General features: G+C 62.6%; 106 protein-coding genes, 4 tRNA genes, 3 rRNA genes and 1 other RNA gene (1 of these 114 only partly in view). 43 read left to right on the top strand and 71 right to left on the bottom strand.

Annotated elements, in window-relative coordinates:
- Window positions 1-337 carry the final stretch of an ACR3 family arsenite efflux transporter gene (gene arsB, locus IC609_RS13255; protein WP_225224189.1) on the top strand. Its footprint begins 728 nt before the window's first position, so only the last 337 of its 1,065 coding nucleotides appear in the window; its start codon lies beyond the left edge, outside the window; the stop codon is at window positions 335-337.
- Between the two features lie 32 nt (window positions 338-369).
- Here arsB and pcaF read toward each other — a convergent pair whose 3' ends face one another.
- A complete protein-coding gene (gene pcaF / locus IC609_RS13250; RefSeq protein WP_191819993.1) occupies window positions 370-1,572 on the bottom strand; it encodes a 3-oxoadipyl-CoA thiolase in 1,203 nt (400 codons plus the stop codon).
- 121 nt (window positions 1,573-1,693) lie between these two features.
- Here pcaF and IC609_RS13245 point away from each other — a divergent pair, with 121 nt between their 5' ends.
- Complete coding sequence (locus IC609_RS13245; protein ID WP_191820230.1) at window positions 1,694-2,128, top strand: DUF1841 family protein; 435 nt, start codon at window positions 1,694-1,696, stop codon at window positions 2,126-2,128.
- 77 nt (window positions 2,129-2,205) lie between these two features.
- Here IC609_RS13245 and IC609_RS13240 read toward each other — a convergent pair whose 3' ends face one another.
- Window positions 2,206-2,865: a c-type cytochrome gene (locus IC609_RS13240; RefSeq protein WP_191819992.1), complete on the bottom strand. Its 660-nt coding sequence runs from the start codon at window positions 2,863-2,865 to the stop codon at window positions 2,206-2,208.
- 108 nt (window positions 2,866-2,973) lie between these two features.
- Between IC609_RS13240 and IC609_RS13235 the strand changes: the two genes are divergently transcribed.
- From IC609_RS13235 to IC609_RS13205, 7 genes are all read left to right on the top strand, one after another.
- Entirely contained in the window at window positions 2,974-3,816 is an 843-nt protein-coding gene (locus IC609_RS13235) for an AAA family ATPase (RefSeq protein WP_191819991.1), read from the top strand.
- A gap of 11 nt (window positions 3,817-3,827) precedes the next feature.
- Window positions 3,828-4,058 (top strand): hypothetical protein, encoded by a 231-nt coding sequence (locus IC609_RS13230; protein WP_191819990.1) that lies wholly within the window; start codon window positions 3,828-3,830, stop codon window positions 4,056-4,058.
- The gene (locus IC609_RS13225) at window positions 4,055-4,666 is read left to right on the top strand and encodes a GNAT family N-acetyltransferase (RefSeq protein ID WP_191819989.1); all 612 of its coding nucleotides are present in this window, start codon (window positions 4,055-4,057) and stop codon (window positions 4,664-4,666) included. Before IC609_RS13230 ends, IC609_RS13225 begins: the two co-directional genes overlap by 4 nt.
- Before the next feature lie 15 nt (window positions 4,667-4,681).
- Entirely contained in the window at window positions 4,682-5,866 is a 1,185-nt protein-coding gene (locus tag IC609_RS13220; protein ID WP_191819988.1) for a vWA domain-containing protein, read from the top strand.
- 17 nt (window positions 5,867-5,883) lie between these two features.
- The gene (locus IC609_RS13215; RefSeq protein ID WP_191819987.1) at window positions 5,884-7,704 is read left to right on the top strand and encodes an autotransporter assembly complex protein TamA; all 1,821 of its coding nucleotides are present in this window, start codon (window positions 5,884-5,886) and stop codon (window positions 7,702-7,704) included.
- Window positions 7,668-11,459 (top strand): translocation/assembly module TamB domain-containing protein, encoded by a 3,792-nt coding sequence (locus IC609_RS13210; RefSeq protein ID WP_225224188.1) that lies wholly within the window; start codon window positions 7,668-7,670, stop codon window positions 11,457-11,459. The genes IC609_RS13215 and IC609_RS13210 overlap by 37 nt, the downstream gene beginning before the upstream one ends.
- A gap of 27 nt (window positions 11,460-11,486) precedes the next feature.
- A tRNA-Arg gene (locus IC609_RS13205) sits at window positions 11,487-11,561 on the top strand.
- Between the two features lie 35 nt (window positions 11,562-11,596).
- Here IC609_RS13205 and soxZ read toward each other — a convergent pair.
- The 4 genes from soxZ to IC609_RS13185 are packed head-to-tail and all read right to left on the bottom strand — an operon-like array spanning window position 11,597 to window position 14,004.
- Entirely contained in the window at window positions 11,597-11,908 is a 312-nt protein-coding gene (gene soxZ, locus IC609_RS13200; protein ID WP_191819985.1) for a thiosulfate oxidation carrier complex protein SoxZ, read from the bottom strand.
- Window positions 11,909-11,925: 17 nt separating this feature from the next.
- Complete coding sequence (gene soxY / locus IC609_RS13195) at window positions 11,926-12,378, bottom strand: thiosulfate oxidation carrier protein SoxY (RefSeq protein ID WP_191819984.1); 453 nt, start codon at window positions 12,376-12,378, stop codon at window positions 11,926-11,928.
- Window positions 12,379-12,406: 28 nt separating this feature from the next.
- Complete coding sequence (locus IC609_RS13190; RefSeq protein WP_191819983.1) at window positions 12,407-13,681, bottom strand: NAD(P)/FAD-dependent oxidoreductase; 1,275 nt, start codon at window positions 13,679-13,681, stop codon at window positions 12,407-12,409.
- An 11-nt stretch (window positions 13,682-13,692) separates the two neighbouring features.
- The gene (locus tag IC609_RS13185; RefSeq protein WP_191819982.1) at window positions 13,693-14,004 is read right to left on the bottom strand and encodes a c-type cytochrome; all 312 of its coding nucleotides are present in this window, start codon (window positions 14,002-14,004) and stop codon (window positions 13,693-13,695) included.
- A gap of 155 nt (window positions 14,005-14,159) precedes the next feature.
- On the opposite strand from IC609_RS13185, the gene IC609_RS13180 reads away from it, so the two are divergent.
- A complete protein-coding gene (locus IC609_RS13180) occupies window positions 14,160-15,098 on the top strand; it encodes an ion transporter (protein WP_191819981.1) in 939 nt (312 codons plus the stop codon).
- Window positions 15,099-15,125: 27 nt separating this feature from the next.
- On the opposite strand, the gene IC609_RS13175 is transcribed toward IC609_RS13180, so the two are convergent.
- Genes IC609_RS13175 through IC609_RS13150 form a run of 6 tightly spaced genes read right to left on the bottom strand, consistent with a single transcriptional unit; the run spans window position 15,126 to window position 19,706 of the window.
- Window positions 15,126-15,872, bottom strand: coding sequence for a lysophospholipid acyltransferase family protein (locus IC609_RS13175; RefSeq protein WP_191819980.1), 747 nt, complete (start codon window positions 15,870-15,872; stop codon window positions 15,126-15,128).
- 24 nt (window positions 15,873-15,896) lie between these two features.
- The gene (locus tag IC609_RS13170; protein WP_191819979.1) at window positions 15,897-17,198 is read right to left on the bottom strand and encodes a dihydroorotase; all 1,302 of its coding nucleotides are present in this window, start codon (window positions 17,196-17,198) and stop codon (window positions 15,897-15,899) included.
- A gap of 13 nt (window positions 17,199-17,211) precedes the next feature.
- Complete coding sequence (locus IC609_RS13165; RefSeq protein ID WP_191819978.1) at window positions 17,212-18,177, bottom strand: aspartate carbamoyltransferase catalytic subunit; 966 nt, start codon at window positions 18,175-18,177, stop codon at window positions 17,212-17,214.
- A 16-nt stretch (window positions 18,178-18,193) separates the two neighbouring features.
- Window positions 18,194-18,694 carry a bifunctional pyr operon transcriptional regulator/uracil phosphoribosyltransferase PyrR gene (pyrR, locus tag IC609_RS13160; RefSeq protein WP_191819977.1) on the bottom strand — a complete coding sequence of 167 codons (501 nt, stop codon included), beginning with the start codon at window positions 18,692-18,694 and terminating at the stop codon, window positions 18,194-18,196.
- Window positions 18,691-19,107, bottom strand: coding sequence for a Holliday junction resolvase RuvX (ruvX, locus tag IC609_RS13155; RefSeq protein ID WP_191819976.1), 417 nt, complete (start codon window positions 19,105-19,107; stop codon window positions 18,691-18,693). Before ruvX ends, pyrR begins: the two co-directional genes overlap by 4 nt.
- Window positions 19,104-19,706, bottom strand: a complete 603-nt coding sequence (locus IC609_RS13150) for a YqgE/AlgH family protein (protein ID WP_191819975.1) — start codon at window positions 19,704-19,706, stop codon at window positions 19,104-19,106. Before IC609_RS13150 ends, ruvX begins: the two co-directional genes overlap by 4 nt.
- Before the next feature lie 62 nt (window positions 19,707-19,768).
- Between IC609_RS13150 and IC609_RS13145 the strand changes: the two genes are divergently transcribed.
- Window positions 19,769-21,253 carry a cryptochrome/photolyase family protein gene (locus tag IC609_RS13145; protein WP_191819974.1) on the top strand — a complete coding sequence of 495 codons (1,485 nt, stop codon included), beginning with the start codon at window positions 19,769-19,771 and terminating at the stop codon, window positions 21,251-21,253.
- A 31-nt stretch (window positions 21,254-21,284) separates the two neighbouring features.
- Here the strand turns inward: IC609_RS13145 and IC609_RS13140 are convergent, their stop codons facing one another.
- A complete protein-coding gene (locus IC609_RS13140; RefSeq protein ID WP_191819973.1) occupies window positions 21,285-21,455 on the bottom strand; it encodes a rubredoxin in 171 nt (56 codons plus the stop codon).
- A gap of 91 nt (window positions 21,456-21,546) precedes the next feature.
- On the opposite strand from IC609_RS13140, the gene thiD reads away from it, so the two are divergent.
- The 4 genes from thiD (at window position 21,547) to IC609_RS13120 (ending at window position 25,315) form a co-directional block, all read left to right on the top strand.
- On the top strand, window positions 21,547-22,497 hold the full coding sequence (thiD, locus tag IC609_RS13135) for a bifunctional hydroxymethylpyrimidine kinase/phosphomethylpyrimidine kinase (protein WP_191819972.1): 951 nt from the start codon (window positions 21,547-21,549) through the stop codon (window positions 22,495-22,497).
- A 15-nt stretch (window positions 22,498-22,512) separates the two neighbouring features.
- Window positions 22,513-23,808 carry a glutamate-1-semialdehyde 2,1-aminomutase gene (hemL, locus tag IC609_RS13130; protein ID WP_191819971.1) on the top strand — a complete coding sequence of 432 codons (1,296 nt, stop codon included), beginning with the start codon at window positions 22,513-22,515 and terminating at the stop codon, window positions 23,806-23,808.
- Window positions 23,809-23,887: 79 nt separating this feature from the next.
- Window positions 23,888-24,874, top strand: coding sequence for a Bug family tripartite tricarboxylate transporter substrate binding protein (locus IC609_RS13125; RefSeq protein ID WP_191819970.1), 987 nt, complete (start codon window positions 23,888-23,890; stop codon window positions 24,872-24,874).
- Between the two features lie 105 nt (window positions 24,875-24,979).
- Window positions 24,980-25,315, top strand: coding sequence for a DUF6172 family protein (locus IC609_RS13120; RefSeq protein WP_191819969.1), 336 nt, complete (start codon window positions 24,980-24,982; stop codon window positions 25,313-25,315).
- A 30-nt stretch (window positions 25,316-25,345) separates the two neighbouring features.
- Here IC609_RS13120 and IC609_RS13115 read toward each other — a convergent pair whose 3' ends face one another.
- The 4 genes from IC609_RS13115 to dusB are packed head-to-tail and all read right to left on the bottom strand — an operon-like array spanning window position 25,346 to window position 29,514.
- Window positions 25,346-26,590, bottom strand: a complete 1,245-nt coding sequence (locus IC609_RS13115; RefSeq protein WP_191819968.1) for a DEAD/DEAH box helicase — start codon at window positions 26,588-26,590, stop codon at window positions 25,346-25,348.
- Between the two features lie 23 nt (window positions 26,591-26,613).
- The gene (gene purH, locus IC609_RS13110) at window positions 26,614-28,200 is read right to left on the bottom strand and encodes a bifunctional phosphoribosylaminoimidazolecarboxamide formyltransferase/IMP cyclohydrolase (protein WP_191819967.1); all 1,587 of its coding nucleotides are present in this window, start codon (window positions 28,198-28,200) and stop codon (window positions 26,614-26,616) included.
- A 40-nt stretch (window positions 28,201-28,240) separates the two neighbouring features.
- Window positions 28,241-28,486, bottom strand: coding sequence for a Fis family transcriptional regulator (locus IC609_RS13105; protein ID WP_191819966.1), 246 nt, complete (start codon window positions 28,484-28,486; stop codon window positions 28,241-28,243).
- On the bottom strand, window positions 28,483-29,514 hold the full coding sequence (gene dusB, locus IC609_RS13100) for a tRNA dihydrouridine synthase DusB (RefSeq protein ID WP_191819965.1): 1,032 nt from the start codon (window positions 29,512-29,514) through the stop codon (window positions 28,483-28,485). Before dusB ends, IC609_RS13105 begins: the two co-directional genes overlap by 4 nt.
- Window positions 29,515-29,662: 148 nt before the next feature.
- Between dusB and IC609_RS13095 the strand changes: the two genes are divergently transcribed.
- Together IC609_RS13095 and IC609_RS13090 are read left to right on the top strand one after the other, a co-directional pair.
- Complete coding sequence (locus tag IC609_RS13095; RefSeq protein ID WP_191819964.1) at window positions 29,663-30,145, top strand: YqaA family protein; 483 nt, start codon at window positions 29,663-29,665, stop codon at window positions 30,143-30,145.
- Window positions 30,142-31,095, top strand: coding sequence for an alpha/beta fold hydrolase (locus IC609_RS13090; protein ID WP_191819963.1), 954 nt, complete (start codon window positions 30,142-30,144; stop codon window positions 31,093-31,095). The genes IC609_RS13095 and IC609_RS13090 overlap by 4 nt, the downstream gene beginning before the upstream one ends.
- 66 nt (window positions 31,096-31,161) lie before the next feature.
- On the opposite strand, the gene ychF is transcribed toward IC609_RS13090, so the two are convergent.
- Complete coding sequence (ychF, locus tag IC609_RS13085) at window positions 31,162-32,253, bottom strand: redox-regulated ATPase YchF (RefSeq protein ID WP_191819962.1); 1,092 nt, start codon at window positions 32,251-32,253, stop codon at window positions 31,162-31,164.
- Between the two features lie 214 nt (window positions 32,254-32,467).
- Window positions 32,468-32,932, bottom strand: a complete 465-nt coding sequence (locus IC609_RS13080) for a DUF4148 domain-containing protein (RefSeq protein WP_191819961.1) — start codon at window positions 32,930-32,932, stop codon at window positions 32,468-32,470.
- Window positions 32,933-33,076: 144 nt separating this feature from the next.
- On the opposite strand from IC609_RS13080, the gene IC609_RS13075 reads away from it, so the two are divergent.
- The 4 genes from IC609_RS13075 to IC609_RS13060 are packed head-to-tail and all read left to right on the top strand — an operon-like array spanning window position 33,077 to window position 37,193.
- Entirely contained in the window at window positions 33,077-34,270 is a 1,194-nt protein-coding gene (locus IC609_RS13075) for an FAD-dependent monooxygenase (RefSeq protein ID WP_191819960.1), read from the top strand.
- The gene (locus IC609_RS13070) at window positions 34,267-34,974 is read left to right on the top strand and encodes a DsbC family protein (protein WP_191819959.1); all 708 of its coding nucleotides are present in this window, start codon (window positions 34,267-34,269) and stop codon (window positions 34,972-34,974) included. The genes IC609_RS13075 and IC609_RS13070 overlap by 4 nt, the downstream gene beginning before the upstream one ends.
- The gene (locus tag IC609_RS13065; protein ID WP_191819958.1) at window positions 34,971-35,429 is read left to right on the top strand and encodes a DUF3429 domain-containing protein; all 459 of its coding nucleotides are present in this window, start codon (window positions 34,971-34,973) and stop codon (window positions 35,427-35,429) included. Before IC609_RS13070 ends, IC609_RS13065 begins: the two co-directional genes overlap by 4 nt.
- 6 nt (window positions 35,430-35,435) lie before the next feature.
- A complete protein-coding gene (locus IC609_RS13060; RefSeq protein WP_191819957.1) occupies window positions 35,436-37,193 on the top strand; it encodes a M61 family metallopeptidase in 1,758 nt (585 codons plus the stop codon).
- A gap of 98 nt (window positions 37,194-37,291) precedes the next feature.
- Here IC609_RS13060 and paaK read toward each other — a convergent pair whose 3' ends face one another.
- From paaK to IC609_RS13045, 3 genes are read right to left on the bottom strand one after another with little or no spacing between them, the layout of a single operon-like run.
- Window positions 37,292-38,593: a phenylacetate--CoA ligase PaaK gene (gene paaK, locus IC609_RS13055; protein ID WP_191819956.1), complete on the bottom strand. Its 1,302-nt coding sequence runs from the start codon at window positions 38,591-38,593 to the stop codon at window positions 37,292-37,294.
- Between the two features lie 50 nt (window positions 38,594-38,643).
- Complete coding sequence (paaI, locus tag IC609_RS13050) at window positions 38,644-39,081, bottom strand: hydroxyphenylacetyl-CoA thioesterase PaaI (protein ID WP_408611047.1); 438 nt, start codon at window positions 39,079-39,081, stop codon at window positions 38,644-38,646.
- Entirely contained in the window at window positions 39,081-39,884 is an 804-nt protein-coding gene (locus tag IC609_RS13045; protein ID WP_191819954.1) for an enoyl-CoA hydratase-related protein, read from the bottom strand. The genes paaI and IC609_RS13045 overlap by 1 nt, the downstream gene beginning before the upstream one ends.
- Window positions 39,885-40,042: 158 nt before the next feature.
- On the opposite strand from IC609_RS13045, the gene IC609_RS13040 reads away from it, so the two are divergent.
- The gene (locus IC609_RS13040; protein WP_191819953.1) at window positions 40,043-40,822 is read left to right on the top strand and encodes an enoyl-CoA hydratase; all 780 of its coding nucleotides are present in this window, start codon (window positions 40,043-40,045) and stop codon (window positions 40,820-40,822) included.
- A gap of 88 nt (window positions 40,823-40,910) precedes the next feature.
- On the opposite strand, the gene IC609_RS13035 is transcribed toward IC609_RS13040, so the two are convergent.
- The 6 genes from IC609_RS13035 to IC609_RS13010 all read right to left on the bottom strand — a co-directional run bounded on the left by IC609_RS13035 (window position 40,911) and on the right by IC609_RS13010 (window position 45,663).
- Window positions 40,911-41,444 (bottom strand): hypothetical protein, encoded by a 534-nt coding sequence (locus IC609_RS13035; protein ID WP_191819952.1) that lies wholly within the window; start codon window positions 41,442-41,444, stop codon window positions 40,911-40,913.
- Between the two features lie 167 nt (window positions 41,445-41,611).
- A tRNA-Met gene (locus IC609_RS13030) sits at window positions 41,612-41,688 on the bottom strand.
- A gap of 104 nt (window positions 41,689-41,792) precedes the next feature.
- The gene (locus IC609_RS13025) at window positions 41,793-42,785 is read right to left on the bottom strand and encodes a Bug family tripartite tricarboxylate transporter substrate binding protein (RefSeq protein ID WP_191819951.1); all 993 of its coding nucleotides are present in this window, start codon (window positions 42,783-42,785) and stop codon (window positions 41,793-41,795) included.
- Window positions 42,785-43,570 carry a fumarylacetoacetate hydrolase family protein gene (locus IC609_RS13020; protein ID WP_191819950.1) on the bottom strand — a complete coding sequence of 262 codons (786 nt, stop codon included), beginning with the start codon at window positions 43,568-43,570 and terminating at the stop codon, window positions 42,785-42,787. The genes IC609_RS13025 and IC609_RS13020 overlap by 1 nt, the downstream gene beginning before the upstream one ends.
- Window positions 43,571-43,607: 37 nt before the next feature.
- Window positions 43,608-44,111, bottom strand: a complete 504-nt coding sequence (locus IC609_RS13015) for a GNAT family N-acetyltransferase (protein ID WP_225224187.1) — start codon at window positions 44,109-44,111, stop codon at window positions 43,608-43,610.
- Window positions 44,101-45,663, bottom strand: a complete 1,563-nt coding sequence (locus IC609_RS13010; RefSeq protein WP_225224186.1) for an acyl-CoA synthetase — start codon at window positions 45,661-45,663, stop codon at window positions 44,101-44,103. The genes IC609_RS13015 and IC609_RS13010 overlap by 11 nt, the downstream gene beginning before the upstream one ends.
- A 60-nt stretch (window positions 45,664-45,723) precedes the next feature.
- On the opposite strand from IC609_RS13010, the gene IC609_RS13005 reads away from it, so the two are divergent.
- Entirely contained in the window at window positions 45,724-46,326 is a 603-nt protein-coding gene (locus IC609_RS13005) for a DUF2889 domain-containing protein (RefSeq protein WP_333473702.1), read from the top strand.
- A gap of 135 nt (window positions 46,327-46,461) precedes the next feature.
- On the top strand, window positions 46,462-47,799 hold the full coding sequence (gene miaB, locus IC609_RS13000) for a tRNA (N6-isopentenyl adenosine(37)-C2)-methylthiotransferase MiaB (protein WP_191819948.1): 1,338 nt from the start codon (window positions 46,462-46,464) through the stop codon (window positions 47,797-47,799).
- Between the two features lie 13 nt (window positions 47,800-47,812).
- Here the strand turns inward: miaB and IC609_RS12995 are convergent, their stop codons facing one another.
- Window positions 47,813-48,205 (bottom strand): gamma-glutamylcyclotransferase family protein, encoded by a 393-nt coding sequence (locus tag IC609_RS12995; RefSeq protein WP_191819947.1) that lies wholly within the window; start codon window positions 48,203-48,205, stop codon window positions 47,813-47,815.
- Between the two features lie 62 nt (window positions 48,206-48,267).
- Here IC609_RS12995 and IC609_RS12990 point away from each other — a divergent pair, with 62 nt between their 5' ends.
- Window positions 48,268-48,765, top strand: coding sequence for a low molecular weight protein-tyrosine-phosphatase (locus tag IC609_RS12990; protein WP_191819946.1), 498 nt, complete (start codon window positions 48,268-48,270; stop codon window positions 48,763-48,765).
- A 105-nt stretch (window positions 48,766-48,870) separates the two neighbouring features.
- Here IC609_RS12990 and ffh read toward each other — a convergent pair whose 3' ends face one another.
- On the bottom strand, window positions 48,871-50,253 hold the full coding sequence (gene ffh / locus IC609_RS12985) for a signal recognition particle protein (RefSeq protein WP_191819945.1): 1,383 nt from the start codon (window positions 50,251-50,253) through the stop codon (window positions 48,871-48,873).
- 77 nt (window positions 50,254-50,330) lie between these two features.
- Between ffh and IC609_RS12980 the strand changes: the two genes are divergently transcribed.
- The 7 genes from IC609_RS12980 (at window position 50,331) to IC609_RS12955 (ending at window position 57,205) form a co-directional block, all read left to right on the top strand.
- Window positions 50,331-51,134, top strand: a complete 804-nt coding sequence (locus tag IC609_RS12980) for a cytochrome C assembly family protein (RefSeq protein ID WP_191819944.1) — start codon at window positions 50,331-50,333, stop codon at window positions 51,132-51,134.
- Window positions 51,131-51,361: a PP0621 family protein gene (locus IC609_RS12975; protein WP_191819943.1), complete on the top strand. Its 231-nt coding sequence runs from the start codon at window positions 51,131-51,133 to the stop codon at window positions 51,359-51,361. Before IC609_RS12980 ends, IC609_RS12975 begins: the two co-directional genes overlap by 4 nt.
- 9 nt (window positions 51,362-51,370) lie before the next feature.
- A complete protein-coding gene (ampD, locus tag IC609_RS12970; protein ID WP_191819942.1) occupies window positions 51,371-51,937 on the top strand; it encodes a 1,6-anhydro-N-acetylmuramyl-L-alanine amidase AmpD in 567 nt (188 codons plus the stop codon).
- Between the two features lie 3 nt (window positions 51,938-51,940).
- Window positions 51,941-52,156: a hypothetical protein gene (locus IC609_RS16120; protein WP_225224185.1), complete on the top strand. Its 216-nt coding sequence runs from the start codon at window positions 51,941-51,943 to the stop codon at window positions 52,154-52,156.
- A gap of 209 nt (window positions 52,157-52,365) precedes the next feature.
- Window positions 52,366-55,281: a ribonucleoside-diphosphate reductase subunit alpha gene (locus tag IC609_RS12965; protein ID WP_191819941.1), complete on the top strand. Its 2,916-nt coding sequence runs from the start codon at window positions 52,366-52,368 to the stop codon at window positions 55,279-55,281.
- A gap of 139 nt (window positions 55,282-55,420) precedes the next feature.
- Window positions 55,421-56,548, top strand: a complete 1,128-nt coding sequence (locus IC609_RS12960) for a ribonucleotide-diphosphate reductase subunit beta (RefSeq protein WP_191819940.1) — start codon at window positions 55,421-55,423, stop codon at window positions 56,546-56,548.
- A 192-nt stretch (window positions 56,549-56,740) separates the two neighbouring features.
- Entirely contained in the window at window positions 56,741-57,205 is a 465-nt protein-coding gene (locus IC609_RS12955) for a histone H1-like DNA-binding protein (RefSeq protein WP_191819939.1), read from the top strand.
- Window positions 57,206-57,278: 73 nt separating this feature from the next.
- Here IC609_RS12955 and IC609_RS12950 read toward each other — a convergent pair whose 3' ends face one another.
- The 6 genes from IC609_RS12950 to IC609_RS12925 all read right to left on the bottom strand — a co-directional run bounded on the left by IC609_RS12950 (window position 57,279) and on the right by IC609_RS12925 (window position 62,265).
- A complete protein-coding gene (locus IC609_RS12950) occupies window positions 57,279-58,202 on the bottom strand; it encodes a DUF3426 domain-containing protein (RefSeq protein WP_191819938.1) in 924 nt (307 codons plus the stop codon).
- A gap of 37 nt (window positions 58,203-58,239) precedes the next feature.
- Window positions 58,240-59,127: a 50S ribosomal protein L11 methyltransferase gene (gene prmA, locus IC609_RS12945; protein ID WP_191819937.1), complete on the bottom strand. Its 888-nt coding sequence runs from the start codon at window positions 59,125-59,127 to the stop codon at window positions 58,240-58,242.
- Between the two features lie 15 nt (window positions 59,128-59,142).
- Window positions 59,143-60,492 carry an acetyl-CoA carboxylase biotin carboxylase subunit gene (accC, locus tag IC609_RS12940; protein WP_191819936.1) on the bottom strand — a complete coding sequence of 450 codons (1,350 nt, stop codon included), beginning with the start codon at window positions 60,490-60,492 and terminating at the stop codon, window positions 59,143-59,145.
- A gap of 14 nt (window positions 60,493-60,506) precedes the next feature.
- A complete protein-coding gene (gene accB / locus IC609_RS12935; protein WP_191819935.1) occupies window positions 60,507-60,965 on the bottom strand; it encodes an acetyl-CoA carboxylase biotin carboxyl carrier protein in 459 nt (152 codons plus the stop codon).
- A gap of 150 nt (window positions 60,966-61,115) precedes the next feature.
- Window positions 61,116-61,664 carry a TlpA disulfide reductase family protein gene (locus tag IC609_RS12930; RefSeq protein ID WP_191819934.1) on the bottom strand — a complete coding sequence of 183 codons (549 nt, stop codon included), beginning with the start codon at window positions 61,662-61,664 and terminating at the stop codon, window positions 61,116-61,118.
- Window positions 61,665-61,677: 13 nt separating this feature from the next.
- Window positions 61,678-62,265, bottom strand: a complete 588-nt coding sequence (locus tag IC609_RS12925; protein WP_191819933.1) for a hypothetical protein — start codon at window positions 62,263-62,265, stop codon at window positions 61,678-61,680.
- A 38-nt stretch (window positions 62,266-62,303) separates the two neighbouring features.
- Here IC609_RS12925 and mpl point away from each other — a divergent pair, with 38 nt between their 5' ends.
- The gene (mpl, locus tag IC609_RS12920; protein ID WP_191819932.1) at window positions 62,304-63,683 is read left to right on the top strand and encodes a UDP-N-acetylmuramate:L-alanyl-gamma-D-glutamyl-meso-diaminopimelate ligase; all 1,380 of its coding nucleotides are present in this window, start codon (window positions 62,304-62,306) and stop codon (window positions 63,681-63,683) included.
- Window positions 63,684-63,869: 186 nt separating this feature from the next.
- Here mpl and IC609_RS12915 read toward each other — a convergent pair whose 3' ends face one another.
- From IC609_RS12915 to rodA, 4 genes are all read right to left on the bottom strand, one after another.
- Entirely contained in the window at window positions 63,870-64,991 is a 1,122-nt protein-coding gene (locus IC609_RS12915) for a 3-deoxy-7-phosphoheptulonate synthase (protein ID WP_191819931.1), read from the bottom strand.
- 237 nt (window positions 64,992-65,228) lie between these two features.
- Complete coding sequence (gene tldD, locus IC609_RS12910) at window positions 65,229-66,689, bottom strand: metalloprotease TldD (protein ID WP_191819930.1); 1,461 nt, start codon at window positions 66,687-66,689, stop codon at window positions 65,229-65,231.
- 55 nt (window positions 66,690-66,744) lie between these two features.
- A complete protein-coding gene (locus IC609_RS12905) occupies window positions 66,745-67,632 on the bottom strand; it encodes an NAD(P)-dependent oxidoreductase (protein ID WP_191819929.1) in 888 nt (295 codons plus the stop codon).
- The gene (gene rodA, locus IC609_RS12900) at window positions 67,629-68,783 is read right to left on the bottom strand and encodes a rod shape-determining protein RodA (RefSeq protein WP_191819928.1); all 1,155 of its coding nucleotides are present in this window, start codon (window positions 68,781-68,783) and stop codon (window positions 67,629-67,631) included. Before rodA ends, IC609_RS12905 begins: the two co-directional genes overlap by 4 nt.
- Window positions 68,784-68,859: 76 nt before the next feature.
- On the opposite strand from rodA, the gene IC609_RS12895 reads away from it, so the two are divergent.
- The 4 genes from IC609_RS12895 to ruvC are packed head-to-tail and all read left to right on the top strand — an operon-like array spanning window position 68,860 to window position 72,860.
- Window positions 68,860-69,465 (top strand): YqiA/YcfP family alpha/beta fold hydrolase, encoded by a 606-nt coding sequence (locus tag IC609_RS12895; RefSeq protein ID WP_191819927.1) that lies wholly within the window; start codon window positions 68,860-68,862, stop codon window positions 69,463-69,465.
- A 28-nt stretch (window positions 69,466-69,493) separates the two neighbouring features.
- Window positions 69,494-71,542: a ribonuclease catalytic domain-containing protein gene (locus IC609_RS12890; RefSeq protein WP_191819926.1), complete on the top strand. Its 2,049-nt coding sequence runs from the start codon at window positions 69,494-69,496 to the stop codon at window positions 71,540-71,542.
- 14 nt (window positions 71,543-71,556) lie between these two features.
- Window positions 71,557-72,291, top strand: a complete 735-nt coding sequence (gene mtgA, locus IC609_RS12885) for a monofunctional biosynthetic peptidoglycan transglycosylase (protein ID WP_191820227.1) — start codon at window positions 71,557-71,559, stop codon at window positions 72,289-72,291.
- Window positions 72,292-72,311: 20 nt separating this feature from the next.
- The gene (gene ruvC / locus IC609_RS12880) at window positions 72,312-72,860 is read left to right on the top strand and encodes a crossover junction endodeoxyribonuclease RuvC (RefSeq protein ID WP_191820226.1); all 549 of its coding nucleotides are present in this window, start codon (window positions 72,312-72,314) and stop codon (window positions 72,858-72,860) included.
- A 27-nt stretch (window positions 72,861-72,887) separates the two neighbouring features.
- Here the strand turns inward: ruvC and lpxC are convergent, their stop codons facing one another.
- The 16 genes from lpxC to mraZ all read right to left on the bottom strand — a co-directional run bounded on the left by lpxC (window position 72,888) and on the right by mraZ (window position 91,607).
- Window positions 72,888-73,811 carry a UDP-3-O-acyl-N-acetylglucosamine deacetylase gene (lpxC, locus tag IC609_RS12875; protein WP_191819925.1) on the bottom strand — a complete coding sequence of 308 codons (924 nt, stop codon included), beginning with the start codon at window positions 73,809-73,811 and terminating at the stop codon, window positions 72,888-72,890.
- Window positions 73,812-74,188: 377 nt separating this feature from the next.
- Window positions 74,189-75,400 carry a cell division protein FtsZ gene (ftsZ, locus tag IC609_RS12870; RefSeq protein ID WP_191819924.1) on the bottom strand — a complete coding sequence of 404 codons (1,212 nt, stop codon included), beginning with the start codon at window positions 75,398-75,400 and terminating at the stop codon, window positions 74,189-74,191.
- Window positions 75,401-75,533: 133 nt separating this feature from the next.
- A complete protein-coding gene (ftsA, locus tag IC609_RS12865) occupies window positions 75,534-76,763 on the bottom strand; it encodes a cell division protein FtsA (protein WP_191819923.1) in 1,230 nt (409 codons plus the stop codon).
- 42 nt (window positions 76,764-76,805) lie between these two features.
- Complete coding sequence (locus tag IC609_RS12860; RefSeq protein WP_333473699.1) at window positions 76,806-77,594, bottom strand: cell division protein FtsQ/DivIB; 789 nt, start codon at window positions 77,592-77,594, stop codon at window positions 76,806-76,808.
- On the bottom strand, window positions 77,591-78,556 hold the full coding sequence (locus IC609_RS12855; protein WP_191819922.1) for a D-alanine--D-alanine ligase: 966 nt from the start codon (window positions 78,554-78,556) through the stop codon (window positions 77,591-77,593). The genes IC609_RS12860 and IC609_RS12855 overlap by 4 nt, the downstream gene beginning before the upstream one ends.
- Window positions 78,553-79,962: a UDP-N-acetylmuramate--L-alanine ligase gene (gene murC / locus IC609_RS12850; RefSeq protein WP_191819921.1), complete on the bottom strand. Its 1,410-nt coding sequence runs from the start codon at window positions 79,960-79,962 to the stop codon at window positions 78,553-78,555. The genes IC609_RS12855 and murC overlap by 4 nt, the downstream gene beginning before the upstream one ends.
- Window positions 79,959-81,023, bottom strand: a complete 1,065-nt coding sequence (gene murG, locus IC609_RS12845) for an undecaprenyldiphospho-muramoylpentapeptide beta-N-acetylglucosaminyltransferase (RefSeq protein ID WP_191819920.1) — start codon at window positions 81,021-81,023, stop codon at window positions 79,959-79,961. The genes murC and murG overlap by 4 nt, the downstream gene beginning before the upstream one ends.
- Entirely contained in the window at window positions 81,020-82,270 is a 1,251-nt protein-coding gene (gene ftsW, locus IC609_RS12840; RefSeq protein WP_191820224.1) for a putative lipid II flippase FtsW, read from the bottom strand. The genes murG and ftsW overlap by 4 nt, the downstream gene beginning before the upstream one ends.
- 32 nt (window positions 82,271-82,302) lie before the next feature.
- Complete coding sequence (gene murD, locus IC609_RS12835; protein WP_191819919.1) at window positions 82,303-84,138, bottom strand: UDP-N-acetylmuramoyl-L-alanine--D-glutamate ligase; 1,836 nt, start codon at window positions 84,136-84,138, stop codon at window positions 82,303-82,305.
- A 3-nt stretch (window positions 84,139-84,141) separates the two neighbouring features.
- A complete protein-coding gene (gene mraY / locus IC609_RS12830) occupies window positions 84,142-85,320 on the bottom strand; it encodes a phospho-N-acetylmuramoyl-pentapeptide-transferase (RefSeq protein ID WP_191819918.1) in 1,179 nt (392 codons plus the stop codon).
- Window positions 85,310-86,725 carry a UDP-N-acetylmuramoyl-tripeptide--D-alanyl-D-alanine ligase gene (locus IC609_RS12825; RefSeq protein ID WP_225224183.1) on the bottom strand — a complete coding sequence of 472 codons (1,416 nt, stop codon included), beginning with the start codon at window positions 86,723-86,725 and terminating at the stop codon, window positions 85,310-85,312. The genes mraY and IC609_RS12825 overlap by 11 nt, the downstream gene beginning before the upstream one ends.
- Window positions 86,722-88,224: a UDP-N-acetylmuramoyl-L-alanyl-D-glutamate--2,6-diaminopimelate ligase gene (locus IC609_RS12820; protein ID WP_191819917.1), complete on the bottom strand. Its 1,503-nt coding sequence runs from the start codon at window positions 88,222-88,224 to the stop codon at window positions 86,722-86,724. The genes IC609_RS12825 and IC609_RS12820 overlap by 4 nt, the downstream gene beginning before the upstream one ends.
- Window positions 88,224-89,957 carry a peptidoglycan D,D-transpeptidase FtsI family protein gene (locus IC609_RS12815; protein WP_191819916.1) on the bottom strand — a complete coding sequence of 578 codons (1,734 nt, stop codon included), beginning with the start codon at window positions 89,955-89,957 and terminating at the stop codon, window positions 88,224-88,226. Before IC609_RS12815 ends, IC609_RS12820 begins: the two co-directional genes overlap by 1 nt.
- Window positions 89,954-90,247: a cell division protein FtsL gene (ftsL, locus tag IC609_RS12810; RefSeq protein ID WP_191819915.1), complete on the bottom strand. Its 294-nt coding sequence runs from the start codon at window positions 90,245-90,247 to the stop codon at window positions 89,954-89,956. The genes IC609_RS12815 and ftsL overlap by 4 nt, the downstream gene beginning before the upstream one ends.
- Entirely contained in the window at window positions 90,244-91,173 is a 930-nt protein-coding gene (gene rsmH / locus IC609_RS12805) for a 16S rRNA (cytosine(1402)-N(4))-methyltransferase RsmH (protein WP_191820222.1), read from the bottom strand. Before rsmH ends, ftsL begins: the two co-directional genes overlap by 4 nt.
- 5 nt (window positions 91,174-91,178) lie before the next feature.
- Window positions 91,179-91,607 (bottom strand): division/cell wall cluster transcriptional repressor MraZ, encoded by a 429-nt coding sequence (mraZ, locus tag IC609_RS12800; RefSeq protein ID WP_191820221.1) that lies wholly within the window; start codon window positions 91,605-91,607, stop codon window positions 91,179-91,181.
- 179 nt (window positions 91,608-91,786) lie between these two features.
- Between mraZ and IC609_RS12795 the strand changes: the two genes are divergently transcribed.
- Complete coding sequence (locus tag IC609_RS12795) at window positions 91,787-91,930, top strand: hypothetical protein (RefSeq protein ID WP_191819914.1); 144 nt, start codon at window positions 91,787-91,789, stop codon at window positions 91,928-91,930.
- 20 nt (window positions 91,931-91,950) lie between these two features.
- Here the strand turns inward: IC609_RS12795 and dksA are convergent, their stop codons facing one another.
- The 6 genes from dksA to dapF all read right to left on the bottom strand — a co-directional run bounded on the left by dksA (window position 91,951) and on the right by dapF (window position 98,363).
- Window positions 91,951-93,084: an RNA polymerase-binding protein DksA gene (gene dksA / locus IC609_RS12790; protein WP_333473698.1), complete on the bottom strand. Its 1,134-nt coding sequence runs from the start codon at window positions 93,082-93,084 to the stop codon at window positions 91,951-91,953.
- A gap of 227 nt (window positions 93,085-93,311) precedes the next feature.
- Entirely contained in the window at window positions 93,312-94,436 is a 1,125-nt protein-coding gene (locus IC609_RS12785; RefSeq protein ID WP_191819913.1) for a CobW family GTP-binding protein, read from the bottom strand.
- An 81-nt stretch (window positions 94,437-94,517) separates the two neighbouring features.
- Window positions 94,518-95,699, bottom strand: a complete 1,182-nt coding sequence (locus IC609_RS12780; RefSeq protein WP_191819912.1) for a class I SAM-dependent rRNA methyltransferase — start codon at window positions 95,697-95,699, stop codon at window positions 94,518-94,520.
- A gap of 46 nt (window positions 95,700-95,745) precedes the next feature.
- Window positions 95,746-96,732: a tyrosine recombinase XerC gene (locus IC609_RS12775; RefSeq protein ID WP_191820219.1), complete on the bottom strand. Its 987-nt coding sequence runs from the start codon at window positions 96,730-96,732 to the stop codon at window positions 95,746-95,748.
- Between the two features lie 40 nt (window positions 96,733-96,772).
- Window positions 96,773-97,462 carry a DUF484 family protein gene (locus tag IC609_RS12770; protein WP_191819911.1) on the bottom strand — a complete coding sequence of 230 codons (690 nt, stop codon included), beginning with the start codon at window positions 97,460-97,462 and terminating at the stop codon, window positions 96,773-96,775.
- 22 nt (window positions 97,463-97,484) lie between these two features.
- The gene (dapF, locus tag IC609_RS12765; RefSeq protein ID WP_191819910.1) at window positions 97,485-98,363 is read right to left on the bottom strand and encodes a diaminopimelate epimerase; all 879 of its coding nucleotides are present in this window, start codon (window positions 98,361-98,363) and stop codon (window positions 97,485-97,487) included.
- 37 nt (window positions 98,364-98,400) lie between these two features.
- Here dapF and IC609_RS12760 point away from each other — a divergent pair, with 37 nt between their 5' ends.
- The 3 genes from IC609_RS12760 (at window position 98,401) to IC609_RS12750 (ending at window position 101,449) form a co-directional block, all read left to right on the top strand.
- A complete protein-coding gene (locus tag IC609_RS12760) occupies window positions 98,401-100,035 on the top strand; it encodes an MBL fold metallo-hydrolase (protein ID WP_191819909.1) in 1,635 nt (544 codons plus the stop codon).
- Window positions 100,032-100,718, top strand: coding sequence for a S4 domain-containing protein (locus tag IC609_RS12755; RefSeq protein WP_191819908.1), 687 nt, complete (start codon window positions 100,032-100,034; stop codon window positions 100,716-100,718). The genes IC609_RS12760 and IC609_RS12755 overlap by 4 nt, the downstream gene beginning before the upstream one ends.
- Before the next feature lie 206 nt (window positions 100,719-100,924).
- Entirely contained in the window at window positions 100,925-101,449 is a 525-nt protein-coding gene (locus tag IC609_RS12750; RefSeq protein WP_191819907.1) for an Rrf2 family transcriptional regulator, read from the top strand.
- Window positions 101,450-101,520: 71 nt separating this feature from the next.
- Here the strand turns inward: IC609_RS12750 and rnpB are convergent.
- An RNA gene (gene rnpB, locus IC609_RS12745) (RNase P RNA component class A) lies at window positions 101,521-101,848 on the bottom strand.
- A gap of 103 nt (window positions 101,849-101,951) precedes the next feature.
- Between rnpB and cysK the strand changes: the two genes are divergently transcribed.
- Complete coding sequence (cysK, locus tag IC609_RS12740) at window positions 101,952-102,869, top strand: cysteine synthase A (RefSeq protein ID WP_191819906.1); 918 nt, start codon at window positions 101,952-101,954, stop codon at window positions 102,867-102,869.
- Window positions 102,870-102,955: 86 nt separating this feature from the next.
- Window positions 102,956-104,770: an NAD(P)/FAD-dependent oxidoreductase gene (locus IC609_RS12735; protein WP_191819905.1), complete on the top strand. Its 1,815-nt coding sequence runs from the start codon at window positions 102,956-102,958 to the stop codon at window positions 104,768-104,770.
- 4 nt (window positions 104,771-104,774) lie between these two features.
- Here the strand turns inward: IC609_RS12735 and IC609_RS12730 are convergent, their stop codons facing one another.
- The 8 genes from IC609_RS12730 to IC609_RS12695 form a co-directional block, all read right to left on the bottom strand.
- Entirely contained in the window at window positions 104,775-105,431 is a 657-nt protein-coding gene (locus IC609_RS12730) for a LuxR C-terminal-related transcriptional regulator (protein WP_225224182.1), read from the bottom strand.
- 101 nt (window positions 105,432-105,532) lie between these two features.
- Entirely contained in the window at window positions 105,533-105,826 is a 294-nt protein-coding gene (locus tag IC609_RS12725; RefSeq protein WP_191819904.1) for a hypothetical protein, read from the bottom strand.
- Between the two features lie 47 nt (window positions 105,827-105,873).
- The gene (locus IC609_RS12720) at window positions 105,874-106,527 is read right to left on the bottom strand and encodes a response regulator transcription factor (RefSeq protein WP_191819903.1); all 654 of its coding nucleotides are present in this window, start codon (window positions 106,525-106,527) and stop codon (window positions 105,874-105,876) included.
- 187 nt (window positions 106,528-106,714) lie between these two features.
- Window positions 106,715-106,827, bottom strand: a 5S ribosomal RNA gene (gene rrf / locus IC609_RS12715).
- Between the two features lie 146 nt (window positions 106,828-106,973).
- Window positions 106,974-109,851: ribosomal RNA gene (locus tag IC609_RS12710) — 23S ribosomal RNA — on the bottom strand.
- 417 nt (window positions 109,852-110,268) lie between these two features.
- Window positions 110,269-110,344: transfer RNA gene (locus IC609_RS12705), tRNA-Ala, on the bottom strand.
- A gap of 20 nt (window positions 110,345-110,364) precedes the next feature.
- Window positions 110,365-110,441, bottom strand: a tRNA-Ile gene (locus IC609_RS12700).
- A 97-nt stretch (window positions 110,442-110,538) separates the two neighbouring features.
- Window positions 110,539-112,073, bottom strand: a 16S ribosomal RNA gene (locus IC609_RS12695).
- The 16S, 23S and 5S rRNA genes sit together here with 2 tRNA genes alongside, the layout of an rRNA operon.
- Window positions 112,074-112,482: the final 409 nt, after the last annotated feature.

Raw genomic sequence — 112,482 nt, 5'->3', positions numbered from 1 at the left:
CTTTCAGGGCCAGGCCATCCTGCAGCAGCCGCTGGTGATCGCTTTGCTGGCGGTGCCGATCCTGATCCAGGTGTTGTTCAACTCGGCGCTGGCCTACGGCCTGAACCGTGCCCTGGGTGAAAAGCACAACGTGGCCTGCCCGTCCGCGCTGATCGGGGCGTCCAACTTCTTCGAGCTGGCCGTGGCGGCCGCCATCAGCCTGTTTGGCTTTGAATCAGGCGCAGCACTGGCCACCGTGGTGGGCGTGCTGATCGAGGTGCCTGTGATGCTGCTGGTGGTGCATGTGGCCAACCGCAGCAAGGGCTGGTACGAAAAAAAGGCCGAAGCCGCGCACTGAGCGCGGCTTCGACCCCATCGCGGCGCTGAAACTCAGACGCGTTCGATGATCAGCGCAATGCCCTGCCCCACGCCAATGCACATGGTGCACAGCGCGTAACGGCCAGCGGTTTGCTGCAGGCGGTTGATGGCGGTGGTCACCAGACGCGCCCCCGAGGCGCCCAGCGGGTGGCCCAGGGCAATCGCGCCACCCCAGGCGTTCACGCGGGCATCGTCGTCTTTCAGACCCAGCATGCGCAGCACGGCCAGGCCTTGCGCCGCAAAGGCTTCGTTGAGTTCGATCACATCCATGTGGTCAATGGTCAGGCCCGTTTGGGCCAGCACTTTTTGGGTGGCCGGCGCGGGGCCAATGCCCATGATGCGCGGCGCCACGCCAGCCGTGGCCATGCCCACCACACGGGCTTTGGGCGTGAGGCCGTATTTGGCAGCCTCGGCCTCACCGGCCAGCAGCAAGGCGCAAGCGCCGTCGTTCACACCACTGGCGTTGCCTGCGGTCACGGTGCCGTCCGGGCGCACCACACCTTTGAGCTTGGCCAACGCTTCCAGGCTGGTTTCGCGCGGGTGTTCGTCGGTGTCGACGATGATCGCATCGCCCTTTTTCTGGGGAATGCTCACGCCCACGATCTCGCGTGCCAAGTGCCCGGCCTTGATGGCGGCCACCGCACGCAGCTGGCTGTTGTAGGCCATCAGGTCTTGCGCTTCGCGCTCGATCTTGAAGTCGGTCGCCACGTTCTCGGCCGTCTCGGGCATCGAGTCGACACCGTACTGGGCCTTCATCAGCTTGTTCACAAAGCGCCAGCCAATGGTGGTGTCGTACACGGCGTTGGCGCGGCTGAAAGCGCTCTCGGCTTTGGGCATCACGAACGGGGCGCGGCTCATGCTTTCCACGCCACCGGCGATCATCAGACCGGCTTCACCGGCCTTGATGGCACGGGCTGCGGTGCCCACAGCGTCCAGACCCGAACCGCACAGGCGGTTGAGGGTGGCACCGGGCACATCGATCGGCAGGCCTGCCAGCAGGCTGCTCATGTGGGCCACGTTGCGGTTGTCTTCACCGGCCTGGTTGGCACAACCGTAGAGCACGTCGGTCACGGCGGCCCAATCCACGTTCGGGTTGCGGGCCATCAGGGCGCGCAAAGGCACAGCGCCCAGATCGTCGGTACGCACGCTGCTCAAAGCACCACCGTAACGGCCAAAGGGGGTGCGAACAGCGTCGCAAATGTAAGCTTGGTTCATGTTTAACGTCTCCAGAAGATGTGTTGCATGCATTTTATTGCATGTTTGGGCGTTTGGCTGGTTTCATTCTAGGGCTTGGCCACAGGCCAGCACCGCCACATCAGGGACAATCCAGCCCATGCTGATTCAACCCTCCCAAGCCGATGTACGGCGATTTTTTTGCGGCGTTTATGCCAAAGCCCGAACCACTGCGCCTCTGGAGCCCATGGAAATGCTGGTCAGCCAGTGGATCGACGAGCACCCCGAGTACCACGCGGCCTTGTCGGACGTGGACGCCGCGCTGCGCGACATGGCCCAGGTCGACCCGAACAAGGACAACCCCTTCCTGCACCTGTCGATGCACCTGTCGATCAGTGAGCAATGCAGCATCGACCAGCCCCGGGGCATCCGGCAGGCGGTGGAGCTGCTGACGCACAAGCTCAACTCACTGCACGACGCCCACCACCAGGCCATGGAATGCCTGGGCCGCATGGTGCATGAGAGCCAGCGTGCGGGCCGCATGCCCGATGGCGAGGCCTACATCGCCTGTGTTCAGCGCCACGCCACCCGCGACTGACGCAGCCCCAGAAGCCAGGCCCTGAAAAGCAAAAATCCCGCTGACGCGGGCTTTTTTGCTGGCAACCAGAACGCTGATCAGCGGAACTTGGATTGCGGCACGGTTTTGAGTTCGCCTTCCAGGCTGCCCACATAAGCGGACAGGGCCTTGAGTTCGGCATTGGAGAACTGCTTGGCGATGCCACCCATCACGCCGTTGCTGCGGCCCCAGGTGGATTGGTTCTCGGTTTTGTAGGACTTGAGGGCCACAAACAAGAAGTCTTTGTGCTGGCCAGCGATCTTGGGGTAGCTGGGGTCGACGGGCTTGCTGAAGTTGTCGCCGTGGCAAGAGACGCAAGCGCCTTTTTGCAGCAGTGCAGCCACTTTGGCGTCAGGGGCTGTCGGGGCGGGCACCACGGCATCGGTCTTGCCGTGTTGCTCGTAGTAAGCCGAGATGTCAGCGATGTCCTGATCGCTCAGGCTGTCTGCAATGCCGCGCATGGTGGGGTGCTTGCGGTCGCCTTTTTTGTAGGCATTGAGGGCCGCTGCGATGTACTTGGCGTTCTGGCCGGAAATCATCGGCACACGGTACACCTCAGGGAAGCTGGCCTGGTAGCCTTTGATGCCGTGGCAGCCGATGCACATGGCAATCTTTTGCTCAGCGGCTTTGGCATCGCCCTTGACTTCCTGGGCTTGGGCGGAAAAAGCGGTCACAGAAGCGACAGCCAGGGCGAACATCGAGGTCAACAGCTTGTTCATTTTGCTTGGACAATCCAAAGTGATTGATAAAAATCAACTCGCGATTATATCGGCCTGGCCCGCATAATCCTGACAAGCCACTTTTCACGTCAAAGAAGCCGCCCCATCATGAAATTCCAAGGTACCGAAAAATACGTCGCCACCCAAGACCTGATGCTGGCTGTCAATGCCGCCATCACCCTCAAACGGCCCCTGCTGGTCAAGGGCGAGCCGGGCACCGGCAAGACCATGCTGGCCGAAGAAGTGTCCGAGGCGCTGGGCCTGCCGCTGCTGCAGTGGCACATCAAATCGACCACCAAGGCCCAGCAAGGTCTGTACGAATACGACGCTGTGAGCCGTCTGCGCGACAGCCAGCTGGGCGACGAAAAAGTCAAGGACATCGAGAACTACATCATCAAGGGTGTGCTCTGGCAGGCGTTCACTTCCGAAGTGCCTGTGGCCATCCTGATCGACGAGATCGACAAGGCCGACATCGAGTTTCCGAACGACCTGCTGCGCGAGATCGACCGCATGGAGTTCTATTGCTACGAGACGCGCCAACTGATCAAGGCCAAGACCCGCCCACTGGTGTTCATCACCTCCAACAACGAAAAAGAGCTCCCCGACGCCTTCCTGCGCCGCTGCTTCTTCCACTACATCAAGTTCCCCGAAGCAGAAACGATGAAGCAGATCGTGGATGTGCACTTCCCCACGCTCAAGAAAGACCTGTTGGCCCTTGCGCTCAAGACCTTCTATGACGTGCGCAACCTGCCGGGCCTGAAGAAAAAGCCCTCGACCAGCGAACTGCTCGACTGGCTGAAACTGCTGGTGGCCGAGGACATCCCGCTCGAAGCCCTGCAAAGCGCCGACCAAAAGGTCTCGGTGCCTCCGCTGGTGGGCGCGCTGCTCAAGAACGAGCAGGACGTGACCCTGTTTGAAAAGCTGGTCTTCATGAACCAGCGCAACCGCTGAACGCGCCGACCATGTCCGACGCACGCCAACTCCTGCTGGAAGGTCTTTCTGACGCGGTCGGCTTTGTCGGCGGCGCGCTGGCCGGGTACTGGATCGGCCATTTTCTGGGCTGGAACCTGTTCAGCGCGGGCTACAGCGGCACCAGCATCGGCGCCATCGTGCTGGTGGGGCTGGGCGGTGGTGGTGGCCTGCAACTGGCCCGCCGCTGGCGTGCCGGTCAAAAAGATTCGGAGTCCCCATGAGCGCCTTTGCCCCCCCCGTCACCCTGAGCGGCCAACATGTGACCTTGGTGCCACTGACCGCCGCACACCACGACGATCTGGTGCAAGCGGTGCAAGACGGCGAATTGTGGAACCACTGGTACACCGCCATCCCCCGCCCCGAAGCCATGGCCACCGAAATCGCTCGGCGGCTGGACCTGCAGGCCAAGGGCAGCATGTGCGCGTTTGCCGTGATCGACCCGGCCACCCAGCAAGCGGTGGGCATGACGACCTACATGAACATCGATGCGGGCAATCGGCGCGTGGAGATCGGCTCCACCTGGTACCGCCAAAGCGTGCAGCGCAGCCCGCTCAACACCGAGGCCAAACGCCTTTTGCTGAGCCACGCTTTTGAGCAGCTGGGCTGCATCGCGGTGGAGTTCCGCACGCACTTCTTCAACCAGCAAAGCCGCCGCGCCATCGAGCGCCTGGGTGCCAAGCTCGACGGCGTGCTGCGCAGCCACCAGATCAACCCGCACCCTCTGGCTGCTGGCGCACTGCGCGACACCTGCGTCTACAGCATCATCGCCAGCGAATGGCCCAATGTGAAAGCGCATCTGGACTACCAACTCGCACGTGTGCGGGCCTGAGCACGGAGACACGCCATGCTGATCGATTTCTTTTACACCCTGCGCGCGGCCAAAGTCCCGGTGTCGGTGCGCGAGTACCTGACGCTGCTCGAAGCCCTGCAAGCCAATGTGGTCGGCCCGGCGTCCGACGCTTGCAGCATGGACGACTTCTACCACCTGAGCCGCACCGTGCTGGTCAAGGACGAGAAGCACTTTGACAAGTTCGACAAGGCTTTCGGCGCCTATTTCAAGGGCGTGGAGATGCTGACCGACTTCACGAAAGAAGTGCCGCTGGACTGGCTCGAAAAAATCCTGCAAAAGGAACTCACGCCCGAGCAAAAAGCCGCCATTGAGAAGATGGGCTGGGACGAGCTGATGGAGACGCTCAAGAAGCGCCTGGAAGAGCAAAAGGAACGCCACGAAGGCGGCAACAAGTGGATCGGCACAGGCGGCACATCCCCCTTTGGCAATGGCGGCTACAACCCGCAGGGCATCCGCATCGGTGGCAAGGGTGGCAACAAAAGCGCCGTCAAGGTCTGGGACCAGCGCGCCTACAAGGACTACGACGACCAGCAAGAGCTGGGCACGCGCAACATCAAGGTGGCGCTGCGCCGCCTGCGCCGCTTTGCGCGCGAAGGCTCCCACGACGAGCTGGACCTGGACGGCACGATCTCCAAAACCGCTGCCAACGCAGGTTACCTGGACATCATCATGCGCCCGGAGCGCCACAACAACGTCAAGGTGCTGCTGCTCATGGACGTGGGCGGGACGATGGACGAGCACATTGCGCGCGTCGAAGAAATGTTCTCGGCTGTCAAGGCCGAGTTCAAGCACCTGGACTTTTATTACTTCCACAACTGCGTGTACGACTTCATGTGGAAGAACAACAAGCGCCGCTTTGCCGAGAAATTCGCCACCTGGGACATCCTGCGCAAGTACAACAAGGACTACAAGCTGATCTTCATCGGGGACGCGACCATGAGCCCCTACGAGATCCTGCAAAAAGGCGGCAGCGTCGAATACAACAACGAAGAGGCCGGAGCGGAATGGCTGCAGCGCCTCACGCATGCCTTCCCCAAGTTCGCCTGGATCAACCCCGAGCCGCAAGGCGTGTGGCAATACCGCCAAAGCATCTCCATCATCCAGCAGCTCATGAGCAACCGCATGTTCCCCCTGACCCTCAAGGGCCTGGAAGATGCGATGCGTTTGCTGAGCAAATAAGTCTGTTCGTGGGTGCCATGACCGGGAGGCGTCGGCTCCAGAAACCGTTTTTCCTCCGCCTGTGGGCGCTGCTGCTCTGCTTCGCTTGGGCGGGTGGCACACTGGCGCAGGCACCAGGCGCAGCGCCATCCCCGTCCCCCACGCCCGCTTTTTCGCTGCACATAGAAGCCCCCCCCCAAGTGGCCGCCTGGTTGCAGCAGCATTTGGAGCTGCAACGCTACAAGGATCTCGCAGACCTGGACGATGCCGAGCTCCAGCGCTTGCTGCAGTCAGCGGACGAGCAAGCCCGCGAGTTGCTGGCCACGCTGGGGTATTTCTCGCCCACACTGAAGTGGCAAAACCTGCCGGACACACCCGGTGGCGCAGCACGTCAGGTGCTGCTGAACGTGGCTCCGGGGCAACAAAGCGTGGTGAGCGAGGTGCAACTCACGCTGCAAGGCGACATCGCCCACAACCCGGCCACACAGGCCCAAAAGCACGCGCTGCAACAACAATGGCTTTTGCCTGCGCGCAAAGCCTTCACCCAATCGGATTGGGCGCAAGCCAAGTCCGCCACGCTGCGCCGACTGACGGCAGAAAACTACCCCCTCGCACGGCTGGTGACGAGCCAGGCGCAGGTGGACCCCGACACCCACACGGCCCGGCTCTCGCTCACGCTGGACTCCGGCCCACGGGTGGTGCTGGGCCCCGCGCAGGTCACGGGCAGCGAACGCTATGGCGCTGAGCAGGCCGTGCGCCTGGCCCGCATCAAGACCGGGCAAGCCTATCGGCAAAGCGACCTGCTCGAAGCCCAGCAACGCCTTGTGGCCAGCGGTTTTTATGACTCGGTGTTCGTCACGCTCGACACCGAGGGCGACGCGCAGGCCATGCCCGTCAAGATCGAGCTGAAAGAAGCCTTGCGCCAGAAGTGGGTGGTGGGTGTGGGTGTGCGCAGCGACAACGGCCCCCGCGTCAGCGCCGAGTACACCCAACACCGCGTGCCGGGACTGGACTGGCGCGCTGTGACCAAAGTTGCGGTCGACAGGACCTTGCAGACACTGAGCCTCGATTTGCTGGGCCAGCCCAACGAACAACTTTGGCGCTGGACCACCTCGGGCAAAGCCGAGCACCAGGTCTTCACCGGCTACGAAGTCACCAGCCAGCGCCTGCGTGCAGGCCGCACCCAATTGGCCGAACGGGTGGACCGCACCTATTACGCCCAATACGACACCTCGCACACCCTGGGCACCTTGGCCGACACGCGCGAGTCCTTGAGCGCCAACTACGCCTGGACCTGGCGCCGCTTTGACACCCTGCCTTTTCCCACCCAAGGCTGGGGCTTCGGTCTGGAGGTCGGCTCGGGTGTGACCCTGGGCAACCAGCGCACGCCTTACGGCCGCTGGTTGGGCAAGGTGCTGGGCATGCAAGCGCTGGGCGAAAGCGGCCAGCGCCTGTCCATGCGTGGTGAGTTGGGCGGCGTGGTCACGCGCGACGCCAGCGGCATCCCGACCACGCAGCTGTTTTTGGCAGGCGGTGATGGCAGCGTGCGCGGTTATGCCCTGAGCGGCATTGGCGTGGCCACCCGCCCCGGCGTCATCAGCGCCGGGCGTTACCTGGCCACCGGCAGTGTCGAGTGGCAAATCCCGATCTACCGCCAGTCCCAGCGCACCGACTGGGAGGGCGCGGTGTTTGTCGATGCCGGTGCCGTGGCCGACAACCCTTCGCAAATGCGGGCCAAAGTCGGCGCAGGCCTGGGTGCCCGCTGGCGCAGCCCGGTCGGGCCTTTGCAAATTGACCTGGCGCAGGCCCAGGACACGCACCAATGGCGTCTGCACATGAGCGTGGGGTTCAAGTTCTGATGCACGAACCCACCGCCCACACCGCAACGCCAAGACCCAGGCGAGGCGTGACCGTGGCCGCCATCGCGCTGCTGGGCACCACCGCCTTGGCGGGTGGCCTGTGGGCATGGGCCCAGACCGAAGGCTCGCTGGGCACCGCCTTGCACGCCGTGGCCTGGGCCTTGCCTGCCACGCAACAGCTGCAATTCGACCAGGTTCGAGGCAGCCTGCGCCTCGGCGGGCAAATCGGGCAAACGCACTGGCACGAAGCCGGGTTGGATGTGCAAGCACAAGGCAGCGACATCGGACTGGACTGGTCACGCCTATGGCATGGGCAGCTGCCCATCACGCAGTGGCGTCTGGAGCAACTGACCATCAAGGACGATCGCCCTGCACAGGCGACCACGGCCTTGTCACCGGGGTCATGGCCTTTGCAGGTCGATCTGCCCTGGCAAATCGATCGACTTCAATGGACAGGCGACCGCCCCGTCACCCTGTCGCAACTGCAAGGCCACTACCGTTTTGACGGCCAAACGCACCGCCTGACGCTGGACAACCTGGCACTGGCACAAGGCCGCTACCGGGGACAAGGCACGCTGCAGGCCACAGCGCCCATGGCGCTCGATGTGCAACTGCATGGCGACATCACTGCGCAGACCCCTGGCAGCTCAAAAACCACGGCACTGGCCGCCCACGCACAACTGCAAGGCACGCTGGCCGGGCCTTCGGCGCAGCTGCAATTGCAGGCGCAGCTGCAGCCCACCGGGGCCGATGCATCGGCCATGCAGCTGGATGTCGACGCCACCCTGCACCCTTGGCAAGCCCAGGCTGTCGCCTCGGTCCAGGCGCGTGCACGGCAGCTGGACCTGGCCAGTCTGTGGCCTGGTGCGCCGCACACGCAACTGAGTGGACAGGTGCAAGCCCGCCCGCAAGCGCAACGCTGGCAACTGCAAGGCACCCTCACCAACGGGCTGCCCGGCCCCTGGGATCTGCACAAAATCCCGTTGCAAAGCCTGCGCCTGGACCTGGACAAAGACGGGCAGGACTGGCAAATCCAGGCCCTGGACCTGGCCTGGCCCGGCGGCAGCGCACAGGCTCATGGCCAGTGGACACCTGCCGGCTGGCATGGCAACGCCAGGGTGAACCACTTGTCACCGGGGCAGCTGCACACCGCATTGAACGGTCCGGCACTGAGCGGCACCGTGCAAGCCACGCAGGCCGAGGCAGGCATGGTGAAGTTCCAGGCCTTGCTGCAACCCACCCAGGCGCTTGCGGGCAGCGGTGTAGCGGGTGAGACCGCCTCGCTCAAGGCCATGGGCACCTGGACACCCAGGCTGTGGACACTGGATGAGCTGGAATTGCGCCTGAACCAGGCGCTGCTGCGCGGTCAGGGCCAATGGCAAAGCGCCGCCGCCTCGCTCACCGGGCAGTGGACATGGGCCTGGCCCGGTCTGCAAGGACAACTGCGAGGCCAGCTGGCTGCGCGTGAGGGCCAAGGGCAGCTCCAGATCGAAGTGCAGGACGCGCAACGCAGCCTGCAATGGCTGCAGCGCTGGCCCCAACTACAGAGCCACTTGCAAGGTTGGCGGGCCCAAGGTCAGGCCCAGGCATCCGCCCAATGGCAGGGCGGCTGGCAGCAGCCCGAGACGCGTTTGCAAGCCCGGCTCGAAGCCCCCATGCTCCAGCTCACGGGCATGACCACAGGTGCCTGGCAATGGCGGGCGGCCAGCGCGCAGATCGACGGCACCCTGCACAGCCTGCAGGCCCGCGCGCAAGGGCAAGCGCAAAACAGCCAGGGCCTGGCGAATTTCGACACACGCTGGCAACTCACGCACGTGCCCGCACAGCCGTGGCCGACCGCATGGGAAGGTCAATGGCAAGAAGCGCGACTGCAATGGACCGCTGGCCCCTACACCAGCAACCTGCAACTGCAAAGCCCGATCGACTGGCAATGGACAGGTTCCACAGGCCGCCTGCAATGGGCGCCGAGCCAGTGGCAAATCACGGGCCCCAGCCCGGGCAAAGCCTGGTTGCAGGTGGATCGCGGTGACTGGACGCGCGCAGGCGTCCGCCCGGCCCAGGCCCATCTGAACGCACAGCTCAGCGACCTGCCTTGGCAGTGGACACAGATCCTGGGCGCACCCGAAGCTCCAGGAGATCTGCAGCTAAAAGGCCGCCTGACGCTGAACCTCGAAGACCAGCTGCGCTTGCAGGCGCGGCTTGAGCGCAGCCGCGGGCGTCTTTTGATCGCGACAGAAGGTACAGCGGCACCGCTCGCCGACGCAGGCATCCAGGAGGCATGGGCTCAGTTGAGCGTGGAAGGCCAGGACGCCAAGCTGCAACTGCAATGGAACACCGAAAGGGCAGGCCAACTGCAAGCCCAGTTGCAAAGCCGCATGGACACCACAGACCCTGCGGGCTTGTGGCCCACACAAGCACCGCTGTCCGGGCGGGTCACCGCGCAACTGCCACGCATCGGTGCCTGGTCGTGGCTGGCCCCACCGGGCTGGCGGGTGCAAGGCTCGCTGGATGCCGCTCTCGACGTGAGTGGCACACGCGGCCAGCCGCAATGGTCAGGGCAGCTTCAGGCCCACAACCTGGCGGCCCGCTCGGCCGTTCAAGGCATCGAGTTCAGCCAGGGCCAACTGCGTGCACGGCTGCAGGACCAAAAAATGGTGCTGGAGGAATTCAGCCTCAAGGGCGCAGGCGCGCAAGGCGGTCAAGTCACAGCCCAGGGCCAGGTGGTCTGGACCGGTCAGAACGCACAGATGGCCTCGCTGCAAGATGTGCAGATGGACTTGCAGATCACGGCGCAGGGCTTGCGCGTGAGCAACCGTGCGGATCGCCGACTCACGGTCTCGGGACACATGAACGGCAAGATGGCCAAAGGCCAGATGCAGCTGAGCGGCCAGCTCAAGGCAGATCAGGCGCAGTTCATCTTGCAGGACGACACCACCCCCACGCTGGGTGACGATGTGGTGGTGCTCAACAAGAATGTGATCGCCACGCCCGCAGCCCCCAGCAGCCCCCGCACCCTGATGGGCACACCGGACATCCGCGTGCTGCTGGACCTGGGTCCGGACTTCCAGGTGCAAGGCCACGGCCTCAGCACCCGGCTGGCAGGGCAACTCACCCTGGTCAGCCATGCGGCCAGTCAGGGCCAGCCACGGCTCACGGGTCAAGTCAGTACCGACAGCGGCCGCTTCAAGGCTTATGGCCAGCAGCTGACCATCGAGCAAGGCCTGCTGCGCTTCAACGGTGCCTATGACAACCCCGACCTGGAGATCCTGGCGCTACGCCCCAACTTGTCGCAACGCGTGGGCGTCACTGTGACCGGCACCGCGCAGGCACCGCGCATCCGTTTGTATGCTGACCCCGACATGCCCGACGCCGACAAGCTGGCCTGGCTGGTGCTGGGCCGCTCGCCCGCTGGCGGCGGGGCTGAATCGGCCGTGCTGCAACAGGCCGCCATGGCCCTGCTGGGCGGCAACGGCAAGCGCCTCGGCGGCGATCTGGCGAATGCACTCGGACTCGATGAGATTTCAGTGGCCAGCGGCAGCCGCAGCGCGACCACCACAGCCAACACCGCCACAGGCACCGCCATCACGCTGGGCAAGCGCCTGTCCAAAGACTTTTATCTGGTCTACGAGAGCAGCCTGAGCGGTGCCTTCGGCAGCCTGTACGTGTTCTACGACCTCTCACGCCGCCTGACCTTGCGTGCGCAAGCAGGTGACGTGAACGCGCTGGATCTGGTCTACACCGTACGCCGCGACTGAATGTCGCCCTTTACAATCCCCCACGGCGCCACCGTAGTTCAATGGATAGAACGACTCCCTCCTAAGGTGTAAATACAGGTTCGATTCCTGTCGGGGGCACCATCCGCTTGCCTCGGCCACAACCGCTGCCAAAAAGCTCACAGCACCAAAGCTTCGTCCGTGCGTGTCACGCCCCGGTTGTCGCGCCATGCCACGCCAATCTTGTCCCCAGCCTTGGCCCCTTTAACCGAGAACGCCAGAAACGGATTTTTGGACACGGCCGTGCCGCATTCCACCGAAAACACCTGCTTGCCGTTGTGGGTGACATCGACTTGCTGGATGTACCAGGCGGGGATCAGCTTGCCTGCGGCGTCCTTGCGCAGACCGGTTTCCATGTCATGGTTCATCAAGACCCGCACCTGGGCCTTGTCGCCCGCGGATTGGGCCCGGATTCGGGTGGCTTCGGTCATCGTTGCTCCTTGCAAATTCAGGCGCCGCAGCCGCCCAGGGTCACTTTGACTTCCTTGCGGGCAAACAAGGCGCGGCCATCGGCCAGGATCGCCACCGCATAGACCTGCGAGGTTTCGGCCATTTTGAGGCGAGTGGAAAACTGGGCGTCCACCGCATCGGTGAGGGCAAATCGGGCCACCAGAGCCGTCGGGTTCTTGTCAACCAACAGCAGCAACTGCCGCACACCGGGCAAACCCGCGCCGAAGGTGACGCCAACGGCAGCGCCGTTTTCTGCCACGTCCGGCACAGCGAGCAGCACATCCTTGCTCTCGCTCAGTGCGTTCAGGTTCAGTGCCTTGGTGGCGTCCTGTACCGTCTTCGCATCAAAAGCCGTCTTGCTGTAGGCCGCAGCCCACCGGGGGTAACCCGCCGAAGCCAACAGGGCGGCCAAAGCCGCACCGGCTTTCAAGGTGTTTCGACGATCGTGCATGGTGCAATCCGAAAGGATGAAAAAAGCTTCAGGCCAGGGTGTCAGCCCAGATGTTGCGCGCCCAGCCCATGGCATACAGGCCTTCCAGCGTGTTGGCCTGTGCAGACACCCCGCCCGAGCCTGGCACCGTGAGCATAGTTTTCTTGTCTGCGTCGTAACGGTGCACGCTGGCCACATGCACCACCTCGGTGGCACTGACAAAGCTGTAGCAGGTGTTGTTGTAGATCGGCAAAGGGTTGACCTCTTGCCCGGTGAGCAAAGCCACCACGGCGGCAGCACAGGTTTTGCCATGCTGGTTGGCCATGTGCCCTGACTTGGGCATGAGCGGTGCAGACAGCACGGCGTCGCCCAGCACATGCACGTTCTTGACGACCTTGGACTCGAACGTCAAAAAGTCCACCTCACACCAGCGCTTGTTGGCCGTTGCCAAACCGGCTTGCGCGGCCACATCGCCCGCACGCATGGCCGGGATCACATTGAGCACCGAGGCCTTCAGGTCGTCATGGAAGTCGAATTTGAGCGTGTTCGTGGCCGCATCCACGTCGATCACGTTGTGCTTGGGGCGGTACTCCACCATGCCCGGGTAGCGCTCGCTCCAGGCTTTCTTGAACAGCGGCCCTTTGGAGGTCACGTCGTCGTTGGCGTCGAGAATGATGACTTTGCTGTTGGGCTTGGCCTTGCTGAAGTAATCGGCCACCTGGCAGGCGCGCTCGTAAGGGCCGGGCGGGCAGCGGTAAGGCGCCATCGGGATCGACATGGCAAAGACGCCACCGTCGGGCATGGCCTCCAATTGCTTGCGCAGGGCCACCGTCTGGGCGCCGGCTTTCCAGGCGTGCAAGACCTTGTCTTTGGCGCCTTCGCGGGCCATGCCGGGCAAGGTCTCCCACATGAAGTCCACACCGGGCGAGACCACCAGGCGGTCATAGCTCAGGCTGCTGCCGCTGGCGAGTTGGACCAGGCGCTTGTCGGCGTCGATGCTGACCACACGGTCCTGCACGAGCTTGACACCATGGCGTTTGACCAGGTTGTCATAAGGCGTGGTGATGTCGGCAAGGGTCTTGCTGCCGCCAATCACCAAATTGGAAATGGGGCATGACACAAAAGCGGGGTTGGGCTCGACCAAGGTCACCTGGATGCCATAGTCCGACCACATGCGGATGTATTTGGCCGCGGTGGCCCCGGCGTAACCGGCACCGATGACCACCACCTTGGGGCCTTTGCCCGAGTCCACAGAGGCGCAACCGGACACCAGGCCGAAGGCCCCAAGAGCCGAACCTGACTGCAGGAAATGACGACGTTGCATAGACTGTCTCCTCAACGTTTCTGGGCAGCAAAAAAAGCAGCGATGGCCACGATCTGTTCATCGCTGTAGCCTTTGGCCAGCTGGTGCATGACGGTGGCAGACGGCACCTTGCCGGACTTGAAGTCCATCATGCGCTGCACGATCAGCTCCTGCGGCGATCCCGCGAGGGGCTGCATGGGCGACTGAGCCTGGCCTTGGGTGCCATGGCAATTGGCACAGGACGCAGCCCAGCTGCGCACCTGCAATGCTTCGGGGGTCTGGGCGGAAACCAGTGCTGAAGTGACCAGCAAGCCTGCAACCGCCATCCACTGTGAAACGCTCATGAAAACTCCTTGAACGGAACTGCCATGGCCGAACCTGGATACAAAAATCTTGTCCAGCCAGTCGAAACGCCGATCTTAGCGGCTGTTGTGTGCAGTCTGCGACACTTGAGCTTGGCGCACACTGGATATGCCCACACGACCTGCCCAGACAAACCATGACCAAGCACCTGACCCTGAGACATCGGCTCTTCCTGATCCTGCGCTATGCGAGCGTCAAGGACCGGAAGGCGGCTTTGGCCTTTTCATGGCTCATGACCTTGATGGTGCTGATCAATGTGGTGGTGGTGGTTTTGGAGTCTGTGCCAGAAATCGACCGCCATCACCAGCAGGCCTTTGCATGGTTTGATGCTGCCTCCATCCTGTTTTTCAGCATCGAATACCTGTTGCGCGTCTGGACTGCGGCCGAAAATCACCGATCAGGACACGCCTCAGCCACCCGCAGGCGACTGCATTACATGCTGGGCTTTCATGGGCTGATTGACCTGATTGCCATCCTGCCGTTCTTTCTGCAGTCCTTGCTGCCGGGACTCGACCTTCGGGTTCTGCGGGTCATCCGCATATTGCGGATCCTCAAACTCTCACACTACTCGACCGCACTGGAAGACCTGATTGCATCGATCTATGCCGAACGTGACTCGTTCATTTCGGCGCTCTATCTGCTGGCCTTGACCATCCTGATCGCTTCTTGCCTGATGTATTACGCAGAGCATCGGCTGCAACCGGCCCAGTTCGGCACCATCCCGGACGCCATGTGGTGGGCCATCGTGACCATCACCACCGTGGGCTACGGTGATGCGGTCCCCGTCTCGGTCCATGGCAAGTTCATCGGCGCGGTGACGGCCTTATCGGGCGTGTTCACGGTCGCCTTGCTCACTGGCATCGTGGCCTCGGCATTCGCCACCCGGGTCAGGCGCCAGGAAATCGAATTCACCACCGAGGTGGAAGAGCTGGTCAAGGATGGCCACATCAACGCCAAAGAGCAGCGGACCATCGAGCATCTGCGCAAGGAATTCGGCATCACCGAAGCGCATGCCCGAGCCATCGTGCGGCAAGTCATTGAAGAATCATCGGGCGGACGGCCTCCACCGAACTGAAGACACCTCGCGTGCTGGGCACCAAACTCAAGGGAAATCGGTGTCGCGCAGGTGGATGATGTCCTGGCGCAAGTCCTTGGCCCATTGCCGTCGCTCACGGCCCTGTGCACGCTGAGGCGCACCAAAGTGAACCACCGCCAAAATCGGCGGCGCCGTGAGAGTTCGCCACATCGAGCCGATCAACGTGTCGTCTCCGATGTAGCAAGGGGCAAAACTGGGCTCACCCGTGTGCGCGTCGACAAACTTGAGTGACATGGGCTGCACCGGGGCATCGGCCTGGATCGCTGACTGGATCAGGTTGGCATGAAACGGCAGCAAGTCGCGGCCATCGCTGGTGGTGCCCTCCGGGAAAACGGCCACCACATCGCCCTCTTTCATGGCTTCGGACATGTCCTTGACCATGCGCAGCGCATCTTTGCGGCTGCTGCGCTCGATGAAGAGCGTGCCAGCACCCGCGGCCAACATGCCCACCAGCGGCCAGTCACGGATGTCCGATTTGGAGACAAAGCGACAGTGCCGCGCCGCATGGATCACCGAAATGTCGAGCCACGAGATGTGGTTGGCCACGATCAGAGCCGGCCCCGCCACCACCGGTTGCCCCAGCACCTTCACATGGATGCCCCACAGCGCCAAGAACTGCAAGGACCAGGCCTGCACGCGCATGGCGCGCTGGTCTGGGCTCAGTCGCGGGAAGTGCGCATGGATCCACCAGAGGCCCAACAGCACATGCCACAGGCCGCGCAGCAGTTTCCAGATGGCCCGCATAGACTTCATGGTGCGCGCTGCGGGCGTCTGGACTCAGGCCTTGGCGGCCTCGAACGCCACATGGCCGCCCACCACCGTGGCCAGCACGCGACCGGGCAACTCATAACCCGAAAACGGTGTGCTCTTGCCCTGGCTGCGCAGCACCTCGGCCGTCACCGGCCAGTGGCCCTGATCGGACAGCACGCACACATCGGCCGCGCCGCCAACAGCCAATCGGCCCACCGAATCCTGCAAGGTGCCCAGCGATGCCCCCAGCACGCGGGCCGGATCGGCCGTGATGCGGGAAAGCACCTGTGGCAAGGCCAGACCCGATTCCTGGCCCCACTTGAGCGCCAGGCTCCAGAGCAACTCCATGCCGGTGGCGCCAGGCTCAGCCTCGGCAAAAGGCAAGGCCTTGGCATCGGCATCGACCGGGGTGTGGTCGGACACCAGCACGTCGAGCGTGCCGTCGGCCAGGCCTGCGCGCAACGCGTCGCGGTCGCGCTGCTGGCGCAACACGGGCGTGAGGCGTGCGCGGCTGTCAAAGTAGCCCATGTCGGCGTCGGTCAGGTGCAGCGAATTGATGCTCACGTCGGCGGTCACCGGCAGGCCCTCGGCCTTGGCCTGGCGCACCAGGGCCACACCTGCAGCGCTGCTGATGCGGCACAGGTGCACACGCGCTTGTGTGGCGCGGACCAGCTCAAAAATCGTGTGCAGTGCGATCGTCTCGGCCGCCACTGACACGCCCGACAAACCCATGCGCGTGGCCAGCGGGCCACTGGCGGCCACGCCCTTGCCCAGGTGCAACTCCTGCGGGCGCAGCCACACGGCATAGCCAAAGGTGCTGGCGTATTGCAAGGCGCGTTGCAGCACCTGGGTGCTGGGGATCGGCACCTCGGCCTGCGAAAAGCCCACACAACCGGCGGCCGTGAGCTGGCCCATTTCGGTCAACACATCGCCCTTCAGGCCCACGGTGAGTGCGCCCAGGGGCAGCACACGGGCCTGGTGCAGTTTTTCGGCGCGGTAACGCAGCATCTCCACCAGCCCCGGCTCATCGAGCACCGGCTCGGTGTCGGGTGGGCACACCAGGCTGGTCACGCCACCGGCCACGGCCGCGGCCATTTCACTCTCGAGCATGCCCGCGTGCTCTTGGCCGGGTTCGCGCAGGCGCGCCGCCAGGTCCACCAGGCCCGGGGCCACGATGCAGCCTTTGGCGTCGATCACGCGGTTGGGCGAGAAGTCGGCAGGCGCTGGCCCCACCGCCACGATGCAGCCCGCCGCGATCGCCACATCGGCGCTTTGGTCGAGGCCACTGGCGGGATCGATCACGCGGCCGTTTTGAATCAGGATCTTCATGTTCTTGTTCCCCTCAGGCTTCGTTACCGGCCACGATGCTCATCACCGCCATGCGCACCGCGATGCCAAAAGTCACCTGCGGCAGGATCACGCTTTGCTGGCCATCCACCACTGCCGAGTCGATCTCGACACCGCGGTTGATCGGGCCGGGGTGCATGACGATGGCGTCGGGCTTGGCCAGTTGCAGTTTTTCAGGCGTGAGGCCAAAGCTTTCGAAGTATTCCTGGCTGGAGGGCAGCAGCGCACCGCTCATGCGCTCGTTTTGCAGGCGCAGCATGATGACCACGTCGCAATCCTTGATGCCCTCTTCCAGATTATTGAAGACGCGCACGCCCATCTGGGCCATGTCGGCGGGCACCAGCGTTTTGGGGCCGACGACGCGCACCTCGGCGCAGCCCAGGGTGGTGAGCGCATGGATGTCTGAGCGCGCCACACGCGAGTGCAACACATCGCCCACGATGGCCACGGTGAGGTTGGCAAAGTCTTTTTTGTAGTGCCGGATGGTGTACATGTCCAGCAGCGCCTGCGTGGGGTGGGCATGGCGCCCGTCACCGGCGTTGACCACGTGCACATGGGGTGCCACATGCTGGGCGATCAGGTAGGGCGCGCCCGACTCGCTGTGGCGCACCACAAAGATGTCGGCGGCCATGGCGCTCAAGTTGGCGATGGTGTCGAGCAGCGACTCGCCCTTGCTGGCCGAAGAGCGTGCGATGTCGAGCGTGTAGACGTCGGCCGACAGACGGGTGGCCGCGATGTCGAAAGTGGTGCGCGTGCGGGTGCTGTTCTCAAAGAACAGGTTGAACACGCTTTTGCCGCGCAAGAGGGGCACCTTTTTGACCTCGCGGTCGTTGACACTCACAAAACTCGATGCGGTGTCGAGGATGTGGGTCAGGATGTCCTTGGACAGGCCTTCGGTGGAGAGCAGATGGATCAGCTCGCCGTTCTTGTTGAGTTGGGGGTTGTTGCGTTTGTAGAGCATGTTGTTCTCACCTCGATCAGGCTTTGTTCTCCACGTCAAAACTGAACTTCCCGGCCGCATCGCGGGCCAGCGCCAGCGATTGCGTCTCGGGCAGGGCCACGCGGGCGGCGGCGTAGTCGGCTTGCACCGGCAACTGGCGCCCTCCACGGTCCACCAACACGGCCAGCTGCACGCGGGCGGGTCGACCGTAGTCAAAGAGTTCGTTGAGCACGGCGCGGATGGTGCGACCGGTGTAGAGCACATCGTCAAGCACCAGGATGTCGGCCCCATCGACCTCGAAGGGCAGGCTGGTCTGGCCGCCGGCCGCAAGACCACGCTGCGCGTAATCGTCGCGGTGCATGACCGAGGACACCTGACCCGACTCCCCGACCAGGCCCAGGTCACGCTGCAGGCGCTGGGCCAGCCAGGCGCCGCCCGAGGTGATGCCCACCAGGCGGGTATCCGCCCCGCACAAGCTGCGCACACCGCGCAGCAGTTCTTGGTACAGGGCCTCTGCATCCAACGCCAAAGCACTCATGGCAGATTCCTTAAAAATTGTTCAAGAATGATGGCCGCTGCGGCCGCATCGGCATCTTTGGCCCCATACGAATGCGCCTCGGTCGTGGTGTAGCGCTCGTCCACCTCGTACACGGCGAGGCCAAAGCGGCCGCGCAACTGACGGCCGAACTTGCGCGCACGCAAGGTGTTCTCATGCTCAGCGCCATCGGGGTGGGTGGGCACGCCGATCACCAGCGCGTCGGGTTGCCACTCTTTGATGCGCTCAGCGATCTTGACAAACCGGGCGTCGCCCTCGGCGGCAATCGTGCCCTGCGGTGTCGCTGTTTTCATCAGGCGGTTGCCCACGGCCACGCCAGTGCGCTTGAGGCCGTAATCGAAGGCCAGAAAAGTTTGCTGGGTCTGCGGAACGGCAGTGACCTCCGTCAGGCTCATGCGTGCCCCGCCTCGGGTGAGAGCATCCAGGCTTTGAGGCCCAGCAGGTCGAGTGCTTTGTCATAGCGCTGCGCCAACGGGGTGTCGAACACGATGCCCACATCGGCGGGCACGGTGAGCCAGGCGTTTTCGGCCAACTCGGATTCGAGCTGCCCCTCGCCCCAGGATGCGTAACCCAGCGTGACCAGCACGCGGCGCGGGCCAGCCCCAGACGACAGGGCTTCGAGCACATCGCGCGAGGTGGTCATCTCCAGACCATCGGGCACGGTGAGGGTGGAGGCGTAAATGGCGCCACCGTCTTGCGCCGGATCGGCCATGTGGATCGGGTCGTGCAGCACAAAACCCCGATCGGTTTGCACCGGGCCGCCTTGCAGCACGGGGGATGCCACCATGTCTTCGCGACGCAGAGGCAGGTCCACCTTGTCAAACAGGTGCTGCATGGTCAGATCGCTGGGCTTGTTGATGATCAGGCCCATGGCGCCGCGTTCGCTGTGCTCGCACATGTAGACGACGCTGCGGGCAAAAACCTCGTCCTCCAGACCGGGCATTGCAATCAAAAAGTGATGCGTGAGCTTGAAGGAGGCAGAATCGGCAGACATGCACCGATTTTAACGGCCCCGCCCTCGGGCTGCCGGGTCGGCGCCACAGGTATTTACTGTCCATGGACACCCCTTTTTCGAGCGGATTGGTCTGGTTGCGCCGGGATTTGCGGGCGCACGACAACGCGGCGCTCTACCAGGCCCTGAAACACTGCCGCCAGGTCCATGTGGCCTTTGTCTTTGACACCGCCATTCTGGACGCCCTGCCCCGGGCCGACCGGCGTGTCGAATTCATCCGCGAATCGCTGGAGGAGCTCGACCAGCGCCTGGCCGAACTGGGCCAGTCACACAACACCCAAGGCTGCGGCCTGATCGTGCGCCATGGCGTGGCCGAGCACGAGATCCCGAAACTGGCCCACCAGCTGGGCGCGCTGGCCGTTTTTGCCAGCCACGACGATGAGCCCCACGCCCAGCTGCGTGACAACCATGTGCGCGGCCACCTGGCCGACCACGGCATCGCCTTTCACACCTGCAAGGACCATGTGGTCTTCGAGCGTCAGGAGGTCATGACCCTGTCGGGTACCGCGTTTTCGGTGTTCACCCCTTACAAAAACGCCTGGCTGCGCAAGGTGAATGATTTCTACCTCAAGGCCTACCCGGTGGAGCGCTACGCACAACACCTGGCCCCACGCCCACCTGCGCTGCGCCAGCCTGTGCCCACCTTGCAGGACCTGGACTTTGAAAGCACCAACCTGCAGGCGCTGCGCATCCCCACGGGCGAATCGGGTGCGCAAGGCCTGCTGGCGGATTTTCTGCACCGCATCGACGAATACGGCCACCGGCGCGATTTCCCGGCCGTCAAAGGCCCCAGCTACCTGAGCGTGCACCTGCGCTTTGGCACCGTGTCGATCCGCCAACTCGCCCGCGAAGCCCATGCCCGCATGCAATCGGGCAGCGAAGGCGCCGCCGTGTGGCTGTCGGAGCTGATCTGGCGCGACTTTTATGTGCAGGTGCTGGCCAACTTCGCCCATGTGGGCCAGGGCGAGAGCTTCAAGCGCGACTACGACGCCATCCACTGGGACCACGGCCCGCACGGCCACAAACTGTTCGAGGCCTGGTGCGCAGGCCGTACCGGTTACCCCTTGGTGGACGCCGCCATGCGCCAGCTCAACCAGACAGGCTACATGCACAACCGGCTGCGCATGGTGGTGGCCAGCTTTTTGTGCAAGGACCTGGGGGTGGACTGGCGATGGGGCGAGAAATACTTCGCCACGCACCTCAACGACTTTGACCTGTCAGCCAACAACGGCGGCTGGCAGTGGGCCAGTTCCAGCGGCTGCGATGCGCAGCCCTACTTTCGCATCTTCAACCCCATCAGCCAAAGCGAAAAGTTCGACACCGAGGGCAAGTTCATCCGCCGCTATGTGCCCGAGCTGGCGGCTTTGTCCGGCAAATCCATCCACGCCCCCTGGCTGGCGGGTGAGCTGGAGCTGCAGGCGGCAGGGATCGAGATCGGCAAGACCTACCCGGCACCAGTGGTGGACCACGCCGAAGCGCGTGAAAAAACACTGGCGCGTTACGCCGTGGTCAAGAAAAAAGCCGCCTGAAAAGGCGGCCTGGCTTTCGGGTGCCGTTGGCTCAGATGGCGACCATCTCGAAGTCTTCCTTGCGGGCCGCACACTCGGGGCAAGTCCAGTTCATGGGCACATCTTCCCATTTGGTGCCGGGGGCAATGCCATGCTCGGGGTCGCCTTCGGCTTCGTCATAGATCCAGCCGCAGATCAGGCACATCCAGGTTTTGCTTTCCATTGGGGTATCGCAATCAGTGAGTCGAATAGAATGAATCGATTGTATCGGGTCGCCCAGCGCGGCTCGGTTCAGCCCCTTGCGAAGCCCTTTCATGACCGACAAACTCCCCGAAACTGCCGACCCGGAAAGCCCAGCGGACGAAGGCGAATCGCAAGGGCTGGCCTGTGTCTTGTGCTTCAACGCCAATGACCCCAGTGGCGCAGGGGGCCTCAGCGGCGACGTGCTGGCCATGGGCTCGGTCGGGGCGCACACCTTGCCGGTGGTCACAGGCGCTTACGTGCGCGACACCAGCGGCATCCAGGACTTCTACCCCTTTGACGAAGAAGCCGTGGGTGAGCAGGCGCGCGGCATTGCCGAAGACGTGCCGATCCAGGTCATCAAGGTCGGCTTTGCCGGCACGCCAGAAAACATTGCCCTGATCGCCGAGATGGCCGACGACTACGACGGCGTACCCGTGGTGGCCTACATGCCCAACTTGTCCTGGTGGGAAGACGACAAAATCGACGACTATCTGGACGCCTTTCGCGAGCTGCTGCTGCCCCAAACCAGTGTGCTGGTGGGCCACCACAGCACCCTGCGCCGTTGGCTGCTGCCGGAATGGAGCGGCGAGCGCAACCCCGGCCCGCGTGACATTGCCAAGGCCGCCAGCGAGCTGGGCGTACCCTACACACTGGTCACGGGCCTGCCCCTGCCCGAGCAGCACATCGACAATGTGCTGGCCACGCCCGAGACGGTGATTGCCCACGAGAAGTTTGAGCGCATCGAGGCGGTGTTTGCGGGTGCGGGCGACACCTTGTCTGCTGCACTGGCCGCCTTGCTGGCCACCGGCATGGACTTGCCCGATGCCACCAGCGAAGCCCTGGCCTACCTCGATCGCAGCCTGGATGAGGGCTTTCGCCCAGGCATGGGTCAGGTTGTACCCGACCGTCTGTTTTGGGCGCTGAGCGACGACGACACCGGCAACAACGAAGAAACCGAGGGCGATGGACTGCCGCCAGGGGCCGATTACTTTGAAGTGCCCTTCAACGAAACCAAACACTGACATTCAAGATTCAACATGACCGACCGCAACCAGCAACTGTTTGACCGCGCCGCCCAGGTGATCCCCGGTGGCGTGAACTCGCCCGTGCGCGCCTTTCGCGCGGTGGGTGGCACGCCCCGCTTTGTGCAACGTGCCCAGGGCGCTTACTTTTGGGACGCGAACGGCCAAAAGTACATCGACTACATCGGCTCCTGGGGCCCGATGATCCTGGGCCACGGCCACCCCGCTGTGCTCGAAGCCGTGCAAAAAGCGGCGCTCGACGGCTTCTCGTTTGGCGCGCCCACCGAGCGCGAGATCGAGCTGGCCGAAGAAATCCTGAAGCACGTGCCCTCCATGGAGATGGTGCGCCTGGTCAGCTCGGGCACCGAAGCGGGCATGAGCGCCCTGCGCCTGGCGCGTGGTGCGACTGGCCGCAGCAAGATCATCAAGTTTGAAGGCTGCTACCACGGCCACGCGGACGCCTTGCTGGTCAAGGCCGGTTCGGGCCTGGCCACCTTTGGCAACCCGACCAGCGCCGGTGTGCCACCTGAAGTGGTGCAGCACACGCTGGTGCTCGAATACAACAACGTCGAACAACTCGAAGAGGCTTTCAAGCTGCACGGCAAGGAACTGGCCTGCGTGATGATCGAGCCCATCGCGGGCAACATGAACTTTGTGCGCGCCAGCGTACCCTTCATGAAGCGCTGCCGCGAGCTGTGCACCGAGCACGGCGCGCTGTTCGTGTTTGACGAAGTGATGACCGGTTTCCGCGTCGCGCTCGGCTCCGCGCAAAGCGTGTACGCCCAACTGATCCCTGGCTTCCAGCCCGACCTCACCGTGCTGGGCAAGGTGATTGGCGGCGGCATGCCGCTGGCGGCCTTTGGCGGGCCGCGTGAGATCATGCGCCAGCTCGCCCCCACCGGTCCGGTGTACCAGGCCGGTACTTTGAGCGGCAACCCCGTGGCCACGGCTTGCGGGTTGGCCACGCTGCGCGAAATCGCCAAGCCCGGCTTCTGGGATGCCTTGAGCAGCAAAACCCAAAGCCTGGTCGACGGCCTCAAAGGCGCCGCCGCCAAAGCGGGCGTGCCCTTTGCCGCTGACTGCCAGGGCGGCATGTTTGGCTTCTTCTTGCTGCCCGAGCTGCCGCAGAACTACGCCAAGGTCATGACCAGCGACAGCCCCAAATTCAACAAGCTCTTCCACGGCCTGCTCGATCGCGGCGTCTACATCGCCCCCGCGCTGTACGAAGCCGGCTTTGTGAGCGCCGCGCACAGCGAAGCCGACATTGCCGCCACTGTGCAGGCGGCCAGCGAAGTCTTTGCCACGCTCTGACATCAAGGCCTGCTCGCCCAGGCACTTGCGCTGTCATCCAGATTGAGGCAGTGGGTTCACCGTTCAAATTTAAACCGCCATGACGCACCACGCAGCCCGCCCAGATCGCCGCACATGGCTGACCACCGCGCTGTGCAGTGCCTTGCCCGTCTGGGCACAGGGCCCGGTCTGGCCCAGCAAACCCATCAAACTGACCGTGGCCTACCCGCCTGGCGGGGTCAGCGACACAGTGGCCCGTGCACTGGCCGAACAACTCGCCCCCCGACTGGGCGTACCCGTGCTGGTGGACAACCGCGCCGGGGCCGGTGGCTCGCTCGCGGTGAATGTGGTGGCCAAATCCACACCGGATGGCTACACCCTGGTGTTCACGGCCCTGTCGCCGCTGACGCTCAGCCCCCACCTGGGCAACCTGCCTTATGACGCTTTGAAAGACCTCATGCCCGTGGCCAGCGTGATGGACTCGCCGGTGTTGCTTGCCGCCACACCGGCCTTGCCGCAAGGCGACTTCAAGGCCCTCTTGGCTCGCGCAAAACAACAACCCGACGCCTTGCGCTGGGCCACATCGGGATCGGGCTCGCTCGGGCACCTGATGCTGGAGAACATCCGCAGCAACGCGCAAGTGCGCATCACCCATGTGCCCTACAAAGGCGGCGGCCAGCAGATCACCGACGCACTGAGTGGACAGTTCGAGGTGCTGTCGACCAACGCTTCGGGGGTGGTGCTGCAACACATCAAGGAAGGCCGTTTGCGTGCACTGGCCGTGGGCGCTGCGGCCCGACTCGACGCACTGCCTGGCGTGCCCACATTGGCCGAGCTGGGCCTGGCTTCGGCCAACTTCAGCTCGCGCTTTGGCATTTTTGCCCCGGCGGGCGTGCCTGGCACCGTCGTGGAAAAGCTCCATGCCCAGATCAACGCTGTGCTGGCCCTGCCTGTACTGCGCGATCGCTTGCTGGCCGCTCAATGCGTGGCAGCGCCCGCCACGGTCGCCGAGTTTGCGAAAACGGTGGCCAGCGAACACCGGCACATGGGCACCATCGTGCGCGAAGCCAGAATCCAGGCCGACTGAAGCCTGTGCCCTCGCGGCCTTTCGCCACGGGTCTTCAAACCAGCGATAATCCGCCCCTTGCATTCACGTCCGGAACGGGCGCTTGCCCACTCCCTTGGACCTCCCATGAAAAAGAATTTCCCCCTGCAAGCCGAAGGCAAGCACCCTGACCGCGTCCTCGAAGCCGTCAAGCACGAGATCCGCAAATACTTCAAACGTGAACGCAACCGCGCCGTGCCTGCCGGTGCCGACTTCTGGGACTTTGACTGCAAAGTGGGCCTGACGGCGGACGTCGCCGAAGTGGTGCGCGTGAGCGGCGTGATCGAGGCGGTGGACGCTGTCGCCAAATCGGGCGCGGCCTCGGTATATGTGGAAATTTTGAGCAAGCACGGCGTGCGCGTGCTCAAAGCCCCCTCGCACACGGGCGACGAAGCCCACGAGGACGAATTCGGCGAGCAGTGATGGCCCCACTCACCCGCGCACCGGGTGAGTTCAATCGGTTTTTTTCGCCTGCGCGGCCGCTGCCGCCCGCAACTTGTCTTTCTTGCTCGGGCGCTTGCCCTTGATGCCACCGTTGCCTTGCGGTGCAGGCGGCTCGTCGGTGGGCTCAAAGCCTGGGATTTGCTCCAAAGTGAGTTCCAGGCTTTCGCGTTTCTGGATCAGCTGCCAGTGCGCCAAAGCCTCAGCCGTGACAAAACTCACGGCATCGCCATGGGCCCCGGCGCGGCCCGTGCGTCCAATGCGGTGGGTGTAGTCGGTGGCTGAGCGCGGCAGGTCGTAGTTGACGACCACGGGCAGCATGGCGATGTCAATGCCCCGCGAAGCCAGGTCGGTGGTGACCACCACGTCCCAGCGACCGGACTTGAATTCACGCAGCACATCCTGGCGGGCGCCCTGACTCATTTCGCCATGGAAGGGGGTGGCGTAAATGCCCGCTTTATAGAGCTTGTTTGCCACATGCTCGCAAGCGTAGCGCGTGGCGACAAACACCAACACCTGCTTCCAGCTGTTCTCGGCGATCAAATGGCGCAGCAAGGCGGTGCGCTTTTTCTCGTCCACGCGAATGGCGCGCTGCGTGATGTCCGGCTTGTGGCCGTCAAAGGCGTCGACCGTGATGCGCACAGGGTCCTGCAGCAAGTTGGAGGCCAGCGCCTCCACCTCGGGCACGAAGGTGGCCGAGAACAGCAAGGTCTGACGCTTCGCGGGCAAGAGCGCCAGCACGCGCTGCAGCTCCTCGGCAAAGCCCAGGTCCAGCAGCCGGTCAGCCTCGTCCAACACCAGATGCTGCACGCTGCCCAGATACACCGCATTGTGGTCGACCAGGTCGAGCAAACGGCCCGGCGTGGCGACCACGATGTCGGCACCGCCGCGCAGGCCCATCATTTGCGGATTGATCGACACGCCGCCGTACACCACCGAGACCTTGAGCCCTGGCTGGTAGGCCAAATTCGTGAGGACATCGCCCACCTGCACCGCCAGCTCCCGCGTGGGCACCAGCACCAGGGTGCGGATGGGACGGCGGAAGTTGGTCTGGCGCGGCTGCAACACATGCTGCTGCACCAGCGGCAAGGCAAACGCCAAGGTCTTGCCCGAGCCGGTGGGTGCGGTGGCCCACACGTCGGCAGCCCTCAAGACAGCAGGAATCGCCTCGGCCTGAATAGGGGTGGGGGCATGCAAGCCCATGTCACCCACAGCGCGCAAGAGCGCGGGGGTCAGGCCAAGTGGGTCAAAGTTCAAAACAGTCCGATCTATGACGCGGATCAATGGCGGAAGTGGCGCACGCCGGTGAACACCATCGCCACGCCACGCTCGTTGGCGGCGTCAATCACTTCCTGGTCGCGCATCGAGCCACCAGGCTGGGCCACGCAAGTGGCACCTGCGTCCACCACCACATCCAGGCCGTCGCGGAAGGGGAAGAAGGCGTCGCTCGCCACCACGGTGTTTTGCAAGCTGAGCTTGGCCGCTTCGGCCTTGATGCTGGCGATGCGGGCGGAGTCAAGGCGGCTCATCTGGCCTGCGCCCACACCCATGGTCATGCCGTTTTTGCAGAACACGATGGCGTTGGACTTGACGAACTTGGCCACTTTCCAGGCGAAGAGCAGGTCGTTGAGTTCTTCGGGGGTGGGCTGCTTGACGGTCACCACCTTCAGGTCGGCCAGCGCCAGCTCGTGGTTGTCGGCGCTTTGCAGCAAGAGGCCTGAGCCCACGCGCTTGGTTTCCAAAGCGTTGCGCACGTTGCCGTAGTCGGCGGGCAGGGTGATTTTCATCAAGCGCACATTCACTTTGCTCTTGAACACTTCGAGCGCTTCAGCGCTGAAGTCAGGGGCCATCAGCACTTCGACGAACTGCTTACTCACCGCTTCGGCAGCGGCTTTGTCGACGGGGCGGTTGAAGGCGATGATGCCGCCGAAGGCGCTGGTGGGGTCGGTTTGGAAAGCCTTGCTGTAGGCCTCCAGCGGATTCGCGCCCACGGCCACGCCGCAGGGGTTGGCGTGTTTGACGATGACGCAAGCTGAGCTGTCAAAACTCTTCACACATTCCCATGCCGCATCGGCGTCGGCGATGTTGTTGTAGCTGAGTTCTTTGCCTTGCAGTTGCACACCCGTAGCGAGCGATCCGGCCGCCGGGGCCAGATCACGGTACCAGGCGGCTTGCTGGTGGCTGTTTTCGCCGTAGCGCAGGTCTTGCACTTTGACGTATTGCTCGTTGAACTGGCCGCTGAACTGGGCGCGCTCGGGCACGTACGCTTCGCTCAGTTTTTCGGTTTCAAAGTTGACGCTCGACAGATAGTTGCTGATCGCGCCGTCGTATTGGCTGATGCGGTTGAACGCAGCCACAGACAAAGCAAAACGCAGCTTGTCGCTCAACTTGCCGTTAGTTTTCAACTCAGCAATTACGTCCGCGTATTGGCTGGCGTCGGTGACGATGCCCACGTCTTTCCAGTTTTTGGCGGCGCTGCGCACCATGGCGGGGCCACCGATGTCGATGTTCTCGATCGCGTCGGCCAGCGTGCAGCCGGGCTTGGCCACGGTGGCTTCAAAGGGGTAGAGGTTGACGATGAGCAAATCAATCGTGTCAATGTTGTGGGCCTTCAAGGCCGCCATGTGCTCGGGCGTGTCGCGGCGCGCCAGCAGGCCGCCGTGCACTTTGGGGTGCAGGGTTTTGACGCGGCCGTCCAGCATTTCAGGGAAACCGGTGACTTCGGCCACTTCGGTCACAGGCAGGCCTTGCTCGGCCAAGAGTTTGGCCGTGCCGCCAGTGGAGATCAGGCCCACGCCCAAGGCGTGCAGTTGTTGGGCCAGTTCGACGATCCCGGTCTTGTCGGATACGGAAATCAGGGCTTTCATCAGGGTGTTCCTCAAAGTCTAAAAATCAAAAAATCAGGCGTCACTTGAGCAGCTGGTGGTCCAGCAACTTCTTGCGCAGGGTGTTGCGGTTCAGGCCCAGCCAGTCGGCAGCGCGCGACTGGTTTTGTCCGGCGCGCTGCATCACCACGTCCAGCAGGGGTTTTTCCACCACCTTCACCAGCATGTCGTACAGGCCTGCCGGGTCGGTGCCGTCCAGGTCACGAAAGTAGTCTTCGAGGTTGGCCCGCACGCAGGCTTCAATGCTTTGTCGTTCGCGATCGCTCACAGTTCCATCTCCAACACGGGCTCGCTGCTCTGGGCAGGCCACCGATCCATCTGGTCGGCCAGGCCGTCCAGGTAATTGCCCACAGCCGCCAGTTGCCGGTCTGCGGTTTCCAAAGTGTTCATGTGCTGCCTGAAGGCCTCGGCCCCAGGGAGGCTGTGCACGTACCAGCCGATGTGTTTGCGCGCCGAGCGCACCCCGGTGTACTCGCCATACAGGCCATAGTGGTCTTGCAGGTGCTCTAGCAGAGCGCGGCGCACCTCGGCCACCAGCGGCGGCGCGAGCATCTCGCCCGTGGCCAGGTAGTGCGCGGTTTCGCGAAAGATCCAGGGCCGCCCCTGCGCCGCGCGGCCAATCATGACCGCGTCCGCGCCCGTCAGGGCCAGCACGGCTTTGGCTTTTTCAGGCGTGTTCACATCGCCATTGGCCACCACCGGAATGCGCAGCGCCGCTTTGACAGCGGCAATGGTTTCGTATTCGGCTTCGCCCTTGTAGCCCTGCTCGCGTGTGCGGCCGTGCACGGTGACCATCTGCACCCCGGCTTGTTCGGCGGCGCGGGCGATGCTCAGGGCGTTCTTCTCGGTCTGGCACCAGCCGGTGCGCATCTTCAGCGTCACAGGCACCCCGTGCGGCTGGGCCGCCGCCACCACCGCGCTGATGATGTCGAGTGCCAGCGGCTCGTCTTGCATCAAGGCAGAGCCCGCCCATTTGTTGCAGACTTTCTTGGCGGGGCAACCCATGTTGATGTCGATGATCTGCGCGCCCCGGTCGATGTTGTAGCGGGCCGCGTCGGCCATCATCTGCGCATCGGTACCCGCGATCTGCACCGCGATCGGTCCGGGCTCGCCATCGTGGTTGGCGCGGCGGCTGGTCTTGAGGGACTTTTGCAGATCGGGCCGGGACGTCACCATCTCGCTCACGGCATAGCCTGCGCCGAACTGGCGGCACAGCTGGCGGAACGGCCGGTCCGTCACCCCCGCCATGGGGGCCACGAACAGATTGTTCGGCAAGGGGTAAGGACCAATCTGCATGACTGGGGAGGGTGTGCGGGGAATCGGGAATGCCTAAAAAGGAGGCACGATTGTAATTGCTGAAAATTTCAGCAGATGCAAGTGCCTTGTGTTAAGCAAATCACCTGCCCCCGGCAGGGCCTGAGGCAAGCTCGTTAAACTGATCTCCATGGAAGTCTGGATACATCAGCTGCTCACATGGCTGGCCCTGCCGGAGTTTGGCCTGAGCACAGTGTTCGTGGTCGCCTTCGTCTCGGCCACCTTGCTGCCCATGGGCTCCGAGCCTGCGGTGTTCGGTTTGGTCAAACTCAACCCCGAGCTGTTCTGGCCCGCCATCGTGGTGGCCACAGCGGGCAACACCCTGGGCGGGATGCTGACCTGGTGGATGGGCCGAGGGGCACACAGCGCAGCCCACAAATGGGGGCACTCGCCCCCCCATCTGCGGGCACTGGTCTGGCTGGAAAAGCTCGGCCCAAAGGCCTGTCTGCTGAGCTGGCTGCCGGGCGTGGGCGACCCGCTGTGTGCCGTGGCAGGCTGGCTCAAAATGCCCTTTTGGCCCTGCACACTGTACATGGCGATGGGCAAATTCGCCCGCTACCTGTGCATGACGGCCTTGCTGCTCTGGTTTTTTCCTGAAGGCTGGGTGATATGAAATGGATGACACTGCTGCGCTGGTTGGCGCTGATCCTGCTGGCCACACTGACCGCCGGTCTGGCCCTGTCATGGGCCCCCGACCGCAGCGTGGACAGCCTGAAAGAACGATGGGCACCCGCACCCTCCCAATTCATTGACTTGCAAGGCATGCAGGTGCACCTGCGAGACGAAGGCCCGCGTGATGACCCCGAGCCCATCGTGCTGATCCACGGCACCTCGGCCAGCCTGCACACCTGGGACGGCTGGGCCAAGGCGCTCCAAGGCCAGCGCCGCGTCATCCGCATGGACCTGCCCGGCTTTGGCCTCACCGGCCCCGCCCCCGATGGCGACTACCGCATGACCCGTTACGCCGACTTCATCGCGGCGCTGCTGGACCAGTTGGGCGTGCGCCGAGCGGTGCTGGCAGGGAACTCGCTGGGCGGCGGTGTGGCCTGGCGCACGGCGGTGCAGCACCCCGAACGGGTCAGCCGCCTGGTGCTGGTGGACGCGAGCGGCTACCCGCTGCAATCGACCTCGGTTCCGCTGGGCTTTCGGCTGGCACAGATCGAGTGGCTCAAACCCGTCATGGGCAAGCTGCTGCCCCGGCGCATGATCGAGTCCAGCGTGCGCAATGTGTACGCCAACCCCGACAAGGTCACGCCCGAACTGGTGGACCGCTACTACGAGCTGACGCTGCGCGCAGGCAACCGCGAGAGCCTGACCCAGCGCATGAAACTGCGTGAGACCGATGCGCAGGCTGCCGGGCTGATCCCCACCATCGGGCAGCCCACGCTGATTTTGTGGGGCACAGAGGACCGGCTCATCCCCGAACCCTCAGGGCAACGATTCCACAAAGAGATCGCTGGCAGCCAGTACGTGGTGTTGGACGGTCTGGGCCATGTGCCGCAAGAAGAGGACCCGCAGCGCAGCGTAGCCGAGGTGCTGAAGTTTCTGGTGACCCAACGCTGACCAACACCTTTGCCCCATCAAAAAACCGCGCCACGGCGCGGTTTTTTGATGAAGTCTTTGTGAGACTCAGGAGCTGAACAGGAAATTCATCACATCGCCGTCCTTGACCACGTAGTCCTTGCCTTCGGCGCGCATCTTGCCCGCATCTTTGGCGCCTTGCTCACCCTTGAAGGCGATGAAGTCGTCAAAAGCGATGGTCTGGGCGCGGATATAGCCCTTTTCAAAGTCGGTGTGAATCACGCCTGCGGCTTGCGGGCCGGTGTCGCCTTTGCGGATGGTCCATGCGCGCACTTCTTTCACACCAGCGGTGAAGTAGGTTTGCAGGCCCAGCAGGTCGTAAGCGGCGCGGATCAGTCGGTTCAGGCCGGGCTCGTCCTGGCCGAGTTCTTTGAGGAATTCCAAACGGTCAGCGTCGTCCATCTCGGACAACTCGGCTTCGATCTTGGCGCAGATGGCGACCACGGGCGCGTTTTGCGCTTGGGCAAAGGCCTTGAGGCGGTCCAGGAAGGGGTTGTTCTCGAAACCGTCTTCCGACACATTGGCCACGAACATGGCGGGCTTGGCAGTGATGAGGAAGAACTGTTTGAGTTCGGCGCGCTCTTCCTTGCTGAAGTCGATGGTGCGCACGGGCTTGGTGTCGTTGAGCGCTGCCTGGCACTTTTCCAGAATCGCCAATTGCTTGGCGGCCTCTTTGTCACCCGAGCGGGCGATTTTGTTCACGCGGTGGATGGCTTTTTCGACCGAAGCCAGGTCGGCCAGGCACAGCTCGGTCTGGATGACCTCGATGTCAGCGATCGGGTCCACCTTGTTGGCCACGTGGATCACATTGGGGTCTTCAAAGCAGCGCACCACGTTGACGATGGCGTCGGTTTCGCGGATGTGGGCCAAAAACTTGTTGCCCAAGCCTTCGCCTGTGCTGGCCCCGGCGACCAGACCGGCGATGTCCACAAACTCCACAATCGCGGGCACGATGCGCTCGGGCGTAATGATCTCGGCCAGTTGCTGCAGACGCGGATCGGGCACTTCGACCACGCCCGTGTTGGGCTCGATGGTGCAGAAGGGGTAATTCTCGGCCGCAATGCCGGCTTTGGTCAGGGCGTTAAACAGTGTGGACTTGCCCACGTTGGGCAGGCCCACGATGCCGCATTTCAAACTCATATCGATCTTTCAGTCAGTGGTCCCCAAACGCCGACAAGCCCGATGTGGGCTTGAGCGCGGGAACGTTTTGCACGCGTGCGCAGGGTGCGGGCGTGCATCAGGTGGGTACAAGGCGTTCTGGCAAACCGCTGCTCTGGCCTTGACCGCTCTGGACTGAATTGTAATGTTCAGGACGCCCCGCCCCGCCCAGCGCTGAGGGGGGCAAGGACAAGCGTCAAGGGGCCTTCCTGGGTGCCGGATTTGCCGGCAGCGGACTCCCTGCCAGCTCGCCCGTCCCCTGCATCCCGCCTTGGCGGATGGCTGCATCACGCTCGGCTTTGACTTGTGCCCGGGTCTTGCCTTGCCCCCCGGATTGGACTGGCTGGGGTCCACATCCGGCCTCGCCCGAAGTCATCATGTCCCCCGAGCGCATGGCCTGCCGGGTCTCGGCTTTGACCTGCTCACGCGTTTTCGCGCCCCCTGGAGCCGCTTGGGGCGGGTATTGCGAAGGGTTCATTTCGTTGCGTTTGCACCCCATCTCACCATCTGCAGGCATGTCGCCGGTGCGGATCGCTTCACGGGTCTCGGCCCTGACCTGCTCACGGGTTTTGGGGGCAGCAGGGTCTGCGGCCATGGCGGGGCCAGCACACAGCGCGGCCAGCACCCATGCGGCACGGGTCCAGGTTTTCAGAGATGTCATGTATTTGTCCTTTCAGAGTGATGAACCCGCTTGGATCGAAGCGAGACCTTGCATTACAGGCAAAGCCATGCGGGCGATCTGTGCGCCATGTCACCCAGAGTCCGGACAGCCTCGCAGGCATGGCTTGCTCTTTACAATGTGCATATGTCTCATCCCCCCGACATTTGCATCCGCGGCGCCGGCATCGTCGGCCGCAGTCTGGCCCTCTTGCTGGCCCGCGAACATTGGCGTGTGGCCTTGGTGGATGTGCCCAAAACCAGCACAGCACCTGATGTGCGGGCCTACTCGCTCAATGGCGCAGCCCAAAGCCTGCTGCAATCGTTGCGCTGCTGGCCCGACAGCCCGGCCGTGACGCCCGTGCACCAGATGCAGGTGTGGGGCGACGATGGCGGGCAACTGACTTTCAACGCGCGCGACCAGGGCGCGGGCGAACTCAATTGGATGGTGGATGTGCCCGTGCTCGAAGCACGGCTGGCCGCCGCCGTGCAGTTCCAGCCCTTGATCGAGGTGGTCAGCGCGCCAGTGCCCGCCCCCCTCACAGTGGTCTGCGAAGGCCGTGCCAGCCAGACACGTGCCGAGTTGGGCATTGGCTTTGACATCACCCACTACGAACAACACGCGGTCGCCACACGACTGCAGTGCGAGCAGCCTCATGGCGGCGTGGCTCGCCAATGGTTCCGGTTTGGCGAAACCCCAGGCTTGTCGCAAGCACAGGCCGAAATCTTGGCGCTCCTGCCCTTGGGTGGTGAAGGCGGCCACGAGGTCGCTCTGGTGTGGTCGACCCATCCGGCCCGAGCACAGGCCCTGATGGCCTTGAACGCCGAGGACTTCAGCCACGAATTGGCCACGGCCTGCGGACTGGCGCTGGGCCGCATGACGCTCACATCCGAGCGCGCCGTCTGGCCCTTGCAACTGGCCCGCGCCGAGCGCTGGATCGGCCCCATGCCCGGCACCTCCGCTCAGAGTTTTGCACTGGCGGGCGATGCGGCACACGCCATGCACCCCTTGGCGGGCCAAGGCCTCAATGTCGGCCTGGCCGATGCGGCCGAACTCGCCAAGGTGATTCGCACCAAAGAGTTCTGGCGGCCATTGCATGACCTCAAGCTGCTGCGCCGTTACGAACGCGCCCGCCAGGCCGATGTACAGGCCATGGGCCTGGTCACCGACACCTTGCAGCGCCTGTTTGCCCAACAGGGCCCCGTGTGGCAACAGCTGCGCAACCGGGGACTGTCGGGCTTTGACCGCTCGGGCCCACTCAAGCGCTGGATGACACGCCAGGCCATGGGCTCTGCGGCACCTGCCACACACACTCCTCTAACCGAGAAAGCCACTTCATGAAGTTGTCACGATGGATCGCCACTGTCCTGCTGGCGGGCTGCATGGGTCAAGCCCTGGCCCAGGAAGCCACGATCCGCAAGAACCTGAGCGAGCGCCTGCCCAACATCCCGAAAATCGACGAGGTCAGCAAAACCCCGATGAACGGCCTGTACGAGGTACGCATGGGCAGCGACATCATGTACTCGGATGCCGAAGGCAATTTCCTGATCCAGGGCGCCCTGATCGACGTCAGGCAAAAACGCAACCTGACCGAAGAGCGCACCGAAAAGCTGTCGGCCATCCCTTTTGACCAACTGCCGCTCAAAAACGCTTTCACCCAAGTGCGTGGCAACGGCAAACGCAAACTGGCGATCTTTGCCGACCCGAACTGCGGCTACTGCAAGCGCTTTGAGAAAGACCTGCAAAAGCTCGACAACGTGACGATTTACCACCTGCTCTACCCGATCCTGGGCGACGACTCACGTACCAAATCGCGCCACATCTGGTGCGCCAAGGACAAGGCCAAGGCCTGGAACGATTGGATGATCAACGGCGTCACACCTGCGGCCAACGCCTGCGACTCGTCCATCATCGACGCCAATGTGGAATTCGGCAAAAAACAGCGCATCACCGGCACGCCCACCCTGTTCTTTGCCGATGGCTCGCGCGTGCCCGGTGCCGTGCCTGTGGCCCAAGTTGAAAAAATGCTGACAGACATCAAATGACCCCCGCCAAACACACCGAAGACGCCACCTGGGTGCTGATCAGACGCCTGGGCTACGCCGGGCTGATCCCCTTTGTTTTTCTGGCCCTGTGCCTGTGGGCCGCAGGCCCGGACCTGCACCCCTATGTGGCGCTGTCCATGCAGGGCTACGGCGCGGTCATCGTGTCGTTTCTGGGCGGCATCCACTGGGGCGTGGGCTTTCGCAATGCGCTGATCACCCCCGAGGCACCTCGCATCCACTTCACCTGGGGCGTGGCCCCCACGCTGCTGGCCTGGGTGGGGGTGATGATGCCCGCCTTTGCAGGCTTGCCGCTGCTGGGTTTTGTGCTGATCGGCTGCTATGTGATGGACCGCCGCACCTGGCCTGCTGCGGGCCTGGCCCCCTGGCTGCCCATGCGCTTACAGCTCACCATCGTGTCCAGCTTGAGTTGCTTTTTGGCTGCGGGCGCCACCTGACCATCCATGAGCCACATTCACTACGCCGTCGAGGCGGCCAACCTCCACGCCCACCTGTTCAAGGTCACGCTGACGATTGCCCAGCCCGCCGCGACGCAAACCGTGTCGCTGCCCGTGTGGATCCCGGGCAGCTACCTGGTGCGCGAATTTGCCAAACACCTGCAAAACCTGAGCGCACGGCAAGACCGCCGTACAGCCGTCGTCACACAACTGGACAAATGCAGCTGGGAGGTGGCCTGCCGCCCCGGTGAGCCCCTGGTGCTCAGCTACGAGGTCTACGCCTTCGACAACTCGGTGCGCACCGCCTGGCTCGACAGCCAGCGCGGCTTTTTCAACGGCACCAGCCTGTGCCTGCGTGTGCACGGGCAAGAAGACCAGCCCCACCAGCTGCAGCTGCTGCCCGTCAAGGGCCAGCCCGACTGGCAGGCCGCCACAGGCCTGACCCCGCTCAAGACCGACAAGAAAGGCTTTGGCCTGTACCAGGCTGCAGACTACGACGAACTGGTGGACTGCCCGGTGGAGCTGGGCACCTTCTGGTCCGGCAGTTTCAGCGCCTGCGGCATCCCGCACCGCTTTGTGGTGGCGGGCGCCCTGCCCTCGTTCGATGGCGAACGCCTGCTGGCCGACACGCAAAAAATCTGCGAAGCCGAAATCCGCTTCTGGCATGGCCAAGGCGCACAGGCGGGCAAAAAGGCCCCGCACAAGCACTACCTGTTCATGCTCAACGCCGTCAACGATGGTTATGGCGGGCTGGAGCACAGGAACAGCACGGCGCTCATTGCTGGCCGCCGCGACCTGCCACGCCTGGGCGACAATAAAACCAGCGAGGGCTACACCACGCTGCTGGGCCTGATCAGCCACGAGTACTTCCACACCTGGAACGTCAAGCAACTGCGCCCCGATGCGTTTGCGCGCTACGACTACACACGCGAGAACTACACGCCTCTGCTGTGGTTCTTTGAAGGTTTCACCAGCTACTACGACGACCTGCTGCTGCGCCGCGCTGGGCTCATCGACGACGCCACCTATGCGAAGCTCTTGGGCAAGGCCATTGCCCAAGTGCAGCAAACCCCGGGCCGCCATGTGCAGACGGTGGCGCAGGCCAGTCTGGACGCCTGGGTCAAGTATTACCGCCAGGACGAAAACACCCCCAACGCCACGGTGAGCTACTACACCAAGGGCTCGCTGGTGGCCCTGTGCCTGGATCTGACGCTGCGCAGCGAAGGCCATTCGCTGGATGAAGTGATGCGCGGCCTGTGGAAACGCTGTAAGGCGGGCCCGATGCGCGAGCAGGATGTGCTGGACGAATTGCACGCGCTCACGGGTCGTTCGTGGCACAAGGAAATCAAGGCCTGGGTACACAGCACCGAAGAACTGCCGCTGGCCAGCTTGCTGGAGTCGCAAGGCATCCGCATCCACGCCGAGTCAGGCGACTTTGCCCAGCACCTGGGCTTGCGCCACCTGGACGCCAACGGCAGCGTACAAATCAAGGCCGTGCTGCGTGGCAGCGCGGCCGAGCAAGCCGGTTTTGCGGCAGGTGACGAGTGGCTGGGGCTGGAAGTGGGCGCACGCGGCCAGCGCGGTCACTGGCGCGTGGGCAAGCTCAGTGATGTCCCCGAGTTGCTGGGCCAAGAGCGCAAGGCTTGGGCGCTGGTGTCACGTGACAAGCGCTTGCTGCGCTTGCCTTTGACCGTGCCACAGCAAAGCACGGTGTGGCGACTGGAGGTCCCCAAGGACCGCCAGGCCAGCTGGCCTGCGGCTTGAGGTTTTGTGGGAGCCCCGCCCTCGGGGCGATGGACTGTGGACTGCGGGTGCCCTACCGCGGCGGGGGCGCCGCTCCTGCACGGCTGACCCCTCAAACCTCACTTCTTGCGCAAATCCACCACGCGCTTGGCCTTGCCCTGGCTGCGCTCGACGCCGCCTTCGGCCCGCAGTTCAATGGCCACGCTCGAACCGATGTAGACCTTGATCTCGTGCTGCAGCATCTTGGCTGCGGCTCGCGCCTCGATGCTGTCGGGTGACACCCCCGGCTTGGTCTCGACCAGCACTTTCAAATCGTCCATCGGGCCGTCGCGGGTCAGCACGCACTGGTAGTGCGGGGCCAATTCGCTGCGCTTCAAAATCAGCTCTTCGATCTGACTGGGGAACACGTTCACGCCGCGGATGATCATCATGTCGTCGCTGCGGCCGGTGATTTTTTCCATGCGGCGCATGGTCCGGGCGGTGCCGGGCAACAGGCGCGTCAGGTCGCGCGTGCGGTAGCGGATGATGGGCAGCGCTTCTTTGGTCAGGCTGGTGAAGACCAGCTCGCCCATCTCGCCATCGGCCACGGGCTCGCCGGTTTCGGGGTTGATGATCTCGGGATAGAAATGGTCCTCCCAGATGGTCGGGCCGTCCTTGGTCTCGATGCATTCGCTGGCCACGCCCGGCCCCATGACCTCGGACAGACCGTAGATGTCGACCGCGTCCATGGCCATGCGTTTTTCAATCGCCACGCGCATGTCGTTGGTCCATGGCTCGGCACCGAAAATGCCCAGGCGCAAGGAGCTGCTCTTAGGGTCGATGCCCTGACGCTCGTATTCGTCGGCGATCGCCAGCATGTAGCTGGGGGTGACCATGATGATGGTGGACTTGAAGTCTTCGATCAGCTGCACCTGGCGCTCGGTCTGGCCACCGCCAAAAGGCACCACCGTGAGGCCCAGGCGCTCCGCACCGTAGTGTGCGCCCATGCCCCCGGTGAACAGGCCGTAGCCGTAGCTCACATGCACCATGTCGCCAGGACGGGCACCGCCTGCGCGGATGCTGCGGGCCACCACATTGGCCCAGGTGTCGATGTCACGTGCGGTGTAACCCACCACTGTGGGTTTGCCCGTGGTGCCGCTGGACGCGTGGATGCGGGCACAGTTTTCACGCGGCACGGCGAACATGCCAAAGGGGTAGCTGTCGCGCAGGTCCGACTTGGTGGTGAAGGGGAACTTGGCGATGTCGGCCAGCGTCTTGCAGTCGTCGGGGTGCACGCCTGCGGCATCGAACTTGGCACGGTAAACGGGCGAATTGGCGTAGGCGTGCTGCAAGGTCTGCTGCAGGCGCTTGAGCTGCAGGCTGCGCAACTCGTCGATGCTGGCCTTTTCGATCGGCTCCAGGGGGAAGGATTTTGGGCTCATGAAAACTCCATTGGATCTTTGGGGCTGCGCGGAAGGTCTGTAGCGGACTTTTATTCAGGCACCACGGTGCCGGGGATCTGCGCGCTCTTGCCACGGAACATGGCGATGACTTCGCCGTTTTGGTCAGTGACCTTCATGTCATAAATGCCATGGCGTCCGCTCAGGGTTTGCTCAACACCTTCACAGGTCAGCACATCGCCCAGCTTGCCGGGTTTGAGGAACTCGATGCTGCAACCGGCGGCCACCGCGTTCTTGTTGTAGCTGTTGCAGGCGAAGGCAAAAGTCGAATCGGCCAGCGTGAAAATGAAGCCGCCGTGGCAGATTTGGTGACCGTTCAGGTGCAATGGTTTCACCACCATGCGCATCACGGCACGGCCTGGCTCGCAGGCCAGCAGTTCCATGCCCATGGTGTCCTTGGATGCCACGTCCACCGCGAACATGGTCTCGCCTACCAGACGGGCGAGGGCTTGGGGGTCGGTGGTGCTCATCATTCGCCTTTGAATTGGGCGGGGCGTTTTTCGAGAAAAGCCTGCACACCCTCGAAATAGTCGTGCGTGCGGCCCAGTGCGGATTGCGTGTCCCGCTCGGCATCGAGGTGCTCAGACAAGGTGCGGGTGGTGGCCGACTGCAGCAAAGCGCGCGTGGCCACCAAGGCCTTGGTGGGCATGTGTGCCAGACGCTCGGCCATCGCCAGCGCGGCTGCCAAGGCGTCATCGGCCACATCCCAGATCATGCCCCACTCCTTGGCCTTTTCCGCCGTCAACTTGTCTCCGGTCATGGCCAGCGCCATGGCCCGGGCCAGGCCCAAGCGCTCGACCAGCAGCCAGCTGCCGCCCGCATCGGGGATCAAGCCGATCTTGCTGAAAGCCTGGATGAAGCTGGCGCTGGGCGCAGCGATCGCCATGTCACATGCCATGACCAACGATGCACCGGCGCCCGCCGCCACGCCATTGACCGCCGCAATGGTGGGCATGCGCAGCGATTGCAGACGGCGTGTGCTGGGGTTGAAGGCCTGGTCAATGATGGGGCCGGGATCGGCACGTTCAACACGGTTGGGGCCGGGTGTGAAATCGAAGTCCGACAAATCAGCGCCAGCACAAAATCCACGCCCGGCACCGGTGATGACGGCGGCACGGATGGCAGGATCGGCCTCGGCCTGATCCAGGGCTGCCCACAGGTCATTGTGCATTTGGCGGGTGAAACTGTTCAGGGCCGCCGGGCGATTCAAAGTGATCACGGCAACAGCACCCCGCGCCTCGTACAGCACGGTAGGGACAGTGGATTCGGTCATGGAAGTTCTCCTTAGCCGTCGAATTTACCATTAACCGACCGATCGGTTGGTTAATGTTTTCCCCTAGTCCCAGGAGCCCCTGCGCCCGGTTTGACAGGCTCATGGCAGATGTCTTGGTTATAGTGGTTCTTGAGTTCCACACCCCATTGGAGAAACCCTTGAGCTACGAAAACATCGAAGTCCGCACCGAAGGCGGCAAGGTCGGCATCATCACCCTCAACCGCCCCAAGGCCCTCAATGCCTTGAATGGCCCCCTGATGGACGAACTGGGCACCGCGCTCAAGGCCTTCGATGCCGACGAAGCCATCGGCTGCATCATCGTCACCGGCAGCGAAAAGGCCTTTGCCGCAGGCGCCGACATTTCGGCCATGGCCAAGTACAACTTCAACGAGGTCTACAAGAACGACTTCATCACCCGCAACTGGGAAACCATCCGCAGCATCCGCAAGCCCGTGATCGCGGCCGTGGCCGGTTTTGCGCTGGGCGGCGGCTGCGAGCTGGCGATGATGTGCGACTTCATCATCGCCGCCGACAACGCCAAGTTCGGCCAGCCTGAAATCAAGATCGGCATCATCCCCGGCGCGGGCGGCACGCAGCGCCTGCCGCGCGCCATGGGCAAGTCCAAGGCCATGGACCTGGTGCTCACAGGCCGCATGATGGACGCCGCCGAGGCCGAGCGCGGCGGTCTGGTCAGCCGCGTGGTGCCGCTGGACAAACTGATGGACGAAGCGCTGGGCGCCGCCTTGATGATCTGCGGCTACGGCCAGCTGTCGGTGATGGCGGCCAAGGAAAGCGTGAACCGTGCTTTTGAAAGCGGCTTGTCCGACGGCGTGATGTTCGAGCGCCGCATGTTCCACGGCCTGTTTGCCACCCACGACCAGAAAGAAGGCATGGACGCGTTCCTGAACAAGCGCGCGCCCAACTTCACCAACAGCTGAAGGGCCTGAGGCCCTCACGGCCCGAGCGCACCGCTCTCACGCAGGGTGGTGCGCTTTTTTGTTGCGCACACCCCAGGCGGCGCAGGCTTCAAAGTCGGTCTGAGGGCCTGAAAGGCAAGAGGATGTTGGCCCGGTCTTTCACGTCGGGCAGACGGCTGACGTTTCTGACCGTGAGGTAGACGCTCCACAGCGCCAGCAGGCGCAGCACCATCAGCACCGTGAACAAGGGTGTGGGATTGGCGAGCTTTTCAGGGTAGACCGTGAAGAGGTCAAACATCAGGTTGACCACCCCCAGCACCAGAAAGGCGCTGAACACGATGGCCGTGTACCAGCCGCGCAGGTAGGAGTACAGGCCCAGACCAAGAACGATGAAGAGAAACCAGCCCCGAAAGTACAGGAAGCGCTCCAAGCGGATCACCTCCTGCGGATCGGTGCTCAGGTGGTTTGCCAGCACTTGCGGGGCCAACAACAAGGCAACAACGTAGCTGGCCACAATCAGCCCCAAGTACCAGAACCGCAGAGGGGTCCAAGTGTCGATCGGTGCCTCTGCATCCGCACCCAGCTTGGCGATCAGCGCTTCAAGCTCTGCGGCGCTGACCAGGGGGGCATTGCGGTCGCTCATGGGTGGTTCGTGTTGGCTGTGGGGTGCGTCTTTCCAATTTAGCACCACCGACAAAACATAACCAGCAAAAACATCAAAACTTACGATTAATTAAGGTTTGGTCAACTTCATCAATTGAAGCCCAACACGAAAAAAGGCCCACAGTCGTGAAACTGTGGGCCTGGATCTGGTGGAGATAGGTGGAGTTGAACCACCGACCTCGGGGTTATGAATCCCGCGCTCTCACCAACTGAGCTATATCTCCGGTGTGGGCTGTTGGCGAACCTCACGATCCACCCACCCTTTGTCTTGCGACAAGACGAGCATTATAGCCCAGATTTCTCAGGGCTTTGCCGCAGCTGGAGGCTGTCAATCGATGGCGATCCTGGCTTCCCGGATCACACGACTCCATTTGTCGGTGTCCCGCAGGGTCCAAGCCTGCACCTCCTGCGCGGTACCGGGATGCAGCTCTGTGCCTGCCGCTTCGATCTTGGCCACCAGCCCAGGCTGCCGCAAGGCCTGGGTGAGCGCCTGCTGGATACGCTGGACCAAAGGCGTGGGCGTGGCCAGTGGCGCGTACATGGCATACCAGGTGGTGTACTCGTAGCCAGGCAAGGTGGTCGACATCAGGGGCAGCGATTTGGTGGCGGGCGACTGGCTGGGGGCCGTCGCAGCCAGCACGCGCAGCAGCCCCTTGTCCACCAGCCCCTGCAAGGACGGGTAGCTGCTGAACAGCGCCGTCACCTGACCCGAGACCAAGTCATTGACCGAAGCAGACGAGCCTTTGTAGGGCACATGCAGCACGTCGGTTTTCGACAGCGACTTGAACATTTCCATGGCCAAGTGGGCCGTACCGCCCGTGCCCGCCGAGGCAAAGCTGACTTTGCCGGGGTTGGCGCGGGCGTAGTCCACCAGTTCTTGAACATTGCGGATCGGCAGTTTGGCCGAAGTCACCAGCACATGGGGCGCGGTCGAGACCGTGGACACGGGTCGCAACTTGGCCACCAGATCGGCGCCGCCTTGCTTGCTGAGCATGGGCTGCAGCACCACATTGCCCACCGCCGCCATCAGCAAGGTGTGGCCATCGGGTTCTGCACGGGCCACCGCCCCGAGCGCCGGCACGCCCATCGCGCCGCCCATGTTCTCGACCACCACCGACTGTTTGAGGTCGGCCGTGAGCACCTGCGCCAACTCACGCGCCACCAAATCGGCCGGGCCGCCCGCGGCGTAAGGCACGACGATGCGGATGTTCTTGCTGGGCCAGGCCGCAGCGGACTGGGCGCTGGCCAAAGTGCACAACGCCAGCGCAGTGCCAAGAGCCCCCCAACGCAACGCGGTTTTCACAAAAGACACCCAGGGCATCACACCACCTTCAGGCTCAGGTTGGGCAGGCCGTCGATGTGGATTTCCATCACATCGCCACGCACCACCGGGCCCACGTTTTCGGGTGTACCGGAGTAAATGATGTCGCCCGGAAACAGCTCAAACGCTTCGGACAGCTTGGATATCTGCTCGGCTACCGACCAGATCATCTGGCTCAGATTGGCACTCTGCTTGACCTGCCCATTGACCTTGAGCCAGATGCTGCCCTCCTTGAAATGCCCGGTCTGTGCCACTTTGTGGATCGCCCCGATCGGTGCGGACATGTCAAAGCTCTTGCCGATTTCCCAAGGCTTTTTCTGGTCACCCATGCCGCGCTGCAGGTCGCGGCGCGTCATGTCCAGCCCCAAGGCGTAGCCGTACACGAGGTCCAGCGCTTTGTCGATGGGGATGTTGCGACCGCCCTTGTTCAGGGCCGCCACCAGCTCGACTTCGTAGTGGTAGTTTTTGGTCAGCGGCGGGTAGGGGTGATCGGCCACCACGCCGGGCTTCACGACCTGGATGGCGTCGGTCGGTTTCTGGAAAAAGAACGGCGGCTCACGCGTGGGGTCCGAGCCCATCTCGCGGGCATGGGCGGCGTAATTGCGACCGATGCAATAGATGCGGCGCACCGGAAACATCTCATCGCTGCCTGCGATGGGCACATAGGTGTCAGGCACCTCGAAAGGTGTTTTGGGTTTGTTTTGTGCGATGCCGGGCGTGGCACAGCCGACCACGGCACCCGTGGTGACAAGGGCTGAGCTTTGGAAAAAATGACGACGGTCCATCTGAAGTCTCCTCAGGTTCTTTGGTTCAAAAAAATGTTCACAGCAAATCCAGATCCCAGTTCTGCCCGACCAGGTAATGGCCAAACGAATGGTGTTTGTCTTCGGCCACCAGGCGAAAACCAGCCGCCTGGTAGATGCGCCTAGCGGCGTGCAGGATGTCGTTGGTCCAGAGTGTCAGGGTCTTGTAGCCCTGGGCTCTGGCAAAGGCGATGCATTCGGCCGTCAGACGCTGGCCAATGCCCAGCCCTCGGGCATGGGGCTCCACGTACAGCAGGCGCAGCTTGGCGATGCCGTCCGACACCTTGACCAGAAACACCGAGCCCACCACCTGGTCGTCGATTTCGGCGATCCAGGCGTTCTCCTTGACCGGGTCGCGGTTTTGCACAAACTGCGACGCGATCTCGGCGACCAGGGCTTCAAAAGTGATGTCCCAGCCGTATTCCTGTGCATACAGCAGCCCTTGGCGGTGGGCGATCCAGCCCACATCCCCCACCTGCAAGGGACGCAAACGGTAAGCCGTCATGCCCGGATCACTGCGCATGGCGCAGGCGCAGATCGCGTTTGAGCAGCTTGCCGCTGGGGTTCTTGGGCAGGCTGTCGGTGAAGATCACACGCTTGGGGCATTTGAAACCCGCCATGTGCTGCGCGCAGTGCTGCATGACGGCCGCTTCGTCCAGCGTCTGCCCGGCCTTGACCACGATCACCGCGGTCACCGCCTCCACCCATTTGGGATCGGGCAGTCCGATCACGGCCACTTCGCTCACTTGCGGCAGACGGTAAATCATTTCCTCGACCTCGCGGCTGGCCACGTTTTCACCACCGGACTTGATCATGTCCTTCTTGCGGTCCACCACCGTGATGTAGCCCTCTTCGTCGATGATGCCGAGGTCGCCGCTGTGGAACCAGTCGCCCTCGAACGACGCCCGAGTGCGCTCGTCGTCGTGGAAGTAGCCCAGCATCAAATGCGGTGAGCGGTGCACGATCTCGCCCACTTCGCCCACGGCCACATCCTGCATGTCGTCGTTCACCACGCGGGTTTCGACGTTGCGCACGGCCTTGCCACACGAACCCGGTTTGCGCAATTGGTCATCCGGGCCGAGCATGGTGGCCAGCGGCGCGATTTCGGTCTGGCCGTAGAGGTTCCACAGCCGCACTTTGGGCAGACGCGAAGCCAGCTCTTTGAGCACCTCGACCGGCATGATCGACGCGCCGTAGTAGCCCTTGGCCAATTTGGAGAGCTTGCCCGCATCCATCAACGGCGAACGCAGCAACGCAATCCACACGGTGGGCGGCGCAAAGAAGCTGGTGATGCCGAACTTTTCGAGCATCGGCAGCAGGTTGTCGGGCGTGGGCTTGGAGGTGATGACGTTGGTGCTGCCCATGTAAATGGCCGGACCAAAAAACACATCGAGCTGGGCGCAGTGGTACAGCGGCAGCGCGTGCAGGGCCACGTCAGCCTCGGCGATCTCGGCGTCGATCACGCAGCTGACGTACTGCCACATGACGGCATCGTGCGTGAGCTGTGCGCCCTTGGGGCTGGACTCGGTGCCGCTGGTGTAGACGATCTGCGCCACATCGCTGCTGCCCAGCTGCACCTCGGGCAACGCATCCTGGCAGGCGGCCAGTGTGTCGAAGCTGTGCATGCCCGCCACGCTCTGGCTGGGGTCTTCGGAGGGCAGCCAGATGAATTGTTCGACTTTCGTGTCGAGCTTGGCAGCGGCCTGCGCCAACTCGGCCAGGCCGCTGTCGGTGGCCAGGGTTTTGGCACCCGCATGGCGCAGGATGTAGGCCACCTCGTCGGCCTTGAGCATGAAGTTGATCGGCACCATGACAGCGCCCCGGCGGGCCAGCGCAAAGCGCAGCGCCGCAAAACCGTGCGAATTGCGGGCCAGCACCGCCACCTTGTCGCCTTCGGCCACGCCGATGCTGGCCAGGCCTGCGGCCAGGCGCGTCACCAGCGCATCGAACTCGGCATAGGTCCAGGTGGTGACGCCGCAAACGATCCCGGTCTTGCCCGGCAGGCGGATCGCGGTGCGGCGCAGGGCATCGGCAATGGTCTGACGGCGAACCACCGGGGCAATCGTGTGCGACATGGGGCTGGGCTCCTCAAATTTATGATGTCACCATTGGAAACCGAACCGAAGAGAAAACAAGTGGCACTTCCCCCATCCTCCCCCCGAAAACTGTCACATACGCGAACCGCCACCTACCGGGGCTACGACCGCGAAGACGGTCTGTGGGACATCGAAGCCGAGCTGACCGACGTCAAGCCGTTCACCTTTGGTGTGCCCAACGAAAGCACCTTCCCGGCCAACGAGCGGATCCACCACCTGCAGATCCGCCTGACGGTCGACAACCGCCTGGTGATCCAGGACGTGGCCACCTCGCTGGACCAGATCCCGCACGCCGAATGCGTGCATGGCCCGGTGCACATGCACAAGCTCAAAGGCGCCACACTGGGGCGCGGCTGGCGCAAAACCATCGACGAGCACATGGGCCGGACCGAAGGCTGCACCCACCTGCGCGAGCTGCTGTTCAACATGGCCACGGCGGCTTTCCAGGCGGTGCCGGCGGGTCAATGGCACCGCCGCGAGTTGGCAGGTCGCCCGCAACCGGAAATCAGCACCCCGCCGCCGTTTCTGGGGCAATGCACCACTTGGGCGTTTGACAGCCCGACGGTGGCCCGTGCCTATCCGATGTTTTTCAAGCCCCGCGAAAACCCCGCCGCGGTGCCGGGCGACAGCGACGAGGGATAATCGTGCTCTTTGCGGACAGCGTCATCTCGCTGTCCGGTTCTTTTTCAGCCTCTGGATTTACACCATGAACCGCTGCACCCCACGCCCCTTGCGGGCCGCTTGGCTTTGCCTGACTTCCCCCTGCGCGGAGGCTGCATGAGCAAGAAAGTCTTCATCAAAACCTTTGGCTGCCAGATGAACGAGTACGACTCGGACAAGATGGCCGATGTGCTGGGTGCGGCCCAGGGCTACGAGCCCACGCAGGACATGGACGAGGCCGACCTGATCCTCTTCAACACCTGCTCGGTGCGCGAGAAGGCGCAGGAAAAAGTGTTCAGCGATCTGGGCCGGGTGCAGCACCTGAAAGCCAAGGGCGTCCTGATCGGCGTGGGCGGCTGCGTGGCCAGCCAGGAAGGCGCGGAGATCATCAAGCGTGCGCCCTATGTGGACGTGGTGTTCGGCCCGCAGACCCTGCACCGCCTGCCCGAGATGCTGGCCGAGCGCGAGCGCAAGCAGCGCCCGCAGGTGGACATCAGCTTCCCCGAGATCGAAAAGTTCGACCACCTGCCGCCCGCCAAGGTGGACGGTGCTACGGCCTTTGTGTCGATCATGGAAGGCTGCAGCAAGTACTGCAGCTACTGCGTGGTGCCCTATACCCGAGGCGAAGAAGTCTCACGCCCGTTTGACGATGTGCTGGTCGAGGTGGCCGGGCTGGCTGCACAAGGCGTGAAGGAAATCACCCTGCTGGGCCAGAACGTGAACGCCTACCGGGGCAGGATGGGCGGCACGTCAGATCTGGCCGATTTTGCGATGCTGATCGAGTACGTGGCCGACATGCCGGGCATCGAGCGCATCCGCTACGTGACCAGCCACCCCAACGAGTTCACCCAGCGACTGATCGACGCCTACGAGAAAGTGCCCAAGCTGGTGAGCCACCTGCACCTGCCGGTGCAGCATGGCTCGGACCGCATCCTGATGGCCATGAAGCGCGGCTACACCGCCATGGAATACAAGAGCACGATCCGCAAGCTGCGGGCGATCCGCCCCGACATGTCGCTCAGCAGCGATTTCATCGTGGGTTTCCCCGGTGAGACCGAGGACGACTTCAACAAGATGATGAAGCTGATCACCGATGTGGGTTTTGACACGAGTTTCAGCTTCATCTTCAGCCCCCGCCCCGGCACGCCCGCGGCCAACCTGCACGACGACACGCCGCACGAGGTCAAGCTGCGCCGCCTGCACCACCTGCAAGCGACCATCGAAGAAAACGTGCAGCGCATTGGCGAGAGCCGTGTGGGCACAGTGCAGCGCATTTTGGTGGAGCGCCCTTCACGCAAGGACACCACCGAGCTGGCGGGCCGCACCGAGTGCAACCGGGTGGTCAACTTCCCCGGCGGCCCGAACATGGACCGCCTGATCGGTCAGATGGTGGATGTGCGCATCACCCAGGGCCTGTCGCACTCACTGCGTGGCGAGCTGCTGATCAAGGACTGATCTGCTGGGGTTTTCAGGATTCGCGCCCGACTTCGCGGATGTAGCGGCGGTAGTCGCCGTGCGCGATCGGCGTGAGGCCATCGACCGGCAGGTTGTAGACATAGGTCCAGACCTGCTGGCCTGCCAGGACGCCCTCCTGCACGGTCACTCGCTCGCGCCAGTACTGCGAGGCGGCCCGGTCGCCCGGGACCATTTCTTCGACCTCGTCCAGGTGGGCCAGCTGGGCTTCGCTCACGCGGTACACCTCGCCGCTCACCTGCCCGTCACCGTGCAGGAAGCCGGGATAACGCCCCACATCCACCAGCCGCCCCGGCACACGCGCCGTGCCCAGACGCTCGGCACCCTGCATTTCGGCCTGAAGCCGCAGGCCCGGCATCAGGGTGCCGTAAATGAACAGTTCATGCATCGTCAACTCCTGCAGGACAATGGGATGCAACGATTGTGCCCTCCTCATCCCCAGCACCGACCATGACCGACCGCTACCGCCTCACCTTTGTCTGCATGGGCAACATCTGCCGCAGCCCCACCGCCGATGGCGTCATGCGCCACAAGGTGGCAGCCCGGCACTGGCAGCACTGGATCGAGGTCGACTCGGCAGGCACCCACGCCTACCATGAGGGTGAAGCGCCCGACCGCCGCAGCCAGCAACATGCGCGCCAAAGGGGCTACGACCTCTCCATGCTGCGCGCGCGACAGCTGGTCGCCGAAGACTTCGAGGTGTCCGATCTGGTGCTGGTCATGGACTGGGACAACCTGGCACTGGCCGAAGCCATGTGCCCGGCGCCGCACCGCCACAAACTCAAACGCCTGACCGAGTTCTGCCTGCAGCACGACAGCCCGGTGGTGCCCGACCCCTACTACGGCGGCACCCAGGGCTTTGAACAAGTGCTGGATTTGGTGGAAGACGCCTGCGAGGGCCTGCTGACCCACATCGCGGGCTTGCCCAAAAAACAGGCGGCACGCTGAAAGCCTTGCCAGACAAGGCCTGCGGCAGTTGTTCCGCCACTTATCCACAAAGTGAACCACAGGTCCTGGGGATGAAGCCCATTCCCCCAAGGTGAGTGGCCACCGTCAGCGAGGCATACCCGGGAAGCCGCCTCCGCCCATCATGCCCTTCATGGCCCCCATGCGTTTCATCATCTTCATGAGGCCGCCGCCAGACATTTTTTTCATCATGTCCTGCATCTGCTCGAACTCCTTGAGCAGGCGGTTGACGTCCTGCACCTGAACGCCGGCACCCGCGGCGATGCGGCGCTTGCGCGTGGCCTTGATGATTTCAGGTTTGCTGCGCTCCTTGAGCGTCATGCTGTGGATGATGCCTTGCTTGCGGGCAATGTCCTTCTCAACCTTGCCCATGTCCATGTCGGCCGCCTTGGCCGTCAGCTGCGAGGGCAGCTTCTCCATCAGGCTGGAGAGCCCGCCCATCTGCTTCATCTGCTGGATCTGGGCCAGGAAGTCATTCAGGTCAAACCCGCCGCCGCCCTTGACCTTGGCAGCCAGCTTTTGCGCGGCCTCCATGTCCACCCCGGCGGCCACCTGCTCAACCAGGGCCACGATGTCGCCCATGCCCAGGATGCGCCCCGCATGGCGCTCGGCATCGAACACTTCCAGGCCGTCGATCTTTTCGCTGGTGCCCGCAAACTTGATCGGCGCCCCGGTGATCTGGCGCACCGACAGCGCCGCACCGCCACGCGAGTCGCCGTCCAGCTTGGTCAGCACGATGCCCGTGAGTGGCAGCGCCTCGCCAAAAGCACGGGCGGTGTTGGCCGCGTCCTGGCCCTGCATGGCATCGACCACGAACAGGGTCTCCACCGGTTTGAGTTCCGCATGCAGGCCCTTGATCTCGGCCATCAGGGCTTCGTCGATGGCCAGGCGACCGGCAGTATCGACCAGCAGCACGTCAAAGTAGTGTTTGCGGGCGTAATCGATGGCGGCGCGGGCGATGTCGATCGGCTTCTGGTCGGGTGTGCTGGGAAACCATTCGGCCCCGGCCTGCGCGGTCACAGTCTTGAGCTGCTCGATGGCGGCGGGACGGTAGACGTCGCCCGACACGGTCAGCACCTTCTTCTTGCGCTTTTCAATCAGGTGCTTGGCCAGCTTGGCGGTGGTGGTGGTTTTACCGGCACCTTGCAAACCGGCCATCAGGATCACGGCAGGCGGCTGCGCGGCCAGGTTGATGTCGGCCACGCCCTCGCCCATGGTGGCGGCGAGTTCCTTGTTGACGATGCCGACCAAGGCCTGTCCGGGCTTGAGGGAGCCAATGACCTCTTGCCCCAGCGCCTTGTCCTTGACGCGGGCGATGAAGTCGCGCACCACGGGCAGCGCCACATCGGCCTCGAGCAAGGCCATGCGCACTTCGCGCAGCATGTCGGTGACGTTGGATTCGGTGATGCGCGCCTGTCCACTGATGGTCTTGACGAGGCGCGAAAGTTTGTCGGTCAGTGCGGAGGCCATGGATGCAATCTGAAAAAAACCGCTGGCCAAAACGGCACGGCCACTGCGGCCATGCCTGAAAGGCTAAACTCGGTTCCATGATTTTAACGAGTACCCCCCTGTGGATCTGGCTGGCCTCTGCGCTGGCGGTGCTCGCTTACGCCCTGCCGGCCGTGATGCCTCGCGTCTGGACCGATGCAGGCGCACGCCGCCTCATGGGCCTGGCCTGGCTGGCCCATGCGGCCAGCTTGCTGGGGCTGCTGGCTAGCCCGGTGCGTTTCGGTTTTGCCCCTGCCCTTTCAGTGACCGCCTGGCTGGTGCTGACGGCCTACATGGTGGAGCGGCAGTTCTACCCCCAACTCAAGGCCCGCTGGGCCATGGGCAGTCTGGGGGCTGTGGCTGTGCTGCTGGCCTTGTGGTTCCCAGGCTCGCCTTTGCATGTGCAGGCCTCGCCTTGGCTGCCGCTGCACTGGGCCCTGGGCCTCTCGGCTTATGGCATGTTTGCCGCTGCCGTGGTCCACGCCTGGATGATGACCCTCACCGAACGCGACATCCGCCTGGCCCACGAGGCCGGCAGCGGGCTGCCGCTGCTCACGCTGGAGCGGTTGATGTTCCGCTTTGTGACGGCGGGCTTTGTGCTGCTGACGGCCACGCTGCTGGCGGGAGCCCTGTTTGGAGAGCACCTCTACGGACAAGGCGGCAGCGCCTGGCGATGGGACCACAAGCGGGTCTTTGCCCTGCTGTCATGGTTGACATTTGCCTTGCTTTTGTTGGGGCGCCACCAATGGGGATGGCGCGGCAAGCGGGCAGTGCGTGTGCTCTGCGTTGGCGCAGGCCTGCTGCTGCTGTCGTATGCCGGTTCACGCTTCGTCATGGAAATCTTGTTGGGACGGGCCACATGAAATACCTTTTCTGGCTTCTGCTCATCGCACTGGCCTGGTGGGCATACACCCGCTCGCGTCAAGCCCGCCCGAGCGACAGCCAACCCAGCGCCACGGCACCGCAGGACATGGTGCGCTGCGCCCATTGCGGCATTCACCTGCCCCTGGGTGACGCCGTGAGTGGCGAAAAAGGGCTGTACTGCAGCACCGAACACCGCTCGGCTGCACAGGACCGCAACCCGGTCTGACGCCCCGCCATGGCCTTCCCAACGCCCTGGCAGCAAGGCTGGCACCCCGACGCCACGCGCCTGGACTCCCCCAATTTCGGACCTCGCCCAGCGCAAGCGTGCATCGACCTGATCGTGATCCACTCGATCAGCCTGCCGCCCGGCCAGTACGGCGGCAACGAGGTGCAGGCCCTGTTCACCAACCAGCTAGATGCCTCGGCCCACCCGTATTTCGAGCAGTTGCGCGGGCTGCAGGTGTCGGCGCACTTTTACATCCGGCGCGATGGGCAGCTGTGGCAGTTTGTGAGCTGTGATGACCGCGCCTGGCATGCGGGCGCATCGCACTACCGGGGCCGCAGCAACTGCAACGACGACTCGATCGGCATCGAGCTCGAAGGCCTCGAAGGCGAATGCTTCGAGGAGGCGCAGTACATGCAGCTGGCTTCTTTGTGCAAGGCCATCCGCGCGCATTACCCGATCGCCCATGTGGCAGGGCACGAACACATTGCCCCGGGCCGCAAACAAGATCCCGGCCCGGGATTTGATTGGCCACGGTTGGTGGCAACGTTGGATTTTCCCCACCAGTGTTTCCCCTGAATCATGGCCTTGGCGGTCGGTCTTGAAAAAATATTTTTGATCACCTTTTGCAACGTTTCTCCTCAGCAAAGCGCATCCCCTGAGCTTTGCCGCTCCACCCGAAGACAGAAAAATTGCGGCTCAGCACGCGAAACCCTTTGCCAAGCCGCAAAGAACCTGGATAACGCAACACAAATGCGCATCCTGCGTGGCTCCGGACATGGCCTTTCCAGAGGCTGAAAAAGCCACCCACACGCCCGATTTCTTCGGACCAAGATCGCGGGGTATGGATCGACTCAAAAATGCCCGGTACACTACATCTAGTGGCCCAAATCCACCCCAGACACCAGATGTAGCGTTCACGCAAGTTTCAACAAATTTGCGGAATTTGTTAATTCGGGCCTTTTCCACGCGACCACAGCCTTGTTCAACAAACACAAAAAATGACCATGCACACCGACCTGAACATTTCTGCTTCCACCTCCGGCATCATGAGCCAGCCCACACCAGAAGCGGGTGCCGCCCCGACCCTGAACGCACTGGCCAATTACCAAATCATTCGCCGCAACGGCGCCGTGGTGCCCTTTGAACCGAACAAGATCGCTGTGGCGCTGATGAAAGCCTTTTTGGCGGTGCACGGCACACAAGGCGCCGCATCGGCCAGCGTGCGTGAAGTCGTGGAACAGCTGACACACAACGTGGTCCGCGCTTTGGTGCGTTCGCGTCCCGGTGGCGGCACTTTCCACATCGAAGACGTGCAGGATCAGGTGGAACTGGGTCTGATGCGCAGCAGCAACCACGAAGTCGCACGTGCCTACGTGCTCTACCGTGAACGCCGCACACAAGAGCGCGCCCAACAGCAGCAGCAGGCAGCCCCCGTGGCCAGCGAACCAGCATTGCACGTGCTCGACGCAGGCCAGCGTGTGGCCCTGGACCTGAACTACCTCAAGGGCATCATGGTCAATGCCTGTGCAGGCCTGGGCAAAGACGTGAGCGCCGAACCCATTGTGGCCGAAACGCTGCGCAACCTGTACGACGGCGTGCCGATGGAAGAGGTCTACAAAGCCTCCATCCTGGCCGCCCGCACCCTGATCGAAAAAGAACCCGACTACACCTACGTCACAGCCCGCCTGCTGATGCACACCATCGCCAAGGAAATCCTGGGCAAGGAAGTGACACAGGCCGATATGGGTCAGGCTTACATCGACTATTTCCCCCAATTCATCAAGAAGGGGGTGGACAACGACCTGCTGGACGAGAAACTGCTGCAATTCGACCTGAAGAAACTGGCCGAGGCCCTCAAGCCTGAACGCGACCAGCAGTTCGACTACCTGGGTCTGCAGACCCTGTACGACCGCTACTTCCTGCATGTGCGCAAGACCCGCATCGAGATGCCCCAGGCCTTCTTCATGCGCGTGGCCATGGGCCTGTCGCTCAACGAAGTCGACCGCGAAGCCCGCGCCATCGAGTTCTATGAAGTGCTGTCCACTTTCGACTTCATGTCCTCGACCCCCACACTGTTCAACAGCGGCACCTTGCGCTCGCAACTGTCCTCCTGTTACCTGACCACCGTGCCAGACGATCTGGACGGCATCTACGAGTCGATCAAGGAAAACGCCCTGTTGTCCAAGTTTGCAGGCGGCCTGGGCAACGACTGGACCCGCGTGCGCGCCATGGGCTCGCACATCAAGGGCACCAACGGCGAATCACAAGGCGTGGTGCCGTTCCTCAAAGTCGTCAACGACACCGCCGTGGCGGTCAACCAGGGCGGCAAGCGCAAGGGCGCGGTCTGCACCTACCTGGAAACCTGGCACCTGGACATCGAAGAGTTTCTGGAACTGCGCAAGAACACTGGCGACGACCGCCGCCGCACGCACGACATGAACACGGCCAACTGGATCCCCGACCTGTTCATGCGCCGCGTGATGGAAAAGGGCAACTGGACCCTGTTCTCGCCCTCCGACGTGCCCGATCTGCACGATCTGTTTGGTCAGGCTTTTGAAAAGGCCTACATCGCCTACGAGCAAAAAGCCGAACGCGGCGAAATCCGCCCCAGCAAGACCGTGCCTGCCACCGACCTGTGGCGCAAGATGCTGTCGATGCTGTTCGAGACCGGCCACCCTTGGATCACCTTCAAAGACCCCTGCAACGTGCGCTCGCCCCAGCAGCATGTGGGCGTGGTGCACTCGTCCAACCTCTGCACCGAGATCACGCTCAACACCAGCGACACCGAAACCGCGGTCTGCAACCTGGGCTCGGTCAACCTGTCCAAGCACCTGATCGATGGCCCCAACGGCAAGCAACTCGACCACACCAAGCTGCAAAAAACCATTTCGACGGCCATGCGCATGCTCGACAACGTGATCGACATCAACTACTACGCCGTCAAGAAAGCACGCGACTCCAACCTGCGTCACCGCCCTGTCGGCCTGGGCCTGATGGGCTTCCAGGACGCGCTGTACGAAATGCGTACGCCATACGCCTCGCAAGCGGCCGTGGAGTTCGCCGATCAGTCGATGGAAGCGATCTGCTACTACGCCTATTGGGCCTCGACCGAATTGGCAAAAGAGCGCGGCCAATACTCCAGCTACAAAGGTTCGCTGTGGGACCGCGGCATTCTGCCTCCCGACACCCTGGACCTGCTGGCCCGCGAGCGCGGCGGCTATGTGGAAGTGGACCGCTCCGCCACGCTGGACTGGGACGCTCTGCGCAAAAAAATCGCCAAGGATGGCATGCGCAACTCCAACTGCGTGGCCATTGCGCCCACTGCGACCATCTCCAACATCATCGGCGTGGACGCCTCGATCGAGCCGTGCTTCGGCAACCTGTCGGTCAAGTCCAACCTGTCGGGTGAGTTCACCGTCATCAACAGCTACCTGGTGCGCGACTTGAAGCGCCTGGGCCTGTGGGACGATGTGATGGTCATGGACCTCAAACACTTCGACGGCTCTTTGCGCCCCATCGACCGCGTGCCGCAGGACATCAAGGCGCTGTACGCCACTGCGTTTGAAGTCGAAACCACCTGGCTGGTGGAAGCCGCTGCACGCCGTCAAAAATGGATCGATCAGGCGCAGTCGCTCAACATCTACATGGCAGGCGCATCGGGCAAGAAACTCGACGACACCTACAAGCTTGCTTGGTTGCGCGGCCTCAAGACCACCTATTACCTGCGTACCACCAGCGCAACGCAGGTGGAGAAGTCCACGGTGAAAGCTGGCTCGCACAATGCCGTGTCTTCCGGCCTGCCCTCGGGCGGCATGGGCGCACACAACGCATCGGCCCCAGCAGCCCCCATGAGCGCCGCCCCCGCGACCGATGTGAAGTTCACCGCCATCGACGATGTCGGTTGCGAAGCTTGCCAGTGAGGCCATGCATCGTGCGGCACATCTGAACGCACCGCACGATGCAATTGCACAACACTTCAAGCATCTGCATGCGCAGAAAGTGAATCACTGCTTTCAAATTTGCGCGCATGCTTTCATAATTTGAGAACTGGAATTTTTTATGTTGTCCTGGGACGATCAAGTCAAACCCGCATTGCAGCCCGCAATGCCTTCTTTCGGTGATGCAGCAACTGCATCGGCTGCCGCATCGACTCCTCCAGCCTCGAACCTGCGCCGCATGACCGCTGCTGACAAGCGCGTCATCAATGGTCAGACCGACGTCAACCAGCTGGTGCCGTTCAAATACAAATGGGCCTGGGAAAAATACCTCGCCACTTGCGCCAACCACTGGATGCCGCAGGAAGTGAACATGAACCGCGACATCGCCTTGTGGAAAGACCCCAACGGTCTGACCGAAGACGAGCGCCGCATCGTCAAACGCAACCTCGGCTTCTTCGTGACCGCCGACTCGCTGGCCGCCAACAACATCACGCTGGGCACCTACCGCCACATCACTGCGCCCGAATGCCGCCAGTTCCTGCTGCGCCAGGCCTTTGAAGAAGCGATCCACACCCACGCTTACCAATACATCGTTGAATCGCTGGGCCTGGACGAAAGCGAAATCTTCAACGCCTACAACGAAGTGCAGTCCATCCGCGACAAGGACGAGTTCCTGATCCCGTTCATCAGCGCGATCATGGATCCCCACTTCAAGACGGGCACGCAGGAAGCGGACCAGACCCTGCTGAAGTCTCTGATCGTGTTCGCCTGCCTGATGGAAGGCCTCTTCTTCTACGTCGGCTTCACACAGATTCTGGCGCTGGGTCGCCAAAACAAGATGACCGGCGCGGCCGAGCAGTACCAGTACATCTTGCGTGATGAGTCAATGCACTGCAACTTCGGCATCGACCTGATCAACACCGTGAAGCTGGAAAACCCCCAGCTGTGGACAGCCGAGTTCAAGGCTGAAATCAAGGCCCTGTTCCTCAAGGCGGTTGAACTTGAATACCGCTATGCCGAAGACACCATGCCGCGTGGCGTGCTGGGCATGAACGCCTCGATGTTCAAAGGCTATCTGCGCTACATCGCCAACCGCCGCGCCACGCAAATTGGCCTGGAAGAGCTCTTTCCGAACGAGGAAAACCCGTTCCCCTGGATGAGCGAAATGATCGACCTGAAGAAGGAACGCAATTTCTTCGAAACCCGGGTCATCGAATACCAATCCGGCGGCGCACTTTCCTGGGATTGATCCCCTGCATACTTCTCGCATGAAGACCCTCTACAAGCCACACCCCATGCCTGCGTCAGCGGCCATGCGGTGTGGCTTTTCCGCGTTCATGGTGTTGAGGCCGGCCTCAGCACCATGGATCGCTTTGTGCTCTCCAACAGGCACAGAGTGTTTCCCTTCCGTTGATTTTTCAACTTGATCAAGGAGAAAACCATGGCAACTGCAAAAAAAGCAGCAGCGAAAAAAGCTGCCCCCAAGAAAGCTGTAGCAAAGAAAGCAGCACCGGCCAAAAAAGCCGTCGCCGCTAAAAAGCCAGCAGCTAAAAAAGCTGTAGCGAAAAAAGCAGCACCGGCCAAAAAAGCCGTCGCCGCCAAAAAGCCAGCAGCTAAAAAAGCCGTAGCGAAAAAAGCAGCACCGGCCAAAAAAGCCGTCGCCGCCAAAAAGCCAGCAGCTAAAAAAGCAGCAGCCAAAAAGCCTGCCGCGAAAAAGCCCGCTGCCAAAAAGGCCGTAGCCAAGAAAGCCGCTGCGAAAAAGCCTGCCGCGAAAAAGCCCGCTGCCAAAAAAGCAGCCAAAAAACCCGCTGCGAAAAAGGCCGCCAAAGCACCCGCTGCCCCCGCTGCGCAAACCACTCTGAATCCGCAAGCTGCGTGGCCATTTCCTTCGGCCGCCAAGCCCTGATCCAGCGTTCAGGCGTTAGCCTAAAAGCCCCGGCACCTGCAAAGGCGTCGGGGCTTTTTTTCAGACCATGGATTCAGCGGGCAATGAGGCGCAATTGTGCGCGGCTGGCGTCCACATCGGGCGCCAGGTCCACACGCAAGGTGCCTTGCCATGTCTGGCGCGCACCCAGCACATAAGGGGCGGAGGTCATGAAGCCCGTCAAGCGTTGATTGGAAACGGTCTGCCCTTGCGCATTGAGCAAGCTCAAATCGAGATCAGGCACAGGCAAGGACCCGGACGCCGAATGGCTCAAAGACCAGGCCAGGCGGTAGCCCGAACCATCCAACGTCAAAGGCTGCGCCTGCAGCGACCACAAAGACAAAGGGGGTTGCCACTGCGCGCGGCATGCAGAGGTACTGCACCACTGCGAGGCCCAACGCCCCCACTGCGGCCACTGAGTGAGGATGGCAGGCCTGAGGGCCAGCAAGACCTGCAGCAACACGGCAATCGCCATCAGCCACAGCAGCCACAAGACAAGGCCTGAGGTGGAACGTTTGGCGCTCGCGGGTTGCGCGTGGTCATGCGCAACAGGCTCAGGATCCTCCTTCAGGGCATCCTCATCGGGCACGGCGGGCACGGCGGGCGCGGCGGGCGCAGCGCGCATCTCCGGCATCTTGAACGATTGCAAGGCATCTTCAAAAGCCGCAATGGGAGAGGTTTCCTCCACAGTGGGCGCCACATGGGGCTCTTCCGACGCCACAGGCAAAGGCACCGTTGGCGCTGGTGATGGCGACTCTTTGTGCAGCAAACGCTCCAGATCGACACGCCCCAGCTGGGGGGCACCGACGTTGACGCGGTCGGTCAACGTGGGAATGACATCGGCCGCCACCACACGCCCGGCACTGTCGAACACATGTTGACATGTCCCACAACGCAGCCAGCCGTGGGCCTGCTGGAGTTGTTCAGACTCCACCTTGTAAACGGTGTCGCAATCAGGGCAACGGGTGATCCAGCTCATGCAGCAATTGTAGGGGGCCGGTCCGTCCAGAAACCGGTCAAGGTGCCTTGGTGGCTGTCATCAGGATCCAGCCATCCTCGGCATCGGCAACGTCCAGCGCGATCCAGGGCGCATAGGCCTGCTGCAGCTCTTGTGCCTGGCGCTCCAGAATGCCCGCCAGCACCAGATGGCCACCGGCCTGCACATGGGCACACAGCAAGGGTGCCAGCACCTTCAAGGGCGTGGCCAGGATGTTGGCCAGCACCGTCTGGTAAGTGCCTTGGGCCAACTCCGGCAAACCGGCGTTCAGGCTCACCGCATTGGCCTGTGCATTCAGCTGGGTGGACGTCACCGCCGCTTCGTCGATATCGACCGCATCGATGCGGCTCGCACCGTACTTGGCTGCACCGATGGCCAGAATGCCCGAGCCACAGCCGTAGTCCAGCACACGCTGACCCTGCAGGTCGTGCGAAGCAATCCAGCGCAGACACATGCGCGTGGTGGGGTGGGTGCCGGTGCCAAACGCCAGACCGGGGTCCAGACGGATGATCTGCCTGGCCTGCGCAGGCGGCTCGTGCCAGGTCGGCACGATCCAGAAGTCGGGCGTGATGTCGACCGGCGCGAACTGGGATTGGGTCAAACGCACCCAGTCCTGGTCTTCGACCTTGCGAATACCCAGCACCTGGCACGCGTCAAAAAAATCTTGCGCCGCCAGCAGGTCGCGGGCCTCCTTGGCCAACGACTCCTCAGCAAACAGGGCGACCATGCGCGAACGCTGCCAGCCATCTTTGGGGGCGGGCATGCCGGGCTCACCAAACAAGGCCTGCTCGGCGGGCGTCTGGGCGTCAGCGTCTTCCACCGAGACACTCAAGGCGTCCAGTGCATCGAGCGCATCGCTCAGGATTTCCACCCGGTCTTCCGGGCACAGCAGGCAAAGTTCGAACATGGTTCAGCCCTGTGATCAGCGCTTGTGCTGACTGAGCCAATGCTCAAGGTAGTGGATGTTGGTGCCACCCGCCATGAACTTGGCGTCCACCATCAACTCGCGGTGCAGCGGGATGTTGGTGCTGATGCCCTCGATCACGGTCTCGGCCAGCGCCGTCTGCATGCGGGCCAGAGCCTGCTCGCGGGTGTCGCCATGCACGATCAGCTTGCCAATCATCGAGTCGTAGTTCGGCGGCACGAAGTAGTTGTTGTAAGCGTGCGAGTCCACCCGCACGCCTGGGCCGCCGGGCATGTGCCAAGAAGTGATGCGGCCAGGTGATGGCACGAACTTGAAGGGGTCTTCGGCGTTCACACGGCACTCGATGGCATGCCCACGGATCTGGATCTGCTTTTGCGTGAAAGGCAGTTTTTCGCCAGCGGCGACCAGAATCTGGGTCTTGACGATGTCCACACCGGTGATCCACTCGGTCACCGGGTGTTCCACCTGCACGCGGGTGTTCATTTCAATGAAATAGAACTCACCGTTTTCGTACAGAAACTCGAAAGTGCCCGCACCACGGTAGCCGATCTTCTTGCATGCAGCCACGCAGCGCTCGCCGATCTTTTCGATCAGCTTACGGGGAATGCCCGGCGCTGGCGCCTCTTCGATCACCTTCTGGTGGCGGCGCTGCATGGAGCAGTCACGCTCGCCCAGGTACACGGCGTTCTTGTGCTTGTCGGCCAGTATCTGGATTTCGATGTGGCGCGGGTTCTGCAGGAACTTTTCCATGTAGACCGCAGGATTGCCAAAAGCTGCCCCAGCTTCCGCCTTGGTCATCTGCACGGCATTGATCAGGGCCGCCTCGGTGTGCACCACGCGCATGCCGCGACCACCGCCGCCGCCAGCCGCCTTGATGATCACCGGGTAACCCACGCTCTTGGCCACACGGCGGATCTGTGCGGGATCATCAGGCAATTCCCCCTCCGAACCCGGCACGCAGGGCACGCCTGCACGGATCATGGCCTGTTTGGCCGAGACCTTGTCACCCATGATGCGGATCGACTCGGGTGTTGGGCCGATGAACTGGAACCCGCTCTTTTCCACCCGCTCGGCAAAATCGGCGTTTTCGCTGAGGAAGCCGTAACCTGGGTGGATCGCCTCGGCATCGGTCACCTCGGCGGCCGAGATAATGGCAGGCATGTTGAGGTAACTCAACGCAGAAGGGCCAGGACCAATACAAACGGCTTCTTCGGCCAACTTCACGTATTTGGCTTCTTTATCAGCCACGGAGTAGACCATCACCGCCTTGACGCCCAATTCGCGACAGGCGCGCTGGATCCGCAATGCGATCTCGCCTCGGTTGGCGACCAGGATTTTCTTGAACATGAAAGCCCCAGTGCTTATTCGATGATGAAGAGCGGCTGGCCGTATTCGACCGCTTGACCGTTTTCGCACAGGATCTGGGTCACGGTACCGGATTTGTCCGATTCGATTTCATTGAGGATCTTCATGGCTTCCACGATGCACAAGGTGTCCCCCTCTTTGACCACCGAACCAATCTGCACGAAAGGTGCTGCGCCGGGGCTGGACGAACGGTAGAACGTGCCGACCATGGGCGACTTGACCGTGTGACCGGCGATCACGGCAGGCGTCTCGGCCGCAGGCGCGGCTTCTGCAGCAGGCGCTGCGACCACAGCAGGCGCAGCGGCGACTGGCGCAGCCATCATCACCGGGGCAGCCACCGCCACACCCGAACTCTTGACAATGCGGACCTTGCCTTCGGCTTCGGTGATTTCAAGTTCAGAGACATTCGACTCCGAAACCAGATCGATCAGGGTCTTGAGTTTGCGCAAATCCATGGGACCTCCATGCGTCAGGAAATGTAATGCTCCGAATTTACCCTAAATTCAGGGAAAATCCCTAGAAAAGGCAGGATTGCACAAGAAACTCGCAGCCACACACGCTGTTCACCGAGACGCACCCCCACCGCACATGCACTGGCAGACAAGTCAGGAGGCCGCAGACACCCAGGCCAACAAATCCTCTCGGGTCAATTGACCGAGTTTTTTGTTAAAAATGCGGCCATCTGCAGAGAAAAACACCGAAAACGGCAAAGAGCCCGAGGCATTGCCCAGGGACTTGGACAATTCGGTACCATCCAAACCTGCCAAAGCCACAGGGAAAGTCAGGGGCTGTCGCTCCAGGAAACGCCTCACCGCACTGGGCTGATCAATGGCCAAACCCAGCACTTGAAGGCCTTTGCCAGCATGTTCACGCCAGAAAGCCTCAATCATGGGCAACTCCTCCACACAAGGAGGGCACCAGGTCGCCCAGAAGTTCAGAAGCAAAGGCTTGCCCCTGAACGCTGACAAAGACAAGGACTCACCCGCCGGGGTCTGGAATTGCCGTGCCCACAAAGACTGAACGGCATCGGGCAAGGCCTCATGGGGCTTCAAACGCCACCAAGCCAGGCCCGCTCCAGCGGCTGCGGCCATCACGCCAGCAGCCAGCAGTCCGTGGCGACGCAATAAAGAAGAGGGTTCAGAGCGCTCGGTCATGGCTGCGATTGTGTCAGGCAACGCCCAACAAGCGCTCCAGCGCATGGATATCCCCGCGAGGGGCGCGGCCTTGTGCATCGGGTTGCAACGCCCCTCGCAGATCGTCCAGGTCATAAATGCGCAAATGCACCCCGATGTCTTCTTCCAGTCCCGGGCAAAAACTGTGCAGGCTCAGGACATCCACATCCTTGCCGTGCATGCCAGCGACCGTCCGGACCTCGTAGCGCTGGTTCTGGTTGATGAGAGCGATTTCTGCCGACTTCGCATCGTCGCAAAAAAGCGCCAGATCGATGTCCGACAAACGGGTCGCCCAGCCATGCCAGACCGCCCCCGTCAAATGCGGACGAAACGCCTGCAAGCGCCGCATCCACAGCAGGGCATGTTCGCGCAGGGCCAGCAACTCACCCGGCTGCGTGTCGCCACAAAACAGCGCAATGTACTCCTGCACCTGCGCCTCGACCTCGTCGTTGTCAGGCAACGCTGTTCGCCCTGGCAAACCCAGCGCCTTGACGGCGCGGTGCTTGGCCTGCCCAAAAGACAGGCCCTCTTCCACCACCAGCCGGGCGGCGGTGGCGGCAATTTCAATGGCAAGCTCACTCATGGACTGGGATTGTGCACGCCCCTCTAGAATCCTTGCCCATGCACATTCATATTCTTGGCATTTGCGGCACCTTCATGGGCGGTGTCGCTGCCCTCGCCCGCGAAGCCGGCCACCAAGTCACCGGTTGCGACGCTGGCGTTTACCCCCCGATGAGCGACCAACTGCGCGCCCTGGGCATTGAGCTGATCGAGGGCTTTGACGCAAGCCAAATGGCCTTGAAACCCGACGTCTACGTGATCGGCAACGTGGTCAGCCGGTCCCGTTTGCCTGACGGCAGTCCCAAGTTTCCGCTGATGGAAGCGATTCTGGACGCGGGAGCCCCTTACACCAGCGGCCCGCAATGGCTGGCCGAACATGTGCTGCAGGGCAAGCATGTGCTGGCCGTGGCAGGCACCCACGGCAAGACCACCACCACCTCCATGCTCACCTGGGTGCTGGAGCAGGCGGGTCTGCAGCCGGGCTTTCTGGTCGGTGGCGTGCCATTGAACTTTGGCGTCTCGGCCCGCCTGGGCGGCGGCAAATACTTTGTCATCGAAGCCGACGAATACGACACGGCTTTTTTTGACAAGCGCAGCAAATTCGTGCACTACCGCCCGCGCACGGCCATCCTGAACAACCTCGAATTCGACCACGCCGACATCTTTGACGACCTGGCCGCCATTGAGCGCCAGTTCCACCACCTGGTGCGCACCGTGCCCGGCTCGGGCCGTGTGGTCGTCAACGGCCTGGAAGAGAGCCTCACCCGCGTGCTGGCGCAAGGCTGCTGGAGCAAAGTGCGCAGCTTCGGTTCAACTGTGAGCGACTTTGTGGCCGAGGGCGAGCCCTCGCAGTTCAAGGTGCTGCAAGCCGGAAAACCGGTGGCCGAAGTGCGGTGGTCGATCGGCGGCGTACACAACCAGCTCAACGCGCTGGCCAGCATCGCCGCCGCCGAGCATGTGGGCGTGAGCCCGGCTGTGGCGGCGCAAGCCTTGGCCACATTTGAAAACGTCAAACGCCGCATGGAAGTGCGCGGCACCGTCCAACGCGAAGGGGGTGGCATCACCGTCTACGACGACTTCGCCCACCACCCCACCGCGATCCGCACCACCATCAACGGCCTGCGTCGCCAGGTGGGCGATGCGCGCATCCTGGCCATCTTCGAGCCACGCAGCAACACCATGAAGCTCGGCACCATGAAAGCCCAGCTGCCCTGGAGCCTGGAAGAAGCCGATCTGGCCTTTTGCCACTCGGGCGGTCTGGGCTGGGACGCCCAAGCCGCACTCAAACCGATGGGCGAACGAGCGCAAGTGGGCGCAAACATTGACGAAGTCATTGCCCAGGTGCTGGCCCAAGTGCAGCCAGGCGATCACCTGCTGTGCATGAGCAACGGGGGCTTTGGCGGAATCCACGCCAGACTTCTCGCCGCCCTTCAAAAGTAAGCTTCTGCGGGCTTGTTTGCCGGGGTAGGCGCAGACCGCCTCGGCGAACAGTCAATACCCTGAAAGCACCACTGAGCGGTCAGTGATGCTGGCCTTGGCCTGGGGACTTCAGGCGCGCAGCGACGTCGAGCCAGGACGAAGCCCGCGACGCTGAACACGGTGCCCGCGAGCAGGCACCGACAACGGTCAACGCGACCGCCGCGCCTTCACCGCATCCGACAGCACTTTCAGCACTTCTTCACTGTCGCCCCAACCGATGCAGGCATCGGTGATGCTCTGCCCGTAAGCCAGCTTCGTCACATCGTCCTTGCCGGGGGTGAACTTCTGCGCCCCGTCCACGATGTGGCTCTCGACCATGACACCAAACACCTGGCGTGAGCCGCCACTGATCTGGGCCGCGATGTCCTTGGCCACATCGATCTGACGCTCGTGCTTTTTGCTGCTGTTGGCATGGCTGCAGTCCACCATCAAGGTGGCGGGCAGCTTGGCGGCTTCGAGCTCCTTGCAGGCGGCGGCCACGCTGTCGGCATCGTAGTTGGGTGCTTTGCCACCGCGCAAAATCACATGGCAGTCCTGGTTGCCCTGGGTCTGCACGATGGCGACCTGGCCGTTCTTGTGCACCGACAAGAAGTGGTGGCCACGGGCTGCGGCCTGGATGGCATCGGTCGCGATCTTGATGTTGCCATCCGTCCCGTTCTTGAAACCGATGGGCGCCGACAGGCCCGAAGCCAGCTCGCGGTGCACCTGGCTTTCGGTGGTGCGGGCACCGATGGCGCCCCAGCTGATCAGGTCGCCGATGTACTGGGGTGAAATCACATCGAGGAACTCGCTGCCTGCGGGCAGGCCCTGGCGGTTGATCTCGATGAGCAGCTGGCGGGCAATGCGCAGGCCTTCGTCGATGCGGTAGCTCTCGTCGAGGTAGGGGTCGTTGATCAGACCCTTCCAGCCCACGGTGGTGCGGGGCTTTTCGAAGTAAACGCGCATCACGATCTCCAGCGTGTCGGCGTACTTCTCGCGCAGAGGCTTCAAGCGGCGGGCGTAGTCCAGGGCCGCAGCCGGATCGTGGATCGAGCAAGGTCCGATGATGACCAGCAGGCGGTCATCCTTGCCATGCACGATGCGCTGAATCGATTTGCGGGTGTTGGCGATCAAGGTCTCCGTCGCCGTGCCGGCGATCGGGAAGAACCGGATCAGGTGCTCTGGAGGCGGGAGCACGGTGATGTCCTTGATGCGTTCGTCGTCGGTCTGGCCGGTGCGGTCGATGCCATGGGGATACCAAGCGTCTGGGGCGGTGGTTTTGGTGTTCATCGGGGGCTCCTCAATTGAAAAACAGGTGAAAAAAAACCGCCGGGCTTGGGGGCTCCGGCGGTGTGTGTCGAGATGTTCGGGTGCTTATGCGCTCGCCTCTCGTCCGCCGGGGACTGAGAACCAAAAGTAAAAAAAGTCAAAAGCGATGCGCGAAGACATGGGGTTCAATGTATCACAGCTGGATGACAGTTCCTGACAGGACGCTCCGGGGACAAACCCGGATGACCTTTGGAGGCATCAGGCCGTGCCCCCAACGGTCAGGCCGTCGATGCGCAAGGTCGGCTGACCCACGCCCACAGGCACGCTCTGGCCTTCCTTGCCACAGGTGCCCACGCCCGAGTCGAGCTTCATGTCGTTACCGATCATGCTGATCTTCTTGAGCGACTCAGGGCCGCTGCCGATCAGGGTGGCCCCCTTGACGGGGTATTGGATCTTGCCGTTTTCCACCCAGTAAGCCTGGCTGGCCGAGAACACGAACTTGCCGCTGGTGATGTCCACCTGGCCGCCCGCAAAGTTGGTGGCGTACAGACCCTTTTTGATGCTGGCCACGATTTCTTCAGGGCTCTTGTCGCCGCCCAGCATGTAGGTGTTGGTCATGCGCGGCATGGGCACATGGGCGTAACTCTCGCGGCGGCCATTGCCCGTGGGTTTGACGCCCATGAGGCGGGCGTTCATCGCATCCTGGATGTAGCCGCGCAGGATGCCGTCTTCGATCAGCACATTCTTCTGGCTGGCGTGGCCTTCGTCGTCCACATTCAGTGAGCCCCGGCGGTCGGCGATGGTGCCGTCATCGAGCACCGTCACGCCCTTGGCCGCCACACGCTGGCCGATGCGACCGCTGAAGGCGCTCGAGCCCTTGCGATTGAAGTCGCCTTCCAGGCCGTGGCCAACCGCTTCGTGCAAGAGCACGCCGGGCCAGCCATTGCCCAGCACCACCGTCATCTCGCCCGCAGGCGCGGGGCGGGCTTCGAGGTTGATGAGCGCAGCCGAGACGGCTTCCTGCACATAGCTCTCGACCATGGCGTCGTCAAAATAAGCCAGGCCGAAGCGGCCACCGCCGCCACTGCTGCCGACTTCACGGCGGCCGTTTTGTTCGGCGATCACCGTGACCGACAGGCGGATCAAGGGGCGCACATCGGCCGCCAGCGTGCCGTCGGCTCGGGCCACCATGACCACGTCGTACTCGGTGGCCAGTCCCGCCATGACCTGCACGATGCGCGGGTCTTTGGCACGGGCGATCTTTTCGACACGGCCCAGCAGGTTCACCTTGGCGGTGCTGTCCATGGTGGACATGGGGTCCAGCGCGGGGTAGAGCGAGCGGCTGGCCGAAATCTTGCGCGCAGGCACCTTGATGCGCTTGTTTTGCGCCACAGCGCCAATCGAGCGCACCGTCATGGCCGCGTCCATCAGCGAGGCTTCGGAGATGTCGTCCGAGTAGGCAAAAGCGGTTTTCTCGCCGGACACGGCTCGCACGCCCACGCCTTGGTCGATGCTGAAGCTGCCCGTCTTGACGATGCCCTCTTCCAGGCTCCAGCCTTCGGAGCGGGTGTACTGGAAATACAGGTCAGCGTCATCGACCGCGTGGGCCTTGATGGCGTTCAGCGCCTGGCTCAGATGGGTTTCATGGAGCCCAAACGGGTCCAGCAGCAAGGACTTGGCCGTGGCCAGGCGTTCAATGGTCGGTTCGCATGAAATCATGGGCCCATTGTAGGCACCGACCAAGACCCTTGCCGACAACGGCCTGTGCGCAGCTTCAGCGCTGGCGCATGAATGGCAGCAAGGCCGCATCGTCCAGCCCGGCCCAACCTTGCGCCAGGGCCTGCGCAAACACATCTCTGGCCAAGCGTCCCAGAATCGGGTCAAAAGCGACCTCGTCCGCCGCCTGCACCGCCAGGGCCGTGTCTTTGGCCAGCAAACTCACATGGGCGCGAGGCGCCAAGTCACCCGCCAGTGCACGGCGCATGCGGTCTGAGCCTATCCAGCTTTGGCCGCTGGATGCTTCGATCACCGACAGCGTTTTCGCCGGGTCCAGACCGCATCGTTCGGCCAAAGCCATGGCTTCGGCCGCGCCCACCAGGTTCACGGCCGCCAGCAAATTGTTCACCAGCTTCGTGCGCGCGCCGTCTCCGGCACGCGTGCCGACGCGAAACACCTGTTGACTCAAAGCCTGGAGCAAGGCCTGGTGGCGCTCCCACACGGGCTCTGTGCAGGCCACCATCAAACTCATGCTGCCGTCTTGCGCGCGCAAGGGGCCGCCAGACATCGGTGCATCGATGCAATCGATGCCTCTTTGGGCAAGCCGTTGGGCCTGATCTTCCACCGTGGCGGGCCCCAGTGTCGGGCACAGCATGACGGTCTGCCCCGGCTTCATGGCCTGGGCTGCGCCGCCATCCCCCCAGAGCACAGCTTCCGTCTGGGCGGCATCCACCACCACGACCATCAACACCCCGGTGTCTGTCAATTGTTGCGCCGCTTCACAGGCCGACCTGAAAGCCCTGCCCCCCAAAGAAACCGCATGAAGCAGGGCCTTGGCATCCGAGTCGTACACCCCCACCGCCCAACCCAGCCGACACAAGCGGCTCAACATGCCGCCACCCATGTTGCCAGCCCCCACAATGGCGACAGGGATCGAAGGCTTCATGTTTGCACCAACTGCTTGGACTTGGCGATCGACATCAGGATACCCAGCCCCAGCCCCAGTGTGACCATGGCCGTGCCGCCATAGCTGATGAAGGGCAAGGGCACCCCCACCACCGGCAGGATGCCGCTGACCATGCCCATGTTCACAAAGGCGTAGGTGAAAAAGATCATGGTCACGCTGGCCGCCAGCAAGCGCGTGAACAGGGTGGGTGCCTGCGCAGCGATCACCAGTCCGCGGTAGACCATGAAGAAAAAGCCGGTGATCAGCAGCAAGTTGCCCGCCAGGCCGAACTCTTCACCCAAAGCCGCAAAGATGAAATCGGTGGTGCGCTCGGGAATGAACTCCAGGTGCGTCTGGGTGCCCTGCATGAAGCCCTTGCCCCACAACCCGCCCGAGCCGATCGCGATCATCCCCTGGATGATGTGAAAGCCCTTGCCCAGCGGATCGCGCGCTGGGTCCAGCAAGGTGCAGATGCGCTGGCGCTGGTACTCGTGCAGGACCCGCCAGTCCACCCCGTCCGCGCACCAGCTCGACTCCATCACCACCAGCACGCCCACGCCCACCAGTCCCAGCAGCACGGGCGGCACAATCCAGCGCCATTTGAGGCCCGCAAAAAAAATGACCGACAGCCCTGCCGCCAGCACGAGCAAGGCCGTGCCCAGGTCTGGCTGTTTCATGATCAGGCCCACCGGCACCAGCAGCAGCCCGCCGGCCACCGCAAAGTCCAGCGGGCGCAACTGCCCTTCGCGTTTCTGGAACCACCAGGCCAGCATCAGCGGCATGGCGATCTTGAGGATTTCACTGGGCTGGATCACCACACCCACATTGACCCAGCGGCGGGCCCCTTTTTTGGTGATGCCAAACAAGGCCACGGCCAGCAACAGCAACACCCCCAGGGTGTAGATCGGCACCGCCAGCGACATCAGCTTTTGCGGCGGGATCTGGGCCACCACGAACATGATGAAGCCAGCGATCAGCATGTTGCGGCCATGGTCCACAAAGCGGGTGCCGTGGTCATAGCCCGAGGAGTACATCACCGTCAGCCCGGCACAGGCCAGCAAGAACACCACGAAAGCCAGCGGCCCGTCAAACCCTTCGACGAGGGCCCACAGACGCTTGCGCAAGGGGAGTTTTTGAATCACGGCAACCATGCCCTGAATTATCGGGCCGATCCCTGGCCTCTCGCGCTCCAGTCGCCAGTAAATCCGCTGCCGCTAAGATTGGCCCATGACATCCGCCCCCCTGACGCACCTGCTCTACCTGCACGGCTTTCGCTCGTCACCCCAATCGGTGAAAGCGCAAAAACTGTCGCGTCTGGTGGCAGCGCAATACCCCGCGCTGCATTGGTGGTGCCCGGCCCTGCCGCCTTCGCCCCAAGCGGCCATGGCGCAACTCCTGGCCGGGCTGCAGGACTGGCCCCAGGCGGGCATGGCCATCATGGGCTCATCGCTGGGCGGGTTTTACGCCCATGTGCTGGCCCGTCAGATGGGCTGCCGCGCGGTGCTGCTCAACCCGGCCGTGCACCCGGCACGCGACTTGGCCGACTACATTGGCGAGCACCCGGCCTGGCATGACCCGAGCCAGCGCATCCATTTCGAAGCGGGCCACGTCGACGAGCTGCGGGTCCTGGAAGCCACGCCAGCGTGCCATACCCCGCCGTGCCTGGCCGTGATCGCCAAGGGCGACGAAGTGCTCGACTGGCGGGAAATGCTCGGCGCCTACGGCCAGGACCGGGTGCGGCTGATCGAGGGCAGCGACCACGGGCTTTCCGACTTCGACCTGTACCTGCCCGAGATCCTGGAATTTCTGGGCTTGCGCGCCCACACCCCTTGAACACCGAACGGCATGGGAAAATCAGACCATGTACGTCTTATTTGAAGAAACCGGCAAATTTCTGGCCGGGCGGGTCATGTCCGAAGCCGAAGCCTCCGCGCAAGTGGAGCTCGACTCGGGCAAACGGGTCAAAGTCAAGGCAGCCCAGATGCTGCTCAAGTTTGAAAAACCCGCCCCCGCAGCCTTGCTGAGCGAAGCCACCGCCCTCGCCCAGACCATCGAACTCGATCTGGCCTGGGAGTTCGCCCCCGAAGAGGAATTCGGTTTTACCGACCTCGCCACTGATTACTTCAGCAGCGGTGCCACCGCCGTGCAGCAAGCCGCCGCCCTGCTGCGCCTGTACGAGGCGCCGCACTACTTCCGCCGCGCAGGCAAAGGGCGCTTTCGCAAAGCCTCGGCCGAGATCGTGCAGCAGGCCCTGGCCGCCATCGAAAAGAAAAAACAGGTGCAGGCCCAAATCGAAAGCTGGGCACAGGCCTTGGTCGATGGGCAATGCCCCCAGCCCATCCGCGAGCAGCTCTACAAGATCCTGTTCAAACCCGACAAGAACACGCCTGAATACAAGGCTGTGGTCGAGGCCAGCAAAGCCAGCAAGACCGCGCCGCTCGATTTGCTCCAGCAAGCCAAGGCGATCGACTCGCCCTGGGACTTCCACTGGCAGCGCTTCCTGTTCGAGTGGTTCCCCAAGGGCACGGGCTTTCCGGCCCTGCAGGCCCCGGCCATCACCGACGCGCTGCCGCTGGCAGACGTGCAGGCCTTTTCCATCGACGACTCGCACACCACCGAGATCGACGACGCCCTGTCCCTGCAGGGCCTGGGCACGGGCACCGTCACCGTGGGCATCCACATCGCAGCCCCCGGTCTGGCCATCCAGCCGGGCAATGCCATCGACCTGCTGGGGCGCCAGCGCCTGTCCACGGTCTACATGCCGGGCTACAAGATCACCATGCTGCCCGACAGCGTGGTGCAAAACTACACCCTGCGCGAAGGCCAGGCTTGCCCGGCCGTGTCGCTGTATGTGACGTTGGACGAAGCCAGCCTGGAGGTCCAGAAGACCGAAACGCGCCTGGAGCGTGTGCCGATCCTGGTCAACCTGCGCCACGACCAGCTCGACGACCGCATCACACGCGAATGGCTCGAAGGCGAAGACCAGAGCGACCACGCCGATGTACCGGTGAGCCGTGCCACTTTGGGCTTTTTCTGGCGCCTGGCGCAAACCCTCAAGGCCCGGCGCGAAGTGGTGCGCGGCAAGCCCGAGACCTTCAACCGCCCCGACTACAGCTTCAAGCTCAACCGCGAGAGCAACGACAACCCGCCCACCGGCGACGAGACCGTCGTCATCGGCACCCGCAAACGGGGTGCGCCGCTGGACCTGATGGTGGCCGAGGCCATGATCTTGGCCAACAGCACCTGGGGCCAGTGGCTGGCCAGCCTGGGCGTGCCCGGCATCTACCGCAGCCAGGCCAGCCTGGCCCCCGGCGTGAAGGTGCGCATGGGCACCAAAGCGCTGCCGCACGCGGGCATTGGCGTGCCCAGCTACGCCTGGAGCACCTCGCCGCTGCGCCGCTACACCGACCTGGTCAACCAGTGGCAGATCATCGCCTGCGCGCGCCACGGCGCCACGGCCGCATTGGCCGCACCGTTCAAACCCAAGGACGCCGAACTGTTCTCGATCATCAGCGCCTTTGACGCCGCCTACAGCGGCTACAACGGCGTGCAGTCGGGCATGGAGCGCTTCTGGACGCTCAAGCACTTGCAGCAGCAAGGCATCACCGAACTCGACGCCGCCCTGGTCAAGGAAAGCGGCGGCGGCGCGTGGCTGGTGCGGGCCGAAACGCTGCCGCTGGTCTTCACGGTGATGGGCGCACAAGGCCTGCCGCGTGGCGCAAAAGTGCGCGTCAAACTAGGCGCGATTGACCTCATGGCCCTGGACGTGAGCGGCACCGTGACCGCGCACCTGGACGCCACACCCGATGCCGCCACCGACGCTGAAGACAGCGAAGACGACGACAATCTAAGCGCCGGGCCGCTGACCATCGCGGTCGACGTGAACGAAGCGCCGGCCGGGGACAACTGAGACCTGACACGATGATGAAGGCCTTTGCCCGCTGGTGCCTGCTGCTGCTTCTGGCCTTTGTTGGCCTGCAGCTGTTTTTTGCACTGCGCATCGGCAGCATGGCCTTCATCGCGCCCGAGTCCACCGCGTTCGAGCGCTCCCAGATCTGGCAGATCCTCTCGCGCGACGGCCGCCTGCCCTGGCGACAGGAGTGGCAAGCCATGGGCGCGATGTCGCGCCATCTGCAACGCGCCGTGCTGGCCTCCGAAGACAGCGCTTTTCCCAAGCACCACGGCATCTGGTGGGACTCGATTGAAAAGGCCTGGGACAAGAACAACAAGGCCAAAGCGCGGGCCGAGCAAAAGGCCCAGCAGCGCCCCAACGCCAGCCCGGCACCCGTGAAGATCGTCGGCGGCTCGACCATCACCCAACAGCTGGCCAAAAACCTGTTCCTCTCCGGCGAACGCACCATGCTGCGCAAGGCGCAAGAGACGCTGATCACCCTCACGCTCGAAGCCCTGCTGTCCAAGCAGCGCATCCTCGAGATCTACCTCAACAGCGTGGAATGGGGTGAAGGCGTCTTCGGTGCCGAAGCCGCAGCCCAGCATTACTTTCGCAAGCAGGCGGCCCAGCTGTCCGCCTGGGAGGCGGCGCGCCTGGCCGTCATGCTGCCCCGGCCGCGCTATTTTGAGAAACGCCCAGACTCGCCCTACCTGGCATCGCGCGCCGAGGTGATCGTGGGCCGCATGAACGATGTGGCCTTGCCATGACCGCCAACGCACCTGCCACCATCCGCATCCTGGGGATCGACCCGGGCCTGCAAACCACCGGCTTTGGTGTGCTGGACATGACCGGCTCGAAGCTGCAGTACGTGGCCAGCGGCGTGATCGAAACCACCAAGGGCGAGATGGGCAACCTGCCCGCGCGCCTGAAAATCATTTACGACGGCATCCGCGAAATCCACGCCCGCTACCAACCCGATGTGGCCTCGGTCGAGATCACCTTCATGAACGTCAACCCCCAGGCCTCGCTGATGCTGGGGCAGGCACGCGGCTGTTGCCTCACCGCTCTGGTGTCTTGCGATTTGCTGGTGGCCGAATACACCGCGCTGCAGATGAAGCAGGCCGTCACAGGCCACGGGCGCGCGGCCAAATCGCAGGTGCAGGAGATGGTCAAACGCCTGCTGCAATTGCCGGTGGTGCCGCGCCAAGACGCGGCCGACGCGCTGGGCCTGGCCATCACCCACGCGCACGCCAGCCCGTCGATGAACAAGCTGGCCGCGCAAGGCGTACTGAACCGCAAGACCCACGGCATGTACCGCAGCGGCCGCTCGCACTGAGCAGGCCACAAACTCGGCCAAACAAACTCACCAGGCCGGCTGCAGCGCAGCAAAGCCCTTGGGGGCCTGCGAGGGGTTCTCGAACGTGACGATTTCGTAGGCGTCGGGCTGCGACAGCAACTCGCGCAGCAGCAGGTTGTTCATGGCGTGGCCCGAACGGAAGGCGCTGTAGGCCGCCAGCAGGGGCTTGCCGACGATGTAGAGGTCACCCATCGCATCCAGGATCTTGTGTTTGACGAATTCGTCGTCGTAGCGCAGGCCGTCCGAGTTCAGCACCTTGTAGTCGTCCATCACGATGGCGTTGTCCAGACCGCCACCCAGCGCGAGGCCGTTGGCACGCAGCATCTCCACATCTTTGGTGAAACCGAAGGTGCGGGCCCGGGCGATGTCGCGGGCATACACGCCTTCGGACATGTCAAACACCACCTGCTGACCGGTGTTGTCCACCGCAGGGTGCTGGAAATCGATCTCGAAGCTCAGGCGGTAGCCGTGGTAAGGCTCCAGACGCGCCCACTTGATGGCGTCACCTTCGCCCTGCATGACCTGCACCGGCTTTGTCACACGGATGAAGCGCTTGGGCGCTTTTTGCTCGGTCACACCCGCACTCTGCAGCAAAAACACAAAAGACGAGGCCGAACCATCGAGGATGGGCACCTCTTCGGCGTCGATGTCGACGTACAGGTTGTCGATGCCCAGCCCCGCACAGGCGGACATCAGGTGTTCGATGGTCAGCACTTTGGCCTGGCCCACAGAAATGGTCGACGCCAGGCGCGTGTCGGTGACGGCTTCGGCCCGAACCGGAATGTCCACGGGTTCAGGCAGATCGACACGGCGAAAGACGATGCCAGTGTCGGCCGGCGCAGGGCGCAGCGTGAGTTCCACGCGTTGGCCACTGTGCAGGCCCACCCCGACCGCACGGGTCAGGGTTTTGAGGGTGCGTTGTGCGAGCATGGTGCGTATTTTAGTTTTTGCGGCATGGCTTGGGTTGTGGCCGGTCTTTTTGGGCTTGCGGGGGGCTGGGCGCGGCATGGCCGGTATCGGCATGCGCTCGACGTCGCTTCGCGCCTGAAGTCGCGCACACCGATACCGGCCATACCCCACCCAGCCAGAAAACACTCAGTACACTTTTCTCCAACGCACCTTTTTTGGTTGGAGATGTAGCGATGGGGGTTGGGGCTGTGCCTGTCGGGCGACTTCAGGCGCGAAGCGACGTCGAGCCCGACAGGCACAGCCCCAACCCCCATCGCGGCACGAAAGCAAAAAAGGGCCACCCCGACCCGCAGGTCGGAGCAGCCCTTCAAAGCACCAGAGAGAAAAACTGACGGGTGTCAGTCGGCCTGCTTGCGCAGGAAAGCGGGGATCTCGATGTCGTCCATGCCGGCGGCCGACATGCCGTCCACGCGGGTGGCCGCGTGGGTGCGGGCTGTGCGCCACACCGCAGGGGTGTTCATGCCACCGCCAATGGGGGCCATACCGCCTGTGGTCGAGCCCACAGCATCCTGACCGCCCAGCGTGAAAGGCACGTTGTCGGTACCGGTGCGCAGCACCTGCAGCGGAGGGGCCGAGCGGCGGGCACCCGCCTTGGACAGGCCGGTGGCCACCACGGTCACGCGGATCTGGTCGCCCAGGGACTCGTCGTAGGCCGTGCCATAAATCACATGGGCCTCTTCCGAAGCGTAGGCGCGGATGGTGTTCATCGCCTGCTTGGACTCGGACAGCTTGAGCGAGCCCTTGGCGGCGCTGATCAGCACCAGCACGCCCTTGGCACCCGACAGGTCCACACCTTCGAGCAGGGGGCAGGCCACGGCCTGCTCGGCCGCGATGCGGGCGCGGTCCGGGCCGCTGGCAGCGGCCGTACCCATCATGGCTTTGCCGGGCTCGCCCATCACGGTGCGCACGTCTTCAAAGTCGACGTTCACATGGCCAGGCACGTTGATGATCTCGGCAATGCCGCCCACAGCGTTTTTCAGCACGTCGTTGGCGTGGGCAAAGGCCTCGTCTTGGGTCATGTCTTCGCCGCCGGGCAACTCCAGCAGCTTTTCGTTCAGCACCACAATCAGCGAATCGACATTCGCTTCGAGCTCCTGCATGCCCAGGTCGGCGTTGGACATGCGGCGGCCGCCTTCGAACTCGAAAGGCTTGGTCACCACACCCACGGTGAGGATGCCCATGTCCTTGGCGATGCGCGCGATCACGGGTGCTGCGCCAGTGCCAGTGCCACCGCCCATGCCGGCGGTGATGAACAGCATGTGCGCGCCTTCGATGGCTGCGCGGATTTCGGCTTCAGCGCTTTCAGCAGCCTCGCGGCCTTTTTCGGGCTTGCTGCCAGCGCCCAGACCGGTTTGACCCAGCTGGACAAAGCGGTGCGCCGCGCTGCGGGCCAGGGCCTGCGCGTCGGTGTTGGCGCAGATGAACTCCACGCCCTGGACCTCGCGCTCGATCATGTGCTCCACAGCGTTGCCGCCGCCGCCGCCGACACCGATCACCTTGATCTGTGTGCCTTGGTTGAACTCTTCTGTCGCAATCATTTCAATGCTCATGGTGCTCTCCTAAATATCTGCAGTTGCCTGAATTGTTTTGAATTTTTCGAAAATGGATCTGTGGGGTGTCAACATCGACATCGCGTCAGCATCGGGGGACTGCCGCGGGCCAGGAAGCGTTTTTTCCAGTTCATCAGAAGTTCCCCACGATGAAGTCCTTGAAGCGGCCGAACGCGTTGTTCACCGAACTCTTTTTCTGTGTCACCTTGAAACCACGCAGGCGTGCCAGGCGGGCTTCTTCGAGCAGGCCCATGACGGTGGCCGCACGGGGCTGGGCCACCATGTCGGCCAAGGAGCCGGCGTATTTGGGGATGCCGCGGCGCACGGGCTTGAGGAAGATGTCTTCACCCAGCTCGACCATGCCTGGCATGACGGCGCTGCCGCCCGTGAGCACGATGCCCGAGGACAGCACCTCTTCGTAACCGGACTCGCGGATGACCTGGTGCACCAGCGAGAAGATTTCTTCGATGCGCGGCTCGATCACGCCCGCCAGCGCCTGCTTGCTGAGCATGCGGGGGCCGCGGTCGCCCAGGCCCGGCACCTCGACCTGCGCGTCCGGGTCGGCCAGCATCTGCTTGGCGTAACCGCTCTCGACCTTGATGTCTTCGGCGTCCTTGGTGGGCGTGCGCAAGGCCATGGCGATGTCGCTGGTGATCAGGTCACCCGCGATCGGGATCACCGCGGTGTGGCGGATCGAGCCGTTGGCAAAGATCGCCACATCGGTGGTGCCCGCGCCAATGTCCACGCAGGCCACACCCAACTCGCGCTCGTCCTCGGTCAACACGGCCAGGCTCGACGACTGGGGGTTGAGCAGCAGCTGCTCGACTTCCAGACCGCAGCGGCGCACACACTTGATGATGTTCTCGGCCGCACTTTGGGCGCCCGTGACGATGTGCACCTTGGCTTCCAGACGCATGCCGCTCATGCCAATCGGCTCTTTGACGTCCTGACCGTCGATCACGAACTCCTGCGGCGCCACCAGCAAGAGGCGCTGGTCAGTCGAGATGTTGATGGCGCGGGCGGTTTCCATCACACGCGCCACATCGGCGGGCGTGACTTCCTTGTCCTTGATGGCCACCATGCCACTCGAATTGAGGCCCCGGATATGGCTGCCGGTGATGCCGCAATTGACACGGGTGATCTTGCAGTCGGCCATCAGCTCGGCCTCTTTCAAGGCCTGCTGGATGCTCTGCACCGTGGCGTCGATGTTGACCACCACGCCGCGCTTGAGACCGTTGCCCGGCGCGATGCCCAGACCGGCGATTTTGAGTTCGCCGTCGGGCAGCACCTCGGCCACCACCGCCATGACTTTGGAGGTGCCAATGTCCAGCCCCACCACCAGATCTTTGTACTCTTTTGCCATTTTGTTCACCGTTTCTTGTTCAATCTTTGATTCCAATGACCCTCAGGGCTTCTTCCTGGGATCGGCCTCCACTGTGCTCACCCCTTTGAGGCGCAAGGCGTAGCCGTCCTTGTGCCGCAAATCCGCAGCCGCCAGGGCCGTGGGTGTGCGGCCGTAGCGGGCCGTGACTTGCGACAGGGTGCGCAGGAACATCTGCACCAGCTCACCCACCTCTTGTTGACTGCCCCGCCCCAGCTCCAGCTGCGCACCTTTGTCAGTGACCACACGCCAGCTGCCCCTCGGACTGAGTTCGAGTCGATCGATCTCCATGTCTGCTGCCGCCAGAATGGGCTTGAGGTAGCGGTACATCTGCATCACCTCCCGCGATTGCGTGACCGGTCCTTTGAGGCGCGGCAACCCCTCCACTTCGGGGTCTTCGGCATTGGCCTCAAACACCTGCCCTTGCTGGTTGAGCAGGGTGTTGGCACCGTCATCGCCCCACAAGGCCATCGGCTGGTGCTCCTGCAACTCGGCACGCAGACGGTTCGGAAAATCGCGGTGCACCACCGCCGCCCGCACCCAAGGCACGGACTCGAACACCTGGCGCGCCTGGTCGAGGTTGAGCGTGAAAAAATTGCCCTGCAGCTGCGGCACCACATTCGCGCGCAGTGTGATGGCGTTGTTGCGCGTCACCTCGCCCTGCACGGTGATGGCACGGATCGCAAACATCGGGTGGCGCAGCCACCACCACACGCCCGCCCCCAGGCCCATGAGCACCACTGCCGACAACAGCAAAGCGGCCGTCATGTTCATGAGGCGGATGTCCAGTGGCAAAGGCGCAGCAGTTTTCACCCTTGGGCCTCCTGCGCATGGTCCAGCGCTGTGGCAGCCAGCAATTGGCAGCACAAGGCTTCGTAGCTGATGCCCGCCGAGCGCGCCGACATCGGCACCAGCGAGTGCCCGGTCATGCCCGGCGAGGTGTTGATCTCCAGCAGGTAAGGGGCGCGGGAGGCGGCATCGATCATCACGTCAATGCGGCCCCAGCCCCGGCAGCCGAGCACCTGGTAGGCCTTGACCACCAGCGCCTGAATGGCCTCTTCCTCCCCCGCTGGCAGGCCGCAGGGCACGAGGTACTGGGTGTCGTCGGTGAAGTATTTGTTCTGGTAGTCGTAGTTGCCCTCGGGCGCCACGATGCGGATCACCGGCAGGGCCTGTGCGGCATCGCCCTCGCCCAGCACCGGGCAGGTGACCTCGTCGCCCACGATGCACTGCTCGCACAACACATCGGCATCGCACTGTGCAGCCTCGGCCAAGGCCTGCGCGATCTGCTGCACTTGCGTGACCTTGGTCACACCAATGGAGGAGCCTTCGCGTGCAGGCTTCACGATCAGGGGCAGGCCCAGCTGCGCCACCAGGTCTTCGGCGACCACCTGCGCCAGCTGCTCGCGGCGCACCAGCACATAGCGTGGCGTGGGCAGGCCTTCGGCCAGCCAGACACGCTTGGTCATGGTCTTGTCCATGGCGATGCTGGACGCCATCACGCCCGAGCCGGTATAGGGGATGCCCAGCAACTCCAGCGCGCCTTGCACCGTGCCGTCTTCGCCATAGCGGCCATGTAAGGCGATGAAGCAGCGGTCAAAGCCTTCGCGCTTCAATTCGCTCAAGTCACGCTCGGCCGGATCAAAGGCGTGGGCGTCCACGCCACTGGCCTGCAGGGCCTGCAGCACGCCGCTGCCAGACATGAGGGACACCTCACGCTCGGCCGAGCGCCCGCCCATCAGCACCGCCACTTTGCCCAAATTCAAGGCACTCATGCGGCACCTCCCATCTCGACCACCTTCGCGGGCACCGCGCCGATGGAGCCTGCCCCCATGCAGATCACCACATCGCCGTCGCGTGCGTTGCCAAGCACGGCCTGGGGCATGTCAGCAATGGCATCCACGAACACGGGCTCCACCTTGCCCGCCACGCGCAGCGCACGCGCCAGCGAGCGGCCATCGGCGGCCACGATCGGCGCTTCGCCTGCGGCATAGACCTCGGACAGCAGCACGCTGTCGCAGCCCTGGCCGATGACCTTCACAAAATCCTCAAAACAGTCGCGGGTGCGGCTGTAACGGTGCGGCTGGAAGGCCAGCACCAGGCGTCGCCCGGGGAAGGCGCCACGCGCCGCGGCCAGCGTGGCCGCCATCTCGACAGGGTGGTGACCGTAGTCGTCGATCACCGTGAAGCGCCCTGCACCGCCGGGCACCGCCACATCGCCGTAGCGCTGGAAACGGCGGCCCACGCCCTTGAACCCGGCCAGTGCGCGTTGCACCGCCGCATCATCCACGCCCAGCTCCACCGCCACGGCCACCGCCGCCAGGGCGTTGAGCACGTTGTGCAGACCCGGCAAATTGAGCACCAGGTCCAGATCGGGCAAGGTGATGCCGTTGCGACGCTGCACCGTGAAATGCATCTGGCCGTTTTCAGCGCGCACATTCACGGCGCGCAGCTGCGCGCCCTCCTGCAGGCCGTAGGTCGTCACCGGACGAGCGATGTCACCCACAATCGACTGCACTCCAGGGTCGTCACTGCACACGATGGCCGTGCCATAAAACGGCATGCGGTGCAGGAAGTCCACAAAGGCCGACTTCAGACGCCCGAAGTCGTGGCCGTAGGTTTCCATGTGGTCGGCGTCGATGTTGGTCACCACCGCCATCACCGGCAACAGGTTCAGGAAGGAGGCGTCGGACTCGTCGGCCTCGACCACGATGTAGTCGCCCGTGCCCAGCTTGGCATTGGCTCCTGCGCTGTTCAGGCGCCCACCAATCACGAACGTCGGATCGAGTCCGGCCTCGGCCAGCACACTGGCCACCAGGCTGGTGGTGGTGGTCTTGCCGTGCGTGCCGGCAATGGCCACGCCCTGCTTCATGCGCATGAGTTCGGCCAGCATCACGGCGCGCGGCACGATGGGGACATGGCGCTCGCGCGCGGCCTGCACCTCGGGGTTGTCGGCCTTGACGGCAGTCGACGTGACCACCGCGTCGGCATCCTTGACGTTGGCCGCCGTGTGACCTACATGGGTCTCGATGCCCAGCGCCGCCAGGCGACGCAGTGTGGCACTGTCGGCCAGGTCCGAGCCTGAAATCTGGTAGCCCAGGTTGAGCAGCACTTCGGCGATGCCGCTCATGCCTGCACCGCCCACGCCGATGAAATGAATTTTGCGGATGGCGTGTTTCATGCAGCCAGCTCCTCACAAGCCATCACGACCTCCCGTGTGGCGTTTGTTTTTCTTTGTGCGTGTGCTTTTTCGGCACGCTCCAGCAAGGCCTCGCGGCTCAGGCCCATGAGGCGCTCGGCCAGCATCTGCGCGGTCAACTCGGCCTGCGGCACCAGCCAGGCACCACCGGCTTCCACCAAAAAGCGGGCATTGGTGGTCTGGTGGTCGTCCACTGCGAATGGGAACGGCACGAACAGCGCAGCTGCACCCACCGCAGACAGCTCGGTCACCGTGCTCGCGCCTGCGCGGGCGATGACCAGGTCGGCCTGGGCAAACGCCGTGGCCGTGTCGTCGATGAACGGGGTCAACTCGGCCTGCACACCCGCAGCCGCATAACTGGCACGCAGGGCGTCGATCTGTTTGGCACCGCTTTGGTGGATGACCTGCGGGCGTTGCGCTTCGGGGATCAAAGCCAGGGCCTGCGGCACGGTGTCGTTGAGCGCCTTGGCGCCCAGGCTGCCGCCCACCACCAAAAGGCGCAACGGGCCGCTGCGACCTGCAAAACGCTCGGCAGGTGACTGCTGCGCCAGGAAGGCACTGCGCAGGGGGTTGCCCACCCACTGGGCCCTGCGGAACACCCCTGGGAACGCCGTGAACACGCGGTCGGCCACACTGGCCAGCACCTTGTTGGCCAGGCCCGCCACCGAGTTTTGTTCGTGCAACACCAACGGCTTGCCCCACAAGCTGGCCATCAGGCCGCCAGGGAAGGTGATGTAGCCGCCCAGGCCCAGCACCACATCGGGTTGAACCCGACGTACCACCTGCAGGCTTTGCCAAAAGGCGCGCAGCAGTTTGAATGGCAGCAGGGCCAAGGTCTTGAGGCCCTTGCCGCGCACGCCACCAAAATTCACGGCCTCGAAAGCGAAACCCCGTGGCGGCACCAGCTCGGACTCCATGCTGGCGGGTGCGCCCAGCCAGTGCACGCGCCAACCCGCATCGCGCAGGGCTTCGGCCACGGCCAGGCCCGGGAAGATGTGCCCCCCGGTGCCCCCTGCCATGATCAAAGCGCATTTGGACGTCATGCCCGGCCTCCGCGCATCATCAGTTTGTTCTCGGCGTCGATCCGCAGCACGATGGCGATCGCGATCAAGTTCATCATGATGGCCGAGCCGCCGTAGCTCATCAAAGGCAGCGTCAGGCCCTTGGTGGGCAGCGCCCCCAGGTTCACCCCCATGTTGATGAAGGCCTGGAAACCGATCCAGATGCCCACGCCCTGGGCGACCAGGCCCGCGAACACCTTGTCCAGTGCAATGGCCTGACGGCCAATCACCATGATGCGACGGGCCAGCCAGAGGAACATGCAGATCACGATGGTCAGGCCCACCAGACCGAACTCTTCGCCGATCACGGCCAGCAGGAAGTCGGTATGGGCTTCAGGCAGCCAGTGCAGTTTTTCGACGCTGCCGCCCAGGCCCACGCCCCAGACTTCGCCACGCCCGATGGCGATCAGCGAGTGGGTCAGCTGGTAGCCCTTGCCCAGCGCGTATTCGGCGCTGAAGGGGTCGAGGTAGGCGAAGATGCGGTCACGCCGCCAGGGCGACATGGCGATCATCAGCACAAAGGCGAAGACCAGGATGCCCAGGATCATGAAAAACATCTTGGCATTGACGCCGCCCAGGAACAGGATGCCCATCGCGATGATGGCGATCACCATGAAAGCACCCATGTCGGGCTCGGCCAGCAGGAACACCCCGGCCACGGCCACCGCAGCGCCCATGGGCAACACGGCGCGGAAGAAGCGCTCTTTCACATCCATCTTGCGCACCATGTAATCGGCGGCATAGATGATGGTGGCCAGTTTGGCCAGCTCGGAAGGCTGGAAGTTCATGACGCCCAGACCGATCCAGCGGCGAGCGCCGTTGATGTTCTTGCCGATGTAAGGGATCAGCACCAACGCCAGCAAAGCCAGCGAAATCACAAACAGCGGGCGAGCCCATTTTTCCCAGGTCTCCATCGGCACCTGGAAAGCCAGCAAGGCGACGGTCGCGCCAATCACCAGCGAAATCACATGGCGCGAGAGGTAATAGGTCGGGGTCAAACGGACCAGACGGGGGTTGTCCGGGATGGCGATCGAGGCCGAGTACACCATCACCATGCCCCACATGAGCAAGGCCACCACCACCCACAACAGGGTCTGGTCGATGCCATACAGCCGCGCAGCCGCATTTTGCGGCGAACGTGCAAACTCGTACCCACCCAGGTTCACCGGCAAGCCCTGGCTGGCACCGGACTGCGCAGCGGCTGGCGAATGGCCCCAGACAAGGCCCATGACAGACTGGAGGCGTTCGGTCACCGCGCGGATCACAGTGCGCCCTCCATGCTCACACCGCTGTGCTCGGCCAGCAGCGCGACGGCCTGGCGGAACACCTCGGCACGGTGCTCATAGTTCCGGAACATGTCCAGGCTGGCACAGGCGGGCGACATGAGTACGGCATCAGCGGGTTGTGCCATGTCACGCGCTTGCTGCACTGCTGCAGGCAAATCGACGGCATCCTGCATGGGGACGCCGCAGCCGCTCAGGGCCTCGCGGATCAAGGCCGCATCGCGCCCGATCAGGACCACGCCGCGAACGTGGCGCGACACCGGCTCCAGCAAAGGCGAGAAATCTTGGCCCTTGCCATCGCCACCCAGGATGACCACCACACGGCGGTCCGCCCCCAGGCCCTGCAAGGCGGCCACGGTGGCCCCCACATTGGTGCCCTTGCTGTCGTCAAAGTATTCGACCTCGTCCACGATCGCGATGGGCTCCACCCGGTGCGGCTCGCCACGGTATTCGCGCAGGCCATACAACATGGGTGCCAGGGCGCAACCGGCGCTATGGGCCAGTGCCAGCGCCGCCAAGGCGTTGATGGCGTTGTGGCGACCGCGGATGCGCAAGGCATCGGCAGGCATCAGGCGCTGGATGAACAGCTCCTCTTCCTCGCCCTTGCGGCGCTTGCGGGTTTCATCGGCTTCGAGCGCACGGACCAGCCAGGCCATGCCGTTGAGCACTTCGATGCCATAGTCGCCGGGCCGTTGGGGCATGTCGCCACCGAACAGCACGCAAGCGCGTTCCACGGGCTTTTGCAATTTCACACGGATCGGCTCGGGCCGCATCGCCAGCACCTGAGGGTCTTCGCGGTTCAGCACCATCAGGCCCTGCTGCCCGAAGATGCGGGCCTTGGCGGCCGCATAAGCGGTCATGGAGCCATGCCAGTCGAGGTGGTCTTGCGACACATTGAGCACGGTGGCCGCGCTGGGCTCAAAGCCTTCGCTGCTGTCGAGCTGGAAGCTGGAGAGTTCGAGCACCCAGACCTGGGGCAGCACGCGGGCCATGGCCGACAAGCGGGTCGGAACCTGCAAGGCGGGGGCAGGCACTTCGCTGTGGGCGTCCGTCTTTGCCGCAAGGTCTTCGGGAAGCGTTTCGGCGGTGGCTTCGCCATCCTCCAGGGCGAGCTGAAGCGCCACCTCTGGCGTCAAAGCCGCTTGAGCGGTCTCTTCGGTTGCCGCATCTTGCGTTTTCTCCTGGGCCTTGGCTTGCACCTTTTGTGCGTGTTCGGCAGCTTGAGCAGCTTCTTCGGCCAGACGCGCGGCTTCGGCTTCATCCGCTTCGCGCTCCTGCTGCTCCAGTGCCAGCGCATCCACCTGGGCCTGCGCCAGGGCTTCGCTCAGGGTGTCCAGCAAGGTCGGACCGATGTTGCCAGCCACTTTCACGGTCTTGCCCGCACGGGCCACCAGCTGGCCCGTGAGCGAAGTCACCGTGGTCTTGCCGTTGGTGCCCGTGATCGCCAGCACCTGTGGGGCATAGCCGTGATCGTTTTTCAGGGTCTGCAGGGCCTGGGCAAACAGGCTCAGCTCTCCGCCCTGCCACAGACCCATGGCCCGCGCGGCGTCAACCACCGGGGCCACCACCTCGGGGGCCAGGCCGGGGCTGCGGAACACCGCACGCACCGCCGTGCCTTCGACCAGCGCCGCCGTGAAGGGGCCGGCCACAAAGCGCACGCCCGGCCACTCGGCCTGCAGCGCCGCCAACTGCGGCGGTTGTTCGCGGGTGTCGGCCACCGTCACCTCGGCGCCCTGGTGCGCGCACCAGCGGGCCATGGCCAGGCCCGAAGCGCCCAGGCCGAGGATGAGGATGTGTTGACCTTGCAGCTGCATCGCTTACCTCAGCTTCAAGGTCGACAGACCGACCAGGCACAGCAGCATGGTGATGATCCAGAAACGCACCACCACCTGCGTTTCCTTCCAGCCGCTCTTTTCAAAATGGTGGTGCAAGGGGGCCATTTTCAGGATGCGACGCCCTTCGCCGTATTTTTTCTTGGTGTACTTGAAGTAGGTCACCTGGGCCATCACCGACAGGGCTTCGACGACGAAGATGCCGCCCATGATGGCCAGCACGATTTCCTGGCGCACGATGACGGCGATCGTGCCCAGCGCGCCGCCCAGGGCCAGCGCACCCACATCGCCCATGAAGACCTGGGCCGGGTGGGTGTTGAACCACAAAAAGGCCAGCCCCGCGCCCGCCATGGCGGCGCAGAAAATCAGCAACTCACCGGAGCCGGGAATGTAGGGGAAGAACAGGTACTTCGAATACACCGAGCTGCCGGTCACGTAGGCGAACACGCCCAGCGCCGACCCAACCATCACCACCGGCATGATGGCCAGGCCATCGAGCCCGTCGGTCAGGTTCACCGCATTGCTGGCGCCCACGATCACCAGGTAAGTCATCAGCACAAAGCCGAATACCCCCAGCGGGTAGTTGATTTCCTTGAAAAACGGCAGTTGCAGACCGGCTTTGGGCGGCAGGTTCACATCAAAGCCCGACAGCGCCCACTTGACGAACAGGTCCAGCACCTTGAGGTTGGAACTCTCGGAAATGCTGAACACCAGGTACAGCGCCGCCAGCAAGCCGATCACAGACTGCCAGAAATACTTCTCGCGCGAACGCATGCCTTCGGGGTCTTTGTTGACCACCTTGCGCCAGTCGTCGACCCAACCGATCGCGCCAAAACCCAGCGTCACGATCAGCACGATCCAGACAAAACGGTTCGACAGGTCAAACCACAGCAGCGTGGCGATGGCGATGGCCAGCAGGATGAGCACACCGCCCATGGTGGGTGTGCCGCTCTTGGACAGGTGGCTTTCCATGCCGTAGCCGCGGATCGGCTGACCGATCTTGAGCGAAGTCAGGCGGCGAATCACCGCAGGTCCGGCGGCCAAGCCAATCAGCAGCGCGGTCATGGCCGCCATCACGGCGCGGAAGGTGATGTACTGGAACACACGCAAAAAGCCCCACTCGGGGAACATCCCTTGCAACCACTGGGCCAGGCTAAGCAGCATGCGCCTCCCCTTTCTCTGTTTCTTCTTGTTGCACCAGGGCCTCGACCACGCGCTCCATCTTCATGAAACGCGAGCCCTTGACCACGATGCTTGCAAAATGGGTCCAATGCGCGAGCACGTCGGCCTGCAGCGCGGCCATGTCAGCAAAGTGCACGCCGTGGCCAAAAGCCTGACTGGCATGCACGCTCAACTCACCCAGAGTGCAGAGCGCGTCGATGCCTCGCTCAGCCGCATAGCCACCCACTTCAGTGTGGAATTGCGGACCCTGGTCCCCGACTTCGCCCATGTCGCCCAGCACCAGCAGGCGCGGGGCGGGCAATTCGGCCAGCACGTCGATGGCGGCCCGCACCGAATCCGGGTTGGCGTTGTAGGTGTCGTCGACCAGCGAGACCGCCCCACCACGCAGGCTCAGGGCACGCGAGCGGCCCTTGACCGGCTCGAAGGCCTGCAGGCCCTGCACCACGGCGGCCAAAGGCAACCCGGCAGCCAGCGCACAGGCCGCAGCGGCCAACGCGTTCTTGACGTTGTGACGCCCGGCAATGTGCAGGCGCACAGGCGCTGTGCCCTGCGGGGTTTTGAGGGTGAACTGCCAGGCTCCTGCCTGCCAGAGCACCACGGCAGCGCTCACGTCTGCGCCTTGCAGGGCAAACCGCGATGCGGTGCGCGCACCCGCCAGTCCGGCCCACAGTCCGCTGTAGGCCTCGTCTGCAGGAAACACCGCCACACCGTTCGCAGGCAAGGCGGTGAGCACCGCGCCGTTTTCTTCGGCCACGGCCTGCACCGTGCCCATGAATTCCTGGTGCTCGCGCTGCGCGTTGTTGACCAGCGCCACCGTAGGCTGGGCGATGCGCGCCAACCAAGCGATCTCACCGGGGTGGTTCATGCCCAGCTCGACCACCGCCAGCGTGTGGTGGGCGCGCAGCCGAAGCACCGTGAGCGGCACACCGATGTCGTTGTTGAGGTTGCCCTCGGTGGCCAGGGCGGCATCGCCCGCCTGCGCACGCAGGATGCTCGCCACCATCTGGGTCACGGTGGTCTTGCCGTTGCTGCCGGTCACCGCCACCACGGGCAAGGTGAACTGGGCACGCCAGCCTGCGGCCAGTTCGCCCAAGGCGATGCGGGCATCGGACACCACCAAGGCGCTCAGACCCGCCGCCTGGGCCGCAGCAGCACCGCTGGCTTCGCACAGCACGGCGACCGCCCCCTGTGCCTGGGCCTGGACGATGAACTGGTTGCCGTCGAAACGCTCGCCGCGCAAAGCCACAAACAAGTCGCCTGGCTGCAAGCTGCGGCTGTCGGTGTGCACACGCCGCACCTGCAGCTGGCCATCGCCTTGCAGCTGCGCCTGGCTGAGCCAGCCCAGCGCCTGCGACAGCGAAAGGTTCATCGGGGTGAAGCCGGTCATGCCGCCACCCCCTTAGTGAACGCCTGACGCGATTGCAGGGCTCGTTGCAATTGCTGCGCATCCGAAAACGGGTGGCGCACACCCTGCACGTCCTGGTAATCCTCGTGGCCTTTGCCGGCCACCAGCACCACGTCCTGGGGCTGGGCCCGGGCCACAGCCAGGGCAATCGCCTCGGCACGGTCCGCCACGACCTGCGCTTGGGCCGGTTTTGTCAAACCTGCCGCCATCTGATTGAGGATGGCGAGCGGCGATTCCGTGCGGGGGTTGTCACTGGTGAGGACCACATGGTCGGCCAACGCCTCGGCGGCGGCGGCCATCAAGGGGCGCTTGCCCGGATCGCGGTCACCGCCGCAGCCGAGTACGCACCACAGTTGCCCACCGCGCTGACGGGCCAGCGACTGAAGGGCCGACAGGGCCTGCGTCACGGCATCGGGCGTGTGGGCATAGTCCACCAGCGCCAGGGGGCCGGACGCATCGCGCCCCACGCGCGCCATGCGACCAGGCACAGCACTCAAATGCTGACAGGCCTGCACCGCCTGCGCCAGCGGAATACCCACCGAACGCAGCGCGGCGATCACGCTGAGCAGGTTGTCCACGTTGTAATCGCCCATCAGGGCGGTGTCCAGGCGCAGACGTTCAGCGCCTTCGATGACCTCGAAACTCAGGCCTTGCAGGCTCGGCTGCAGGCGGGCCTGCAAACGGGCCGCGCCATGGCGAGAGCAGGTCCACACATCCAAAGATGTGGCGCTCAATTGCTGCGCCAGCACCGCGCCTTGGGCGTCGTCGATGTTGATGACCGCCGCCCGCAGACCTTCCCAGCCAAACAAAGCCCGCTTGGCCGCCCAGTAGGCGGCCATGTCGCCGTGGTAGTCCAGGTGGTCCTGGGTGAAGTTGGTGAAGATGGCGGTGCGGATGCGCGTGCCGTCCAGTCGGTGCTCGGCCAGGCCGATGGAGGAGGCTTCGATCGCACAAAAATCCACGCCCGCATCGGCAAAGGCCTTGAAGCGGGCCTGCAGCAGCACCGGGTCGGGCGTGGTCATGCCTGTGACCTCCAGGTCGGGCAACACGCCCACACCCAGGGTGCCCACCAAGGCGCAAGAGCGCTGCAGCACAGGCGAGCCCAGCGCCTGCGCCAGCCACCAGGCCGTCGATGTTTTGCCGTTGGTGCCGGTGACCGCCAGCACGTCCAGGCGCTGGCTGGGTTGCTCGTAATAGGCATCGGCCACCAGGCCGGTCAGGGCCTTGAGCTGCGGCAGTGCCGCCAGGCGGTCGGCGGGCTGCAGATCGCGCCAGGGTTCGTTGCCCTCGGCTGCCATCAGGCAGGCCACAGCGCCTTGCGCCAGAGCCTTGTCGAGGAACTGGCGACCATCGGCCACGGCGCCCGGCCAGGCGATGAACCCGTCACCGGGCTGGACCTGCCGACTGTCGGTGCGCAGCACCCCGGTCACACGCTGGCGCAACCAGCGTGCGGCTTCCTGGGGGCTGTGGAAGTCGTGCATCAGAACGACTCCTCCACGATTTTGGTCACGGTTTGTGGTTTGACGGCCATGTCGGGTTGTACGCCCATCAGACGCAGGGTCTGCTGCACGGTTTCGCTGAACACGGGGGCCGCCACATCGCCACCGAAGTAGCGCCCGTTGCTGGGCTCGTCGATCATCACCGCCACGATGATGCGGGGCTGCTCGATCGGGGCCATGCCGACAAAAAAGCCGCGGTACTTCTTACCTGCGTAGCCCTTGCCTTCTTGTTTGTGCGCGGTGCCGGTCTTGCCACCGACCGAGTACCCCATGGTCTGGGCTTTGGGGGCTGTGCCGCCAGGTGCCGCAGCCATCTGCAGCATCTTGCGCATGGCCCTGGCGTTTTCTTCGCTGAACACGCGCACACCCTGCACCTTTTGCTCGGTCTTCATCAGCGTGGCCGGCACGACCTCACCATCGCGCGCAAAGACGGTGTAAGCACGGGCCACCTGGAACAGGCTGCCCGAGATGCCATAGCCGTAGCTCATGGTCGCCTGCTCGATCGGCCGCCAGGTTTTGTAAGGTCGCAGGCGACCACTCACCACGCCAGGAAAAGGAATCTGGGGCTTTTGACCGAAGCCGACCTGGGAATACATTTCCCACATTTCACGGGCCTCGATCTGCATGGCCAACTTGACGGTGCCGACGTTGCTCGACTTCTGGATGACCTCGTTCACCGTGAGCACGCCATGGGGGTGCGCATCGGTGATGGTCGAACCCGTGATGGTGATGCGCCCGGGTGCGGTCTGGATCGGCGTTTCGGGTTTGACCAGGCCCTTTTCAAGCGCCAAGGCCACCGCAAACGGCTTCATCGTCGAGCCCGGCTCGAAAGTGTCGGTCAAGGCACGGTTGCGCAACTGCTCGCCGCTGAGGTTGACGCGCTTGTCGGGCGAATAACTGGGGTAGTTGGCCAGCGCCAGCACCTCCCCCGACTGCGCGTCCAGCACCACCACGCTGCCTGCTTTGGCCTTGTTCTCGAGCACCGCATCGCGCAGCTTCTGGTAGGCAAAGAACTGGACCTTGCTGTCGATGCTCAGCTGCAGGTCCTGGCCGTCTTCTGGCGGCACAGTCTCGCCCACGGCCTCGACCACACGACCAAGACGGTCCTTGATCACGCGGCGCGAACCGGCCTTGCCCGACAAGGCCCTCTGGAACACCAGCTCCACGCCTTCCTGACCCTGGTCTTCCACGTTGGTGAAGCCCACGATGTGGGCGGCAGCTTCGCCTTCAGGGTAGAGGCGTTTGTATTCCTTGATGCTGTACACGCCCTTGATGTCGAGCGCCAGGATTTCCTTGACCACCGACTCGTCAAGCTGCCTGCGCAGCCAGACAAAGGTCTTGTCTTCGTTTTCCAGCTTTTTGTCCAGTTCGGCCTGGCTCATGCCCAGCAACTTGGCCAACTGCTTGAGCTTGGACGGATCGCGCTCGAGGTCTTCCGGATTGGCCCAGATGCTGGGGGCAGGCACGCTTGAAGCCAGCAGCAAGCCATTGCGGTCGAGCACACGCCCCCGGTTGGCCGGCAGACTCAACGTGCGCGCGAACCGCACCTCACCCTGACGTTTGTAATACGCATTGTCAATGACCTGTACATACGTCGCGCGCGCCACCAAGCCCATGAAACCCAGGGCGATCGCAGCCACGATCAGTTTGCTGCGCCAGACCGGGGTTTTGCTCGCCAGCAAGGGGCTGGAGCTCAATTGCACGCTGCGGCTCATGGCCTCGCCTCCTTGGCGGGGGCTGCCGATGGGGCGTTCACATACTGGGTGATGCCCGGAGTGACCATGCGCATTTGCAATTGCTGGCGGGCCAGCTGCTCCACACGCAAGGGGGTGGCCTGGGCGCGGCGCTCGACCAGCAAGCGGTCGCGCTCAACCTCCAAACGGCTCTCGTCCTTGCGCGCAGCTTCGAGGGCCATGAACAGGCGCCGCGATTCGTACTGTGAATGCACCAAGGCCAGCGCACTGAGCACCAGAACCAGCAACAACACGACATTGAGGCGGGTCATGCTGCCACCTCCGTGCGCTCGGCCACGCGCATGATGGCGCTGCGCGATCGGGGGTTGGACTGCACCTCGTGCTCACTGGGCTTGACGCGACCCAGCGCCTTCAGGCGCATGGCCACAGGTGCCGCAAACGGCACGCGGCGATCCACCACTTCTTTGGAATGTTTGGCAATGAACTGCTTGACGATGCGGTCTTCCAGAGAGTGGAAGCTGATCACCGCCAGGCGCCCCCCTGGCGCCAGCACCTTCAGGCTGGCCTCTAGCGCCTGTTCAAGCTCTTCAAGCTCGGCGTTGATGAAAATCCGAAAAGCCTGAAATGTCCGCGTTGCAGGGTCCTTGCCCGGCTCGCGGGTTTTGACCGTGTCAGCCACGAGCTGGGCCAGCTCAGCGGTGGATGAAATTGGGCCCCGCTCTTGTCGGCGAGCCACAAGCGCCTTTGCAATCTGAAAAGCAAACCGTTCTTCGCCATAGTCACGTATCACCTCCGTGATTTGATCCACCTCTGCAGTGGCCAACCATTCGGCCACACTTTGTCCGCGCGTGGTGTCCATGCGCATGTCCAGCGGGCCGTCAAAACGAAAAGAAAAACCCCTCGCGGGGTTGTCGATCTGGGGAGAGCTCACCCCCAAGTCCATGAGGACGCCGTCGACACTGCCAGCGGGCAACGCCCCCAGGTGACCAAAGCCTTCGTGGCGAATGGCAAAACGGTCGTCCTGCACGGTCTGCGCCTCTGCAATCGCGTCCGGATCCTTGTCAAAGGCCACCACTCGCCCCTTGTCCGACAGCTGCGACAGGATCAGGCGGGAGTGTCCGCCCCGACCAAAGGTGGCATCGACATAAGTGCCGTCCACACCCGCATCGCACGAGAGCAATGCTTCGACGGCTTCGTGCAACAGCACGGTGGTGTGGATGAGGGCCATTTCGCTCATGTCCATCAGAACGAGAAGTCCTTGAACACATCGGGCATCTCGCCCTGCATCGCCTGGGCTTCTTGCGCGTCGTAGGTGGCCTTGTCCCAGAGCTCGAAGTGGTTGCCCATGCCCAGCAGCACAGCATCCTTGGAAATGCCGGCCGCCTGGCGCAACTCGGGAGAGATCAACACGCGTCCGGTGCCATCCATGTCGACGTCCATGGCGTTGCCCAGAAAAATCCGCTTCCACCACTGGGCCGACATGGGCAACTGGGCAATGCGCTCGCGGAATTTTTCCCACTCGGGACGAGGGAACACCATCAGGCAGCCGTGCGGGTGCTTGGTGATGGTCAGCTGCCCCTGCGCGGTGGCGCTCAGGACGTCACGGTGCCGGGTCGGCACAGACAACCGTCCCTTGGCATCCAGACTCAGCGACGAAGCCCCTTGAAACACCACAAACACCTTTTTTCAGTGAACCCGCAATCCATGGGCACTTTTTCCCACTTAATTGCACTTTTTTGCACTGTATCAGGAAATGGTGCATCCGCAAGCACCCCGCTCAGAATTTTTTCAATGAAATCAACAGCTTACAAGCGAAATCGAACAAATGAGCAGGCAAATTTTCCATATAAATGAGTGACTTACAAGCCCCTCTGAAAGTAACGCCTGAAGGATTTTCAAATCAGCAAAAAACACAAAATTATTTAAAGCATCAAGCACAAGTCAGCTTCCCAGCGCTTGCGGGCATGAAAAAAGCCCCTCGCAAGGGGCTTTGAAAAATATGCAGGCGAAGGGATCAATCGCCGAACATTTTTTGTTTGAGCTCACGGCGTTGCTGCGCTTCCAGCGACAAGGTGGCGGTGGGGCGGGCCAGCAGGCGACCCACGCCGATGGGCTCGCCGGTTTCATCGCAGTAGCCGTAATCGCCTGCATCGATGCGGATGATCGATTGCTCGATCTTCTTGAGCAGCTTGCGCTCACGGTCGCGTGTGCGCAACTCAAGCGCGTGCTCTTCTTCGATCGTGGCACGGTCTGCAGGATCGGGCACCACCACGGTGTCTTCGCGCAGGTGCTCGGTGGTCTCGCCAGCATTGGCCAGGATGTCCTGCTTGAGGCCCACCAGCTTGCGGCGAAAGTAGGCCATCTGCAAATCGTTCATGTACTCGCTGTCGGGCATGGCCAGGATCTCGGCGTCCGAGAGCTGGTCAACCGTTTTGGTTTTCCAGTTGTTGGCCAGCTTGGCGTCTTTTTTGACAGGGAACACAGGGGCAGAAACAACGGAAGTGGACATGCTGGGTAAATAACTGGCTTTGGCTGCCGTCGACGCCACCGCAGGCGGCAAGGACGGCACCGTGATCTGGGCCAGACGCGCCGAGGGGCGCGTGGACCGGACCGGTTGATCGGAGGCCACAGGGGCTGCCGCAGGAACAGGTGCCTTGGAGACCGGGGTCTTGGCAGGCTCGACTTTTTTCACAGACTCTTTCTTGGCAGAAGCGACCGCCTGGGCTTTGACCGGCGAGGGCTTCTTGGGAACAGCGGCGGCCTTCACAGGTGCCGCTGGGGCCACCGCTTTCGCGGCGGGTTTGGCCTTGGCCACCGGCTTGGCGGCGGCTTTGGGCGTAGCAACAGGTTGGGTTGCTTTTTTCGCCGGTGCGGCCTTGGCCGCAGGCTTGACGGCTTTCACCGGTTTGGCAGGCACCGCTTTCTTAGCGGGCGCAGTTTTGGCAGCAACACCTTGAGGGGCCACCGCTTTTTTCACGGGCGTGACTTTGCTGGCCGGCTTTTTGGCAGGCACCGCTTTGGCCGCGACCTTGGCTTTGGCGACCGGCTTCACAGGCGCCTTGGCTGCCGGCTTTTTCGGGCTGGCGACCACCTTGGCTTTGGCCTTGGGGGCTGCAGCCTTGGCTGCTTTTTTGGCGGGCGTCTTCACGTCTTGTCTCCTAGCCGTGTTGCGGGGCAGGCCTCAGCCTCCTGCCATCGAATGACAAATGATCCGGGGTCCTGGTCATCTGCATGGGTAAAACCCTGTTGGTCGACCTTCTGGGGTTCGCCGCCCTCCCAAAAGGGAGGCCGTCAGGCGGGCGATTGTAGCGACTGAAACTGGCAAATTCCCGGATGCAGCAGATTAAAGACAGCTTATGGGAAAAAGAAACCGATTCAGGCCGCGACCAGGCACTGTTCCAACCCCTGCAGGAGGATATCTTTCGGCAAATCGATGCCAATGAACACCATCTTGCTCACTTTCACTTCGCCATCGGCCCACATCGGCCCCAGGTCGCTGCCCATGAGTTGGTGCACGCCCTGGAAGATCACCTTGCGCTCGGTGCCACGCATGTTCAGCACCCCCTTGTAGCGCAGCATCTTGGGGCCATAGATGTTGACGATGGCCCCCAGAAAGTCCTCCAGCTTGGCAGGATCGAAAGCCCGCTCGGACTTGAAGACAAAACTCTTGACATCGTCATCATGATGATGGTGGTGGCCGTGCCCGTGGCTGTGTTCATGGGCATGTGAGGGGTGATTGCAATGCTCGCCATGTTCGTGGTCATGGTGGTCGTGTCCATGGCCATGGTCGTGCTGGTGCGAAGGATGGTCGCAATGCTCACCATGCGCATGGTCATGGTGGTCATCGCTCAGGAAGTCCGGGTCGATGTCGAGTTTGGCGTTCAGGTTAAAGCCCTTGAGGTCAAACACCTCGCCCAAGGCCACTTCCCCGAAATGCACCACCTTTTGCGGCGCACGCGGGTTCATGTGCTTGAGGCGGTGCTGCAACGCATCCAGTTCCTGGGCCGACACCAGATCGGCCTTGCTGATGAAGATCTGGTCGGCAAAGCCCACCTGACGCTGGGCTTCGACCCGGTCGTTGAGCTGCTGCGCCGCGTGCTTGGCATCCACCAAAGTCAAAATGGAGTCGAGCAGGAAAGTCTCGGCGATCTCGTCGTCCATGAAGAAGGTCTGCGCCACCGGGCCGGGGTCGGCCAGGCCCGTGGTCTCGATCACCACGCGCTCAAAATTCAGCAAACCCTTGCGGCGCTTGGCGGCCAGCAGCTGCAGCGTGGCGCGCAAGTCCTCGCGGATGGTGCAGCAGATGCAACCGTTGCTCATTTGGATGATCTGCTCATCGGTCTCGGACACCAGGATGTCGTTGTCGATGTTTTCCTCACCAAACTCGTTCTCGATGATGGCGATCTTCTGGCCATGGGCCTCGGTCAACACCCGTTTGAGCAGCGTGGTCTTGCCCGAGCCGAGGAAGCCGGTGAGGATGGTGGCAGGAATGAGGGCCATGCAGGTCTCCGAAAAATCGACGAAACAAAAGAGGTGGGGAGTGTATCGGGCTCTTCAAGGCCTTGCCGGCCCTGGCCGCGCTCACTTGCGCACAACGACCAAGCCCTTGAGGTACTCCCCCTCAGGAAAGTTCACCGTCATCGGGTGATCGGGCGCGCCTTGCAAGCGCTCGCTGATGAAGCCGTCCACCCCGGCATCGGTGCCTGCCGAAGCCACGATCTTGTGGAACAGGTCGGCACTGATGCCGCCCGAGCAGGAATAGGTGAACAACTCGCCCCCGGGCACCAGCAGCTTGAAGGCCAGGCGGTTGATGTCCTTGTAGGCGCGGGCAGCGCGCTCGGCATGCGCGGCCGTGGGTGCGAACTTGGGGGGGTCCAACACGATGGCGTCAAAGGTCTCGCCCGCCTCGATGAAGGCACGCAGGCTGGCGTTCACATCTGCATCCATGAAGCGGGTGCGGGAGGCATCAAAGCCGTTGAGCCGCACATGCGCCGCAGCACGCTCGAGCGCCGGGCCGGACGAGTCGATGGACGTGACATGCCCCGCCCCACCTGACAGGGCCGCGATGGTGAAGCCCCCGGTATAGCAGTAGCAGTTGAGCACCTTGCCAAACTGGCGGTGGCGCGTGTGCTGTGCAAAGCGCTGGCGGCTGTCGCGCTGGTCCAGATAAAACCCGGTCTTGTGCCCGGTGGCCACGTCCAGCGTGAGTTGCCAGTCGTGCTCGCGGATGGTCAGCTCGGTCTCGCCCGAACCACGCAACCAGCCCGTGACTTCGGGCAGGCCTTCGAGGCTGCGCACGCTGGCGTCCGAGCGCTCGTACAAGCGCGACAGGCCCGTGACCTGCAGCAGCGCATCGGCAACCGCCTGCTTGAAACGCTCGGTGCCGCAACTGGTGAACTGCGCCACCAGGGTGTCGCCATAGCGGTCCACGATCAGGCCGGGCAGGCCATCGGCCTCGCCATGCACCAGGCGCAGGCCGTCGCTTTGGATGTCAAACCACTGACGGGCCGCCACGGCCTGGGCCACGCGCTCCTGAATGAAGCGGGCGTCGATGCGCTGGCCTTCGTCGAAACTCCAGACACGTGCCTTGATGCGCGAGCTCGGGCTGAACGCGGCCCAGCCCAGGAATTGCCCGGACGACGACTCGATGCGCACCGTCTCACCCGCGTCAGCGCCACCTTTGGCGATGGCGGAGTCAAACACCCAGGGGTGGCGGCGCAGCAAGGAGCGTTCCTTGCCTTCTTTGAGTCGGAGAATTTTCATGGGGCTATTGTCGTTGAGACCCGCCGCCCACAGGTCAGGCCACGGGCTAGCCCTTGCGTTTGGCCCGGGGGTGCGCCGCGTCGTAGGCCTTGGCCAGGTGCTGGAAATCCAGCCGGGTGTACACCTGCGTGGTGGTGATGTTGGCGTGGCCCAGCAGCTCCTGCACCGCACGCAGGTCGCCGCTGGACTGCAGCACATGGCTGGCAAACGAGTGGCGCAGCATGTGCGGGTGCACCGGGGTGGCGAGCCCTGCCAGCAGGCTGCGGCGTTTGAGCCGCTGCCAGATGGACTGCGCGGTCAGCCGCGTGCCATGCCGCCCGGCAAACAGCGCCAGCGACGCGCTGGAGGCCCCCGGCACGGGCGCGTTCAGCATGCCTGTGACCTGGCTGCGCACCGCCAGCCAGCGCTCGAGCGCCGCCAGCGCCTGCGAGCCCATGGGCACGGTGCGGCGCTTGCCGCCTTTGCCCTGGACCTGCACTTCGCCCGCTTGCAGATCGACCCAGCCCCGCCCCTGCTGGAGCGCCGTGTCACTGGGCACCACATCGAGTCCGGTCAGCTCACCCACGCGCAGCCCGCAGCCATAGAGCAGCTCGACCATGGCGGCGTCGCGGGCTTCGAGCCAGGGGGCGTCCTGCGCCTCTTCGTGTTCGGCCAGTTGCACCGCCTCGTCCACCCCCAGCGCCTTGGGCAAGGGCTTGGCCACCTTGGGGGCACGCACGCCTTGCACCGGGTTGCTGCTGACACGCCCTTCGCGGCCCAGCCAGGTGTAAAAACCACGCCAGCCCGACAGGATCAGGGCAATGCCCCGGCCGCTGCGCCCTGCGCTGTGCATCTGCGCCACCCAGCGACGGATGTGGATGGGCTGCACCGCGGTCAGGGCCACAGAGGCCTCGGCGGCCATGGCACTCAGGCGCTCCAGGTCCAGCCGGTACAGGGTGCAGGTGCGCTCGGCCAGGCGTTTTTCAAAACGCACATGGTCCAGATAGCGCAAGGCCAGCGGGTCGAGCGACACGCTGACGCCTTGGCTGGGCATGGGGGGGGTTGCGTCGTTCAAGCCAACGCCCTCGCGGGGTTCAGGCCTCTTGCGCGCGCAGCACCGACAAAGCCGCGCCCGCCAGTTCAGCCAGGCGCTCCAGCAACTCGGTGCCCATCTGGCTGTTGAACCGCTGGGCATCGGGCGAGGCCAGCACCAGAAGGCCGAACGCCGCTTGCCCAGGGGCCGGACGCAAAGCCATCAGCGCCAGCGATGCCGCTTGAGCGGGCTGCTCCAGCCACTGCACAGCCTCAAAGCCGGTGTTGGTGCCGACGTAGGGCGTCTCCAGTGCTGCGGCCTGTTCGCGCACGGCGTCGGTCACGCCCTGGGCGTACACCGCCTCGGCGTGGGCCTCGTTCACACCCCACAGCCGCAGCGCCACCTGGGGCACCTGAAAGAGTTCACGGATGTTGTCGACGGCAAAAGCCGCCATTTCGTCGGCGCGCGCCACCAGCAGCTCGCAGGCCCAGCGGTGCAACTTGTCGGTGAGGATCATGTTCTCGTTGCCGTGCCGGATCATGTCCATGATGCGGTGCTCCAGCGACTTGATTTTGTCGCGCAGCATTTGCGCCTGACGCTCCTGCAAGCTCACCGCGCGGTGGCTTTGCGGGTGTGTGAGCTGCACCGAGGCCAGCAAGGAGGCATGGCGCTCAAAAAAATCGGGCGTGTTGGCCAGGTAATTGGCGATGTCGTCTTCGGTGATCGGGGCCATGGGTGGCTGGGTCGTCATGGTGTCAGGTCCTCAATGCGTCTCAAAGTTCAGGAATGTCGATTTCGCCGTCGAACACGGGTGTGGCCGGGCCGGTCATCATCACCGGGTTGTCGGCCTGGCCCGCCCACTCGATGGTGAGCACGCCGCCGTGGGTCTGCACATCGACGCAGCTGTCCAGCCACCCCTGGCGAATGCCCGCCACCACGGCAGCGCAGGCCCCGGTGCCGCAGGCCAGCGTTTCGCCCGCACCGCGCTCGAACACGCGCAGCCGGATCTGGCTGCGCGAGACGATCTGCATGAAGCCCGCATTCACACGCCGGGGAAAAGCCGGGTGGTTTTCGATCAGCGGGCCTTGGGTCAGCACCGGGGCCGTGTCGACGTTCTCTACCCGCTGCACCGCGTGCGGGTTGCCCATCGAGACCACCGCCACGCGTGCGATGGCGGGGGCCATGCCCTGCCCGCCGAGCACCAGATCAAACACCGGCCAGCCGTTGACCTGGTCGCTGACGAGACCGATGGGGTTGAAGGGCACGCGGTCCCAGTCGAAGACGGGCGCACCCATATTGACCGTCACACGCCCATCGGGGTTCATGCGCAGCTCGATCTCGCCTTGCTGAACCTTGACACGCACAGCGGTTTTGTCGGTCAAGCCCTTGTCGCGCACATAGCGCACGAAGCAGCGCGCGCCATTGCCGCAGTGCTCGACCTCGCCGCCGTCGGCGTTGTGGATCACGTATTCAAAGTCCAGCCCGGCACGTGGCGCAGGGCGCACACTCAGGATCTGATCGGCACCCACGCCAAAGTGGCGGTCGGCCAGGAAACGGTACTGCGCTGTGGACAAGCCCAGCAAGCCTCGGGTTTCGTCCAGCACGACAAAGTCGTTGCCAGCACCTTGCATTTTGGTGAAGCGGATTCGCATCTGTCGATTATCACTGGAAGGCCACTCATAATGGCGCATGGTCCGATCCTCCCAACTCCTGCACCCCCAACGCGAACCCGTGGCCCTGCGCCCGGCCGCCACTGTTTTGCTGCTGCGCGACAGCCCCGTAGGGCTGGAGGTGCTGATGACGCGCCGCTCGATGACGGCCAGCTTTGCGCCGGGCGCCTATGTTTTCCCAGGTGGAGGCGTGGACCCTGCCGATGCCGCAGCCCACAGCCAATCGAGCCGCCGTCCTGGTCAGAACGACCTGCACCTGACGCAGGCCATTGCCGCCATCCGCGAAAGCTTTGAGGAGCTGGGCGTGCTGTTCGCGCGCCACGCCGATGGCCGCTGGGCCGACGAAGCCGACATTGCCGCCCTGGACCGCAAAGCCCCGTTTGCCGCGCAGTGCGCGGCGCGCGGGCTGCATCTGGCGGCTGACCAGGTGTTCATCCTGGCGCACTGGATCACCGACCGCGACCTGCCACGCCGTTTTGATGTGCCGTTTCTGGTGGCCCGCATGCCCGAAGGGCAAACGCCCGTGGCCGACGAGGCCGAGCAGTTCGAGCCCGTCTGGGTGCGCCCGCAAGACGCCCTCGCCCGCCACGAGGCCGGGCAGTTCTTCATCATCTTCCCAACCATCCGCACACTGGAGCGACTGAAAGCATTCCACACGGTGGACGAGGTGCTGGCCGCCTGCGCCGCCACCGAAGAGCCCCTGTGGACCAGCTGCCCGCGCGGCGGCTGGCTGGCTGGGCGCGAGGTGCGCTACATGGAGCACGAAAGCGCCTTTGGCGAGCTGGCCCTGGTGAGCCCCGACGGCCAGATCGTGCACCACCTGGACTGGCAAAGCGAACAAGCCGTCACCTTGCTCAAAAACGTGCAGCGCCTGACCGCGCCCAACCCCGGCGTGATGACCGGCCCCGGCACCAACAGTTACCTGGTGGGCGATCCGCACACGGGCTTCATCGCCATCGACCCCGGCCCGGCCGACCCTGACCATCTGGAGCGCCTGTGGCGCGCTGCAGGCGGTCAGATTCGTTTCATCGTCTGTACCCACTCGCACTCCGACCACTCTCCGGGTGCGGCCCCACTGCAAGCCCTGTGCGACGCGAAGCCTCCGATTCTGGGCCTGGCATCGCGCCCAACCGCGCGCGCCAACAGCCAGTTCACGCCTGACCGCGAACTGGCCGACGGCGAGCGGCTGGTGCTCGAGGGCGGTGGCGCCACGCACACCCTGCGCGCCATCCACACCCCGGGTCACGCCGCCAACCACGTCTGCTTGGTGCTCGAAGAGGACGGCCTGCTGTTCTCGGGAGACCATGTGCTCAACGGCAGCACCACGGTGATCGACCCGCCGGACGGGCACATGGGCGACTATCTGGCGTCGCTCGACAAACTGGCGGCAGCTTGCGACGATCACACCATCGACTTCATCCTGCCTGCGCACGGCCATGTGCTGGGCGATGCCCGGCAAGCCATCACCCAGCTCAAGGCCCACCGCCTCAAGCGCGAAGCCAAGATCGCGTCAGCCATGCAGGCCTTGCCGCACGGCACGCTGCAAGACTGGGTGGAAAAAGCCTACGATGATGTGCCCCCGCGCTTGTGGCCGGTGGCGGCGCGTTCGTTGCAGGCGCATGTGGACCACATCCGCGAGGGCGTGGGCGCATGAGCGCCAACGACGAAGGTGTGCGCCTGGCCAAACGGGTGGCGGCAACGCAAAACTGCTCCCGCCGCGAGGCCGAAGCCCTGATTTTTGCCGGAGCCGTGCAGGTCAATGGGCAGGTGGTGACCGATCCGGCCCGGCGCGTTCAGGACGAAACTGTGCAGGTGGACCGGCTGGCGCACCACAGCACCCAGCAAGCCCTGACGCTGGTGGCCTGCCAGCGCCCCGATGCGCCGCTGACGCTGGCGGCGCTGCAAGCCCAGGTCCGCAGCGAAAACCGCCCTGAATGGCGACCCGAACGGCTGGCCAGGCTGCAAGCGGTGCTGCCGCTGCCCCGGGGCGCGAGCGGTTTGTGCGTGTTTTCAGAAGACCCCGGCGTCTTGCGACACCTGCAAGACCCGCGCGCCCCGCTGGAGCAGGAGTGGCTGGCCACCGTCCGCGGCACAGTGGCACCCGAGACCCTGCAAAAGATGCAGTTTCCGGGCTTTCGCGTCAGCCTGAACCACCAGACCGATGCGCAGGCGGTGCTTCGCATCGCGGGCAAAGCGGCTCAAGGCAGTGGTTTTGCCCAATGGCTGGCCGAGCAACTGCCACTGCTGGAGCTGCGTCGCCAGCGCATTGGCCGCCTGGGCTTGGCCCCGCTCAGCGCGGGCGCGTGGCGGGCGCTGACGCCTGGCGAACGGTTCTGAAGGCCTCAGTGGCGAGTTCCAGGTCCGGCATTTACATATTCCAACAATTGCGCCGGGGGGATTTACCCTTGAATTGCGACGGGTCACCCCCAACTGCTCACCCAGTCTGAGAAAATGAAGTGCCTGACTTCCAGGCCCACAAGGCTTGAAAATCGTCAAGCCATCCCACTCAGAGGGGGACAAATGAACGCTTCAAGGAGATCACCATGCGTTTGAGCACCAAAAGCCGATTTGCAGTCACCGCCATGATCGATGTGGCGCTGCGGGAAGACCGTGGCCCCGTGTCACTGGCCGCCATCAGTGAGCGCCACCAGATTTCGCTGTCTTACCTGGAGCAGCTCTTCAGCAAACTGCGTCAGCAAGCCCTGGTGGAAAGCACCCGTGGCCCGGGCGGTGGCTACTCGCTGGCCCGCCATGCCGACAAGATCACCATGGCTGACATCGTGGCCGCCGTGGACGCCCCCTCGGCCGAAGAGCTGGCTGCCGAAGGCGGCTGGATGAACAGCGAGCTGTGGGCGAGCCTGAACGACAAGATGCTGGCCCACTTGCAGTCGATCAGTTTGCGCCAGCTGGTGTCTGAGCAGCGCGCCAAAGGCGTGGCCGTGGAGCCCGCGCCTGCGCCCTCCGTCAAGCGCGGTGTGTTTGCCAAGCCCAAGGCGGCACCCATGAAGATCACAGCGCCCAATTCGGTGTTCGCCTTGGCGGGCAGCCTGATGCCTTCGCGCGGCTGATTCTGAGCGGCGTTGTGCCACGCCCCCACAAAAAAACCCGCCTCGGCGGGTTTTTTTGCGGCTTGAAAAAAGTGTGAAGCTCGCCGATAAGCCGGATTCTGTGCACAGCGGTTGCCCGCTGTGTGACCGCCATTACTCTGGGCCGGGGGTCGCCCACCCGGCTCGATGCTACCTACCCGCACACTCTCCGGAGCCAGATCAACGTGTGCCTACTTGGTATTGCTGCGCGCAGAGATTGCCCGTTTCACCCGCTGCGGTTGCCCACAGCGACTCGTCTCTGTTGCTCTGATCCTCACCTCACGGTGGAGAGGTGTTACCTCCTGCGCTGTCCTGTGCAGTCCGGACGTTCCTCCAGTGCCTCCTTTCGGAGATTGCACCAGCGGCGGTCTGGCGAGCTTCACACACCAATTATCGCCTGCGGGCATAAGCTCATGCCCATCAAGGTCTGAAGTTTCACGCACAATGGCCGCATATTCTTCCTTTTCAGACTGGAGAGACGACCATGAAAGCCCACAACATCCTCGCCACCATCGGCAACACCCCCCACGTGCGCATCAACCGACTGTTTGGCGCAGGCGCCAATGTGTGGGTCAAGTCCGAGCGCAGCAATCCCGGCGGCTCGGTCAAGGACCGCATCGCGCTGGCGATGATCGAAGACGCTGAAAAGTCCGGGGCCTTGAAACCCGGTGGCACCATCATCGAGCCCACCTCGGGCAACACCGGCATTGGCCTGGCCATGGTCGCGGCCGTCAAGGGCTACAAACTGGTGCTGGTCATGCCCGACAGCATGAGCATCGAACGCCGCCGCCTGATGCTGGCCTATGGCGCGACCTTTGATCTGACCCCGCGCGAAAAGGGCATGAAAGGTGCCATCGCGCGCGCCGAAGAACTGGTGGCCAGCACGCCAGGCGCCTGGATGCCCCAGCAATTTGAGAACCCCGCCAACATCGACGTGCATGTGCGCACCACCGCACAGGAGATCCTGGCCGACTTTCCGGACGGCATTGACGCCCTCATCACCGGCGTGGGCACAGGTGGCCACCTGACGGGCACCGCCCGAGTGCTCAAGGCCAAATTCCCGAACCTCAAGGTGTTTGCGGTCGAGCCTGCGGCTTCGCCCGTCATCTCGGGCGGCGCACCCGCGCCTCACCCCATCCAGGGCATTGGCGCTGGCTTCATCCCCAAGAACCTGGACACGTCCTTGCTGGACGGTGTGATTCAGGTCGATGCCGAAGCCGCACGCGAATACGCCCGCCGCTCGGCCCGCGAAGAAGGCCTGCTGGTCGGCATCTCGTCGGGTGCCACCCTGGCTGCCATCGCGCAAAAGCTGCCTGAGCTGCCTGCGGGCGCTACCGTGTTGGGCTTCAACTACGACACAGGCGAACGCTATTTGTCCATCGAGGGCTTCTTGCCAGCGTGACACGCACGCACTCAGGGTGGGCAGCGCTCTTGCGATCCGTCCTGAGATAATCATGGCTTCTTGCTTGATAACCACAAGCCACGACCATGATCCGAATTTCTGAACTCAAACTCCCTCTGTCGGCCCTGCCGGTCGAGGTTCGTCGCGCCGCCGATGCCCCCACTGAAACCGACGAAGACCGCATCCCGCCCCCTCACCCCGAAGCCGCTTTGCGGCAACTGGCCGCCAAGGCCCTGGACATTGACGTCAGCGACATCGCTACGCTGCACGTGTTCAAGCGCAGCTTTGACGCGCGCAAGGCCGAGTTGCTGGCCGTGTTCATCGTCGACATCTCTCTGAGCCATGCACAGGACGAAGCGGCTGTGCTGCAAAAGTTTGACAAGAACCCGCACATTCAGCCCACCCCTGACATGACCTGGCACCCGCCCTGCCACGCGCCAGCCGACTTTGGCAAGCACGAGGGGGAACGCCCGGTGGTGGTGGGTTTTGGGCCTTGCGGCATGTTTGCCGCGCTGAGTCTGGCGCAGATGGGCTTCAAACCCATCGTGCTCGAACGTGGCAAAACGGTGCGCGAGCGCACCAAAGACACCTGGGGCTTGTGGCGCAAGAAGCAGTTGCACCCAGAGAGCAATGTGCAGTTTGGCGAAGGCGGCGCAGGCACATTCAGTGACGGCAAGCTCTACAGCCAGATCAAAGACCCGCGCCATCTGGGCCGCAAAGTGATGGATGAATTCGTCAAAGCGGGGGCCCCAGCCGACATCCTGTTTGCAGCGCACCCGCACATTGGCACCTTCAAGCTGGTCAAGGTGGTGGAGAACATCCGCGAACAAATCACCGCTCTGGGTGGCGAGATCCGCTTTGAACAGCGTGTGACCGATCTGCTGCTCTCCCCCGCTGAGGACGGATACCAGCTCACGGGCTTGCAGGTGCTGGACCAGAAAACTGGCCACAGTCACCCCCTGGCCACATGCCATGTGGTGCTGGCCTTGGGCCACAGCTCGCGCGACACCTTTGTCATGCTGCACCAACGCGGCGTGGCCTTGCAGGCCAAATCGTTTTCGATTGGCGTGCGCATTGAACATCCGCAAAGCGTGATCGACCAGGCTCGCTGGGGTCGACATGCGGGCCATCCGCTATTGGGTGCAGCCGACTACAAGCTGGTGCACCACGCGCAAAACGGCCGTGCGGTGTACAGCTTCTGCATGTGCCCCGGCGGCACTGTGGTAGCAGCTACGAGCGAGCCCGGCCGCGTGGTGACCAACGGCATGAGCCAGTATTCGCGCAACGAACGCAACGCCAATGCGGGCATGGTGGTGGGCATCGATCCGCCCGACTACCCTCTGGACACCTCTGCCTGGCAAGCCGCTTTTGGCGATGTGAAAGGCGAAAAACTGGCACAAGAAGCCTTGCAGCTGGCCAAGCAAAACCCGCCAGTCCCGCACCCCTTGGCAGGCATTGTGCTGCAGCGCCAACTGGAAAGCCGCGCTTTTGAAGTGGGCGGCGGCACCTACGAAGCCCCAGGCCAATTGGTGGGCGACTTTCTCGCACAACGCCCCTCCAGCCGCTGGGGCAGCGTGCTGCCTTCGTACAAGCCTGGCGTGAAGCTTGGTCAACTGGCCGATGTGTTGCCCGACTACGCGGTGACCGCCATGCGCGAAGCGCTGCCGGTGTTTGGCCGCAAAATCAAAGGCTACGACATGCCGGATGCGGTGATGACGGGTGTTGAAACACGCACCTCCTCACCGCTGAAAATCCCGCGCGGTGACGACTTCCAGAGCATCAATACCTTGGGTCTGTACCCGGCAGGTGAAGGCGCCAGTTACGCGGGCGGTATCTTGTCGGCTGGCGTCGACGGCATCAAGGTAGCCGAGGCTCTGGCCCATCACATCGTGCACGGGTGAACACTCAAATCGCGACCATCTGATTTCGGATGGCATACCTGGTCAAGTCCGCCACTTTGTGCAATCCGATCTTGCGCATGATGTTTCGGCGATGGACTTCGACTGTGCTGGGGGCGATCTGCAAGTTGCGTGCGATTTCCTTGGAAGAGTACCCGTCTGCAATCAAACGCAACACCTGGGATTCGCGGTCTCCCAACACACCGCGCCCAATCGCGCTGGACGATTTGCCGCGTCTGTAACTGTCCAACATGGCAGTGGCTGCACCCTGACATAAATACACTCGCCCCAATGCTGAGGCACGGATACCTTGCATGATTTCTTCCATGCTGCTTGTGGTGGACACATAGGCTTTGGCCCCCGCATCCAGCATTTGGATGATCGAACTGCGATCACAATCGGCCGTCAATGCGACGATGTGCTGCTGGGGGTGATGAATGGCCAGCCAGCGCGTCATGTCCAAGTCCGCCTTGACCTGCGGATTGACGCCCAGCACGATCACGTGCGGCATGGTTTGCTCACACAGCAGTCGTGTGCCCTCATCGTCATTGGCCATCCCCACCAGCTCAATATCCCTGTGGTTTTTCAATACGGATGCGATGCCTTCAGAAATGGTCTTGTGTTTATGCGACAACAGGACTCGAATGGACATTTTTCTCTCCAATCAGAAGGGTGCCTAACATGCGCTGAGTCTAGGATGGACTGTCTCTTGAGAATGTGCGCAGCAATACACAGCGCACCACAAACAACACGCACGATGCACGGTCAGTGGTCTTTGCGTCCTGAGCCGGGTACGTTGCCCGCCCCGTAAAACACATCAATTTCTTTAAGTCGCTCACTTTTGCCGACCGCTTCTTTCAAGTGTTCGTGTGCAATGAATGAATGGTTCTTGGAGAGTTTGGCATGGTGCGATGCCGCCTTGAATGCTCCAGACTCATGATGCCGCGTGGCCTCCTTGTTGCGTTGGTAGGCATATAGCAATTCTTCCGCCGCACGGCGATAGTGCTCTGTGATGACTTTGATGTCATCCGTACCGGCAACCGGTGTTTTCTGTTTCATGGCTCGCTCTGTCATGTTGGTCAATGCATTGAATGGAGTGGACCGACTCATGCCAGCCCGTTGTGCTGCATGTACAGCATCAACGCCATGCGACCTGGACAGTTCAGTTTCTGATAAATGTGGTGCAGATGCAGTTTGGCCGTGCCCTCACTGATGCTGAGTTTGGTCGCTATTTTTTTATTGGGCCACCCTTCGGTGACCATGCGCGCCACGTCCACTTCTCTAGGGGTCAGCATGTGCGTGGCGTGCGCTTTTTTCTTTTGTTGCTCCAGGAGCATGGCCATGGTTCCTTCTGTCAAGTCTCGATCCAGCCAGGCCTGTCCGGCGTGAACCGCATGGATGCAGCGAGCCAAGATGTGTTTGGACTTGCTCTTGGAGACCAAGCCTTTCACCCCCAAGTCGATGACCCGCATCACATCGCCGATGGGCGAAGCCGTGAAAACGATGGGCTGCGTTTTGAAGTTTTGCAGCTGCATCTCCTGGATCAAGGCCAGGCCGCTGCGCTTGCTCAAGGGCAAGTCCAGCACAAGGAAATCAGGTTGGTGCTCGTGAACCGCTCTCAGTGCCGCATCACCATCGGGAGCACAACTGTGAATTTTGAATTCAGTCCACTCCCGCAAGTCATTTTGCAGGCCGTCAAGCATGACGGGGTGCGGGTCAGCCAAAACCAAACCAATCGGCTGTGAGGACGCTGGAACCATGAGGGACTCCTGAAACGATCTGATGGATGACCACCAGCGTAATCAGAAGCTTGAGGCGCATCGATACGCGCAATCCGCTAATGAGTGTACGGACTACAACGTAAGCAATGCAGGAATGTCGAAATACAGGTAGAGAATCACAAAGCAAAACGCCCCACCGGATGGTGGGGCGTTTTGGGCTGATAAAGCCTGACGATGTCCTACTTTCACACGGGAACCCGCACTATCATCGGCGCTAAGTCGTTTCACTGTCCTGTTCGGGATGGGAAGGAGTGGGACCAACTTGCTATGGTCATCAGGCATAACTTGGTGTCATCTTGACTCTTCAATCAAGACAACAAATTCATAGAGCTTCGAATCAGATTTCGGCTTTTCAGCCCGGCCTTTCAGCCTTTTTTGAATGCGTCAACTTGGCATAACTTCCTTGATCTTGCGATCAAAGTTATAGGGTCAAGCCGCACGAGCAATTAGTATCAGTTAGCTTAACGCATTACTGCGCTTCCACACCTGACCTATCAACGTCCTGGTCTTGAACGACTCTTTAGGGGGCTCAAGGCCCCGGCAGATCTCATCTTGAAACGAGTTTCCCGCTTAGATGCTTTCAGCGGTTATCTCTTCCACACTTAGCTACTCGGCAATGCCACTGGCGTGACAACCGATACACCAGAGGTGTGTCCACTCCGGTCCTCTCGTACTAGGAGCAGGCTTCCTCAAATCTGCAGCGCCCACGGAAGATAGGGACCAAACTGTCTCACGACGTTTTAAACCCAGCTCACGTACCTCTTTAAATGGCGAACAGCCATACCCTTGGGACCGGCTACAGCCCCAGGATGAGATGAGCCGACATCGAGGTGCCAAACACCGCCGTCGATATGAACTCTTGGGCGGTATCAGCCTGTTATCCCCAGAGTACCTTTTATCCGTTGAGCGATGGCCCTTCCATACAGAACCACCGGATCACTATGTCCTGCTTTCGCATCTGCTCGACTTGTCAGTCTCGCAGTTAAGCACGCTTATGCCATTGCACTATCGTCACGATGTCCGACCGTAACTAGCGTACCTTCGAACTCCTCCGTTACGCTTTGGGAGGAGACCGCCCCAGTCAAACTGCCTACCATGCACTGTCCCCGATCCAGATAATGGACCTAGGTTAGAACCTCAAACACACCAGGGTGGTATTTCAACGTCGGCTCCACCAAGACTAGCGTCCCGGCTTCAAAGCCTCCCACCTATCCTACACAGATCTGTTCAAAGTCCAATACAAAGCTACAGTAAAGGTTCATGGGGTCTTTCCGTCTTTCCGCGGGGAGATTGCATCATCACAAACATTTCAACTTCGCTGAGTCTCAGGAGGAGACAGTGTGGCCATCGTTACGCCATTCGTGCAGGTCGGAACTTACCCGACAAGGAATTTCGCTACCTTAGGACCGTTATAGTTACGGCCGCCGTTTACTGGGACTTCAATCAAGAGCTTGCACCCCATCATTTAATCTTCCAGCACCGGGCAGGCGTCACACCCTATACGTCCACTTTCGTGTTTGCAGAGTGCTGTGTTTTTATTAAACAGTCGCAGCCACCGATTTTTTGCAACCCCTTTGGGCTCCCTCTGTTCGAGTTCACCTACTTGGGGCATACCTTCTCCCGAAGTTACGGTATCAATTTGCCGAGTTCCTTCTCCTGAGTTCTCTCAAGCGCCTTAGAATACTCATCTCGCGCACCAGTGTCGGTTTGCGGTACGGTCGTCAATAGCTGAAGCTTAGTGGCTTTTCCTGGAAGCAGGGTATCACTCACTTCAGGTGCAAGCACCCTCGTTATCACCCCTCATCTAAGCCCGGCGGATTTGCCTACCAGGCACGACTACAGGCTTGAACAGACATATCCAACAGTCTGCTGAGCTAACCTTCTCCGTCCCCACATCGCACTATTGATCGGTACAGGAATATTGACCTGTTTCCCATCAGCTACGCATCTCTGCCTCGCCTTAGGGGCCGACTCACTCTACGCCGATGAACGTTGCGTAGAAAACCTTGCGCTTACGGCGAGGGGGCTTTTCACCCCCTTTAACGCTACTCATGTCAGCATTCGCACTTCTGATACCTCCAGCATGCTTTACAACACACCTTCACAGGCTTACAGAACGCTCTCCTACCACTCACAGTAAACTGTGAATCCGCAGCTTCGGTAACTGGCTTAGCCCCGTTACATCTTCCGCGCAGGACGACTCGATCAGTGAGCTATTACGCTTTCTTTAAATGATGGCTGCTTCTAAGCCAACATCCTGACTGTTTTAGCCTTCCCACTTCGTTTCCCACTTAGCCAATTTTAGGGACCTTAGCTGGCGGTCTGGGTTGTTTCCCTCTTGAGTCCGGACGTTAGCACCCGGTGCTCTGTCTCCCAAGCTGTACTCATCGGTATTCGGAGTTTGCCTTGGTTTGGTAAGTCGCCATGACCCCCTAGCCAAAACAGTGCTCTACCCCCGATGGTAATACTTGAGGCACTACCTAAATAGTTTTCGGAGAGAACCAGCTATTTCCAAGTTTGTTTAGCCTTTCACCCCTATCCACAGGTCATCCGCTAATTTTGCAACATTAGTCGGTTCGGACCTCCAGTACCTGTTACGGCACCTTCATCCTGCCCATGGATAGATCACTTGGTTTCGGGTCTACACCCAGCGACTGAACGCCCTATTCGGACTCGATTTCTCTACGGCTTCCCTACTCGGTTAACCTTGCCACTGAATGTAAGTCGCTGACCCATTATACAAAAGGTACGCAGTCACCCTTGCGGGCTCCTACTTTTTGTAAGCATGCGGTTTCAGGATCTATTTCACTCCCCTCCCGGGGTTCTTTTCGCCTTTCCCTCACGGTACTTGTTCACTATCGGTCGATGATGAGTATTTAGCCTTGGAGGATGGTCCCCCCATATTCAGACAGGATTTCTCGTGTCCCGCCCTACTTGTCGTTAGCTCAGTACCACACGTTCCTTTTCGCATACGGGACTATCACCCACTATGGTCGGCCTTTCCAGACCGCTTTGCTAAAGATCGTGCTATCACTAACAGGCTTCTCCGATTTCGCTCGCCACTACTTTCGGAATCTCGGTTGATGTCTTTTCCTCGAGCTACTGAGATGTTTCAGTTCACCCGGTTCGCCTCGCATGACTATGTATTCATCATGCGATACCTATTGCTAGGTGGGTTCCCCCATTCAGAAATCTCCGGATCAATGCTTATTTGCCAGCTCCCCGAAGCTTATCGCAGGCTTTCACGTCTTTCGTCGCCTATCATCGCCAAGGCATCCACCACATGCTCTTAGTCACTTGACCCTATAACTTTGATCTCTCTTTCGAGATTTCTCCGCCATTTCAAGGACTGTCTGTCAGGTCTTTCACCTGACGCGTTATGCCGTAATGTGAATAATTCCAGACATCAGGTATTGCTACCTTCTATCAAGAATCGATTCGTCATTACTTGAATTTCAACATGTCTTTCAACACCGTTGAATATTCGTTTTGACGCAATCAAAAAATTGTCATCAGAGGCACGGTCTGCACTAAACCTTTACGAATGTGCAGTTTCCTCTGACAACGCTGATTCGACTCTATGAATTTTTAAAGAACAGCCGTGCGTCTTTCAACGCTTGTCAATCGATCAATATCAATCAACACAAAAACAGCCTTTGCAATCTCTTGCCAAGCAGCTTTTGTTTTGAATGAATCATTTCACGCATGACTCGATAAGAATGGTGGAGGATGACGGGATCGAACCGACGACCCCCTGCTTGCAAAGCAGGTGCTCTCCCAGCTGAGCTAATCCCCCGTGATCTATCCAGGAAGGTATGGTGGGTCTGGTTGGAATCGAACCAACGACCCCCGCCTTATCAAGACGGTGCTCTAACCGACTGAGCTACAGACCCACGCCGGCCGCAATGCTTTGCTTTTTAAGCATCACAGCGACAACCTTCCAACAACCGATAAGTGTGAGCGTTCAACTTAGATGACTAGTGTTTCCAGAAAGGAGGTGATCCAGCCGCACCTTCCGATACGGCTACCTTGTTACGACTTCACCCCAGTCACGAACCCCGCCGTGGTAATCGCCCTCCTTGCGGTTAGGCTAACTACTTCTGGCGAGACCCGCTCCCATGGTGTGACGGGCGGTGTGTACAAGACCCGGGAACGTATTCACCGTGACATTCTGATCCACGATTACTAGCGATTCCGACTTCACGCAGTCGAGTTGCAGACTGCGATCCGGACTACGACTGGTTTTATGGGATTAGCTCCCCCTCGCGGGTTGGCAACCCTTTGTACCAGCCATTGTATGACGTGTGTAGCCCCACCTATAAGGGCCATGAGGACTTGACGTCATCCCCACCTTCCTCCGGTTTGTCACCGGCAGTCTCATTAGAGTGCCCAACTGAATGTAGCAACTAATGACAAGGGTTGCGCTCGTTGCGGGACTTAACCCAACATCTCACGACACGAGCTGACGACAGCCATGCAGCACCTGTGTTACGGCTCTCTTTCGAGCACGAAGCTATCTCTAGCGACTTCCGTACATGTCAAAGGTGGGTAAGGTTTTTCGCGTTGCATCGAATTAAACCACATCATCCACCGCTTGTGCGGGTCCCCGTCAATTCCTTTGAGTTTCAACCTTGCGGCCGTACTCCCCAGGCGGTCAACTTCACGCGTTAGCTTCGTTACTGAGTCAGTGAAGACCCAACAACCAGTTGACATCGTTTAGGGCGTGGACTACCAGGGTATCTAATCCTGTTTGCTCCCCACGCTTTCGTGCATGAGCGTCAGTACAGGCCCAGGGGATTGCCTTCGCCATCGGTGTTCCTCCGCATATCTACGCATTTCACTGCTACACGCGGAATTCCATCCCCCTCTGCCGTACTCTAGCTATACAGTCACAAATGCAGTTCCCAGGTTGAGCCCGGGGATTTCACATCTGTCTTATATAACCGCCTGCGCACGCTTTACGCCCAGTAATTCCGATTAACGCTTGCACCCTACGTATTACCGCGGCTGCTGGCACGTAGTTAGCCGGTGCTTATTCTTACAGTACCGTCATGAGCCCTCCGTATTAGGAAGAGCCTTTTCGTTCTGTACAAAAGCAGTTTACAACCCGAGGGCCTTCATCCTGCACGCGGAATGGCTGGATCAGACTTGCGTCCATTGTCCAAAATTCCCCACTGCTGCCTCCCGTAGGAGTCTGGACCGTGTCTCAGTTCCAGTGTGGCTGGTCGTCCTCTCAGACCAGCTACAGATCGTTGGCTTGGTGAGCCTTTACCCCACCAACTACCTAATCTGATATCGGCCGCTCCAATCGCGCGAGGTCTTGCGATCCCCCGCTTTCATCCGTAGATCGTATGCGGTATTAGCGTAACTTTCGCTACGTTATCCCCCACGACTGGGCACGTTCCGATATATTACTCACCCGTTCGCCACTCGCCACCAGACCGAAGTCCGTGCTGCCGTTCGACTTGCATGTGTAAAGCATTCCGCCAGCGTTCAATCTGAGCCAGGATCAAACTCTATAGTTCGATCTTGATTTTTTCGCTCTTTCGAGCAACTCATAAATTGGAATCGACGCGAACATCATTTCTGATATCCACATCTTTTTTACTTCATGAGCGTTTGTTAGCTAATTAAAGCTAAGTTCCGAAGAACTTGGCCATCACCATCAAACGCCCACGCTTATCGGCTGTAATTTTTTAAAGAACCCAGGCAGCTTGCGCCACCTTTTCTCAAACCCCGCTGCGATCAGCGAAGCCTTAGATCATAACACGCTTTTTGCGTTTTGCTCAAAAGATTTTTCAATCTTCTGAGCAAAACGCCCCACCGGATGGTGGGGCGTTTTGGGCTGATAAAGCCTGACGATGTCCTACTTTCACACGGGAACCCGCACTATCATCGGCGCTAAGTCGTTTCACTGTCCTGTTCGGGATGGGA

Origin of the sequence: Limnohabitans radicicola (assembly GCF_014837235.1) — a bacterium.
In the GTDB taxonomy this organism is placed as follows: domain Bacteria; phylum Pseudomonadota; class Gammaproteobacteria; order Burkholderiales; family Burkholderiaceae_C; genus Limnohabitans_A; species Limnohabitans_A radicicola.
This window is presented reverse-complemented; position numbering and strand designations above follow the sequence as displayed.

Excerpts from the sequence above, each read along its gene's own strand:
- pcaF (WP_191819993.1), bottom strand. The coding sequence starts at position 1,572 with ATGAACCAAGCTTACATTTGCGACGCTGTTCGCACCCCCTTTGGCCGT.
- IC609_RS13240 (WP_191819992.1), bottom strand. The coding sequence starts at position 2,865 with ATGAACAAGCTGTTGACCTCGATGTTCGCCCTGGCTGTCGCTTCTGTG.
- IC609_RS13235 (WP_191819991.1), top strand. The coding sequence starts at position 2,974 with ATGAAATTCCAAGGTACCGAAAAATACGTCGCCACCCAAGACCTGATG.
- IC609_RS13230 (WP_191819990.1), top strand. The coding sequence starts at position 3,828 with ATGTCCGACGCACGCCAACTCCTGCTGGAAGGTCTTTCTGACGCGGTC.
- IC609_RS13225 (WP_191819989.1), top strand. The coding sequence starts at position 4,055 with ATGAGCGCCTTTGCCCCCCCCGTCACCCTGAGCGGCCAACATGTGACC.
- IC609_RS13220 (WP_191819988.1), top strand. The coding sequence starts at position 4,682 with ATGCTGATCGATTTCTTTTACACCCTGCGCGCGGCCAAAGTCCCGGTG.
- IC609_RS13215 (WP_191819987.1), top strand. The coding sequence starts at position 5,884 with ATGACCGGGAGGCGTCGGCTCCAGAAACCGTTTTTCCTCCGCCTGTGG.
- IC609_RS13210 (WP_225224188.1), top strand. The coding sequence starts at position 7,668 with ATGGCGTCTGCACATGAGCGTGGGGTTCAAGTTCTGATGCACGAACCC.
- soxZ (WP_191819985.1), bottom strand. The coding sequence starts at position 11,908 with ATGACCGAAGCCACCCGAATCCGGGCCCAATCCGCGGGCGACAAGGCC.
- soxY (WP_191819984.1), bottom strand. The coding sequence starts at position 12,378 with ATGCACGATCGTCGAAACACCTTGAAAGCCGGTGCGGCTTTGGCCGCC.
- IC609_RS13190 (WP_191819983.1), bottom strand. The coding sequence starts at position 13,681 with ATGCAACGTCGTCATTTCCTGCAGTCAGGTTCGGCTCTTGGGGCCTTC.
- IC609_RS13185 (WP_191819982.1), bottom strand. The coding sequence starts at position 14,004 with ATGAGCGTTTCACAGTGGATGGCGGTTGCAGGCTTGCTGGTCACTTCA.
- IC609_RS13180 (WP_191819981.1), top strand. The coding sequence starts at position 14,160 with ATGACCAAGCACCTGACCCTGAGACATCGGCTCTTCCTGATCCTGCGC.
- IC609_RS13175 (WP_191819980.1), bottom strand. The coding sequence starts at position 15,872 with ATGAAGTCTATGCGGGCCATCTGGAAACTGCTGCGCGGCCTGTGGCAT.
- IC609_RS13170 (WP_191819979.1), bottom strand. The coding sequence starts at position 17,198 with ATGAAGATCCTGATTCAAAACGGCCGCGTGATCGATCCCGCCAGTGGC.
- IC609_RS13165 (WP_191819978.1), bottom strand. The coding sequence starts at position 18,177 with ATGCTCTACAAACGCAACAACCCCCAACTCAACAAGAACGGCGAGCTG.
- pyrR (WP_191819977.1), bottom strand. The coding sequence starts at position 18,694 with ATGAGTGCTTTGGCGTTGGATGCAGAGGCCCTGTACCAAGAACTGCTG.
- ruvX (WP_191819976.1), bottom strand. The coding sequence starts at position 19,107 with ATGAGCCTGACGGAGGTCACTGCCGTTCCGCAGACCCAGCAAACTTTT.
- IC609_RS13150 (WP_191819975.1), bottom strand. The coding sequence starts at position 19,706 with ATGTCTGCCGATTCTGCCTCCTTCAAGCTCACGCATCACTTTTTGATT.
- IC609_RS13145 (WP_191819974.1), top strand. The coding sequence starts at position 19,769 with ATGGACACCCCTTTTTCGAGCGGATTGGTCTGGTTGCGCCGGGATTTG.
- IC609_RS13140 (WP_191819973.1), bottom strand. The coding sequence starts at position 21,455 with ATGGAAAGCAAAACCTGGATGTGCCTGATCTGCGGCTGGATCTATGAC.
- thiD (WP_191819972.1), top strand. The coding sequence starts at position 21,547 with ATGACCGACAAACTCCCCGAAACTGCCGACCCGGAAAGCCCAGCGGAC.
- hemL (WP_191819971.1), top strand. The coding sequence starts at position 22,513 with ATGACCGACCGCAACCAGCAACTGTTTGACCGCGCCGCCCAGGTGATC.
- IC609_RS13125 (WP_191819970.1), top strand. The coding sequence starts at position 23,888 with ATGACGCACCACGCAGCCCGCCCAGATCGCCGCACATGGCTGACCACC.
- IC609_RS13120 (WP_191819969.1), top strand. The coding sequence starts at position 24,980 with ATGAAAAAGAATTTCCCCCTGCAAGCCGAAGGCAAGCACCCTGACCGC.
- purH (WP_191819967.1), bottom strand. The coding sequence starts at position 28,200 with ATGAAAGCCCTGATTTCCGTATCCGACAAGACCGGGATCGTCGAACTG.
- dusB (WP_191819965.1), bottom strand. The coding sequence starts at position 29,514 with ATGCAGATTGGTCCTTACCCCTTGCCGAACAATCTGTTCGTGGCCCCC.
- IC609_RS13095 (WP_191819964.1), top strand. The coding sequence starts at position 29,663 with ATGGAAGTCTGGATACATCAGCTGCTCACATGGCTGGCCCTGCCGGAG.
- IC609_RS13090 (WP_191819963.1), top strand. The coding sequence starts at position 30,142 with ATGAAATGGATGACACTGCTGCGCTGGTTGGCGCTGATCCTGCTGGCC.
- ychF (WP_191819962.1), bottom strand. The coding sequence starts at position 32,253 with ATGAGTTTGAAATGCGGCATCGTGGGCCTGCCCAACGTGGGCAAGTCC.
- IC609_RS13080 (WP_191819961.1), bottom strand. The coding sequence starts at position 32,932 with ATGACATCTCTGAAAACCTGGACCCGTGCCGCATGGGTGCTGGCCGCG.
- IC609_RS13075 (WP_191819960.1), top strand. The coding sequence starts at position 33,077 with ATGTCTCATCCCCCCGACATTTGCATCCGCGGCGCCGGCATCGTCGGC.
- IC609_RS13070 (WP_191819959.1), top strand. The coding sequence starts at position 34,267 with ATGAAGTTGTCACGATGGATCGCCACTGTCCTGCTGGCGGGCTGCATG.
- IC609_RS13065 (WP_191819958.1), top strand. The coding sequence starts at position 34,971 with ATGACCCCCGCCAAACACACCGAAGACGCCACCTGGGTGCTGATCAGA.
- IC609_RS13060 (WP_191819957.1), top strand. The coding sequence starts at position 35,436 with ATGAGCCACATTCACTACGCCGTCGAGGCGGCCAACCTCCACGCCCAC.
- paaK (WP_191819956.1), bottom strand. The coding sequence starts at position 38,593 with ATGAGCCCAAAATCCTTCCCCCTGGAGCCGATCGAAAAGGCCAGCATC.
- paaI (WP_408611047.1), bottom strand. The coding sequence starts at position 39,081 with ATGAGCACCACCGACCCCCAAGCCCTCGCCCGTCTGGTAGGCGAGACC.
- IC609_RS13045 (WP_191819954.1), bottom strand. The coding sequence starts at position 39,884 with ATGACCGAATCCACTGTCCCTACCGTGCTGTACGAGGCGCGGGGTGCT.
- IC609_RS13035 (WP_191819952.1), bottom strand. The coding sequence starts at position 41,444 with ATGAGCGACCGCAATGCCCCCCTGGTCAGCGCCGCAGAGCTTGAAGCG.
- IC609_RS13025 (WP_191819951.1), bottom strand. The coding sequence starts at position 42,785 with ATGCCCTGGGTGTCTTTTGTGAAAACCGCGTTGCGTTGGGGGGCTCTT.
- IC609_RS13020 (WP_191819950.1), bottom strand. The coding sequence starts at position 43,570 with ATGGACCGTCGTCATTTTTTCCAAAGCTCAGCCCTTGTCACCACGGGT.
- IC609_RS13015 (WP_225224187.1), bottom strand. The coding sequence starts at position 44,111 with ATGCGCAGTGATCCGGGCATGACGGCTTACCGTTTGCGTCCCTTGCAG.
- IC609_RS13010 (WP_225224186.1), bottom strand. The coding sequence starts at position 45,663 with ATGTCGCACACGATTGCCCCGGTGGTTCGCCGTCAGACCATTGCCGAT.
- miaB (WP_191819948.1), top strand. The coding sequence starts at position 46,462 with ATGAGCAAGAAAGTCTTCATCAAAACCTTTGGCTGCCAGATGAACGAG.
- IC609_RS12995 (WP_191819947.1), bottom strand. The coding sequence starts at position 48,205 with ATGCATGAACTGTTCATTTACGGCACCCTGATGCCGGGCCTGCGGCTT.
- IC609_RS12990 (WP_191819946.1), top strand. The coding sequence starts at position 48,268 with ATGACCGACCGCTACCGCCTCACCTTTGTCTGCATGGGCAACATCTGC.
- ffh (WP_191819945.1), bottom strand. The coding sequence starts at position 50,253 with ATGGCCTCCGCACTGACCGACAAACTTTCGCGCCTCGTCAAGACCATC.
- IC609_RS12980 (WP_191819944.1), top strand. The coding sequence starts at position 50,331 with ATGATTTTAACGAGTACCCCCCTGTGGATCTGGCTGGCCTCTGCGCTG.
- IC609_RS12975 (WP_191819943.1), top strand. The coding sequence starts at position 51,131 with ATGAAATACCTTTTCTGGCTTCTGCTCATCGCACTGGCCTGGTGGGCA.
- ampD (WP_191819942.1), top strand. The coding sequence starts at position 51,371 with ATGGCCTTCCCAACGCCCTGGCAGCAAGGCTGGCACCCCGACGCCACG.
- IC609_RS16120 (WP_225224185.1), top strand. The coding sequence starts at position 51,941 with ATGGCCTTGGCGGTCGGTCTTGAAAAAATATTTTTGATCACCTTTTGC.
- IC609_RS12965 (WP_191819941.1), top strand. The coding sequence starts at position 52,366 with ATGCACACCGACCTGAACATTTCTGCTTCCACCTCCGGCATCATGAGC.
- IC609_RS12960 (WP_191819940.1), top strand. The coding sequence starts at position 55,421 with ATGTTGTCCTGGGACGATCAAGTCAAACCCGCATTGCAGCCCGCAATG.
- IC609_RS12955 (WP_191819939.1), top strand. The coding sequence starts at position 56,741 with ATGGCAACTGCAAAAAAAGCAGCAGCGAAAAAAGCTGCCCCCAAGAAA.
- IC609_RS12950 (WP_191819938.1), bottom strand. The coding sequence starts at position 58,202 with ATGAGCTGGATCACCCGTTGCCCTGATTGCGACACCGTTTACAAGGTG.
- prmA (WP_191819937.1), bottom strand. The coding sequence starts at position 59,127 with ATGTTCGAACTTTGCCTGCTGTGCCCGGAAGACCGGGTGGAAATCCTG.
- accC (WP_191819936.1), bottom strand. The coding sequence starts at position 60,492 with ATGTTCAAGAAAATCCTGGTCGCCAACCGAGGCGAGATCGCATTGCGG.
- accB (WP_191819935.1), bottom strand. The coding sequence starts at position 60,965 with ATGGATTTGCGCAAACTCAAGACCCTGATCGATCTGGTTTCGGAGTCG.
- IC609_RS12930 (WP_191819934.1), bottom strand. The coding sequence starts at position 61,664 with ATGACCGAGCGCTCTGAACCCTCTTCTTTATTGCGTCGCCACGGACTG.
- IC609_RS12925 (WP_191819933.1), bottom strand. The coding sequence starts at position 62,265 with ATGAGTGAGCTTGCCATTGAAATTGCCGCCACCGCCGCCCGGCTGGTG.
- mpl (WP_191819932.1), top strand. The coding sequence starts at position 62,304 with ATGCACATTCATATTCTTGGCATTTGCGGCACCTTCATGGGCGGTGTC.
- IC609_RS12915 (WP_191819931.1), bottom strand. The coding sequence starts at position 64,991 with ATGAACACCAAAACCACCGCCCCAGACGCTTGGTATCCCCATGGCATC.
- tldD (WP_191819930.1), bottom strand. The coding sequence starts at position 66,689 with ATGATTTCATGCGAACCGACCATTGAACGCCTGGCCACGGCCAAGTCC.
- IC609_RS12905 (WP_191819929.1), bottom strand. The coding sequence starts at position 67,632 with ATGAAGCCTTCGATCCCTGTCGCCATTGTGGGGGCTGGCAACATGGGT.
- rodA (WP_191819928.1), bottom strand. The coding sequence starts at position 68,783 with ATGGTTGCCGTGATTCAAAAACTCCCCTTGCGCAAGCGTCTGTGGGCC.
- IC609_RS12895 (WP_191819927.1), top strand. The coding sequence starts at position 68,860 with ATGACATCCGCCCCCCTGACGCACCTGCTCTACCTGCACGGCTTTCGC.
- IC609_RS12890 (WP_191819926.1), top strand. The coding sequence starts at position 69,494 with ATGTACGTCTTATTTGAAGAAACCGGCAAATTTCTGGCCGGGCGGGTC.
- mtgA (WP_191820227.1), top strand. The coding sequence starts at position 71,557 with ATGAAGGCCTTTGCCCGCTGGTGCCTGCTGCTGCTTCTGGCCTTTGTT.
- lpxC (WP_191819925.1), bottom strand. The coding sequence starts at position 73,811 with ATGCTCGCACAACGCACCCTCAAAACCCTGACCCGTGCGGTCGGGGTG.
- ftsZ (WP_191819924.1), bottom strand. The coding sequence starts at position 75,400 with ATGAGCATTGAAATGATTGCGACAGAAGAGTTCAACCAAGGCACACAG.
- ftsA (WP_191819923.1), bottom strand. The coding sequence starts at position 76,763 with ATGGCAAAAGAGTACAAAGATCTGGTGGTGGGGCTGGACATTGGCACC.
- IC609_RS12855 (WP_191819922.1), bottom strand. The coding sequence starts at position 78,556 with ATGAGTGCCTTGAATTTGGGCAAAGTGGCGGTGCTGATGGGCGGGCGC.
- murC (WP_191819921.1), bottom strand. The coding sequence starts at position 79,962 with ATGAAACACGCCATCCGCAAAATTCATTTCATCGGCGTGGGCGGTGCA.
- murG (WP_191819920.1), bottom strand. The coding sequence starts at position 81,023 with ATGACGTCCAAATGCGCTTTGATCATGGCAGGGGGCACCGGGGGGCAC.
- ftsW (WP_191820224.1), bottom strand. The coding sequence starts at position 82,270 with ATGGGCCTTGTCTGGGGCCATTCGCCAGCCGCTGCGCAGTCCGGTGCC.
- murD (WP_191819919.1), bottom strand. The coding sequence starts at position 84,138 with ATGCAGCTGCAAGGTCAACACATCCTCATCCTCGGCCTGGGCGCTTCG.
- mraY (WP_191819918.1), bottom strand. The coding sequence starts at position 85,320 with ATGCTGCTTAGCCTGGCCCAGTGGTTGCAAGGGATGTTCCCCGAGTGG.
- IC609_RS12825 (WP_225224183.1), bottom strand. The coding sequence starts at position 86,725 with ATGACCGGCTTCACCCCGATGAACCTTTCGCTGTCGCAGGCGCTGGGC.
- IC609_RS12820 (WP_191819917.1), bottom strand. The coding sequence starts at position 88,224 with ATGCACGACTTCCACAGCCCCCAGGAAGCCGCACGCTGGTTGCGCCAG.
- IC609_RS12815 (WP_191819916.1), bottom strand. The coding sequence starts at position 89,957 with ATGAGCCGCAGCGTGCAATTGAGCTCCAGCCCCTTGCTGGCGAGCAAA.
- ftsL (WP_191819915.1), bottom strand. The coding sequence starts at position 90,247 with ATGACCCGCCTCAATGTCGTGTTGTTGCTGGTTCTGGTGCTCAGTGCG.
- rsmH (WP_191820222.1), bottom strand. The coding sequence starts at position 91,173 with ATGAGCGAAATGGCCCTCATCCACACCACCGTGCTGTTGCACGAAGCC.
- IC609_RS12795 (WP_191819914.1), top strand. The coding sequence starts at position 91,787 with ATGAGTGACTTACAAGCCCCTCTGAAAGTAACGCCTGAAGGATTTTCA.
- IC609_RS12785 (WP_191819913.1), bottom strand. The coding sequence starts at position 94,436 with ATGGCCCTCATTCCTGCCACCATCCTCACCGGCTTCCTCGGCTCGGGC.
- IC609_RS12780 (WP_191819912.1), bottom strand. The coding sequence starts at position 95,699 with ATGAAAATTCTCCGACTCAAAGAAGGCAAGGAACGCTCCTTGCTGCGC.
- IC609_RS12775 (WP_191820219.1), bottom strand. The coding sequence starts at position 96,732 with ATGCCCAGCCAAGGCGTCAGCGTGTCGCTCGACCCGCTGGCCTTGCGC.
- IC609_RS12770 (WP_191819911.1), bottom strand. The coding sequence starts at position 97,462 with ATGACGACCCAGCCACCCATGGCCCCGATCACCGAAGACGACATCGCC.
- dapF (WP_191819910.1), bottom strand. The coding sequence starts at position 98,363 with ATGCGAATCCGCTTCACCAAAATGCAAGGTGCTGGCAACGACTTTGTC.
- IC609_RS12760 (WP_191819909.1), top strand. The coding sequence starts at position 98,401 with ATGGTCCGATCCTCCCAACTCCTGCACCCCCAACGCGAACCCGTGGCC.
- IC609_RS12755 (WP_191819908.1), top strand. The coding sequence starts at position 100,032 with ATGAGCGCCAACGACGAAGGTGTGCGCCTGGCCAAACGGGTGGCGGCA.
- IC609_RS12750 (WP_191819907.1), top strand. The coding sequence starts at position 100,925 with ATGCGTTTGAGCACCAAAAGCCGATTTGCAGTCACCGCCATGATCGAT.
- cysK (WP_191819906.1), top strand. The coding sequence starts at position 101,952 with ATGAAAGCCCACAACATCCTCGCCACCATCGGCAACACCCCCCACGTG.
- IC609_RS12735 (WP_191819905.1), top strand. The coding sequence starts at position 102,956 with ATGATCCGAATTTCTGAACTCAAACTCCCTCTGTCGGCCCTGCCGGTC.
- IC609_RS12725 (WP_191819904.1), bottom strand. The coding sequence starts at position 105,826 with ATGAAACAGAAAACACCGGTTGCCGGTACGGATGACATCAAAGTCATC.
- IC609_RS12720 (WP_191819903.1), bottom strand. The coding sequence starts at position 106,527 with ATGGTTCCAGCGTCCTCACAGCCGATTGGTTTGGTTTTGGCTGACCCG.